General features: G+C 59.8%; 114 protein-coding genes and 2 pseudogenes (2 of these 116 running past the window's edge). 41 read left to right on the top strand and 75 right to left on the bottom strand.

Annotation, left to right across the window (positions count from 1 at the left end; genetic code table 11):
* On the top strand, positions 1-435 hold the 3' portion of the coding sequence (locus tag M5B97_RS07935; protein ID WP_123714869.1) for an energy transducer TonB. Its footprint begins 186 nt before the window's first position; the window shows 435 of its 621 coding nt (coding positions 187-621); its start codon lies off the left edge, out of view; it ends in the stop codon at positions 433-435.
* Between the two features lies 1 nt (position 436).
* On the opposite strand, the gene M5B97_RS07930 is transcribed toward M5B97_RS07935, so the two are convergent.
* The 6 genes from M5B97_RS07930 to ppc all read right to left on the bottom strand — a co-directional run bounded on the left by M5B97_RS07930 (position 437) and on the right by ppc (position 6963).
* Positions 437-1264 carry an isocitrate lyase/phosphoenolpyruvate mutase family protein gene (locus M5B97_RS07930; RefSeq protein WP_248731199.1) on the bottom strand — a complete coding sequence of 276 codons (828 nt, stop codon included), beginning with the start codon at positions 1262-1264 and terminating at the stop codon, positions 437-439.
* A 26-nt stretch (positions 1265-1290) separates the two neighbouring features.
* Positions 1291-2151, bottom strand: a complete 861-nt coding sequence (locus tag M5B97_RS07925) for a DUF72 domain-containing protein (protein ID WP_248731198.1) — start codon at positions 2149-2151, stop codon at positions 1291-1293.
* Complete coding sequence (locus M5B97_RS07920) at positions 2151-2453, bottom strand: hypothetical protein (protein ID WP_123714866.1); 303 nt, start codon at positions 2451-2453, stop codon at positions 2151-2153. The genes M5B97_RS07925 and M5B97_RS07920 overlap by 1 nt, the downstream gene beginning before the upstream one ends.
* A 160-nt stretch (positions 2454-2613) precedes the next feature.
* Positions 2614-3300, bottom strand: a complete 687-nt coding sequence (gene tsaB, locus M5B97_RS07915) for a tRNA (adenosine(37)-N6)-threonylcarbamoyltransferase complex dimerization subunit type 1 TsaB (protein WP_248731197.1) — start codon at positions 3298-3300, stop codon at positions 2614-2616.
* A 90-nt stretch (positions 3301-3390) separates the two neighbouring features.
* Positions 3391-4038 (bottom strand): adenylate kinase, encoded by a 648-nt coding sequence (gene adk / locus M5B97_RS07910; protein WP_248731196.1) that lies wholly within the window; start codon positions 4036-4038, stop codon positions 3391-3393.
* A gap of 297 nt (positions 4039-4335) precedes the next feature.
* A complete protein-coding gene (ppc, locus tag M5B97_RS07905) occupies positions 4336-6963 on the bottom strand; it encodes a phosphoenolpyruvate carboxylase (protein ID WP_248731195.1) in 2628 nt (875 codons plus the stop codon).
* Between the two features lie 184 nt (positions 6964-7147).
* Between ppc and M5B97_RS07900 the strand changes: the two genes are divergently transcribed.
* From M5B97_RS07900 to M5B97_RS07890, 3 genes are all read left to right on the top strand, one after another.
* Positions 7148-7492, top strand: coding sequence for a pilin assembly protein (locus M5B97_RS07900; protein ID WP_123714863.1), 345 nt, complete (start codon positions 7148-7150; stop codon positions 7490-7492).
* Between the two features lie 283 nt (positions 7493-7775).
* Positions 7776-8201, top strand: a complete 426-nt coding sequence (locus M5B97_RS07895; protein WP_123714862.1) for a DUF4398 domain-containing protein — start codon at positions 7776-7778, stop codon at positions 8199-8201.
* Between the two features lie 55 nt (positions 8202-8256).
* Positions 8257-9042, top strand: coding sequence for an OmpA family protein (locus M5B97_RS07890; protein WP_134658274.1), 786 nt, complete (start codon positions 8257-8259; stop codon positions 9040-9042).
* A 50-nt stretch (positions 9043-9092) separates the two neighbouring features.
* On the opposite strand, the gene M5B97_RS07885 is transcribed toward M5B97_RS07890, so the two are convergent.
* The 15 genes from M5B97_RS07885 to M5B97_RS07815 all read right to left on the bottom strand — a co-directional run bounded on the left by M5B97_RS07885 (position 9093) and on the right by M5B97_RS07815 (position 24987).
* Entirely contained in the window at positions 9093-9305 is a 213-nt protein-coding gene (locus M5B97_RS07885; RefSeq protein ID WP_248731194.1) for a hypothetical protein, read from the bottom strand.
* Positions 9306-9384: 79 nt separating this feature from the next.
* A complete protein-coding gene (locus M5B97_RS07880) occupies positions 9385-9711 on the bottom strand; it encodes a hypothetical protein (RefSeq protein WP_123714860.1) in 327 nt (108 codons plus the stop codon).
* Positions 9711-10613 carry an alpha/beta hydrolase gene (locus M5B97_RS07875; protein WP_248731193.1) on the bottom strand — a complete coding sequence of 301 codons (903 nt, stop codon included), beginning with the start codon at positions 10611-10613 and terminating at the stop codon, positions 9711-9713. Before M5B97_RS07875 ends, M5B97_RS07880 begins: the two co-directional genes overlap by 1 nt.
* A gap of 27 nt (positions 10614-10640) precedes the next feature.
* Positions 10641-11918 (bottom strand): flavohemoglobin expression-modulating QEGLA motif protein, encoded by a 1278-nt coding sequence (locus tag M5B97_RS07870; protein ID WP_134658279.1) that lies wholly within the window; start codon positions 11916-11918, stop codon positions 10641-10643.
* Between the two features lie 76 nt (positions 11919-11994).
* Positions 11995-12711: a TetR family transcriptional regulator gene (locus M5B97_RS07865; RefSeq protein ID WP_123714857.1), complete on the bottom strand. Its 717-nt coding sequence runs from the start codon at positions 12709-12711 to the stop codon at positions 11995-11997.
* 106 nt (positions 12712-12817) lie between these two features.
* Complete coding sequence (gene lysS / locus M5B97_RS07860; RefSeq protein WP_123714856.1) at positions 12818-14320, bottom strand: lysine--tRNA ligase; 1503 nt, start codon at positions 14318-14320, stop codon at positions 12818-12820.
* A 94-nt stretch (positions 14321-14414) separates the two neighbouring features.
* A protein-coding gene (gene prfB, locus M5B97_RS07855; protein WP_123714855.1) for a peptide chain release factor 2 occupies positions 14415-15510 on the bottom strand; the annotation gives its coding sequence in 2 pieces (ribosomal slippage) (positions 14415-15437 and positions 15439-15510; 1095 coding nt in all).
* Between the two features lie 152 nt (positions 15511-15662).
* Positions 15663-16664, bottom strand: a complete 1002-nt coding sequence (locus M5B97_RS07850) for a PleD family two-component system response regulator (RefSeq protein ID WP_123714852.1) — start codon at positions 16662-16664, stop codon at positions 15663-15665.
* A gap of 51 nt (positions 16665-16715) precedes the next feature.
* Complete coding sequence (locus tag M5B97_RS07845; protein ID WP_123714851.1) at positions 16716-17726, bottom strand: chemotaxis response regulator protein-glutamate methylesterase; 1011 nt, start codon at positions 17724-17726, stop codon at positions 16716-16718.
* Positions 17723-19978, bottom strand: a complete 2256-nt coding sequence (locus M5B97_RS07840) for a hybrid sensor histidine kinase/response regulator (protein ID WP_248731192.1) — start codon at positions 19976-19978, stop codon at positions 17723-17725. The genes M5B97_RS07845 and M5B97_RS07840 overlap by 4 nt, the downstream gene beginning before the upstream one ends.
* Positions 19975-20676, bottom strand: coding sequence for a chemotaxis protein CheW (locus M5B97_RS07835; protein ID WP_248731191.1), 702 nt, complete (start codon positions 20674-20676; stop codon positions 19975-19977). The genes M5B97_RS07840 and M5B97_RS07835 overlap by 4 nt, the downstream gene beginning before the upstream one ends.
* Positions 20673-21938 carry a CheR family methyltransferase gene (locus M5B97_RS07830; RefSeq protein WP_248731190.1) on the bottom strand — a complete coding sequence of 422 codons (1266 nt, stop codon included), beginning with the start codon at positions 21936-21938 and terminating at the stop codon, positions 20673-20675. Before M5B97_RS07830 ends, M5B97_RS07835 begins: the two co-directional genes overlap by 4 nt.
* Positions 21935-22447, bottom strand: a complete 513-nt coding sequence (locus M5B97_RS07825) for a chemotaxis protein CheW (RefSeq protein ID WP_123714847.1) — start codon at positions 22445-22447, stop codon at positions 21935-21937. Before M5B97_RS07825 ends, M5B97_RS07830 begins: the two co-directional genes overlap by 4 nt.
* Positions 22447-24069 carry a methyl-accepting chemotaxis protein gene (locus tag M5B97_RS07820; protein WP_248731189.1) on the bottom strand — a complete coding sequence of 541 codons (1623 nt, stop codon included), beginning with the start codon at positions 24067-24069 and terminating at the stop codon, positions 22447-22449. The genes M5B97_RS07825 and M5B97_RS07820 overlap by 1 nt, the downstream gene beginning before the upstream one ends.
* Before the next feature lie 210 nt (positions 24070-24279).
* Complete coding sequence (locus M5B97_RS07815) at positions 24280-24987, bottom strand: tellurite resistance TerB family protein (protein ID WP_248731188.1); 708 nt, start codon at positions 24985-24987, stop codon at positions 24280-24282.
* A gap of 312 nt (positions 24988-25299) precedes the next feature.
* Between M5B97_RS07815 and M5B97_RS07810 the strand changes: the two genes are divergently transcribed.
* A complete protein-coding gene (locus M5B97_RS07810; RefSeq protein ID WP_248731187.1) occupies positions 25300-26925 on the top strand; it encodes a glucan biosynthesis protein D in 1626 nt (541 codons plus the stop codon).
* A gap of 119 nt (positions 26926-27044) precedes the next feature.
* Here the strand turns inward: M5B97_RS07810 and M5B97_RS07805 are convergent, their stop codons facing one another.
* From M5B97_RS07805 to M5B97_RS07790, 4 genes and pseudogenes are all read right to left on the bottom strand, one after another.
* Positions 27045-27230 carry a hypothetical protein gene (locus M5B97_RS07805; RefSeq protein ID WP_123714843.1) on the bottom strand — a complete coding sequence of 62 codons (186 nt, stop codon included), beginning with the start codon at positions 27228-27230 and terminating at the stop codon, positions 27045-27047.
* Positions 27231-27426: 196 nt separating this feature from the next.
* A pseudogene (locus tag M5B97_RS07800) lies at positions 27427-27540 on the bottom strand (GNAT family N-acetyltransferase); the annotation flags it as partial.
* Between the two features lie 79 nt (positions 27541-27619).
* Positions 27620-28726 (bottom strand): NADH:flavin oxidoreductase/NADH oxidase, encoded by a 1107-nt coding sequence (locus M5B97_RS07795; RefSeq protein ID WP_248731186.1) that lies wholly within the window; start codon positions 28724-28726, stop codon positions 27620-27622.
* Between the two features lie 126 nt (positions 28727-28852).
* Positions 28853-30754: a potassium transporter Kup gene (locus M5B97_RS07790; protein ID WP_123714841.1), complete on the bottom strand. Its 1902-nt coding sequence runs from the start codon at positions 30752-30754 to the stop codon at positions 28853-28855.
* 289 nt (positions 30755-31043) lie between these two features.
* Here M5B97_RS07790 and rimO point away from each other — a divergent pair, with 289 nt between their 5' ends.
* The 5 genes from rimO to tsaA all read left to right on the top strand — a co-directional run bounded on the left by rimO (position 31044) and on the right by tsaA (position 35046).
* Entirely contained in the window at positions 31044-32384 is a 1341-nt protein-coding gene (rimO, locus tag M5B97_RS07785) for a 30S ribosomal protein S12 methylthiotransferase RimO (RefSeq protein WP_123714838.1), read from the top strand.
* A gap of 110 nt (positions 32385-32494) precedes the next feature.
* Positions 32495-32968, top strand: coding sequence for a GNAT family N-acetyltransferase (locus M5B97_RS07780; protein ID WP_248731185.1), 474 nt, complete (start codon positions 32495-32497; stop codon positions 32966-32968).
* Between the two features lie 71 nt (positions 32969-33039).
* Positions 33040-33750, top strand: a complete 711-nt coding sequence (locus M5B97_RS07775) for an rRNA pseudouridine synthase (protein WP_248731184.1) — start codon at positions 33040-33042, stop codon at positions 33748-33750.
* A gap of 70 nt (positions 33751-33820) precedes the next feature.
* A complete protein-coding gene (locus tag M5B97_RS07770; protein ID WP_248731183.1) occupies positions 33821-34282 on the top strand; it encodes a DUF1456 family protein in 462 nt (153 codons plus the stop codon).
* Between the two features lie 68 nt (positions 34283-34350).
* The gene (gene tsaA, locus M5B97_RS07765) at positions 34351-35046 is read left to right on the top strand and encodes a tRNA (N6-threonylcarbamoyladenosine(37)-N6)-methyltransferase TrmO (protein WP_248731182.1); all 696 of its coding nucleotides are present in this window, start codon (positions 34351-34353) and stop codon (positions 35044-35046) included.
* Positions 35047-35105: 59 nt separating this feature from the next.
* Here tsaA and fpr read toward each other — a convergent pair whose 3' ends face one another.
* Complete coding sequence (gene fpr, locus M5B97_RS07760; protein ID WP_017529767.1) at positions 35106-35885, bottom strand: ferredoxin-NADP reductase; 780 nt, start codon at positions 35883-35885, stop codon at positions 35106-35108.
* 124 nt (positions 35886-36009) lie between these two features.
* On the opposite strand from fpr, the gene M5B97_RS07755 reads away from it, so the two are divergent.
* A complete protein-coding gene (locus tag M5B97_RS07755) occupies positions 36010-36936 on the top strand; it encodes a LysR family transcriptional regulator (protein WP_167665841.1) in 927 nt (308 codons plus the stop codon).
* A gap of 3 nt (positions 36937-36939) precedes the next feature.
* On the opposite strand, the gene M5B97_RS07750 is transcribed toward M5B97_RS07755, so the two are convergent.
* The 3 genes from M5B97_RS07750 to M5B97_RS07740 all read right to left on the bottom strand — a co-directional run bounded on the left by M5B97_RS07750 (position 36940) and on the right by M5B97_RS07740 (position 38999).
* The gene (locus tag M5B97_RS07750) at positions 36940-37308 is read right to left on the bottom strand and encodes a diacylglycerol kinase (protein ID WP_176159775.1); all 369 of its coding nucleotides are present in this window, start codon (positions 37306-37308) and stop codon (positions 36940-36942) included.
* A gap of 69 nt (positions 37309-37377) precedes the next feature.
* Entirely contained in the window at positions 37378-38028 is a 651-nt protein-coding gene (gene erdR, locus M5B97_RS07745) for a response regulator transcription factor ErdR (protein WP_248731181.1), read from the bottom strand.
* Positions 38029-38279: 251 nt separating this feature from the next.
* Positions 38280-38999, bottom strand: a complete 720-nt coding sequence (locus M5B97_RS07740; RefSeq protein ID WP_248731180.1) for a tRNA-uridine aminocarboxypropyltransferase — start codon at positions 38997-38999, stop codon at positions 38280-38282.
* Positions 39000-39177: 178 nt separating this feature from the next.
* Between M5B97_RS07740 and M5B97_RS07735 the strand changes: the two genes are divergently transcribed.
* The gene (locus M5B97_RS07735; protein ID WP_123714831.1) at positions 39178-39618 is read left to right on the top strand and encodes a PA3611 family quorum-sensing-regulated virulence factor; all 441 of its coding nucleotides are present in this window, start codon (positions 39178-39180) and stop codon (positions 39616-39618) included.
* Between the two features lie 296 nt (positions 39619-39914).
* A complete protein-coding gene (locus M5B97_RS07730) occupies positions 39915-41027 on the top strand; it encodes a TIGR00730 family Rossman fold protein (RefSeq protein ID WP_248731179.1) in 1113 nt (370 codons plus the stop codon).
* A 136-nt stretch (positions 41028-41163) separates the two neighbouring features.
* Here the strand turns inward: M5B97_RS07730 and recX are convergent, their stop codons facing one another.
* From recX to M5B97_RS07600, 27 genes are all read right to left on the bottom strand, one after another.
* The gene (gene recX / locus M5B97_RS07725; RefSeq protein ID WP_123714829.1) at positions 41164-41631 is read right to left on the bottom strand and encodes a recombination regulator RecX; all 468 of its coding nucleotides are present in this window, start codon (positions 41629-41631) and stop codon (positions 41164-41166) included.
* An 8-nt stretch (positions 41632-41639) separates the two neighbouring features.
* Positions 41640-42698: a recombinase RecA gene (gene recA / locus M5B97_RS07720; protein ID WP_123714828.1), complete on the bottom strand. Its 1059-nt coding sequence runs from the start codon at positions 42696-42698 to the stop codon at positions 41640-41642.
* 83 nt (positions 42699-42781) lie between these two features.
* On the bottom strand, positions 42782-43282 hold the full coding sequence (locus tag M5B97_RS07715; RefSeq protein ID WP_248731178.1) for a nicotinamide-nucleotide amidohydrolase family protein: 501 nt from the start codon (positions 43280-43282) through the stop codon (positions 42782-42784).
* A gap of 82 nt (positions 43283-43364) precedes the next feature.
* The gene (locus M5B97_RS07710; RefSeq protein WP_248731177.1) at positions 43365-43865 is read right to left on the bottom strand and encodes a lysis system i-spanin subunit Rz; all 501 of its coding nucleotides are present in this window, start codon (positions 43863-43865) and stop codon (positions 43365-43367) included.
* Positions 43853-44410, bottom strand: coding sequence for a glycoside hydrolase family 19 protein (locus M5B97_RS07705; protein WP_248731176.1), 558 nt, complete (start codon positions 44408-44410; stop codon positions 43853-43855). The genes M5B97_RS07710 and M5B97_RS07705 overlap by 13 nt, the downstream gene beginning before the upstream one ends.
* Before the next feature lie 312 nt (positions 44411-44722).
* The gene (locus M5B97_RS07700; RefSeq protein WP_134658320.1) at positions 44723-45580 is read right to left on the bottom strand and encodes a putidacin L1 family lectin-like bacteriocin; all 858 of its coding nucleotides are present in this window, start codon (positions 45578-45580) and stop codon (positions 44723-44725) included.
* A gap of 9 nt (positions 45581-45589) precedes the next feature.
* Complete coding sequence (locus M5B97_RS07695) at positions 45590-45775, bottom strand: Com family DNA-binding transcriptional regulator (RefSeq protein WP_248731175.1); 186 nt, start codon at positions 45773-45775, stop codon at positions 45590-45592.
* 87 nt (positions 45776-45862) lie between these two features.
* On the bottom strand, positions 45863-46870 hold the full coding sequence (locus tag M5B97_RS07690; RefSeq protein WP_248731174.1) for a contractile injection system protein, VgrG/Pvc8 family: 1008 nt from the start codon (positions 46868-46870) through the stop codon (positions 45863-45865).
* Between the two features lie 9 nt (positions 46871-46879).
* Complete coding sequence (locus M5B97_RS07685) at positions 46880-47092, bottom strand: tail protein X (protein ID WP_134658330.1); 213 nt, start codon at positions 47090-47092, stop codon at positions 46880-46882.
* Positions 47085-47468: a phage tail protein gene (locus M5B97_RS07680; RefSeq protein ID WP_134658332.1), complete on the bottom strand. Its 384-nt coding sequence runs from the start codon at positions 47466-47468 to the stop codon at positions 47085-47087. Before M5B97_RS07680 ends, M5B97_RS07685 begins: the two co-directional genes overlap by 8 nt.
* Positions 47468-49309, bottom strand: a complete 1842-nt coding sequence (locus tag M5B97_RS07675) for a tail tape measure protein (RefSeq protein WP_248731173.1) — start codon at positions 49307-49309, stop codon at positions 47468-47470. Before M5B97_RS07675 ends, M5B97_RS07680 begins: the two co-directional genes overlap by 1 nt.
* Positions 49310-49314: 5 nt before the next feature.
* Positions 49315-49440, bottom strand: a complete 126-nt coding sequence (locus M5B97_RS27630; protein WP_283099438.1) for a hypothetical protein — start codon at positions 49438-49440, stop codon at positions 49315-49317.
* Positions 49437-50009 (bottom strand): phage tail assembly protein, encoded by a 573-nt coding sequence (locus M5B97_RS07670; RefSeq protein ID WP_248731172.1) that lies wholly within the window; start codon positions 50007-50009, stop codon positions 49437-49439. Before M5B97_RS07670 ends, M5B97_RS27630 begins: the two co-directional genes overlap by 4 nt.
* Positions 50010-50187: 178 nt before the next feature.
* A complete protein-coding gene (locus M5B97_RS07665; protein WP_134658334.1) occupies positions 50188-50694 on the bottom strand; it encodes a phage major tail tube protein in 507 nt (168 codons plus the stop codon).
* The gene (locus tag M5B97_RS07660) at positions 50694-51860 is read right to left on the bottom strand and encodes a phage tail protein (protein ID WP_123714809.1); all 1167 of its coding nucleotides are present in this window, start codon (positions 51858-51860) and stop codon (positions 50694-50696) included. Before M5B97_RS07660 ends, M5B97_RS07665 begins: the two co-directional genes overlap by 1 nt.
* A gap of 2 nt (positions 51861-51862) precedes the next feature.
* Entirely contained in the window at positions 51863-52036 is a 174-nt protein-coding gene (locus M5B97_RS07655) for a hypothetical protein (protein ID WP_175486651.1), read from the bottom strand.
* 86 nt (positions 52037-52122) lie between these two features.
* Positions 52123-52359 carry a tail fiber assembly protein gene (locus tag M5B97_RS07650; RefSeq protein WP_248731171.1) on the bottom strand — a complete coding sequence of 79 codons (237 nt, stop codon included), beginning with the start codon at positions 52357-52359 and terminating at the stop codon, positions 52123-52125.
* A 9-nt stretch (positions 52360-52368) separates the two neighbouring features.
* Positions 52369-53121: a hypothetical protein gene (locus tag M5B97_RS07645; RefSeq protein WP_248731170.1), complete on the bottom strand. Its 753-nt coding sequence runs from the start codon at positions 53119-53121 to the stop codon at positions 52369-52371.
* Positions 53122-53188: 67 nt separating this feature from the next.
* Positions 53189-53731, bottom strand: coding sequence for a hypothetical protein (locus tag M5B97_RS07640; RefSeq protein ID WP_248731169.1), 543 nt, complete (start codon positions 53729-53731; stop codon positions 53189-53191).
* Positions 53728-54459 carry a phage tail protein I gene (locus M5B97_RS07635; RefSeq protein ID WP_248731168.1) on the bottom strand — a complete coding sequence of 244 codons (732 nt, stop codon included), beginning with the start codon at positions 54457-54459 and terminating at the stop codon, positions 53728-53730. Before M5B97_RS07635 ends, M5B97_RS07640 begins: the two co-directional genes overlap by 4 nt.
* Positions 54456-55451 (bottom strand): baseplate J/gp47 family protein, encoded by a 996-nt coding sequence (locus M5B97_RS07630; RefSeq protein ID WP_134658344.1) that lies wholly within the window; start codon positions 55449-55451, stop codon positions 54456-54458. Before M5B97_RS07630 ends, M5B97_RS07635 begins: the two co-directional genes overlap by 4 nt.
* The gene (locus M5B97_RS07625) at positions 55448-55780 is read right to left on the bottom strand and encodes a hypothetical protein (RefSeq protein ID WP_064450996.1); all 333 of its coding nucleotides are present in this window, start codon (positions 55778-55780) and stop codon (positions 55448-55450) included. The genes M5B97_RS07630 and M5B97_RS07625 overlap by 4 nt, the downstream gene beginning before the upstream one ends.
* Positions 55781-55792: 12 nt before the next feature.
* Positions 55793-56401, bottom strand: coding sequence for a phage baseplate assembly protein V (locus tag M5B97_RS07620; protein ID WP_248731167.1), 609 nt, complete (start codon positions 56399-56401; stop codon positions 55793-55795).
* Between the two features lie 3 nt (positions 56402-56404).
* The gene (locus M5B97_RS07615; protein ID WP_248731166.1) at positions 56405-56920 is read right to left on the bottom strand and encodes a hypothetical protein; all 516 of its coding nucleotides are present in this window, start codon (positions 56918-56920) and stop codon (positions 56405-56407) included.
* Between the two features lie 22 nt (positions 56921-56942).
* Positions 56943-57281: a phage holin family protein gene (locus M5B97_RS07610; protein ID WP_123714801.1), complete on the bottom strand. Its 339-nt coding sequence runs from the start codon at positions 57279-57281 to the stop codon at positions 56943-56945.
* 255 nt (positions 57282-57536) lie between these two features.
* On the bottom strand, positions 57537-57770 hold the full coding sequence (locus tag M5B97_RS07605; protein ID WP_134658349.1) for a hypothetical protein: 234 nt from the start codon (positions 57768-57770) through the stop codon (positions 57537-57539).
* A gap of 118 nt (positions 57771-57888) precedes the next feature.
* Entirely contained in the window at positions 57889-58623 is a 735-nt protein-coding gene (locus tag M5B97_RS07600; RefSeq protein WP_123714800.1) for an XRE family transcriptional regulator, read from the bottom strand.
* A 197-nt stretch (positions 58624-58820) separates the two neighbouring features.
* On the opposite strand from M5B97_RS07600, the gene mutS reads away from it, so the two are divergent.
* Both mutS and fdxA read left to right on the top strand, forming a co-directional pair.
* The gene (gene mutS, locus M5B97_RS07595; RefSeq protein ID WP_134658351.1) at positions 58821-61412 is read left to right on the top strand and encodes a DNA mismatch repair protein MutS; all 2592 of its coding nucleotides are present in this window, start codon (positions 58821-58823) and stop codon (positions 61410-61412) included.
* Between the two features lie 142 nt (positions 61413-61554).
* Positions 61555-61878: a ferredoxin FdxA gene (gene fdxA / locus M5B97_RS07590; protein ID WP_123714798.1), complete on the top strand. Its 324-nt coding sequence runs from the start codon at positions 61555-61557 to the stop codon at positions 61876-61878.
* A 491-nt stretch (positions 61879-62369) separates the two neighbouring features.
* Here fdxA and apbC read toward each other — a convergent pair whose 3' ends face one another.
* Positions 62370-63464, bottom strand: coding sequence for an iron-sulfur cluster carrier protein ApbC (gene apbC / locus M5B97_RS07585; protein ID WP_248731165.1), 1095 nt, complete (start codon positions 63462-63464; stop codon positions 62370-62372).
* Between the two features lie 171 nt (positions 63465-63635).
* Here apbC and metG point away from each other — a divergent pair, with 171 nt between their 5' ends.
* The 4 genes from metG to M5B97_RS07565 all read left to right on the top strand — a co-directional run bounded on the left by metG (position 63636) and on the right by M5B97_RS07565 (position 68040).
* Positions 63636-65687 carry a methionine--tRNA ligase gene (gene metG / locus M5B97_RS07580; RefSeq protein WP_248731164.1) on the top strand — a complete coding sequence of 684 codons (2052 nt, stop codon included), beginning with the start codon at positions 63636-63638 and terminating at the stop codon, positions 65685-65687.
* A 167-nt stretch (positions 65688-65854) separates the two neighbouring features.
* On the top strand, positions 65855-67009 hold the full coding sequence (gene rsxB, locus M5B97_RS07575; RefSeq protein ID WP_248731163.1) for an electron transport complex subunit RsxB: 1155 nt from the start codon (positions 65855-65857) through the stop codon (positions 67007-67009).
* 102 nt (positions 67010-67111) lie between these two features.
* Complete coding sequence (gene nth / locus M5B97_RS07570) at positions 67112-67750, top strand: endonuclease III (RefSeq protein WP_123714794.1); 639 nt, start codon at positions 67112-67114, stop codon at positions 67748-67750.
* A gap of 107 nt (positions 67751-67857) precedes the next feature.
* Positions 67858-68040, top strand: a complete 183-nt coding sequence (locus M5B97_RS07565) for a hypothetical protein (protein WP_134658360.1) — start codon at positions 67858-67860, stop codon at positions 68038-68040.
* A gap of 81 nt (positions 68041-68121) precedes the next feature.
* On the opposite strand, the gene M5B97_RS07560 is transcribed toward M5B97_RS07565, so the two are convergent.
* From M5B97_RS07560 to M5B97_RS07550, 3 genes are all read right to left on the bottom strand, one after another.
* A complete protein-coding gene (locus M5B97_RS07560) occupies positions 68122-68754 on the bottom strand; it encodes a response regulator transcription factor (RefSeq protein WP_060753953.1) in 633 nt (210 codons plus the stop codon).
* Positions 68755-69377: 623 nt separating this feature from the next.
* Positions 69378-70595 carry an argininosuccinate synthase gene (locus tag M5B97_RS07555; protein WP_248731162.1) on the bottom strand — a complete coding sequence of 406 codons (1218 nt, stop codon included), beginning with the start codon at positions 70593-70595 and terminating at the stop codon, positions 69378-69380.
* 141 nt (positions 70596-70736) lie between these two features.
* Positions 70737-71645, bottom strand: coding sequence for an OmpA family protein (locus tag M5B97_RS07550; RefSeq protein ID WP_248731161.1), 909 nt, complete (start codon positions 71643-71645; stop codon positions 70737-70739).
* 156 nt (positions 71646-71801) lie between these two features.
* On the opposite strand from M5B97_RS07550, the gene pyrC reads away from it, so the two are divergent.
* Entirely contained in the window at positions 71802-72848 is a 1047-nt protein-coding gene (gene pyrC / locus M5B97_RS07545) for a dihydroorotase (protein WP_248731160.1), read from the top strand.
* Positions 72845-73516 (top strand): ribonuclease T, encoded by a 672-nt coding sequence (rnt, locus tag M5B97_RS07540; RefSeq protein WP_060753949.1) that lies wholly within the window; start codon positions 72845-72847, stop codon positions 73514-73516. The genes pyrC and rnt overlap by 4 nt, the downstream gene beginning before the upstream one ends.
* 142 nt (positions 73517-73658) lie before the next feature.
* Here the strand turns inward: rnt and M5B97_RS07535 are convergent, their stop codons facing one another.
* Complete coding sequence (locus tag M5B97_RS07535) at positions 73659-74261, bottom strand: peroxiredoxin (protein WP_003172097.1); 603 nt, start codon at positions 74259-74261, stop codon at positions 73659-73661.
* Positions 74262-74505: 244 nt separating this feature from the next.
* On the opposite strand from M5B97_RS07535, the gene M5B97_RS07530 reads away from it, so the two are divergent.
* Together M5B97_RS07530 and bfr are read left to right on the top strand one after the other, a co-directional pair.
* Positions 74506-74724: a bacterioferritin-associated ferredoxin gene (locus tag M5B97_RS07530; RefSeq protein ID WP_123714789.1), complete on the top strand. Its 219-nt coding sequence runs from the start codon at positions 74506-74508 to the stop codon at positions 74722-74724.
* Positions 74725-74925: 201 nt separating this feature from the next.
* Positions 74926-75396, top strand: a complete 471-nt coding sequence (gene bfr / locus M5B97_RS07525; protein WP_123714788.1) for a bacterioferritin — start codon at positions 74926-74928, stop codon at positions 75394-75396.
* 92 nt (positions 75397-75488) lie between these two features.
* Here the strand turns inward: bfr and grxD are convergent, their stop codons facing one another.
* Positions 75489-75827 carry a Grx4 family monothiol glutaredoxin gene (gene grxD / locus M5B97_RS07520; protein ID WP_065906770.1) on the bottom strand — a complete coding sequence of 113 codons (339 nt, stop codon included), beginning with the start codon at positions 75825-75827 and terminating at the stop codon, positions 75489-75491.
* An 86-nt stretch (positions 75828-75913) separates the two neighbouring features.
* Entirely contained in the window at positions 75914-78022 is a 2109-nt protein-coding gene (locus M5B97_RS07515; RefSeq protein ID WP_248731159.1) for a molybdopterin oxidoreductase family protein, read from the bottom strand.
* Positions 78023-78459: 437 nt separating this feature from the next.
* Here M5B97_RS07515 and argF point away from each other — a divergent pair, with 437 nt between their 5' ends.
* Positions 78460-79380, top strand: coding sequence for an ornithine carbamoyltransferase (argF, locus tag M5B97_RS07510; protein ID WP_248731158.1), 921 nt, complete (start codon positions 78460-78462; stop codon positions 79378-79380).
* Positions 79377-80483, top strand: coding sequence for an ABC transporter ATP-binding protein (locus M5B97_RS07505; protein ID WP_248731157.1), 1107 nt, complete (start codon positions 79377-79379; stop codon positions 80481-80483). The genes argF and M5B97_RS07505 overlap by 4 nt, the downstream gene beginning before the upstream one ends.
* A gap of 7 nt (positions 80484-80490) precedes the next feature.
* Here the strand turns inward: M5B97_RS07505 and ybaK are convergent, their stop codons facing one another.
* A complete protein-coding gene (gene ybaK, locus M5B97_RS07500; RefSeq protein WP_123714784.1) occupies positions 80491-80961 on the bottom strand; it encodes a Cys-tRNA(Pro) deacylase in 471 nt (156 codons plus the stop codon).
* Positions 80962-81289: 328 nt separating this feature from the next.
* Between ybaK and M5B97_RS07495 the strand changes: the two genes are divergently transcribed.
* The 11 genes from M5B97_RS07495 to M5B97_RS07445 all read left to right on the top strand — a co-directional run bounded on the left by M5B97_RS07495 (position 81290) and on the right by M5B97_RS07445 (position 93632).
* Positions 81290-82144, top strand: coding sequence for an MIP/aquaporin family protein (locus M5B97_RS07495; RefSeq protein ID WP_248731156.1), 855 nt, complete (start codon positions 81290-81292; stop codon positions 82142-82144).
* Between the two features lie 81 nt (positions 82145-82225).
* Positions 82226-83731, top strand: a complete 1506-nt coding sequence (gene glpK, locus M5B97_RS07490) for a glycerol kinase GlpK (RefSeq protein WP_123714782.1) — start codon at positions 82226-82228, stop codon at positions 83729-83731.
* A gap of 96 nt (positions 83732-83827) precedes the next feature.
* Positions 83828-84583, top strand: coding sequence for a DeoR/GlpR family transcriptional regulator (locus M5B97_RS07485; RefSeq protein WP_123714781.1), 756 nt, complete (start codon positions 83828-83830; stop codon positions 84581-84583).
* A gap of 272 nt (positions 84584-84855) precedes the next feature.
* Complete coding sequence (gene glpD / locus M5B97_RS07480) at positions 84856-86394, top strand: glycerol-3-phosphate dehydrogenase (protein ID WP_248731155.1); 1539 nt, start codon at positions 84856-84858, stop codon at positions 86392-86394.
* Between the two features lie 316 nt (positions 86395-86710).
* Positions 86711-87637, top strand: coding sequence for a glutamate/aspartate ABC transporter substrate-binding protein (locus M5B97_RS07475; RefSeq protein WP_134658374.1), 927 nt, complete (start codon positions 86711-86713; stop codon positions 87635-87637).
* Positions 87638-87831: 194 nt separating this feature from the next.
* Positions 87832-88578 (top strand): amino acid ABC transporter permease, encoded by a 747-nt coding sequence (locus M5B97_RS07470; protein ID WP_134658376.1) that lies wholly within the window; start codon positions 87832-87834, stop codon positions 88576-88578.
* On the top strand, positions 88578-89249 hold the full coding sequence (locus M5B97_RS07465) for an ABC transporter permease subunit (protein WP_248731154.1): 672 nt from the start codon (positions 88578-88580) through the stop codon (positions 89247-89249). Before M5B97_RS07470 ends, M5B97_RS07465 begins: the two co-directional genes overlap by 1 nt.
* Entirely contained in the window at positions 89246-89980 is a 735-nt protein-coding gene (locus tag M5B97_RS07460) for an amino acid ABC transporter ATP-binding protein (RefSeq protein ID WP_060753935.1), read from the top strand. The genes M5B97_RS07465 and M5B97_RS07460 overlap by 4 nt, the downstream gene beginning before the upstream one ends.
* Positions 89981-90035: 55 nt before the next feature.
* The gene (locus M5B97_RS07455; RefSeq protein ID WP_123714778.1) at positions 90036-91937 is read left to right on the top strand and encodes a sensor histidine kinase; all 1902 of its coding nucleotides are present in this window, start codon (positions 90036-90038) and stop codon (positions 91935-91937) included.
* Positions 91934-93283: a sigma-54 dependent transcriptional regulator gene (locus M5B97_RS07450; RefSeq protein WP_123714777.1), complete on the top strand. Its 1350-nt coding sequence runs from the start codon at positions 91934-91936 to the stop codon at positions 93281-93283. Before M5B97_RS07455 ends, M5B97_RS07450 begins: the two co-directional genes overlap by 4 nt.
* A gap of 10 nt (positions 93284-93293) precedes the next feature.
* Positions 93294-93632 carry a GlpM family protein gene (locus M5B97_RS07445; RefSeq protein WP_248731153.1) on the top strand — a complete coding sequence of 113 codons (339 nt, stop codon included), beginning with the start codon at positions 93294-93296 and terminating at the stop codon, positions 93630-93632.
* 38 nt (positions 93633-93670) lie between these two features.
* On the opposite strand, the gene M5B97_RS07440 is transcribed toward M5B97_RS07445, so the two are convergent.
* The 6 genes and pseudogenes from M5B97_RS07440 to M5B97_RS07415 form a co-directional block, all read right to left on the bottom strand.
* Entirely contained in the window at positions 93671-95068 is a 1398-nt protein-coding gene (locus M5B97_RS07440; protein WP_123714775.1) for a sigma-54 dependent transcriptional regulator, read from the bottom strand.
* The gene (locus M5B97_RS07435; RefSeq protein ID WP_248731152.1) at positions 95058-96836 is read right to left on the bottom strand and encodes a HAMP domain-containing sensor histidine kinase; all 1779 of its coding nucleotides are present in this window, start codon (positions 96834-96836) and stop codon (positions 95058-95060) included. Before M5B97_RS07435 ends, M5B97_RS07440 begins: the two co-directional genes overlap by 11 nt.
* Positions 96833-96966: pseudogene (locus M5B97_RS07430) on the bottom strand (GNAT family N-acetyltransferase); the annotation flags it as partial. The pseudogene M5B97_RS07430 and the gene M5B97_RS07435, both read right to left, overlap by 4 nt.
* Positions 96967-97082: 116 nt before the next feature.
* A complete protein-coding gene (locus M5B97_RS07425) occupies positions 97083-97949 on the bottom strand; it encodes an alpha/beta fold hydrolase (protein ID WP_123714773.1) in 867 nt (288 codons plus the stop codon).
* Positions 97946-99340 carry an aminotransferase class III-fold pyridoxal phosphate-dependent enzyme gene (locus tag M5B97_RS07420; protein ID WP_248731151.1) on the bottom strand — a complete coding sequence of 465 codons (1395 nt, stop codon included), beginning with the start codon at positions 99338-99340 and terminating at the stop codon, positions 97946-97948. Before M5B97_RS07420 ends, M5B97_RS07425 begins: the two co-directional genes overlap by 4 nt.
* Positions 99333-100031 carry an MtnX-like HAD-IB family phosphatase gene (locus tag M5B97_RS07415; RefSeq protein ID WP_123714771.1) on the bottom strand — a complete coding sequence of 233 codons (699 nt, stop codon included), beginning with the start codon at positions 100029-100031 and terminating at the stop codon, positions 99333-99335. The genes M5B97_RS07420 and M5B97_RS07415 overlap by 8 nt, the downstream gene beginning before the upstream one ends.
* A 225-nt stretch (positions 100032-100256) precedes the next feature.
* Here M5B97_RS07415 and M5B97_RS07410 point away from each other — a divergent pair, with 225 nt between their 5' ends.
* Complete coding sequence (locus M5B97_RS07410; RefSeq protein ID WP_134658382.1) at positions 100257-101027, top strand: MipA/OmpV family protein; 771 nt, start codon at positions 100257-100259, stop codon at positions 101025-101027.
* Between the two features lie 3 nt (positions 101028-101030).
* On the opposite strand, the gene M5B97_RS07405 is transcribed toward M5B97_RS07410, so the two are convergent.
* Positions 101031-101684, bottom strand: coding sequence for a DsbA family oxidoreductase (locus tag M5B97_RS07405; RefSeq protein WP_248731150.1), 654 nt, complete (start codon positions 101682-101684; stop codon positions 101031-101033).
* A 67-nt stretch (positions 101685-101751) separates the two neighbouring features.
* Positions 101752-102771: an alpha/beta hydrolase gene (locus M5B97_RS07400; protein ID WP_248731253.1), complete on the bottom strand. Its 1020-nt coding sequence runs from the start codon at positions 102769-102771 to the stop codon at positions 101752-101754.
* Between the two features lie 199 nt (positions 102772-102970).
* Between M5B97_RS07400 and M5B97_RS07395 the strand changes: the two genes are divergently transcribed.
* Both M5B97_RS07395 and metR read left to right on the top strand, forming a co-directional pair.
* Positions 102971-108586 carry a DUF6543 domain-containing protein gene (locus M5B97_RS07395; RefSeq protein ID WP_248731149.1) on the top strand — a complete coding sequence of 1872 codons (5616 nt, stop codon included), beginning with the start codon at positions 102971-102973 and terminating at the stop codon, positions 108584-108586.
* An 87-nt stretch (positions 108587-108673) separates the two neighbouring features.
* Positions 108674-109591 (top strand): transcriptional regulator MetR, encoded by a 918-nt coding sequence (gene metR / locus M5B97_RS07390; RefSeq protein WP_248731148.1) that lies wholly within the window; start codon positions 108674-108676, stop codon positions 109589-109591.
* Between the two features lie 49 nt (positions 109592-109640).
* Here the strand turns inward: metR and M5B97_RS07385 are convergent, their stop codons facing one another.
* Genes M5B97_RS07385 through M5B97_RS07375 form a run of 3 tightly spaced genes read right to left on the bottom strand, consistent with a single transcriptional unit; the run spans position 109641 to position 111864 of the window.
* Positions 109641-110147, bottom strand: a complete 507-nt coding sequence (locus tag M5B97_RS07385) for a GNAT family N-acetyltransferase (protein WP_248731147.1) — start codon at positions 110145-110147, stop codon at positions 109641-109643.
* Positions 110144-110554, bottom strand: a complete 411-nt coding sequence (locus tag M5B97_RS07380; RefSeq protein ID WP_134658390.1) for an NUDIX domain-containing protein — start codon at positions 110552-110554, stop codon at positions 110144-110146. Before M5B97_RS07380 ends, M5B97_RS07385 begins: the two co-directional genes overlap by 4 nt.
* Entirely contained in the window at positions 110551-111864 is a 1314-nt protein-coding gene (locus M5B97_RS07375) for an HD domain-containing phosphohydrolase (protein WP_134658391.1), read from the bottom strand. Before M5B97_RS07375 ends, M5B97_RS07380 begins: the two co-directional genes overlap by 4 nt.
* A 253-nt stretch (positions 111865-112117) precedes the next feature.
* Here M5B97_RS07375 and M5B97_RS07370 point away from each other — a divergent pair, with 253 nt between their 5' ends.
* Both M5B97_RS07370 and M5B97_RS07365 read left to right on the top strand, forming a co-directional pair.
* Positions 112118-113992 carry a GGDEF and EAL domain-containing protein gene (locus M5B97_RS07370; protein WP_248731146.1) on the top strand — a complete coding sequence of 625 codons (1875 nt, stop codon included), beginning with the start codon at positions 112118-112120 and terminating at the stop codon, positions 113990-113992.
* 57 nt (positions 113993-114049) lie between these two features.
* Positions 114050-114796: the 5' portion of a cytochrome c peroxidase gene (locus tag M5B97_RS07365; protein WP_248731252.1), read on the top strand. The gene runs 180 nt beyond the window's last position; 747 of the gene's 927 nt are visible here — the first part of the coding sequence; its start codon is at positions 114050-114052; the stop codon falls past the right edge of the window.

Genomic DNA, 114796 nt, shown 5'->3' with positions numbered 1-114796 from the left:
GCGGTAGAACCCAGTGAAGGATCCGACCTGCTGTCGCAGATCCTCACCCAGCGTGAATGCGACGTGAAAGACACCGAGATCGCCCCGCCTGAACCGCTGTTCCTGCCCATTGCCGAATTCGAACCGGACCTGCTGCCACCACCAGCCACGCCGTTCCCGCCTGAAGAAATTGTCGCCCAACAGCGCCAGCAGAATTTCGAAAGCGGCTGGGTTCGCCCGATCGTGTTGAACGCCGGCCAGCCGCTGCCCGAACCCGGCCCTGCACCGCAACCGTACCCGTTGCACCTGCCTATCGCCGAGTTCGAACTGGACCTGCTGCCACCGCCTGCCACGCCGTACCCAGCTGAAGAGCTGGTGGCCCAACAGAAGGCATTGGACTTCGACTATCACTGGGCGCGCCCGCTGATCCTCAACAACCTGCGCCTGGCCGCCTGACTCACCGCTTGAAAAATCCATTGGCCTGGCTGAACGGCATCTTGCGTTCGGTGAAGTCGAACGTGCCCGACTCATACACTTCCTGCGCCGCCCGGTAGAATTCGCCATACGCCGCCAGGGCGAAAGCCGAGCCGACGCTGATGCGCCGCACCCCGATCTCGCTCAACTGCGCCACGCTCAAGTTCAAGCCACCGGACATCAACACGTTCACAGGCTTGGGCGCGACTGCCTTGACCACGGCCACCACTTCTTCGGCATTGCGCAAAGCCGGCGCATACAACACGTCTGCACCCGCTTCGGCGTAGGCTTGCAGGCGGCGAATGGTGTCGGACAGATCCAGGCGACCATGCAGGAGGTTTTCTGCGCGGGCTGTCAGCGTGAAGGCAAAGGGCAAACTGCGCGCAGCCGCGACAGCGGCTTCAACGCGCTCAACCGATAAGTCAAACGGGTAGATCGGGTCAGCCGCGATGCCTGTGGCGTCTTCGATGGAACCGCCGACAATGCCGGTGGCCGCCGCCCGCAAAAGGGTGTGGGCGCAGCCTTCGGGGGTGTCGCTGAAGCCGTTTTCCAGGTCGGCCGCCACCGGCAGCGAGGTCGCCCGGACGATCGTTGAGGCATTGCCCAACGTCTCCTCCAGCGATAGCGCGCCTTCAGCATCCGGCCGCCCCAGGCTGAACGCAAACCCGGCGCTGGTAGTGGCCAAGGCTTCAAAACCAAGACTGGCAAGCATGATGGCGGAACCGGCATCCCACGGATTAGGCATAACGAACGCGCGATCACGTTCATGCAGGGCCTTGAAGGTTTCGCCGCGCAGGGTTTGTGCATCCATGACTCACTCCTGTCAGAAAGGGAGCCTTAGAGTAAACCCAATTGCTCCGCTACAGGTTCCCGATGCAACGTCGGCAAGGGTGGTAAACCTGGCAGGCGTGCCATCAGTTTGTCGTGAAACCGCAGCGCCAGTTGCGCGGCCAAGCGATTATCCGAGGTGTGCAAGAACACGTAGGGCGTGCGCCCTTCCTCGATCCAGCCGGCGATCTTTTCCACCCAAGGGAGCAGGAACGGATCATTGGCTTCCAGTTCCGGGTGACCAATAAACCGCACTTGAGGAAATTGGGTGAGCGCCGCGGGGCGTGGCGGTACCTTGGGCTTTTTCGATTGGGCATGCAGCACCGCGGCCGAGGTGGACGTACAGCTGAACAGGGCGCGGGGATCGAGGCAGATACGCTCGACGCCACGGTCACGCAGCAAGCGGTTGAGCATCCGTTCGGCATCGCCCTTGGCGAAGAATTCCGAATGACGAACCTCAACCGCCAGCGGGCGCTCCAGGCCATCAATGAAACCGGCCAGCTCACCCAGGCGCGATGGCGAAAACGTCGCCGGCAATTGCAGCCACAACGGCGAAATACGTTCGCCCAGCGGGCTCATCAAACCGATAAAACTTTCCGCCGCCGGCAGTTGCTCCCGCAAGTCACCGCCGTGACTGATGTCGCCGGGGAACTTGGCGGTGAACCGAAAATCCGCAGGCATGATTTCAGCCCAGCGCTGCACGGTGGCGGCCGAGGGGCGGGCATAAAATGTGGTGTTGCCTTCAACGGCGTTGAAAACCTGGGAATACAGTGCAAGGTAATCGCCGGAACGGGCGTCGGCCGGGTACAGGTATTCGCGCCAGGCGTTTTCGCTCCAGGAGGGACAACCGATGAAGTAAGGCAGGCGCATCAGATGTGGATATCGAGACCCAGCACTTCCATATCCCATTCGACAAAGCCGGCGGTGGTCAGGTAGCTGGCCAGGGCGGTGGCGACGCTTTTGCTCATGGAACGCGGGAAGACCATGTCTTGCTGGCGGGCGGGAAGACCGCCGATACGCGCGCCTGCCGAAGCCTGGGCGTTGGATGGCGAGTCGGACTGCACCTCGATGAAGTCCGGCGAATCTTCGACGGACTCGTCTACCGTGACGTTCGCCTTACGCGGCTTGCGCTTGATGGGGTAGGACTGTGAGGAAAAACCGTCTATACGCATACATGCAGACTCGGTATCAATGATGGCAATTTAGCGGCACTTTCCATGGCGCGCAAATGCTCTGGTGATAACTAGAACACATAATTTGTAAAAGGTTTAGAAACCTGGGCAAATTCTGACGGTTGGCGAAATTTGTCGCCAAATTCCCGCATTTTTGGCGTCAAATAATCCCGCGTTCGGCCTTGGTCTGCGCCACTTTATCACGCAGGTAAACCGGTGCCGCCTGATCGGCCGGGATCGCTTCGCCGCGTTCGTAAGCGAAGCGCGCCAGGTCCAGCAAGTCTTGTGCGTGGGGCAACATATCGGCCGCCTGGCCGACGGTTTTCACGCAGATGCGCTCACCATAGCCCCAGCCGGTGCCGGCACCGAACCAATCGCCCATGGCATCGTCGGGCAATACGGACGCCTCTGGCGCCTGAACCGCCTCGGCCCCCACCAGACGCATTTCCCCGGCGGTTTCGCGGTAGCACCCCCAGTAGACTTCATCCATCCGTGCATCGATGGCTGCCGCGACCTGAGTGGCACCCTGCTCACGTAACGCACGCTGGGCCAGCACCGCCAGGTTGGAAACCGGCAACACCGGGCGCTCCAGCGCAAACGCGAGGCCCTGTACCACACCGATGGCGATGCGCACGCCGGTGAACGCGCCAGGGCCACGGCCAAACGCGATGGCATCCACAGCAGAAAGCGTGGTGTCCGCCTCCTCAAGCAACTGCTTGATCATCGGCAACAGCTTCTGCGCATGCAGGCGCGGGATCACCTCGTAGTGGCTCGTTACCTTGCCATCGTGCAGCAGGGCAACGGAGCAAGCTTCAGTCGCGGTATCCAGGGCCAGCAGGGTGCTCATGGGTGTGGGTGTCCAAGTCGAAAAAAAGTGCGCCAGTATAAACAACAACGGCCCGCAAGCGGGCCGTTGTACGTGAAGCTGATCGCTGAATCAGCTCAGAGCCTGCAACACCTTGGCGGTGATGGCTTCTACCGAACCTACGCCAGGGATGTGGCTGTACTTCGGTTTGCCCTGCGCAGCGGACAACTTCTGGTAGAAATCCACCAGCAGTTTGGTCTGGGAATGGTAGACCGAGAGGCGATGGCGCACGGTTTCTTCGGTATCGTCCTTACGCTGCACCAGGTCATCGCCAGTGACATCGTCCTTGCCTTCAACCTTCGGCGGGTTGTAGACGGTGTGGTACACGCGGCCCGAGGCTTCGTGAACGCGACGACCGGCGATACGTTGAACGATCTCTTCGTCCTCAACGGCGATTTCAACCACCGCGTCCAGCTCTACGCCGGCTTTCACCAGGGCTTCAGCCTGGGGAATGGTGCGCGGGAAACCGTCGAACAGGAAACCGTTCTTGCAGTCTTCCTGGCTGATGCGCTCCTTGACCAGGTTGATGATCAGGTCATCGGAAACCAGGCCGCCGCTGTCCATCACGCTCTTGGCGATCAGGCCCAGCTCGGTGCCGGCCTTGACGGCGGCACGCAGCATGTCGCCGGTGGAGATTTGTGGAATACCGAACTTTTCAGTAATGAACTTTGCCTGAGTACCTTTACCGGCCCCGGGAGCTCCCAGCAGAATGACGCGCATCGATGTGCTCCTCAATTTTTTATAGAGATGGTGCCCGGATTCGCCGCGTAGGGGCAAATCTCGTAGAAATATGGCTCGTAAATATGTGGGTCCAGGCCGAATCAAACGGCCAAAGGCTGATCAAGATACACAGCGGGCCGTCACCATACAAGCCGCCAAAAGTCGCAGGAACCCGCGCCGGGTATGCGTCATAGGTAGGGTATGCCTGAGTGCAACCCGTCGGCACAAACGCCGGCCGCCCGTTTCCGGGCGGCCGTCGAGGTTTATCCGCAAGCCGTTGAGAACACTTGGAAAACTTCAGCCGGTGTTGCGCAAGCCGGCGGCAATACCCGCCACGGACACCAGCAGCGCCTGTTCCAGAGGGCTGTCTTGCGCGGCCTCCTGTTGACGCGAGCGTGCCAGCAACTCGGCCTGCAGCAGGTGCAGAGGGTCCAAGTAGGTATTACGCAGACGGATGAACTCCAAGGTGTCCGGGCTATGGGCCAGCAGTTGCGACTGCCCGGTCAGGCCAAGCACCACGCTGCACGCCTGCGACAATAGGTCGCGTAAGTGCGCACCCAATGGCAGCAGGTCAGGCTGCACCAGACGCTCGTCATATAGACGGGCAATGTCGGCATCGGCCTTGGCCAGCACCATTTCCAGCATGTCGATGCGCGTACGGAAGAACGGCCACTGTTCGCGCATCTGCCCCAGCAACTCACCTTCGCCGCGTTCCAGCGCCTTGGTCAATGCCGCTTCCCAGCCGAGCCAGGCCGGCAACATCAGGCGGGTCTGGGTCCAGCCGAAGATCCAGGGGATAGCGCGCAGGCTTTCAATGCCACCCGCACGCCGTTTGGCCGGGCGACTGCCCAGTGGCAGACGCCCCAGCTCCTGCTCCGGCGTGGATTGGCGGAAATACTCGACGAACTGTGGGTTTTCCCGCACTACGGCGCGGTAGGCGCTGACACCGTCTGCTGCCAGTTCATCCATCAAATGGCGCCAGGCCGGCTCGGGTGGTGGCGGCGGCAACAGTGTGGCCTCCAGTACGGCCGCCAGGTAGAGGTTGAGGTTTTGTTCGGCGATGTCCGGCAAACCGAATTTGAAGCGGATCATCTCCCCTTGCTCGGTCGTGCGAAAACGCCCCGCCACCGAACCGGGTGGCTGCGACAGAATCGCCTCGTGTGCCGGGCCGCCGCCACGGCCGACGGTGCCGCCCCGACCATGGAACAACAGCAGTTCCACCTGTTGCTCACGGCAGATGTCCACCAGCCGCTCCTGCGCCCGATACTGCGCCCAGGCAGCGGCGGTGGTGCCCGCGTCCTTGGCCGAGTCCGAGTAACCAATCATCACTTCCTGCGGGCCTTGCAGGCGTGCCCTGTACCCCGGCAACTGCAACAGTTGCTCCATCACCGGCCCAGCGTTATCCAGGTCAGCCAGGGTCTCGAACAGCGGCACCACACGCATCGGGCGTTGGACGCCCGACTCCTTGAGCAGCAATTGCACCGCCAATATATCCGACGCAGCGCCGGCCATGGAAATGACATAGGAGCCCAGCGACGCCGCCGGGGCAGCAGCGATTTCCTTGCAGGTGTTCAACACTTCAGCGGTATCCGCCGACGGCTTGAAGTAACCCGGCAGCAAGGGCCGGCGATTGGCCAATTCCTTCATCAGGAAGGCGATACGCGCCTCTTCGTCCCAGTCCTCATAACGGCCAAGGCCAAGGTAGTCGGTGATTTCGGTCATGGCCGCCGAATGACGACTGGAATCCTGGCGCACATCGAGACGCACCAGGAACAAGCCGAATGTCACCGCACGCCGCAGGCAGTCGAGCAACGGTCCATCGGCGATCACGCCCATGCCGCACTCGTGCAGCGACTGGTAGCACAGCTCCAGCGGCTCCAGCAGGTCACGGTTGCTTTGCAGCACCTCGGCGCTGGCCGGCGTAGCAGCCGTCAGCGAGGTGTGCGCCCATTGGCGCGTGGCGCGCAGACGCTCGCGCAGTTGCTTGAGCAAGGCGCGATAGGGTTCGACGCTGTCACCGACCTTGGCTTGCAATGCCGGGCTGGCTTGCTGCATCGACAGCTCCGAGGCCAGGTGATCGACATCGCGCAAATACAGATCGGCCGCCATCCAGCGTGCCAACAGCAGCACTTCACGGGTGACCGGTGCCGTGACGTTGGGGTTACCGTCGCGGTCTCCACCCATCCACGAGGCAAAGCGAATCGGTGCCGCCTCCAGAGGCAGGTGCAATCCGGTAGCGGCGAACAACGCCTTGTCGGCCTTACGCAGGTAATTGGGAATGGCGTGCCATAACGAATGCTCGATCACCGCAAAGCCCCATTTGGCTTCATCCACCGGAGTCGGCCGCACGCGACGGATTTCTTCGGTGTGCCAGGCTTCGGCGATCAGCCGCTGCAAGCGCTCGCGGATCTGCTCACGCTCGGCCGTGGTCAGGTCACGGTGATCCTGCAGGGCCAGTTGCGCGGCAATCGCATCGTATTTCTGGATCAGGGTGCGGCGGGCCACTTCGGTGGGGTGGGCGGTGAGCACCAGTTCGATCTCCAACCGCGCCAACTGGCGCGCCAGGGACTCGTTGCTGTGGCCTTCGCGTTGCAGCCGGGCCAGCAATTGCGGGAGCACCCGGGCCTCGAAGGGCGCCGGCTGCGACTCATCGCGCCGATGGATCAACTGGTACTGCTCGGCGATGTTGGCCAGGTTAAGGAATTGGTTGAAGGCCCGCGCCACAGGCAACAGTTCATTTTCCTGCAACTGGTTCAGGCTGGCGCTCAATTCATCGCCAGCCCCTCGCCGGTCGGCCTTGGCGCCTTTGCGGATCTGCTCGATCTTGTCGAGAAAATCATCACCGTACTGCTCTCGAATGGTGTTGCCCAACAGCTCACCCAGCAGGTGAACATCCTCACGCAAGCGTGCATCGATATCACTCATCAGCCAATCTCCAGCCAGAAATCCGGGACGCGCAGGGGTTCCAGAGTGCCGCCGACGTCGGTTTCTGACAAGGCTTTAAACCTTGTGAGTTGCAGCTAGTCTCAACTATTGAGTCGCGGCGTTATCCACGCCAGCGACCGGTCACTCATCAGCGCCTGCAACCAGCGGGCATATTGAGGTTGCCATGAAAATTCGAGAATTGGCCCAGCATTGGGAAGAAACCGCCAAGGGTCGCATGACCAAAACCGAATACGCGATCCATTTGGACGTGGAATCCGCCGCGAGGCTGGCGGCCATTGCCGAGATGTACCCAAAGCGCAATACCGAAGAATTGCTCGGTGAACTGATCGGCGCCGCCCTTGAAGAGCTGGAAGCCAGCTTTCCATACATCAAGGGCCAACAGGTGATTGCCACCGATGAAGAGGGCGATCCGTTGTACGAGGACGTTGGCCCTACCCCACGTTTCCTCACATTGTCCCGGCGCTATCTGCATGATTTATCGGCCAGTGCCGATGAACAGAAGCACTGATAACCAGTTATAAATTCCTTCAATGTCCCGGTATTCCGGGCCCCTCAGGGGCTCGGGGTACCGCTGTGCGCGACGAAAGTTCCACCTCAAAGGCGCTGACCAATCAGTCAGATATTTTTTTAGGCAAATCGCCATCTTCTCTGAACTTTTGAAAAAAGCCTCAGGTCACAGCCAGTAAGCCATCAACTTGGAACGGCCGTTTGAAAGGGCATCTGGTGCTTTACCGCCGGGCCCCAACCGCTGACCAACGAAGTGGATTTTGATGTTTTTCAGGAGCTATCCAATGGAGTTGAAGACGATGAAAACCAGCACTGCCAAATCCTCGTTTAACCACCTGCGCGGGCTCAAATTGGCCGCGCTGGCAATCGGCACCAGCTTCGTACTGGCGGGTTGCGCAGGTAACCCTCCGACCGAGCAATACGCGGTGACTCAATCGGCTGTTAACAGTGCAGTCAGCGCCGGCGGTACCGAGTTCGCTGCCGTGGAAATGAAATCGGCCCAAGACAAGCTCAAAGAAGCCGAAATCGCCATGCACGACAAGAACTACGACAAAGCTCGTCAGTTGGCCGAACAAGCCGAATGGGACGCTCGCGTTGCAGAGCGCAAGGCCCAGGCTGCCAAAGCCCAACAGGCCGTGAAGGACTCCCAGAAAGCTGTTCAGGAGCTGCGTCAGGAAGGCATGCGCCCGGCTGTTATCCAACAGCAATAAGCCGCTGCCACTGATTGCATTGCACCCGAAATCGAATTGAAAGGACGACACGATTATGCGTAAACAAATGATGATCCCTGCCCTGTTGGCAATGAGCGTTGCTCTGGCGGCCTGCTCCACCCCGCCCAACCAGAACCTGGAAAACGCCAAGACCAACTTCTCGGCTTTGCAGGCGAACCCGCAAGCCACCAAGGTAGCGGCCCTGGAAACCAAGGACGCCAGCGAATGGCTGGACAAGGCTGAAAAAGCCTACCGTGACAAAGAAGACGAGAAAAAAGTCGACCAGTTGGCCTACCTGACCAACCAGCGCGTTGAAGTCGCCAAAGACACCATCGTGTTGCGCGAATCCGAAGCCAAGCTGAAAAACGCCGGTGACGAACGTGCCCGCGCCCTGCTGCAAGCCCGTGATGCACAGATCAAGCAACTGCAAGACAGCCTGAATGCCAAGCAGACCGACCGTGGCACCCTGGTGACTTTCGGTGACGTGCTGTTCGCCACCAACAAGTCCGACCTGAAATCCAGCGGCCTGGTCAACATCACCAAGCTGGCGCAGTTCCTGCGCGATAACCCGGACCGTAAAGTGATCGTCGAAGGCTACACCGACAGCACCGGTTCGGACTCGTACAACCAGTCCCTGTCCGAGCGTCGTGCCGCTTCGGTACAACGTGCACTGGCGCAACAAGGCGTGGATATCTCGCGCATCGTGACCCAGGGTTACGGCAAGGAATACCCGGTTGCCGACAACGGCAGCGTGTCGGGCCGTGCCATGAACCGTCGCGTTGAAGTGACCATCTCCAACGACAACCAGCCGGTCAAGCCTCGCTCCAGCATGGCTAACTGATTGATTGAAGCTGGATAAAAAAACCCACCGGAGACGGTGGGTTTTTTCGTTCAGTACTGGATCTGGCGTTTATTGTCGTCGGCGCCGACAGCATCAAGCTCCGACTGGCGCTTCAATTCGTCTCGCTTCCCTTGGGACGGCTCAGCGTCGCACGCGCTGCACTCATCCAGAATCTGCTGCGCCCGGGCCATGTCCAACATCCTACTGATCGCACCGATATTCACCGTGACTTCCCCCTGGCTGACTATTCGTAAGTTACCCATCAGCACCGCTGACTGGGCACTGAGTGGTTTCTTACGTAATTCGGTTCCAGATATTTCAGAAACGTTGAATTGAAGCGATTTACTGCTGAAGTTGCGGTGTTTCCTGGCCCAGGCAACGCACAGCCTGTTTCTTGTTGTTCACCAGCACACCGCTGAGGCCCTTCTGTTCGGTGTCGAACATTACCAGCACGCCATCAATGCACTGCGCCACTTGCGCGGCCGGGGTCAGGGATATCTTGTAATCCTCACCGGGTACGGTCTTGAGCAGGGTGAAGTCGCTCAGAAGCAATGCATCCTCCGGCTTGGCGAAATGCAGGTAGCCGTAGAACCACAGGCAACCGACGGTACCGATGATGGTGCCGATGCCGGTGAGAATCAGCGGGATCATGTTGCGTTCTTCACTCATTAAGGGCTCTCTGATGAATCAACTTTAGGAATCGGATAATTCGGAATCTCGCCCAGGCGGCGCAGGCCGTTGAAGTGCTGCGGGTCGTCCAGATAGCGCAGCATCACGGTTTGCCAGTTCTTGTCGGCAAAGGTCTGCACATGATCGCCACGGGTCAGTTGCAACACCCGCGGCGGCGGCGCGGCCTGATACAAGCGGATGCCGTTGGCCAGCGGCACTATCGGGTCATCCAGGCTATGGAACAGCAACTTGGGCACACCCGTGAGCGCTGGCATGGCGTTGATCGCACTGTCGGCGTCGGGCACCAGCCAGGACAGCGGCACCTGGAACGGCCATGTTAACCAGGAGGTGCTCAAGGCGAATTGCCCTACGTCACGATAACTGGCGGGCACGCCATCCAGTACCAAGGCCTTGAGCCGGGCCTGGCGCTCCGGGTGTGCGGCCAGGTAATGCACCGCCAGCGCACCGCCCAGGCTTTGCCCAAGGACAACCAGCGGTTGGCCCTGGGTTTCAGGCGCTTGATCGAGCCAACGCAAGGCCGCATCGATATCCTGGTAAATCGCCGGCAACGACGGTTTACCCTCGGATAGCCCGTAGCCACGGTAATCCAGCATCAACACTTGATAGCCCTGTTCCGGCAACCACCAACTGCCACCGAGGTGCCAGGCCAGATTGCCGCCATTACCGTGCAGGTGAAGCACCGTACCCTTGAGCGGCACACCAGGCTTGGCGGGCAACCACCAGGCGTGGAGTTTTACACCGTCAGCGGCAGTGAGCGTGACGTCCCGGTATTGCAGGTGTGCTTTTTCCGGCGTGAACGGCAGGCCGGGTTCGGGATAGAACAACAGCGAGCTGCAGCCGTTCAATGTCAGTAACAGGCATAAAATACCGAGGACTCTCATCCGTTAAAGCCTCCACATGCCAATACCCTAGAGGATATTGGAGTAATCGGCCTCGATCCGGTCCAGGCTCAGGTGGTTGAGGAAGTTGGAGAAGCACATCCACGCCGCCAACGCGTTCATGTCGCGAAACTGCTCAGGCAGGTATTTGGGTGGCACCACCAGACCTTCGTCGACCAGTTGGCGCAAGGTGCGCATGTCTTCCAGGGTGGTCTTGCCGCAGAACAGCAGCGGGACCTGTTCCAACTTGCCCTTGCGCACGGCGAGCTGGATGTAGTTGTAGACCATGATAAAGCCCTTGAGGTAGGACAAATCCTTGGTGAACGGCAAACCGGTCGGCACTGAACCTCGGAACACCCGGCTGGCGTTGCCATAGCTTTCGGCCATCTCAAAGCCCTGCTCGCGGAAGAACTCGAACACCTGCAGGAAGTCGGCGCCCTCCTCTACCATATGGATGGCGCGGGTGCGGTTGGTCAATTTACGCAGGCGGCTCGGGTAAGACGCGAAGGTGATGATCTCCATCAAAATCGCCAGGCCTTCCTGTGTCACCGTGGATGACGGTGGGCCTTTGGACAGGAACGTGCAGATAGGCTGGTTCAGACCGTTAAGGGTGGTGCCGACGTGGACCAGACCTTCATGTACCTCCAGGGCGCGCACGTCACGCTCGTTGAACATCGCGTCGGCGCGGATCTTGATGTAGTCGGCACCCGCCGCAGCGTCCGCGACAATGCCGTCTGACTCGAATACACGGATGGTTTCCTCGGCCTCGCCAAACACTTTGTTCAAGCGGGTCTGCAGCAAGGCGACGGCATCCTTGGCCGTCAGGGTCTTGGCTTCGTCCTTGAGGTCGCCACGGCCGTCGATATTGTTCAGGTAGTCGGAAAGCATCAGGCCGAGGTCCGCCAGAGTCGGGTCGCCGGCATGAAACGCATCGGAGGCGGCGCCGTACAGCTCCTGGGAAATCAGGCCGAAATCCTCGGTGCCGCGGGCCTCGAGCATGCGCACTACCATGCGGTACTCACGGCACATGCGGCGCATGATCTGCCCTACCGGGCTGAACTGGCCGAGGCGGCGGGTGATGTCGCGCTCGATGTTCTGGAATTCAAGCTTCACGGCGCTGGAATCGAACGACAGCGGTCGGTTGAGGTAGTAATCACGATCCACGGCAGGCATGGCCTTGCCCTTGGCCTTGAGAAACCCCTGGCGAATGTTGTCGTCCCACTTCACGGCGTCGAGGACGCGAATCGGTGTTTGCGCCAGCACAATGCGATCAGACAAGGTGCGTATCGTCTGCTGGTAATCGTCCACCTGGTGCTTCCTCTTTGAACGTTATCGGCCCGCGCGCTGCAAGCGCACGGTGAGCCTCACCTGTAGGAGCGTAGTGTCAGACCGAGGCCAACACCAAATGCATGTAGCGCTTGAGTATCTCAAGCATCTCTTCACCGGTCAGCGGGTCCAGACCGCCAAGCAGGCCCTGATACTCCATCCGACCGATAATCGCCGTCAACACTTTGGCATCCTGTTGCGGCTCGCGGGAGCCCAATACCTGGAAAAACTGCCCGGTGCCCTGCAACAGAATCTGCTGATGGGAACGCACCAGTTCGGCCAGGCGCGGGTTGAGCAAGGCTTCCTGACGAAACGCCTGCTCCGCCATCAGGTATTCGCGACGATTGGTCAGCTGACGCATGACGTAATCGGCGGTCAGCCGCGCAATATCGTCGGCCAGTTGCGAACGTGACTCAGGGCTGCCATCACCGTAAGCGACCATCTCGCGCAGCAGGCCCTCATTGCGCACCCACAGCTTGCCCATGAACGCCGCGCTGCGCTCCACGTATTGGGCGAAGGTGTCGGTGAGCAGGTCATCGATATCCTTGAAGTAATAGGTGGTGGCCGACAACGGCACGCCCGCCTCCGCCGCCACTGCGCGATGGCGCACGGCACGCACGCCGTCACGCACGACGATGCGCATCGCCGCATCGAGAATGTCTTGCCGGCGTTGCTCGCTGCCCCGGCGACTGGCCTTGCGGCCCTGGTACTGGACACTTTCAGCCACGGCAGCAGCAATGCCGGCGGCGCCTTCTTGAGCCATTACGCGGTTCACCACACACATCCTTGAATAGATCAAAATCTGGCGCTGTTCGCTTGACGCTTATATACGCCCCATAAAAAAGCCGCCTTATAAAAGGCGGCTTCGGACTTCGCTACGGTTACGCTTGTGGCCGCATGTGCGGGAACAAGATCACATCGCGGATCGACGGCGAGTTGGTCAACAACATCACCAGACGGTCGATGCCGATACCTTCACCCGCCGTCGGCGGCATACCGTATTCCAGGGCACGGACGAAGTCGGCGTCGTAGTGCATGGCTTCGTCGTCGCCGGCATCCTTGTCGGCCACCTGGGCCATGAAGCGCTCGGCCTGGTCTTGTGCGTCGTTAAGCTCGGAATAAGCGTTGGCGATTTCGCGGCCACCGATGAACAGCTCGAAACGGTCAGTGACGTTCGGGTTTTCGTCGTTGCGACGGGCCAGCGGCGACACTTCGAACGGGTACTGGGTAATGAAATGCGGCTGTTCCAGCTTGTGCTCCACCAGCTCTTCGAAAATCATCACCTGCAGTTTGCCCAGGCCTTCGAAGCCCAGTACCTTGGCACCGGCTTTCTTGGCAATGGCACGTGCCTTGTCGATGTCGTTCAGGTCGTCAGCGGTCAATTCAGGGTTGTACTTGAGGATCGAATCGAACACCGACAGGCGCACGAACGGCTCGCCGAAGTGGAACACCTTATCGCCGTACGGTACGTCGGTGCTGCCGAGGACCAACTGCGCCAGCTCGCGGAACAGTTCTTCGGTCAGGTCCATGTTGTCTTTGTAGTCGGCGTAAGCCTGGTAGAACTCCAACATGGTGAATTCCGGGTTGTGACGGGTCGAAACGCCTTCGTTACGGAAGTTGCGGTTGATCTCGAACACTTTTTCGAACCCGCCCACAACCAGTCGCTTGAGGTACAGCTCTGGCGCGATGCGCAAGAACATTTCCATGTCCAGCGCGTTGTGGTGGGTTTCGAACGGCTTGGCTGCAGCGCCGCCAGGAATGGTCTGCAGCATCGGCGTTTCGACTTCGAGGAAGTCGCGTTTCATCAGGAAGCTGCGGATATGCGCGATGACTTGCGAACGTACGCGGAAGGTCTGGCGCACGTCTTCGTTGACGATCAGGTCAACGTAGCGCTGGCGGTAGCGCTGTTCGGTGTCGGTCAGGCCGTGGTGCTTGTCCGGCAGCGGGCGCAGGGACTTGGTCAGCAGGCGCACGTTGGTCATTTCAACGTACAGGTCACCCTTGCCGGAACGGGCCAGGGTACCTTCGGCGGCGATGATGTCACCCATGTCCCAGGTTTTTACCGCGGCCAGGGTTTCTTCGGACAACGTCTTGCGGTTGACGTAGACCTGGATGCGCCCGGTCATGTCCTGGATCACCAGGAACGAGCCACGGTTGAGCATGATGCGACCGGCAACCTTGACCGGGATCGCAGCCTCTGCCAGCTCTTCCTTGGTCTTGTCCGCGTACTGTTTCTGCAGGACATCGCAGTAGTTGTCGCGGCGGAAGTCGTTGGGGAAGGCATTGCCCTTGGCGCGCTCGGCAGCAAGCTTTTCCTTGCGCAGCGCGATCAGGGAGTTTTCTTCCTGTTGCAGGGCTTGCGGGTCGAGTTGTTGGTCGCTCATGTCTTTAGATTTTCCATCAGGTTCGTTGTCCCCGGCCCGCGGCCGGGGATCGCCGGGCAAGGACTAAGCGTCCCCCCGGCTCCTACAAAGGCTGTTACAGGCCCGATTTCAGGCTGGCTTCCAGGTATTCGTCAATGTCACCGTCGAGCACCTTGTCACAGTCGCTGCGTTCGATGTTAGTGCGCAGATCCTTGATCCGCGACGCATCGAGCACATACGAACGGATCTGGTGGCCCCAGCCGATATCCGACTTGGTGTCCTCCAGCGCCTGGGAAGCGGCGTTGCGTTTCTGCATTTCCTGCTCGTACAACTTGGCCCGCAGCATTTTCATGGCGGTGTCCTTGTTCGCGTGCTGGGAACGTTCGTTCTGGCAGCTGACCACGGTGTTGGTCGGTACGTGGGTGATACGTACGGCCGAGTCGGTGGTGTTTACGTGCTGACCACCGGCACCGGAGGAGCGATAGGTATCGATCCGCAAGTCGGCCGGGTTGATCTCGATTTCCACCTTGTCATCGATCTCTGGCGAGACGAACACCGCAGAAAACGAGGTATGGCGGCGGTTGCCGGAGTCGAACGGGCTCTTGCGCACCAGGCGGTGCACGCCGATCTCGGTACGCAGCCAGCCAAAGGCGTATTCGCCCTTGATGTGCACGGTCGCGCCCTTGATACCGGCGACTTCACCCGCCGACAGTTCCATGATGGTTGCGTCGAAACCGCGTTTGTCGGCCCAGCGCAGGTACATGCGCAACAGGATATTGGCCCAGTCCTGGGCTTCGGTGCCGCCGGAACCGGCCTGGATATCCAGGTAGGCGTTGTTCGGGTCCATTTCGTGACTGAACATGCGGCGGAATTCGAGCTTGGCGAGGTTTTCCTCGAGACGGGCCAGCTCGGCGACGACATCGCCCACTGCGCCTTCGTCGTTCTCTTCGACGGCCATGTCCAACAGGTCACGGCAATCGGCCAGACCGCTGTTCAATTCGTCGAGGGTGTCGACGATCTGCGCCAGCGCAGCGCGCTCGCGGCCCAGTTCCTGGGCGTATTCAGGTTTGTTCCAGACACTCGGATCTTCAAGCTCGCGATTGACTTCAGTCAGACGCTCATGCTTTTGATCGTAGTCAAAGATACCCCCGAATAGTTTCGGAGCGCTCGGACAGGTCCTTGATGGTGTTAAGGATCGGGTTGATTTCCATGGCGGGCAGCACTCGTTGGCGAACTTTTGAAAGCCGGCGAGTATAACGGCAAACGGGCCGAAACGGCAGCCCGCTTGGCGAAAAGGCGGCCTTTGTACACGATCCGACACCCAAGGAAGATCCAATGTGGGAGCGAGCCACCTCCCACAGGATTATTCGATACCGACCTGATTGCGCCCATTATGTTTGGCCGTATACAACCCCTTGTCCGCCGCCATGATGAGTTGCCGATAATCCGTGCCCTGCATCGGCGTCAGGGTCGACAGGCCGATGCTGATGGTCAGGCTCGACCCCTCGGTCGGCGCAATGTGCGGGATTTTCAGCGCCGCCACCGCCATGCGCAACTTTTCGGCCACCAGTCGGGCGCCGCCCGGCGAGGTGTTCGGCAGCACCAGGGCAAACTCTTCACCGCCATAACGCGCCGGCAAATCCGAAGGGCGGCTGCTGGCCTCACGGATGGTGGCAGCGACCTTGCGCAGGGCTTCATCGCCTTCGACATGGCCGAAGTTGTCGTTGTAGCGCTTGAAGAAGTCCACATCGATCATCAGCAGCGAGAGCTGAGTCTGGTCACGCATGGCACGGCGCCACTCCAACTCCAGGTATTCGTCGAAGTGACGGCGGTTGGACAGCCCGGTAAGGCCATCGGAGTTCATCAGGCGTTGCAGCACCAGGTTGGTGTCCAGCAACTGTTGCTGGCTGACCCGCAGCGCACGGTAGGCCGCATCCCGTTGCAACAGGGTCATGTAGGAACGCGAGTGATAGCGAATGCGCGCCACCAGCTCGATGTTGTCCGGCAGTTTCACCAGATAATCGTTGGCACCCGCGGCAAAGGCAGCGCTTTTGATCAGCGGGTCTTCCTTGGTCGACAGCACGATGATCGGGATATTCGCGGTGGCCGGGTGGTTGCGGTATTCGCGAACCAGGGTCAGGCCGTCCAGCCCGGGCATCACCAAGTCTTGCAGGATCACCGTGGGCTTGATGCGAATCGCCTGAGCGATCGCCTGGTGCGGATCGGCGCAAAAGTGGAAGTCGATGTTTTCTTCATGGGCCAGGCCACGTCGCACGGCTTCGCCGATCATCGCCTGGTCGTCAACCAGCAACACCATGGCGGCATTTTCATCGGTCTTGAAGTCGTCGAGCTGTAAATCATTCATGTGCAGTCACCTGAATTACTACCTGCAAGCCAGCAGCACGTGAGGTCTTGATCATTTTGCAAAGACCTCCAGCAATCGGGGCGCAATTCTATCCAGTGGGCGAATTTCAACAGCGGCATCAATCGCCGCCGCAGCTTTGGGCATGCCATACACCGCCGAACTCTGTTGGTCCTGGGCGATGGTCAAATATCCTTGGTCACGCAGTAATTTAAGCCCCTGGGCGCCATCGCGGCCCATGCCGGTCAGCAATACGCCGACGGCATCGCCGTTCCAGTGGCTGGCGACGCTCTCGAAAAACACGTCGATGGAAGGTCGGTAAATCTCGTTTACCGGTTCGGCGGTGTAGGCCAATGTGCCGTTTTTCAACAGCCGGATGTGGTGGTTGGTGCCGGCCAGCAATACCACGCCGCTTTGCGGCGGTTCACCCTCGCAGGCCAGGCGCACCGGCAAGCCGGACGCACTGCTCAGCCACTCGGCCATACCGGCGGCGAACACCTGGTCCACATGCTGCACCAGCACAATGGCGGCGGGAAAGTCCCGCGGCAGCCCCTTGAGCAGGGTTTCCAGGGCCGCCGGCCCTCCCGCCGATGACCCGATGGCCACCAGGCTCTGGCGCTTGCCGGTAGCACGTTGGGGCGTGGTTTCGGCGCGCACGCGACTGCCGCGCTGACCGATCAGCCAGCCGATATTGAGGATCTTGCGCAGCAACGGCGCCGCTGCATCCTTGGGGTTTCCTACGCCCAGCGCCGGCGTGTCCACCACATCCAGGGCTCCATGGCCCATGGCTTCGAACACGCGGCTGACGTTGGCCTGGCGGTCCACCGTGACGATCAGGATCGGGCAGGGTGTCTCGGCCATGATCTGGCGGGTGGCTTCCACGCCATCCATCACCGGCATGATCAGGTCCATCAGGATCAGGTCCGGGGTCAGTTCGGCACAACGTTGCACGGCCTCCAGACCGTTGCCGGCCACCCACACCACTTCATGGGCAGGCTCGAAACCCAGTGCACGGCGCAGCGCCTCCACCGCCAGGGGCATGTCATTGACGATCGCAATCCTCATGCCCGGGCCCCTCCAATCAGTTCAACCACGGCGTCGAGCAAAGCGTCATCATGAAAACTGGCTTTGGCCAGATAATAGTCGGCGCCGGCGTCCAGTCCACGGCGCCGGTCTTCTTCGCGGTCCTTGTACGACACCACCATCACCGGCAAAGATTGCAGGCGACTGTCACGGCGCAGGAGTGTGACCAATTCAATACCGTCCATACGAGGCATATCAATGTCAGTGATAAGCAGGTCGAAGTCTTCGGAGCGCAGTGCGTTCCAGCCGTCCATGCCGTCGACTGCGACGGCCACTTCATATCCGCGGTTCAGTAACAATTTACGTTGCAGTTCACGCACGGTCAGCGAGTCGTCCACCACCAGCACCCGCTTGCGTGGGGCTTCAGTGGCCTGTTGACTGCGCCTCGCGATACGCTCCAGGCGGCCGGTGTTGAGCAGTTTGTCCACCGAACGCAGCATGTCTTCGACGTCGACGATCAATACCACCGAACCATCATCCAGCAAGGCACCGGCGGAGATGTCCTGGACCTTGCCCAGGCGATCATCCAGCGGCAACACCACCAGGGTACGCTCACCGATGAAACGCTCCACCGCAATGCCATACACCGCATCGCGTTCGCGTATGACCACGACTTTCAAGGTCGCGTCATTGCTTTGCGCCGCCGGGCGCTGCAACAACTGACTGGCAGCAACCAAGCCGACGTGCCGCCCCTCATGCCAGAAATGCTGACGGCCTTCCAGCTGGACGATGTCGTCCGGTGACAGGTCGCACATGCGCTCAATATGCGCCAGCGGGAAGGCGTAGGCTTCGTCGCCGACTTCCACCACGAGGCTGCGCACTACCGACAGGGTCAACGGCACCTCCAAGTGAAAGCTACTGCCCTGCCCCGCCGCCTGCTCCAGTACCACCGCGCCGCGCAATTGCCGGACCATGTGCTGCACCGCATCCAGGCCCACGCCGCGGCCGGACACTTCGGTCACTTTGTCGCGCAGGCTGAAACCGGGCAGGAACAGGAACGTCAGCAGTTCCTCCTCGCTCAAGCGCAGGGCGGTTTCCGGCGGTGACAGGTGTCGGTCGACGATAGCGCCGCGCAGGCGTTCAAGGTCGACCCCATTGCCGTCATCGCTCAGTTCCAGCACCAGCAAACCCGCCTGATGGGAGGCACGCAGGCGGATCAGACCTTCAGCCGGCTTGCCCGCCAGGATACGCTGCTCGGGCATTTCGATGCCGTGGTCGACGGCATTGCGCAGCAAATGGGTGAGCGGCGCTTCAAGCTTTTCCAGCACGTCGCGGTCGACCTGGGTCTTTTCGCCTTCGATTTCCAGGCGCACCTGCTTGCCCAGGCTGCGGCCGAGGTCGCGGACCATTCGCGCCTGCCCGGCCAGTACGTCGGCAAATGGGCGCATGCGGCAGGCCAGCGCCGTGTCGTAAAGCACCTGGGCGCGCTGCCCGGCCTGCCAGCCGAACTCATCCAGTTCGACGATCTTTTCCGCCAGCAGGGCCTGGGCTTCGCTCAGCAAACGGCGGGTATCGGCCAGCGCCTCCTGGGCCTCAAGGTTCAAATCCAGAGCCCTGAGCTGACCGTCCAGCGCATCCAGTGCGCGTGCGCCGTTGCTCTGGATACGCTTGAGGCGCTGCATGCTCACCAGGTAAGGCTTGAGCCGCTGGGTTTCCACCAGGGACTTACTGGACAGGTCCAACAGACTGTTCAGACGCTCGGCGGTCACGCGTAGCACGCGTTCACCACCCTCGGTCATGGGTTTGCTCTGGCGCGGCAACGCGGGCTCAGGTTCGGGGGCAAACGCTTCAAGTATTGGCGCCGGGACGGGTTCGGGCGGTGGCGCGACCTTGGCAATCGGCTGCGACGGATCGAGCAGGCGCTCCATCAACGCCACATAGGCGTCTATATCCGCCGCCCCCACGTCATTGCCGGGGGTGGCGATGCGCATCAGCAAGTCGGTGCCCTGCAGGAGTGCGTCGATATGCTCGGGTTGCAGGTACAGCCGGCTTTCCTGGGCACTGACCAGGCAATCCTCCATGACGTGGGCCACGCTGACCCCGGCGTCCACCCCGACGATGCGCGCCGCGCCCTTGAGCGAATGGGCGGCACGCATGCAAGCTTCAAGCTGGTCGGCCTGGGTCGGGTTACGCTCCAGGGCCAACAGGCCCGCGCTCAATACCTGGGTCTGCGCATCGGCTTCCAGGCTGAACAGCTCCAGCAATGAGGCATCGCGCATCTGATCGGGGGTCATGTGAGGCTCCGGGTCACGGCAGACAGCAATTGCGCCTCGTCCAGCCAACGCAGGCTGCGGCCCTTCCACTGCAACACTCCCTGGGTGTAGCGCGCGCTGGCCTGGGTGCCGGAGGCGGACGCCGCCTTCAGGGCGCGCTCATCGATGGCATGGATGCCGTCGACTTCATCCACCGGCACCACCACCGGGCCGTCCTGCGCGGCGATGATCAACATGCGCGGCATGATGCGCCCGCCTGGCGCGCCATTAGGGGTGACGTCCAGGCCGAGCAGTTCCACCAGCGACAGGCACGCCACCAGCGCGCCGCGCACATTGGCCACGCCGAGCAGCGCACGTGAGCGCTGGTGCGGCAGGGAATGGATCGGTTGCAGCGGTGCCACTTCCACCAGGCAACGAGTGGCGATGCCCAGCCATTCTTCGCCGAGGCGGAACATCAGCAGGGAGCGGGTCACCACTTTTTCGTCGACTGCGACGGCGGCCATCGCATGACGATCGTCCTGCTGCAAGGCATAGCGGTCGAGCAAGCGCGTGGCGGCGGCGGAATACACCGAGCAGTTACGGCAGTGAATATGTTCGGCCAGCAGGGGGCACGACTTGTCGCCATGGATGCCGATACGGTTCCAGCAATCGTCGATGGCCTGGGTGTCGGTCAGCGTCAGGTCAAGGCCTACGGTATCGAGCGCATCAGGGGTACTCATCGTTTGGACTCACTGTCAGCTCGCTCGCTACGGGCGGCCCGCGCCTGCAAACGGCGCGCCCCCGCACTGTCACCCTGGGACTCAAGCAACGCGGCCAGGTGCATCAGGGCCTGCGGATGCTGCGGTTCCAGGTATAGGGCTTTTCGATAATACCCCTGGGCCTCCAAGGCGCTGCCGGCCACATCACTGAGCAACCCCAGCCAATAGAACACTTGGGCGGCCGGTGGGTGGTTGCTCAAATAGTGTTCGCAGGCAGCGCGGGCTTCAGTGCTTTTGCCCTCGTTGGCCAGGGTGGCGATCCGGTTGAGCAAATCGCCTGCGTCTGTCTGGGGTGCCTTGATCGGCAGCGCCGGGGCAGTGACCGTACTGAACGGGCGCGGTTTGGGTGGGACCGGGACTGCGCGGCGTTGCGGCACCGGCACCGACACGGGCACGGGCACAAAAACGGGCTCCGGCGCGACCGGCCCCACGTGCCGGCTGAAGGCAAAGGACTGTGGTACGCCAATCGACCGCATACCGTGGCGCCCCAGCAAGCTGCCTTCAGCCGGGCCGATAAACAGCACGCCATCCACATGGGTCAAGCCCTTGAGCACATCGAAGACCTGCTTCTGGGTCGGCTGGTCGAAGTAGATCAGCAAGTTGCGGCAGAACACGAAGTCGTAGGTTGGCTCATTTGCCAGCAACGCAGGGTCCAGCAGGTTTCCGACTTGCAGGCGCACCTGTTCACGCACCCGATCGGCAATGTGGTAACCGTCGGCCTGCGCAACGAAGTGGCGTTGGCGAAACTCCAGGTCGCCTCCTCGAAAGGAATTCTTTCCATACACCCCGCGCCGCGCCCGCTCTACCGATAAGGGGCTGACGTCCATGCCCTGTACCTTGAACTGGTGTGGGGCCAGGCCGGCATCGAGCAAGGCCATGGCAATCGAATAGGGCTCTTCGCCGGTTGAACACGGCAAGCTGAGAATGCGCAATGCGCGCAGTTGGTTGATCTCCACCAGGCGCGCCTTGGCCAGGCGGGCCAAGGTGGCGAATGACTCGGGGTAACGGAAAAACCACGTCTCGGGGACGATCACCGCCTCGATCAACGCCTGCTGTTCTTCATGGGAGCGTTGCAGTTGCTGCCAGTAGTGCTCCAGCGTGGCCGCCTGCACGGCCTGGCTACGCTGGCGCACGGCGCGCTCGATAATGGCCTCGCCCACCGAGGCGACGTCCAGGCCAATGCGTTCTTTGAGGAAAGTAAAGAAACGTGGGTCGCTGCTCATAGGCTCAGCTCGGCAGAAAATAGCAAAGCGCGGACCTCAGCGGTCAACAGGTCGTCCACACCAATCCACTGCGTCAAGCCCTGGGCGTCTTCACGCACCGGCCCCAAGTAAGGCGCCTGCCGATTGTCGAGGCCATAAGGCTGGAACTCGGCAGGGTCGCAACGCAGCGTATCGGTGGCTTGCTCCAGGATCAGCCCCAGCCAACGTGGCTCGATCCAGGGCTGCGGCTGGTAGTTGACCAGCACCAGCCGAGTGCTGGTCCGCGCCTGGGCTGCGGTGCCGAAGGTCAGCGCACTGAGGTCGATCACCGGCACCAGCGCCCCACGATGGGCAAATATGCCTGCCACCCACAGCGGCGCATGAGCGATGGGCTTGAGTGGCAGGCGCGGCAGCACCTCGGCCACTTCCGTGGCCTTGAGGGCATAACGTTCATTACCGATGTGGAACATCAGGAACAACGCCTTTTTCGCTGCCGGGACGGCGCCGCGTTTAGCCGCGAAGTCGCTCATCAGACTTTGAAACGCGATACGCCGCTGCGCAGACCGACCGCAACCTGGCTCAATTCATCAATGGCGAAACTGGCCTGGCGCAGGGATTCGACCGTCTGGCTACTGGCATCGCCCAGTTGCACCAACGCATGGTTGATCTGCTCGGCACCGGTGGCCTGGGCCTGCATGCCTTCGTTGACCATCAACACCCGCGGCGCAAGGGCCTGTACCTGGTGGATGATCTGCGACAGCTGTTCGCCGACCTGTTGCACTTCGAACATGCCACGGCGCACTTCTTCAGAGAACTTGTCCATGCCCATCACGCCCGCCGACACCGCCGACTGGATCTCGCGCACCATCTGTTCGATGTCGTACGTGGCCACGGCGGTCTGGTCAGCCAGACGGCGCACTTCGGTGGCAACCACAGCAAAGCCGCGTCCGTACTCACCGGCTTTCTCGGCTTCGATGGCCGCGTTGAGCGACAACAGGTTGGTCTGGTCGGCAACCTTGACGATGGTCACCACCACCTGGTTGATGTTGCCGGCCTTCTCGTTGAGGATCGCCAGCTTGGCGTTGACCAGGTCAGCGGCCCCCATCACCGAGTGCATGGTTTCTTCCATACGCGCCAGCCCTTGCTGGCCGGAGCCGGCAGCGACTGAAGCCTGGTCGGCGGCAGTGGACACTTCGGTCATGGTACGGACCAGGTCCCTGGACGTTGCGGCGATCTCGCGGGAAGTCGCGCCGATTTCAGTGGTCGTTGCAGCCGTTTCAGTGGCGGTCGCCTGTTGCTGCTTGGAGGTCGCGGCGATCTCGGTCACCGAGGTGGTCACCTGCACCGACGAGCGCTGGGCCTGAGACACCAGGGCCGTCAGCTCAGTCATCATGTCGTTGAAGCCGGTTTCGACTGCGCCGAACTCGTCCTTGCGCTCCAGGTTCAGGCGTTTGCTCAGGTCACCGTCACGCATGGTGCCCAGGATCGAAACAATGCGCTGCATCGGCGCCATGATCGCGCGCATCAACAGCAGGCCACAGAGGGCGGCAGCGAGAATGGCCAGGGCCAGCGACACGAACATACTGATTTTCGCGGCCGCTACGGCGTCATCAATCGCGTTGGTTGCATGGTCGGCTACATTCTTGTTTTCGGTAATGATGTCATTGAGCTTCATGCGGCCTGCGGTCCAGGCCGGGGTCATTTCGGTATCGAACAGCTTGCGCGCAGCGGCGACATCATTGTTTTGCAAGCGCTCAACTACCGTGGCCAGGGCCTTGTTGTAAATCTGGTGCTCGGCTTCGAATTTATCGAACTCGGCCTGATCGTCACCCCCGTTGATGGTGGCCTGATAGTTGGCCATCTGTTGCAGGATGCGCGCTTCGAAGGATTTGAAGGCAGCCTTGTCGGCGTCGGTCAGCCCCTTGTTTTCACGCAAGCCGATGATTTCCAGGATATGCAGGTAACTGTCGACCCAGGCACTGCGAATCATCGAGCTGAGGTAAACCCCTGGCACCGCGTCGTCACGAACCGCGACTTCACTAGTTTCGATCTTCAGCAACCGTGAATAGGAGACCACAACCATTAACAGCATGATGGCGATAATGACCGCAAAGCTAGCCAAAATCCTTTGGCGCAAGGTCCAGTTCTTCACAGTAATTCCTCGAAGGCCCATTCAAATGCAGGGGAGTATAGCTGAGCAGATGCCGGCATTTATCAACAGCTTGTGATGACGTGTCCACAGAATGCACATGCGGAAGGGGGCCTGCTTGCGAGCGTGGTGGGTCAGTTCCGGATAATCCGACTGACACGCCACACTCGCAAGCAAGCCCCCTCCCCCAGTTTGATCGGTGCCGGCAGGTATTTATGCGTTCAGCCGCACCTGCTTTTCCAACTCAGCCTTCAAGCCTGGCTCAAGTTTCAATTGGCGGGCCAGTTCGTCTAGGTAGGCTTTTTCCATGAAGTTTTCTTCGTCGACCAACATCACACTGGCGACGTACATCTCAGCGGCCATTTCCGGCGTGACGGCCGAGCGGGCGACGTCGGTTGGATCGAGCGGTTTGTTGAGCTCGACGTGCAGCCAGCTTTGTAGCTCGGCGTCGTTATCCAGCCTGGTGAATTCCCCTTCGATCAGCGCCCGCTCTCGCTCATCGATATGCCCGTCGGCCTTGGCGGCCGCCACCAACGCTTTGAGGATGCCCTGGCTGTGCTGCTCGACCTGGGCCGGCGGCAGGCGATCGATGGTTTGCGGTTCGCCTTGCGGTGCACCGGCCTGCTGCGCCTGCCAATTGCCGTAGGCCTTGTAGGCAATCACACCGAGCGCCGCCAACCCTCCGTAGGTCAAGGCTTTGCCGCCGAACTTGCGGGCTTTTTTGTTCCCCAGCAACAGGCCCATGGCGCCCGCCGCCAGGGCGCCACCGCCCGCGCCACCCAGCAGGCTGCCAAGGCCGCCACCGCCGAGCAAACCGCCCAGGGCACTTTTATTGTCCTGTTGACGTTGGCCACCAGCCTTGTTTTGCAACATATCCTGGCCAGACTTGAGCAACTGATCGAGCAATCCACGGGTATTCATTCGCAGCCTCCAGACGTTTGGGTTCGTAGCACCAATAGGCCCACAGCGTAAAACTAAGTGCCAAAAAGCCACGAGCTAGAGTGCTTCCAGATGTAACGCCAGATATAAAGAGCGGCACCGCAGAAACGCTTTGTTTCACATGCAAAGCCATCATCCAGCCATCAATCAATTTTCCTGGCTCATCGAACCGCTTAAGCTATCCAGCGTCTGTTTATTGTCCGTAGCGTTTGGCCGAAGGCATGTCCGAACCGTTATTTCTAATCCAGCACGCGCCAGGGCCGGCGCGGGATTTGCTCACGACAGGTTGTCTCTATGCTCCGCAGGAATTTGCTCAAAGCATCCATGGCCATTGCGGCTTACACCGGTTTGTCGGCCAGCGGCCTGATGGCCGCCCAGGCTTGGGCCGGCAACCGCGCGGCCGATGGCAAGGCCGTGGCCTTCGATTTCGAGTCGCTCAAGGCCCAGGCCAAACAACTCGCCGGGGCTGCCTACAAAGACACCAAACAGGTGCTGCCGCCGACCCTGGCGACCATGACGCCGCAGAATTTCAACGCCATCGGCTACGACGGCAACCATTCGCTGTGGAAGGAATTGAACGGCCAGCTCGACGTGCAGTTCTTCCACGTCGGCATGGGTTTCAAGACCCCCGTGCGCATGCACAGCGTTGATCCCAAGACCCGTGAGGCCCGCGAAGTGCATTTCCGCCCTTCGCTGTTCAACTATTCCAAAACGTCCGTGGACACCCAACAGTTGACCGGTGACCTGGGCTTCTCCGGTTTCAAGCTGTTCAAGGCGCCCGAACTGGACCGGCATGACGTGCTGTCGTTCCTCGGCGCCAGCTACTTCAGAGCTGTGGACTCCACCGGCCAATACGGCCTTTCCGCACGCGGACTGGCGATTGATACCTACGCGAAAAAGCGCGAGGAATTCCCCGACTTCACGCAGTTCTGGTTCGAAACGCCGGACAAGGACGCCACGCGCTTTGTGGTCTACGCCTTGCTCGACTCGCCGAGCGCCACCGGGGCCTACCGCTTCGATATCGACTGCCAGGCCAACCAGGTGGTGATGGCCATCGATGCGCATATCAATGCGCGCACCGCCATCGAACAACTGGGCATCGCACCGATGACCAGCATGTTCAGTTGCGGCACTCATGAGCGCCGGATGTGCGACACCATTCACCCGCAAATCCATGACTCGGACCGCCTGGCGATGTGGCGCGGCAACGGTGAGTGGATCTGCCGCCCGCTGAATAACCCGGCCAAACTGCAATTCAACGCATTTGCCGATACCGATCCGAAGGGTTTCGGCCTGGTTCAGACCGACCATGAGTTCGCCAGCTACCAGGACACCGTGGACTGGTACAGCAAGCGTCCGAGCCTGTGGGTCGAACCCACTACCTCATGGGGTGAAGGCTCGATTGACCTGCTGGAAATCCCCACCACCGGCGAAACCCTGGACAACATCGTGGCCTTCTGGACCCCGAAAAAGCCCGTCGCCGCCGGCGACTCGCTCAACTATGGCTACAAGCTCTACTGGAGCGCCTTGCCACCGGTAAGCACACCGTTGGCGCAAGTCGACGCCACACGCTCAGGCATGGGTGGTTTTACCGAGGGTTGGGCACCGGGCGAGCACTACCCTGAAGTGTGGGCACGTCGGTTTGCCGTGGATTTCAAGGGCGGCGGCCTGGACCGATTGCCGGCCGGCACCGGGATCGAGCCGGTGGTGACCTGCTCCCACGGTGAAGTGAAAGACTTCAGCGTGCTGGTGCTCGACAACATCAAGGGCTACCGCATTCTGTTCGACTGGTACCCGACCAGCGACAGCGTGGAGCCGGTGGAGCTGCGCCTGTTTATCCGCACCCAGGACCGCACCTTGAGTGAGACCTGGCTGTATCAGTACTTCCCGCCGGCACCGGACAAGCGCAAGTACACCTGACACCGAGGCCCCAGTGTGTGCGGGCTTGCTCGCGAATGCAGTGGATCAGTCACCGGCTGCATTGACTGATAGATCACATTCGCGAGTAAACCCGCTCCCACACGGTTCCATTGTGTGGCTCAGAACCGCGACACACTCTTCATCGCGCCTATCAAGTACCGCATCGCCACCTGATCGCTCTCGGTCAGGGCGCGGTACTGCTCCAGCAATTGGGCCTCATCCGAGCTCAACCTTTGACCACGCAAAGACATCTTGCGGGTCAGAAAACACACCACCGCACCCGCAACACCATAGGACTTGGCCATGGACTGTTTCTCCTGATATCGATCTAAGACGCTTGGCGCCCATCACCCGCCTTCCCTGGGGCGCAATGCCCTCACGAACAAGCCGACTGACTCCCTGGGCCAGAAATCAGACTTACCTTAAGCGTAGAAACAATCTGCTGCCGTGTGGGATTTTTTTAGAGTAGTAACTTAAATAAATCGCTTCGGTAACAAAGACCTACAGCCCTTTCCCAGGTAGTGGCCGATAGAGGTGAATGTCGTGCGGCTCCTGCGCAAACAATTCAGGGTCGGGCTGTATCAGCAACAGGCAACCAGGACGCGGGTAAGCGTCCCAAGGTTCAGGCTTGCATTAAACACGGACAACAAAAAACCCACCGGGTCAGGGTGGGTTTCGGTAGATCAGATGTGGATCAATCCCTCAGATCAGACTCATGGATCGGCTGATCGCGATGGGTCGCCCGTTGGTACTGCGCCGGCCAAGTCGCCTTGCGCCCGCCCAAGTCATCATCGGCATGCAGCGGCCAGTACGGGTCGCGCAGCAGCTCACGGGCCAGGAAGATGATGTCGGCCTGGCAAGTGCGCAAGATGTGCTCGGCCTGGGCCGGCTCGGTAATCATGCCGACGGTGCCGGTGGCGATGCCCGACTCTTTGCGCACACGCTCGGCAAAGCGCGTCTGGTAACCGGGGCCGGTGGGGATCTCGGCGTTGGCGGCGGTGCCGCCGGAAGACACGTCGATCAAGTCCACGCCAAGGTCTTTGAGGCGGCGCGCCAGCTCCACGGTTTCATCGGGGTTCCAGCCATCTTCCACCCAGTCGGTGGCCGACACTCGCACAAACAGCGGCAGCTCCTGAGGCCAGACTTCGCGTACGGCCTTGGTCACTTCGAGTACCAGGCGAATGCGGTTTTCAAACGAGCCACCGTAGTGGTCCTGACGCTGGTTGCTGAGGGGCGACAGGAATTGATGCAGCAGGTAACCGTGGGCAGCGTGGATTTCGACCACTTCAAAACCGGCGGTCAGCGCGCGTTTGGCGGCGGCAACAAAGTCGGCGATCACTTGCCGGATCTGTGCTTCGTCCAGCTGCTGGGGCTGCGTGTGATTGGGGTCGAAGGCAATCGGCGATGGGCCTACCGGCACCCAGCCGCCCTCGTGTGGCTTGACGCTGCCGTGCTTGCCGATCCATGGCCGGTGCGTGCTGGCTTTGCGCCCGGCATGCGCCAATTGGATGCCTGCTACCGCACCTTGGGCGGCAATAAACCGCGTGATGCGTTGCAGGGGTTCGATGTGTTCATCCTTCCACAGTCCCAGGTCCTGGGCGGTAATGCGGCCATCGGCCGTCACGGCGGTCGCCTCGGTGAAAATCAGCCCGGCGCCGCCGACGGCGCGGCTGCCAAGGTGCACCAGGTGCCAGTCATTGGCCAAACCGTCCTCCGAGGAGTACTGGCACATCGGCGACACCGCTATACGATTGAGCAGAGTTAATTGGCGCAGTGTGTAGGGTTCGAGCAACTGACTCATGGCGCACCTCTTCTGGGTTCTGTGGGCACTATTCAAACAGTGCTTAGAGCCTAGTCGACAACGGTGGCTTGCATAGGGTTCAGAAGGAAAACGGGAGCCGATTGCCGGCTCCCGTGTCGCAGCAACTTACATTTCGACCTGGGTGCCCAGCTCGATCACCCGGTTCACCGGCAGCTTGAAGAAGCGCAGGTTGCCGTTGGCGTTCTTCAACATGAACGCAAACAAGCTTTCGCGCCACCGGGCCATGCCCTTGATGCGCGAGGCGATCACCGTCTCGCGGCTGAGGAAGTAGGTGGTGCGCATCGGGCTGAAATCCAGGTCGTCCAGATGGCACAGTTTCAGGGCTTCGGGCACGTCCGGTTCATCGGTAAAGCCGAAATGCAGGATCACCCGGAAGAAACCTTCCCCGTAGGCGTCCACTTCAAAACGCCGTGATGCGGGCACGCGCGGAATATCTTCGTAGACCACCGTCAGCATCACCACCTGCTCATGCAACACCTGGTTATGCAGCAGGTTATGCAACAGCGCATGGGGCACCGCGTCGGGCCGCGCGGTGAGGAACACTGCCGTGCCTTGTACGCGATGAGGCGGCTGCACGCGGATACTGCTGATAAAAATCGGCAGCGGTAGCCCTCCTTCGTCGAGGCGGTCCATCAGCAGCTCTTTACCGCGCTTCCAGGTGGTCATCAGGATAAACAGCACGATCCCCGCCAGCACCGGGAAGGCACCGCCCTGGACGATCTTCGGTACGTTGGCGGCAAAGAACAGGCCGTCCACCAGCAGGAAACCGATCAGCACCGGAATCGCCAGCACCGGTGGCCACTTCCACAGCAACAGCATCACCGCCGACACCAGGATGCTGGTGATCAGCATCGTGCCAGTCACCGCCACCCCGTAGGCCGAGGCCAAGGCGTTGGAGGACTCAAAGCCCAGCACCAGCAGGATCACACCGACCATCAGCGACCAGTTCACCGCACCGATGTAGATCTGGCCTTGCTCGGCGCTGGAGGTGTGCTGGATATGCATGCGGGGGATGTAACCCAGTTGGATCGCCTGGCGGGTCAGGGAAAATGCCCCGGAAATCACCGCCTGGGACGCAATTACCGTGGCCAGGGTCGACAGCGCGACCAATGGGATCAACGCCCAGTCCGGCGCCAGCAGGTAGAACGGGTTACGCGCCGCCTCGGGGTTTTCCAGCAGCAACGCGCCCTGGCCGAAGTAGTTGAGCACCAGCGCCGGCAGCACCAGGGCAAACCAGGCGCGGGCGATCGGCTTGCGGCCGAAGTGGCCCATGTCGGCATACAGTGCTTCGGCACCGGTCAAGGCCAGTACGACGGCGCCGAGAATTGCCACGCCCATGCCGGGATGGGACACAAAGAAGCGCACGCCCCACGCCGGATTCAGCGCATTGAGCACTTCCGGGTGTTGTGCGATGCCGTGGATGCCGAGCCCGGCCAACACCAGGAACCACACCACCATCACCGGCCCGAACAGCTTGCCGATGCGGTCGGTGCCGTGCTTCTGGATCAGGAACAATCCCACCAGCACCACCAGCGACAACGGCACCACCCAGCGTTCCAGACCGTCAAAGGCCAGTTCCAGGCCCTCGACCGCCGACAACACCGAGATCGCCGGGGTGATCATGCTGTCGCCGTAGAACAGCGCCGCGCCGATCAAACCGAGGATCACCAGCACCGAGCGCAGTTTCGGATACGGCGACGCCGCCCGACGCGCCAGCGCCGTCAGGGCCATGATGCCGCCCTCGCCCTGGTTGTCGGCGCGCAGGATGAACAGTACATATTTGATCGAGACGACCCAGACCAGCGACCAGAAGATCAGCGCCAGAATGCCGAAGACCCCGTCATGATTGACCTGAACCCCGTAACCGCCAGTGAACACTTCTTTAAGGGTATAGAGCGGGCTGGTACCGATATCGCCGTAAACCACCCCGACCGCCGCCACCAGCATGCCAATCGGCTTTGCGTTGGAATGCCCGGCACCTGCTGCCTGACTACTTGCCTGACCCATCAACCACTCCTGCCCTTTGACCTGAGGTCTCTTATAAACAGCGCATCTAAGCTGACCCTAGCATGCGCTGATTTATTTCTTGTAACAGACGTTTTATTGACCCCGGGGTTTTACCCGTGCGCAACGGCGCGAAGCATAGCGCAGCACTCGTCGCATTTCCCTGTATAAAGCTGGTCAAGTGCGTTGCCCGTCGCTAGAATTGCGCACTTTTTGATCAGAGGCGCCCCAAGCGCCCGTCTACCGCCTTGTCGTGCCCGACTGGCGGCGTCATTCAATACCGAGGTTAGACATGTCCACCACTCCCGCGACGGCCAATCCCAAGGTCGGCTTTGTTTCCCTGGGTTGCCCGAAGGCGCTCGTAGACTCCGAGCGCATCCTGACGCAACTGCGTATGGAAGGCTATGACGTAGTGTCCACTTATCAGGACGCCGACGTGGTGGTGGTCAATACCTGTGGTTTCATCGATTCGGCCAAGGCCGAGTCCCTGGAAGTGATCGGCGAAGCCATCAAGGAAAACGGCAAGGTTATCGTGACCGGCTGCATGGGCGTGGAAGAGGGCAACATCCGCAACGTGCACCCAAGCGTACTGGCCGTGACCGGCCCGCAGCAGTACGAGCAGGTGGTCAATGCCGTGCACGAAGTGGTGCCGCCCCGCCAGGACCACAACCCGCTGATCGACCTGGTGCCGCCGCAAGGCATCAAGCTCACTCCGCGCCACTACGCCTACCTGAAGATTTCCGAGGGCTGCAACCACAGCTGCAGCTTCTGCATCATCCCCTCGATGCGCGGCAAGCTGGTCAGCCGCCCGGTGGGTGACGTACTCGACGAAGCCCAGCGCCTGGTCAAATCCGGCGTGAAAGAGCTGTTGGTGATCTCCCAGGACACCAGCGCCTACGGCGTCGACGTGAAATACCGCACCGGCTTCTGGAACGGCGCGCCGGTCAAAACCCGCATGACCGAACTGTGCGAAGCCCTCAGCAGCCTGGGCGTGTGGGTGCGCCTGCACTACGTTTACCCGTACCCGCACGTCGACGAACTGATCCCGTTGATGGCCGCCGGTAAAATCCTGCCGTACCTGGACATCCCGTTCCAGCACGCCAGCCCGAAAGTGCTCAAGGCGATGAAACGCCCGGCCTTCGAAGACAAGACCCTGGCGCGCATCAAGAACTGGCGCCAGATCTGCCCTGAACTGATCATCCGCTCCACCTTCATCGTCGGCTTCCCTGGCGAAACCGAAGAGGACTTCCAGTACCTGCTGGACTGGTTGACTGAAGCGCAGCTGGACCGAGTCGGTTGCTTCCAGTACTCGCCGGTCGAGGGTGCCCCGGCCAACCTGCTGGACCTGGCTGTGGTGCCGGATGACGTGAAGCAGGACCGTTGGGAGCGCTTCATGGCGCATCAACAGGCCATCAGCTCGGCGCGCCTGCAACTGCGCATCGGCAAGGAAATCGAAGTACTGATCGACGAAGTCGACGAACAAGGCGCGGTAGGCCGTTGCTTCTTCGATGCGCCGGAGATCGACGGTAACGTATTTATCGACGATGCCAGCGGTTTGAAGCCAGGCGACAAGGTCTGGTGCACCGTGACCGACGCCGACGAATACGATTTGTGGGCTGAAAAGCGCGACTGATCAACGTCTTCGAAATATTTTGAAAAAGCCCCGCCTCTGGACAAGATGCGGGGCTTTTTTAGGTCTATCGTTTGCCCATCGACGCCGATCATCGGCAAGGGGCAGCGGGCATGCGTCAGCATTCGGTTATCCACACACCCAAAAGCAGCGACTACGCGCACTTGGCGCAGATCTGGGAAGACTCGGTGCGAGCGACCCACGATTTCCTGCCGGACAGTTACATCGTATTACTCAAGGAACTGGTGCTGACGCGCTACCTCGACTCGGTGATGCTGATCTGCACCAAAGACCTGCGCCAACGCATCACCGGGTTTGCCGGAGTGGCGTGCGGCAAGGTCGAGATGCTGTTTATCGCCCCCCAGCACCGCGGCCTGGGCCTGGGCCGCCAGCTGTTGCAATATGCGGTCGAACACCTGAATGCCGATGAATTGGACGTCAACGAGCAGAACCCGCAGGCCCTGGGCTTTTACTTCAAACAAGGGTTCGAGGTGATCGGACGTGCAGAGCATGATGGCCTGGGCCAGCCGTATCCTTTGCTGCGCATGCGTTTGCGTCAGGTGCAGCAACAAGCGCAGCAAGGCTAAATGAAATGGAGCCGGGATTAACCGCGCCCACACAGGTACAATAGCCGCCCCCTTTTGTTACGGCCCTTGTCATGACTGACCCCATACGCCTCTCCAAACGCCTTATCGAACTGGTCGGTTGCTCCCGTCGGGAGGCTGAACTGTTTATCGAAGGCGGCTGGGTCTCGGTGGACGGTGAAGTGATCGACGAACCGCAGTTCAAGGTCACCACCCAAAAGGTCGAACTCGACCCCGAGGCCAAGGCCACCGCCCCGGAGCCTGTAACCATCCTGCTGCACGCCCCTGCCGGCGTGGACGCAGAGACGGCCATGGCTTCGATCAGCGCCGAAACCTTGTCGGACGAACACCGCTTCGGCAAACGCCCGCTCAAGGGCCACTTCCTGCGCCTGAGCGCCAGCGCCGACCTGCAAGCCAAGGCCAGCGGCCTGCTGGTGTTTACCCAGGACTGGAAGATTCTGCGCAAGTTGACCGCCGATGCCGCCAAGATCGAGCAGGAATATGTGGTGGAGGTCGAAGGCGACATGGTTGCCCATGGCCTTAACCGCCTGAACCACGGCCTGACTTACAAAGGCAAAGAACTGCCGGCGGTCAAAGCCAGCTGGCAGAACGAAAACCGCTTGCGTTTTGCAATGAAAAACCCGCAACCGGGCGTGATTGCACTGTTCTGCGAAGCGGTCGGCTTGAAAGTCATCGCCATCCGGCGCATCCGCATTGGCGGAGTGTCCATCGGCAAAGTGCCGTTGGGCCAATGGCGTTACCTGTCCGGCAAAGAGAAGTTCTAAGCCGTCGCCCCCTTTCTCGACATCGCCCCATGGCGGCGATGTCCTCAGTTGAATACCAGGATTGCCTACCATGATTCACAACGACGTACTGCGCAGCGTGCGCTACATGCTCGACATCAGCGACAACAAGATGGTCGAGATCATCAAGCTCGGCGGCATGGACGTGACCAAGGACGACTTGCTGACCTACCTCAAGAAGGACGAGGAAGAAGGCTTTGTGTTCTGCCCGGACGAAGTCATGGCTCACTTCCTTGACGGCCTCGTGATCTTTAAGCGCGGCAAGGACGAAAGCCGTCCGCCGCAGCCAATCGAAACCCCGGTGACCAACAACATCATCCTTAAAAAACTGCGCGTGGCCTTCGAATTGAAGGAAGACGATATGCACGCGATCCTCAAGTCCGCTGAGTTCCCGGTGTCCAAACCGGAGCTGAGCGCACTGTTCCGCAAGTTCGGCCACACCAACTACCGCCCGTGCGGCGACCAGTTGCTGCGTAACTTCCTCAAGGGCCTGACGCTGCGCGTCAGAGCTTAAGGCAGCCATAGCCACAAGCTGCAAGTCAAAAGCTTGCGGCTTGCTGCTTGTAACTTGAGGCTCCAGAAATGGCCTACAACGTCTCCCCCGTCGGTTTTGTGCGCTCCTGCTTCAAGGAGAAGTTCGCCATCCCGCGCCAACCGCAACTGGCGCCAGCCGCCCGTGGCGTGCTGGAGTTGGTGGCACCGTTTGACGGCGGTGAGGCGGTGCAGGGCCTGGAACAGGTCAGCCATGTGTGGCTGCTGTTCCTGTTCCATCAGGCCCTGGAAGACAAGCCACGCCTGAAAGTGCGTCCACCGCGCCTGGGTGGCAACACGTCCATGGGTGTGTTTGCTACCCGCGCGACTCACCGGCCGAACGGCATCGGCCAATCGGTGGTGAAGCTGGACAAAGTGGAACCGGGCCGGCTGTGGATTTCCGGAATTGATCTACTGGATGGCACGCCGGTATTGGATATCAAACCCTACGTACCGTACGCCGACATCATCGACACGGCCACCAACAGCATCGCCAGCGCGGCGCCGCAGTTGATTGGCGTGCAGTGGCTCAAGACTGCGCTGCAACAGGCACAAGAGCATGCCCTGCGCCTGGAAGAGCCGCTGGTTGAGTTGATCGAGCAATGTCTGGCACAGGATCCGCGGCCGGCGTATCAAGTGCCGACGTCGGAACGGGAATACGGGGCGCAGTTCTGGGATGTGGATGTGCGCTGGCACTATCCCGAGCCCGGGATGATTTGTGTGTTGGAAGTGGTTGCCGCGCAGTAAATCGCAGCCATAAAAAAACCGCGCGCCCCTTCGGGCTGCGCGGTTTTTTTTTGCGCCGCTTATTTCTCGACGAACGCACGCTCGATCAGGTAATCACCCGGCTCACGCATGCGTGGCGAAACTTTCAGGCCGAAGCTGTTCAGCACTTCACTGGTTTCATCCAACATGCTTGGGCTGCCGCACAGCATGGCGCGGTCGTCTTCAGGGTTGATCGGTGGCAGGCCGATGTCACGGAACAGCTTGCCGCTGCGCATCAGGTCGGTCAGGCGGCCTTCGTTTTCGAACGGCTCGCGGGTCACGGTCGGGTAGTAGATCAACTTGTCACGCAGCGCCTCACCGAAGAACTCGTTCTGCGGCAGGTGCTCGGTGATGAACTCGCGGTAGGCGACTTCGTTGACGTAACGCACGCCGTGGCACAGGATCACTTTTTCGAAACGCTCGTAGGTTTCCGGGTCCTGGATCACGCTCATGAACGGAGCCAGCCCCGTACCCGTGCTGAGCAGGTACAGGTGTTTGCCCGGCTTCAAATCGTCAAGCACCAGGGTGCCTGTCGGTTTTTTGCTGATGATGATCTCGTCGCCTTCCTTCAAGTGCTGCAATTGGGAAGTCAGCGGGCCATCGGGCACTTTGATGCTGAAGAATTCCAGATGCTCTTCCCAGTTCGGGCTGGCAATGGAGTAAGCACGCATGAGTGGGCGGCCGTTGGGCTGTTGCAGGCCGATCATCACGAACTGACCGTTCTCGAAGCGCAAGCCCGGATCGCGGGTGCACTTGAAGCTGAACAGAGTGTCGTTCCAGTGATGAACACTGAGGACACGCTCGTGGTTCATGTTGCTCATGTACGGGGAACTCCTGGAGATGGGTCTGCGCCGAAAGATAGATGCGCAATTGCACCGTATTCTAATGGCGGCGACAATATCTGTTAACTGGATTATTAAGATAAGGGTTATCGGTTATATCGATATGCGATTTACTCTCCGTCAACTGCAAGTCTTCGTTGCCGTCGCCCAGCAGGAAAGCGTCTCGCGCGCTGCTGGCCTTCTGGCCTTATCTCAATCCGCCGCCAGCACCTCGATTACCGAGCTGGAGCGTCAATCCAGCTGCCAATTATTCGACCGCGCCGGTAAGCGCCTTAGCCTCAACGCCCTCGGGCATCAGCTATTGCCCCAGGCCGTCGCGCTTCTGGACCAGGCCAAGGAGATCGAAGACCTGCTCAACGGCAAGTCCGGTTTCGGCTCCCTGGCGGTTGGCGCCACCCTGACCATCGGCAATTACCTGGCCACACTGCTGATCGGCAGCTTCATGCAGCAACACCCCGAGAGCCAGGTGAAACTGCATGTGCAGAACACTGCACATATCGTGCATCAGGTAGCGCACTACGAAATTGACCTGGGTCTAATCGAAGGCGATTGCAGCCACCCGGACATCGAGGTGCAAACCTGGGTGGAAGATGAGTTGGTGGTGTTTTGCGCACCGCAACATCACCTGGCCAGGCAGGGCATGGCGACCATGGAAGAGCTGACCCATGAAGCGTGGATCTTGCGTGAGCAAGGTTCGGGCACACGCCTGACGTTTGACCAAGCCATGCGCCATCACCGCAGCGCGCTGAATATCCGCCTGGAGCTGGAACATACCGAGGCGATCAAACGGGCGGTGGAGTCCGGGTTGGGAATTGGCTGTATCTCCCGGCTTGCGCTGAGGGATGCATTCCGCCGTGGCAGCCTGGTACCGGTCGAGACCCCGGACCTGGACCTGGCCCGACAGTTCTACTTCATCTGGCATAAACAGAAGTACCAGACTTCCGCCATGCGCGAGTTCCTGGAACTGTGCCGCGCCTTCACCGCCGGGGTTCAGCGCAGCGACGAGATCGTACTGCCGAACATAGCCTGATCCTTAGATCAGGATCACGGCCCACACCAGGGTGATCATGGTCAGCGCCACAAATTGCGCGGCGCTGCCCATGTCCTTGGCGTTTTTCGACAAGGGGTGACGATCCAGGGAAATCCGGTCAATGGCGGCTTCCACCGCCGAGTTGAGCAATTCGACGATCAACGCCAGCAGGCACACAGCGATCAGCAAGGCACGTTCAACCCGACTGACATGCAGGAAGAAGCTCAACGGAATCAGGATGACGTTGAGCAGCACCAGTTGGCGGAACGCAGCCTCGCCGGTGAAAGCCGCACGCAGGCCATCCAGAGAATAGCCCCCTGCGTTGAAGATACGTTTGATACCGGTTTGACCCTTGAACGGCGACATAGATATAGGCAACTAAACCAAAGAAGTGGGGAAACTAGAGCACGCAAAGTCAAAAAAGCGTGAATAGGTTACATCTTAATGCTGTGAAATTGACTCAAGTTGTTGCAAGAGCAACGCCGCCTGGGTACGCGTGCGCACCCCCAGCTTGCGAAAGATTGCAGTTACGTGAGCCTTGATGGTCGCTTCCGACACACTCAACTCGTAGGCAATCTGCTTGTTCAACAGACCTTCGCAAACCATGGTCAGCACCCGGAACTGCTGGGGTGTGAGGCTGGCCAAGCCATCACGTGCGGCTTTAGCTTCGTCGGATACGTTGATCTCTTCAAACGCTTGTGGCGGCCAGGACACATCGCCATCAAGCACCTTGCGCACCGCGGCCTGGATCTCTTCCATGGCACTGGATTTGGGAATGAATCCGCTGGCACCGAACTCCTTGGAGCGCACCACCACATCGGCTTCTTCCTGGGCGGACACCATGACCACCGGGATCTGCGGGTATTGCCCGCGCAGCAATACCAAACCAGAGAAACCATAGGCACCGGGCATGTTCAGGTCGAGCAACACCAGGTCCCAGTCGGATTTTTCGGTAAGGCGGGATTCCAGTTCGGCAATGCTGGCCACTTCGACCAGCCGGACATCGGGGCCAAGGCCCAGGGTTACGGCCTGATGCAGTGCACTGCGAAACAGCGGATGGTCATCGGCTATCAGGATTTCGTATGTGGCCATTGGTTAAATGATCCTGTTTTTTAAGGGAACCCTGATGGGTTCAGGGTTCGCCAATGCACAAGGCAACGGCCAGGCAGCCATCGCCACAGGGCAGGTCCAGCGTCAAAGAGGCTTGAAACAACGCTGGAAACTCACGGTTACGCCCCAATCGGCGCTCAGCATGCCCAGCGTAGCCTGGGGGGTCAAGCACTGGCCCTGGGGCATTTTAGCGGGGGATGCGGCTACGGTGCCATCATGCAAACGTCGTCTGGTCATACCGTCGGAATATAGGGCGCCAGGCGTGTGTGAACGATGTCCCCCAGGTCCAGGGGCATCTGGAACTTGGCGGCCAGGTAATGGGTGCTGAATACATCAAGGTAGGCGTCCAGCACTTCGCTCGCCGCTTGATCGGCAGCCAGCTCCAGGCACAGTGCCGCGACCTCTGCGGTACAGAAATGATCATCGCGCTTGGAGCGACGCAGTTTGTAGCGCGATAGCTGTTCCGGGGCCAGGCTCAGCACAGGCAGGTGTTCCAGATAGGGACTTTTGCGAAACATCTTACGCGCCTCACTCCAAGTGCCGTCCAGCAAGATGAAGAGCGGACGCTTGCCCTCCTCCACCCTGACCTCGCTGACGACCCGTTCAGGCGCGACGAACTCGCCGGGAAACACGATATACGGTTGCCATTGCGGATCAGCCAGCAACGTGAGCAATTGGGGGTCGACTTCGGTACGCGACCAGGCGAATGCGGTGGTGTCATCGACCACATCGGCGATCAACCAGCCGGTGTTACTGGGTTTCATTGGCTCGACGTCGTGCATCAGCAGGCACATCGCGGACTTGGCCTGCACTTTCGGCCGCCAGGCGCACAGGCAATACTCGGGAATAACCCGGCAGCCGGGGCATCGCTCGGCACGGGAACCGCGATTGAGGAACGGCCTGACAGCACGTGCCAGACGTTCGGAACGCAGGCGGGAGACGGCGTGGCTCATGAAATGCGCCGCAAGGCGGGATAAATCGACACAGGAGAACTCGGTGAATGCTTAAGTGGCGGCAGTTTACCAGCGATACGCCTGGCTGTAGTGGCAAGGGCTCACCTATAATTGCGCGCCACTGAACGCACAGCGCAGTGGCTGGTCTATGCACCAGTAACCGAATCAGGAGAGTTTCATGCTGCGTTCCATGCTGCGCCTTGTCGCCCCATCCGTCGCCCTTGCGTTGGTCTTGCCCGTGGGCGCCCATGCGGCCTCGCTGCTGGAGGCCCAAATGAACAGGAAGCTGCAAAGCGTCGCGGCCGAAAGCAACAAGGACCTGCCCCGGGAAATCGATGAAAAAACCCTGGAAGTGGCCTACACCGTTGAAGGCATGCAACTGATCGATCACCTGAGCGTGCAACCTGATCGGGCGCAGCAGATGCGCGATAACCCTAAAGCCGTGTATTTCCAATTGGGACAAAGCGTGTGCCTGAACGAGGGCTACCGCGAACTGATGGCCAAGGGCGTAGTGATGCGCTACGAAATCACTGAAAACAAGACCAACCGCCCCGTGGCGTCGGTCAAGTTCGTAGAAGCCGATTGCCCTGCACCGGCTGCGGCCAAGAAGAAAAAGTAACCGTCGCCTGCTCTCCGCGCGCTGCTGTCCAGCGGTGCGCACTTCCCCCTGCTTCAGTTCCCGCCACCCGCTAAACTCCATGCTGAATAACCAATAAGCGGTTGCCAGCCAAGGGTTTTTCGGCCCATGATCAAGTCATCCCTTCATTTCGTTCGCAGCAGTTTCCCCTGCTGTTCTGTAACATTTTCAGGGCAAAAGAGGCCTGCCTTCCTGCGGCATGTCATGACACATGCAGTGTCGTGGCCCCCGACGATACGTTCGTCGACTACCCAGGCCCTGTAAAAAGGAGAAGTTGAATGCCTTATGAATCGAATGATCGCCTGCTTCGTCATTTTGAAGAAAACGGGACTGACCTTACCCAGCAGGTCGACGCGCAGCTCCAGCTGATAGCCCCCAACAGCCCGAATATCCCCCTCTATCGCGACATGATTCTCACCGTTTTGCGCATGGCTCAAGACGACCGCAACCGCTGGAACGCCAAAATCACCTTGCAGGCGATCCGTGAGCTGGATAACGCCTTCCGCGTATTGGAGCAATTCAAGGACCGCCGCAAGGTGACTGTATTCGGCTCGGCCCGCACTCCCGTCGAAAGCCCGCTGTATGCCCTGGCCCGGGAAGTCGGTGCGATGCTGGCCCAGTCGGACCTGATGGTAATCACTGGCGGCGGCGGCGGCATTATGGCGGCAGCGCACGAAGGCGCAGGCCTGGAACATAGCCTCGGCTTCAACATCACACTGCCATTTGAACAGCACGCCAACCCCACCATCGATGGCACCGAGAACCTGTTGTCATTCCACTTCTTCTTCACCCGCAAGCTGTTCTTCGTCAAGGAAGCGGACGCGTTGGTGCTCTGCCCGGGAGGCTTCGGCACCCTGGACGAAGCGCTGGAAGTGTTGACGCTGATCCAGACCGGCAAGAGCCCACTGGTACCGGTGGTGTTGCTGGATGCGCCAGGAGGTGGGTTCTGGCAAGGAGCCCTGGACTTTATCCGCAGCCAGCTGGAAGCCAATCGCTACATCCTGCCCACCGATCTTAAATTGGTGCGCCTGGTGTACAGCGCAGAAGAAGCGGTGGAGGAGATCAACCGGTTTTATGCCAACTTCCATTCCACGCGCTGGTTGAAGCGCGAGTTTGTGGTGCGCATGAATCATCCGCTGAGTGATCGCGCATTGGCCCACTTGCAGAGCGAGTTCGCCAGCCTGCGCCTGAGTGGCGAGTTCCAGCAGCTTGCCTACACGGGCGAGGACCATGACGAGCCGAGGTTCGGTCATTTGACACGACTGGTGTTCAACTTCAATGGACGAGATCAAGGCCGGTTGCGGGAGTTGGTGGACTACATCAATTTGCCGGAAAACTGGGCGCAGGCCCAAGGCAAGACCCAACAGCGGGCTGCGCCGGAAACGGCCTGATTTTTGAGCAAAAAAAAAGGCCCACTATTTTCATAGTGGGCCTTTTGGGTATTTAAAAATGAACGGGGGTATAGACATTGGGACTGTTTCGCAGCGCAGTTGCGAGACAAACCCGCATGCTAAAACACCCCATTGTTCAGTCGTCCATATCCCGACCACTTAACAACCGGCTGATCATTTCCATCGAAAACCCGCGATAACTCAGGAAACGCCCCTGCTTCGCACGCTCCTTGGCATCAATTGGCAGATGTCCGGAGAACTTACGTCGCCAGGTGTCTTCCAACTGCGCCTGCCAACTGATACCGCTCTCACGCAGGGCGAGGTCAATATCAGCGCGTTGCAAGCCGCGTTGGCCCAACTCTTCACGTATTCGCGCAGGGCCGTAACCGGAACGGGCTCGGTACGAAATAAAACTTTCGAGATAACGCGATTCAGAAAGCAGGCCCTCTTCCGTCAAACGGTCGAGGGTGGTTTCGATCATCTCAGGCTCCGCGCCGCGCTGACGCAGTTTACGCGTCAGCTCGACTCGACCATGCTCGCGGCGAGCGAGCAGGTCCATCGCAGTACGCCTAACGGCGACAAGTGTATCCAGTACAACAGTCATCGTTTGCTTCAGATGTCAGTATCGGCTTCTTCCATCTCGTCAACCGGTTCACGGTTGGCGGCAGCTTTCACATCAGGCGCTGCGGTCAGCAGCTTGTCGCGGATCTGCTTCTCAAGCGTGGCGGCGATATCCGGGTTATCCGCCAGGAACTTGGCTGAGTTGGCCTTACCCTGACCGATTTTGCTGCCGTTGTAGGCATACCAGGCACCGGACTTCTCGACGAAGCCGTGCAGCACGCCCAGATCGATCATCTCGCCGTTCAGGTAGATACCTTTGCCGTAGAGAATCTGGAATTCAGCCTGACGGAATGGCGGAGCCACCTTGTTCTTCACGACTTTAACGCGGGTTTCGCTACCGACAACCTCGTCACCTTCCTTCACCGCGCCAGTACGGCGGATATCCAGACGGACCGAAGCGTAGAACTTCAGCGCGTTACCACCCGTGGTGGTTTCCGGGCTGCCGAACATTACGCCGATCTTCATACGGATCTGGTTGATGAAGATCACCAGGCAGTTCGCGTTCTTGATGTTACCGGTGATTTTACGCAGCGCCTGGGACATCAGGCGGGCTTGCAGGCCCACGTGCATGTCGCCCATTTCGCCTTCGATTTCGGCCTTGGGTACCAGGGCAGCCACGGAGTCGACCACGATCACGTCGATGGCGTTGGAGCGCACCAGCATGTCGGTGATTTCCAGGGCTTGCTCACCGGTGTCCGGCTGGGAAACCAGCAGGTCGTCGACGTTGACGCCCAGTTTGCCGGCGTATTCAGGGTCCAGAGCGTGCTCGGCGTCGACGAACGCGCAGGTAGCGCCCATTTTTTGCGCCTGGGCAATCACCGACAGAGTCAGGGTAGTTTTACCGGAAGATTCAGGACCGTAGATCTCAACGATACGACCTTTTGGCAAGCCGCCAATGCCGAGCGCGATATCCAGACCCAGAGAGCCAGTGGAAATAGCTGGGATCGCCTGACGGTCATGATCGCCCATACGCATTACGGCACCCTTGCCGAATTGACGTTCGATCTGACCCAGGGCCGCAGCCAAGGCTTTCTTCTTGTTGTCGTCCATTAAAGTCCTCACGTAATCAATAAGGCCTGGCGGCCAACACCTGTATAAGTAGACAGTATTGTTCCACAAAGATCCGAGATCGCCTACCCCTGATTTTCTATTTCTGCTGCAGCTCGTCGCATCAAGCCTTCCAGTGCGGCCTTTACCGTTTGTCGGCGGACCTCATCGCGGTTGCCGGCGAAGTGCGCCAGCTCGGCCGTCACCTCGTCGCCGACGCCGAACGCCAGCCATACCGTGCCCACCGGCTTGTCCCGCGAACCGCCATCCGGCCCCGCCACCCCGCTGACCGCCACAGCAAAGCGCGCCAGGCTTTTCTCCTGGGCGCCACGGACCATCGCCTCCACCACTTCCTGGCTGACGGCGCCGACTGTGCGGAACAATTCTTCCGGCACATTCAACTGCCGGGTCTTCTGTCGATTGGAGTAGGTGACATACCCCGCCTCGAACCAGGCCGAACTACCCGGTATCCGCGTGATGGCTTCGGCAATACCGCCACCGGTACAGGACTCGGCGGTGGTGACGTGGGCATTGAGCACTTGCAAGCGGCGGCCCAGTTCAGCGGCCAGTTGAGTGATTTCCTTCACGGTCGTCTCCAGGAATGGGCGGGGGGTTCACCTACCCTACAGGAGCCCGTCGGCCATGCAAGTTACAGCGTGCATCAAGAAACTACCGTGCGACGGCATGCACATACGCCTGGCAGGCGCGCAGGGCAATCAGGGCGTTATCTCCGTCGTCGGTGATGCTGATAATTCGTTGAGCATGCGCTGGGTCAAGTCGGGCTCGCGGGGCTGCATGAACCACGCCGCCGGAGGCGGCGGCGGTCGGCATTGCACAGCCGTTGGCGGGATCGGTGGCGTCGAGAAGGACTGACAACCGCACATCAGCAGTGGCCAAGCGGTCGCGCAGAGCAGTTTGGTTGCGTTGGGCATCGCTTAACTCCCGGGTGTGTTGTTGGTCGCTGGTGTTGAGTTGTTGTTCGAGGGCTAGCCGTTGTTCCCGCGCCACCACCAGCTGATGAGCAAGGGCCTGGCTTTGCTGGTTGAGCGCATTGGCATGCAGTTCCTCCTGATGCTCGAGCTGCTCACCGTAGCGCCAAGCCTGCACTTGCCAAACGACCGCCATCAGCAGGAAAACACCGATCAGGCGCAACACGGTCAAGTAACGCATAACACCGCCTTCGCCCGCGCCCACAACTGCAAACGGTCCTCCATGCCATTGAGCCCGCCGTTAATGCGCTGGGTGATGGTGGTGAACTGGTTCTTGTCAGCCAACTCGTTCAGGCCATTGTTTTGCCAGAACCAGGCTGCAGACTCACATGCCCATTGGGGCTGCTCCAGCAGTTCAGGTTGTTGCAGCAGGCGATCATCGCCAAAAAGTGCCTGGCTGCACGCCTGGTAATTGCGCCGGCCGGTGATCTGGATCAGGCCCCGCCCGCGATACTTCTGGCCATCACCATCCGCTTCGGGCGTGTTGCCCAGGCGGGCGGCCAGGGAGCCGGTGTCGTATTTACTCAGGTATTGGTCGCTGCCCAGTTCTCGAACGTAGCGCAGTTGGGCGGACTCGTGGCCGATCTGCGCGAGAAACGCAGCTAGGCGTTTGGGGCTGGCGATCTCAAACCTGGCGATGGCAGTGTTCAGCCCTGACAAAAAAAGGCCCGCTCTGGGGCGGGCTGCGGGCAACACTTGAATAAGCTGGGAAAGTGTTATCGACACTGACTTGCACTCCTCAAACAGGGTTTACCGGACAAGAAAATCTGTGGATCGAGCAGACGCTGCAATAACTCCATGCGATCTACTCTGTGTGCATGTTTGAAATAAGTCGGCTCCAGCAGCATTCCCGACTCAGAGCGAAGGGCGCAGCGTGGCCGAAAGAGAAACGGGCTCAATTAACACCAAGGCCGTGAAATGATTGCGAGACTCCTCGCATTAACAGGGTCGCCAGGCAAGCACGACCCTTTTGCTACTCCCGCTTTATATAAGCGGGCCGAGCCTGGGCATTACGCCGCTAGCTCGCGTGGGAAGCGATTAGAACTCCCAACCGATATGGCCATAGGTAGGGTATGGCGCGGTACCGTTATGTTCGGGACTGGTGGTATCGGGGTAGTAGACCTTACGTCGACGCACCGTCGGCGTGTAGCCAAAACGAGCCCAAACCGGGCTTTCCTGAATAACAGCCAAGTTGCCATTTGGCTGTAGGCGCAGAGTGGCGCCAGGATGCCCACCCGTGCCCGAATTCCAAAGCGGGACGTCATTCGCCGCGTACACCACGAAATTTCCATCCGCCTGAAAGACGGCTTTAACTGCACCCTTGTTTTGGGTGTAGCTAGCCCAGCGAACACTCCAGTTCGGCCCATAGTTCACGACGTTGCCATCACCTTGAAAGATCAGCGCACCATCACCGGCGAAGTAAGGAGTCCCCATCTGCAGTTCGGATGGCCCTCCGAACAGAATTGCACCGGAAGTCGGATCAAGCGGAATGGAAGGGGTGCCACTCCAGATCGCCTGAGAATCGATCAGCACGATGTTACCGTCGTCCTGCAACGACATATGAGTTCGGTTCCACTGATCTTCGCTGGTATACGATGAATTGTTTGTCAGCCAGGTACGAGCCCGAATCGGATCGTCGAGAAATGCGCCATATTGGACGTAGAGTTGCACCGGCACGTTGTATCGCAACGGAACAGTGGAAGAGTAAGGGGTGGTTTCATTGGCGATCCAAACCACTGCGCCATTGTCCTGCAATGCCAGGTTGCCGTCGGTTTGAAGCAACAGTTTGAATCGGCCGTTGGGCGAAAGAAGGAACTGCCCCGGGGACATGGTTTGATAAGCAGGGAGAATCGAAGTACCGCTACGTTGAAACGGAGTGCGTGTACGTCCAGCCATAGTGTTCACCTATTGAGTGGAATGATTTGCCGCGGAGTCATCCGCTTTCATGTCGCTCAAAGGCGATTGCTCCAGGCTCGTGGCCTTCACATGATTCAGCGTCCCACATCGGGAACATTTAATCTGGAGCTCTGTAAACCCACCCGTGCGGGCGAGAAGTCTTTTGCAGTTACCGCATCTGAATTCTTTCAACATCTGCAAATTCCTTTTGCTGGCATCCCCCTTCCATGGGCGGTAAAACCCGCGCAAAAAAACGCGATTGAAGTGCTTCAACGGCTCGGCCTACTCCGCAGCGGACAACCCACTCGCATTGATCGTGCATCGATAGCTGTCTTTGCGCTTGCCACTGGCGGTCACGGTATTGATCGACCAACGCCCCTGCATAAAGCCTGGCCATGACTCATCCAACAGCAGCAGACCTTCAGCAGCGAACAGCGGGTTTCCGGGGCAAATCACATCGACCTGCATCCCTTCGCGCCCCACACGGCGCATCTCACCCTCCGCGGCAGCGCGGGCTTCTGCTTCATTCTGGTAACGCTGCATGACCTGTTTAAAAGGCTCGATACCGACGCGCACGACGCGTTTCTTACCGGCCGATGCATCCCACCATGAGGCTTGTGCACCGGCATATTTGGCGCGGCTGCCCTCAGTAAACCTGGCGCTGATAAACGCGCGCTCGCCTGGACGATTGTCGCGTGTGAGCGACAGTCGCACGTCCGGCAGAGCCTTGCCCGATAGCGAGGTGAGCTGACCTTTTCGGCCCAGCACATAGAGTTCGTCGACCGGTTTGGCGACTGCGTCGAAACGTTTGGCCAACCTCGTCAGGAAGGCCATGTCGCTTTCATTGGTCTGGTCAATGTGCGTGATCTGCTTGCCCTCGAGGTCTGGCGCCACCCGTGGTGAATAACCGTAGCGCACCGTCAATTGGCGGAATAATGCACCCAGGGTAATCGGCCCGTGACTGGCGGTGCGTCGTTGTTTAAACCCGTCCTGGTCAAACGGCGCCGCCGTGGCCTCCAGCACCAGGCGCATCGGAAACAGTGACGGCGTGCGCTTGGTGATCTTGAACAGCCCCTTGTCCACCAGGCCGGACTCCAGGTAGCCCACGCGCAAGCCGATTTTTCCTCCCAGGTCGGGCAACCCCTCAAGCCCCTCTATATCGAGGGTCAACTTGAGATGATCCGAAACGAAACCGGCCGCATCGGTATGCTCCCATTCCAATAGTCGCTCATTGAGCAGCGCGGCATTGGCACCGTAGATCTCCACCACCGGCGTATATCCAAGTGTCATGGTCGCTCCTTAATCCCAGGCCGAGATTGGCTTCGTCGCGATGGGCTGCCTGTCCAGTTCAGGCACGATCACACTGATACCTGCCGGCAATACTGCACCCTGCTCGGCCAACGTCGGATTCAACAGCCACAGCATTTCCTCGGCGGCATCGTCACAGCGACCGAGCTCGCGATACAGCAACAGGTTCACCGAATCGCCGGCAATACTTCGAACCCTACGCATTAACGAACTCCTCCAGTACCAGCGACCAATGGATGACCATCGCAGTGCCATCGTCGATCACATTGGATTGTTTTTCGCTCACCGACTTGATGGTCCACAGCCCCCAACTGAGACCCACGCCATCAACCAGAGGCAACGGCGCACGAAGGGCTTGCAGCGCGCGTAGCTCATCCAGCCGAGTCATGCCCGTTGCACGTGCGGCCTTACCGCCGAAGGTCAGCGTTTCAAGCCCCTGGCCGACCTGGCTGGACTTGGGTTTACCGGCAACGATAGGCAGCCCTACCCAACCGCCAGTGCTGGCACGGTCCAGGGTGTCGTAGGCGAACCCACGGGACAGCCCGAAAATAAACGTGCCCAATGCCATCTGTTGTCGCATCACACCCCTCCAATATCGGTCAATGCCGCATCACGTCGCGACCCCAGCAAGTCGTTCATCGACAGCGGCGAAAACTGCGCTTCGATCTGTTGCACCACCAACTCTGCCAGCTGTTGATGGCTGGCCGGCTCCGGCGCGTTGATGGTGATTTGCGGGGCAAAGTTGATTTGACGGTTATCGGCTTGAGCGCTGTTCAGGTTTTTGCTGACGTCTGCGGGCGCAGGCAGGCGATCACTTGGCCCAAACAGCTTGTCACCCAGCCAACTGCCCGCCTCGCTGCCAAGCAAGCCACCAATTGCACCGCCGACCGCCGTACCGACACCAGGAAAAATCATCGTGCCGATGGCCGCACCGGCAGACGCCCCCGCCCATGCGCCACCGGCAGTGCTGAGGCCGGCGCCGACGGCTTTAGCATCACCGTTGCGCACGCCCTGGACGACGTCGATGGCGGTGTCGACATACTTCAGCGGGCCGAGGCGACGGGCGGCGGCCGACTCGAGACGAGTCAGGGTGCCAATGGCAGAACCGGCAGACGCTCCCGCCAAGGCGCCACCGGAGGTAACGAGACCGGCGCCTAAGGTTTTAGCGTCACCGTTGCGTATGCCCTGAATCACATCGATGGCAGTGTCGACAAACTTCAGTGGGCCGAGGCGATGAGCAGCGGCCGACTCGAGACGAGTCAGGGGGCCGATGGCAGAACCGGCAGACGCTCCCGCCAAGGCGCCACCGGCGGTACCGAGGCCGGTGCCGATGGTGTTAGCGCCGCCGTTGCGTATGCCCTGGATCACATCAATAGCTGTGTCGGCAGACTTTAGTGGCCCGAGGCGAAGGGCTATGGCCGACTCCGGTTTGGCAAATACGTCCAACAGCCCCGGCACCCGGCCCTTGGTTGCGCGACGGGCCGTGGGGCGGGGCATCGAAGGTGCTGCGTAGGTGGCAAACGTGTTGCCGGGCAGGCTGGTCGAGCCTTTGCTCGCCAGTTTGCTGTCGAACGCAAGCAACGGCTGGCCCATGACATTGAGCGGGCGCGAGACCGGCGCTGATACGCCAGTACGTTGCGACTTGAGATCGGCCTGCTTTCTGACGACGCTGGTTTTAATCGACCGTGATGTTGCCTGGCGGGTCTTGTAACGCTTGCCGCGCGGCGCCTTCGAACTGGTTTTTGGGCTTGGCTTGTCTTTGCCGTGGTCTTTCTTCCGGGCGGTTTCACCGACACGTTCAGGCAACTCGGCGGTCGCCGGATCCAGCGGGCCACGGATGCCGGCAGGCAAAGCTCCCGTACAGCAGCACTCCTTGTCCGCCTTGCCACCCTTGTCCTTATCGTCCTTCTTGAGCCACTTGGCAGCAGTTGGAAACTTGTCAGCCACGGCATCAAGCGCCTTGTCCGAAACCCGTTCCTTGGCTTTATCCCACAGGCTGGTGAGCAATTCCTTGCCGACAAACTTACCGGCATCCGTTGCGCCTTGCAGGCCTTTGTCCACCCAGTTGGCCGAAGCTGGAGCAGGTTCTTTCGGCTGACTTTTGGCGGGCTCGCCACTGACCTCAACCGTCTTGGTTGCCAGCGTATTACCGGTAATGAACAACGTGCTGGTGAGCGTTTCCAACGCCTCGCGCAGTTGCACTTGCTCCAACGTCAGCGCGTTGATATCCACGCTGACGGTTACCAGTGCCGAGGTGAGCACCGACTGCGGATCCTGTTGTGGCTGTGGTGCCGTATCCAGGCTTACAGGCGCTGCAAGGCTTGCGGAAAACGGTGCCAGCACGCTGCCAAGGTCCGCGTCGTCAAGCAGCCAGCGTTTGCCTTCCTGGGCGAGCCTCATCCCAAATTGAGTCTCTTGCATCCCGCTTACTCCTGTTTAACGCCAAGGCGGGTGATCGCGATGTCGTAGCGGCGCATTGCTTTGCCGGCGTCCCAGTCGAGGATCTCCGCCTCATTGACCGAGTAGATCAGCGGCACCACATCGAGGATCACTTCGATGTCGCGCTCCGAAAGAAGTCCGCCGGTTGATTTAAAAAATCCTCGATGCGCTCCTGCAGTTCCGTCCAGTCGGGCACGGTCAGGTTGGCAAGATCCGGGATCATCAGGCCGGTGCAGTGAGCCGTGATGAACTCGGCGCGCTCTTTGTTGGTGGCGAGTTTCTTCATCACTTTGGTGGCGCGCAGCGCCGGCATTTCCAGGGGCAGCTCGGCCAGGGAGCGACCTGCGGCATCGAGCGGTAACAGCAGTTGGACGGGCTGGTCGTGGCTGGCTTTTTCGGGCGCTTTCAAGAAGAACGACGCAGGGAGCGTCGACATTTCGTGTACGTACTGCGCAATGCTTACGTAGTCCGGACGCTTGAGTTGATCCAGTTCTTTTTCCGACAGGCCGGTGGCGAGTTTCGCCAGTTCGAAGAACTGGTCGTCCTCATCATCACCGGCCCGGGCCAGCGCGTCTTTTTGCGCCGCGTAGAACAGTGGCTTGAGTTGAATCCGCTCGATCGTCGCGCCGGTGTCAGCAGTGATCGGCGAGAGCAGCAGGTGCAGCGGTGGCATCCAGGCCATGAGGCAATTCCTTGGTCAAACGGGGTTGAAAAACGCGTTGAAGATGAACGCGATCAACGTGGGAGCCGGCTTGCCTGCGATGGCATCGCCTCGGTACACCAGGTACACAGAGTCGCCCGCAACGCGGGCAAGCCCGGCTCCCACATTTGACCGCGCCCACTTCAGCTCACGGTTTCTCTTAAGGCATCAGCACGGCGCGGCGGGCGTCGCCGAGAATGTCTACGCCATTGAGCACGAACTTCTGGGTGCGCACGTCGATGTCGATCACCGGAATGCCGTTTTCCAGGCGGTTGTAGGTGCGGCAGGACAGCTCCAGGGTGGTCAGTGCCTTGTCGCCCATTTTCAACTTCGCCTCAGCCAGGGATTTGAGCTTGCCGCCGACAGTGTGGTAGGTGAAGTAGGTCTTGCCGTCCTGGTCCTGGCCGGCTTCACGCACGTTCAGCAGGATGTCGTCACCCAGGCGCACGCCCAAGGCCAACATGATTTCCGGGCCGGCGCCTTGCAGCACCAGCGTAGCGTTGAGCACCTTGCCGCTCTTGGCCATTTCTTCGGCGATGAAACGCCCGCCGGACATGGGCTCCATTTCGAACTCGATCTTCGGTGGGGTGAACTCTTCCACGGTCGCGGACAACGGCAGGCCTTGAAGGGTGGCCGCAATGGCCTGTCTTACACGGTTGGTAAACATTAGAGAACGTCCTCCAGGAACTGCTCGATGATTTCATCGCGAGCATTGAGTTGATAAATCATGTGTTCGTTCGGCGCGTAGCGGCCGTAGTCGATGACGATGAACCAGGTACCGTTCTTGTACTTCTCGACACTGTTGAGTTCCGGGTGCAGGTACACGCTGCCGCCAGGGATGGTTTCGTCGGCGACCAGGGTTTGCAGCCAGTCGTTGATGCGCTTGACCTCCTGGTCCATGAAGGACTTGGTGAGGTTCTTGGCCATGGCTTTCTGGCCGGCCTTGACCAGCTTGCGGCTGATGGCATCTTCCAGGCCGACGTAGCTGATGAACTTGCCGGTGATGGAACGGTTACCCAGCAGCGAGAAACCACCGAGGATGGTGCGCGCGTAGTAACTCACGCCGTAACGGTTGAGCAGGTCGCCTTCAGTGGAAGTGTCGAGGATGTTGTACTCGACCACGCGGGAAACGTCCTCGGCGAATGTCACCTGGTTACCTGGGCTTTCCCATTGCTTGACCTTGGCCAATGCGGCGATGGCCAGAGAGGATGGCGACAGGAACACGTTCTTCTTCGCGGCCTTGGAGTACACCGACGGCATGTTGTGTACCAGCAGGCAACGGTCGAAACCGAGGTCGGCACCGCCCAGTTCGCCGCTGTAGGTCACTTGATCGGCGACGGAAGCGTCCTTGCCATCCAGCACTACGCGGGCCTTGATGCGTTTGCCGAAGGCGGCGAACTCACCGGCCACGGCCTTGGTGCCGGTGAAGCCAGGCGCACCGATGATAGTCAGGTCTTCCGGCACGCTGCTCAGGGCAGCCAGGCCCAGCTTACGACCGGTGACGGGGTCATTGCCGCCGATCACATTGTTGACGGTATCGGCCGGGGTTGCGCCCTCTTCCACGATCACCACATAGACCGGCACCTTCACCACTTTGAGGATCTGGTACACCGCGTGAAACAACGTGCCCGACTCAGTACCGGTAGGGTCCAGCAGCGCCTGGGTGGTAAAGCTGTTGATGCGGAACGGGGCATTTTTCGGGATTGACGCATGGGCGTTCGGCGCGGTGCCGACCAGACCGATGACGTTGTCGCCCAGGCCACCCATGGCCTCGGGGGATTCGGTGGCATTCACGGTGATGCCGTTATGCTCGAAGTTCAAAACCTCAGCCATGATTAGTCAGCCTTCTTGGGGGTGGAGTTAAGGACGCTGGTCAGTTCCAGTCGGCCGGCGGTGCGCAGGGCGGATGCTTCGACGTCCAGCAGTTCCAGCTCCTCGCCGACGGTGGACCAATGGCCACCTCCGGTGGGAAATGGGATGAGGACGGTGTAGGTTTGGCGGTTTTGCATGGGTTGAATTCTCCGGGGTCAGAAACGCCAAAGCCCCTGCGGGGAGGGGCTTTGGGTTGGCTAAAAAAAACCGCTTTCGCGGTGGGTTATTTCAGGAAGGCAGGTTTTTCCGGCCAGATCACGGCATCAGGGTCTGGGCCTTGATCAGGGATATCGCGAAGCCCCTGACGATAAGTCGCGAACGCAGCTTTGTTTTTATCCAACATTGGATAGTCGGGCATCGCCGCATAATCACTCGTTGCCAAATCCTGGTCACGAGCGCTACGAATGACTTGCCACTTAATGAGTGGGTGAAGTTCTGCAGGTACAAAAACTGGTTTCATGATCTCTCCTTAACTCAAAGCCAACATAGTGCCCCAGTCACCCGGACTAGTTACAACACCGGTGCATGCCCCCGCCAACATCACTTCGACAACACCAGACGCAGAAGTCCGCATTGGGTGAAGATGATAATAAGCACCGAACAGCTCACTGGGCGCAACAACCGTCGAGCACCAGCGCCACTTACCTTTTTCTGCCCCAATACTCCAGGCACCAGCAATTGAACCCTCCAAAACACGCACAAAAGCGCCTAATGTAATATACGAGTTAAGCGGAACCGCGCCCGTTCCATTCGCCAGAGCCGTATCAACTGTATAAGGGAACGCAAGCCAAGGACTAACATCTGCAGTAGCCCACTTTAATTGCCACACGTTCACAATGGTTCGCCAATATTCACTGGCTCTGATATCGAAGCCAGGAAACTGCTCGCGCACATCTGCCTGGACCTGAAGCATAAAATCCACGTCCGCCTGCGGACGGCCCGTAGCTTGAGATGTAGTGGTTATAGAACGAAGCTTGGTGGCAGTCACCTCGCCGTGAATCCCCCAGTTTTCAATCAATTTCCCATCAGTGCTTGGGTACAGGTTGAAATTTTTAGTGACGGCAAGCCTGGGCAAACGACTTTTCAGATCTAAAAGCTGTGCATCGTATGCGCGCCGTGCATCCGCTACCGCCTTATCAATTTCTCCCACCTTTCCAGTGACTACACTGGTAAGACTGTTTGCCGCACTGACGACGTCAGCCAATTGCTGTTCTGTACTCAAAATATAATTTCCTTATCTGTTTTGATTACTCAGGAAATCTCATTGGCAATACCAAAAGATTTTATCATTAAAGATCGCTATCTTTACTTTCAAGTTTCATCACTCGAAACAAGAGTCCAACCCCCCTGGCCATATTGTCGACACTGGCGGCAGAAAGACTTGCCAACTCATTAACCAACAATACATTCAGGTTTTCACTGCCCACAACAATCGTCACGCTATCCGCCGGCAACGGCGAAATATCCAGCGTGAACTTTTGCAGCACCCGCGCCGCCGCCGCTTTATACGTCAGCAACTTACCCGCGACGGAATACACCGCCAGCAACGTCCCACTGGCGAGGTAAAAACCAAACTCCCCAATTTCATACTCAGCCTCGCCATCGAACAGCGCAGCCATCCTGAGTTGGCGATCGCCGAGGTCTTCGTAATCGACGATGGCGACCCGCTGACGTTCGTCACGCAAGGCCACTTCCGTGCCGTCCGGGTTGTAACGGCCGGTGCCGGCGCCGATGTGGGTGATTTCGCCTTTCAGGCCTTGGTTCTTTGCCTGCAGCACTTCATCCAAACCTTTGGAGGTGAAGCGCACCAGGCGCGTAATGTCATCTGTCATGGCTGCGCCCTGAGGTCGTAGTCGTTAATGGTGTAGTGCTGGGCAATCCCAGTACTGTTAAGCCGGGCGGCTAGCCCGAGTTCCGGTAGTACGCCTTCAAGCTGCAACTCGCCATCACTCAAGGGTATGTGGGCTGCGCTGTTGAAGGAGATGGCACCGTGTAGCTTCACTTCGGGCAGCGCACCGGGCTGGCTGTCCTCGCCGATACTCAAGCCAGGATCTGCAGCGGCTGCGAGGCGCAAACCTGCAGCGGTTTCATGCACGATGGTGATCGTCGCCCGATCCCGCTCGCTCTGCGCCGCATTGATGCGACGGATCAGCCGGTTATGGTCGCCACTGGACCAACTGCGCCCGATGATCGCCTGGACGTCGAAGGTGTAAGGCACACCCAGCGGACGCTGTTGATACCAGGCGCTGATATTGGGGGTGAACCCCAATGACTCCACCGCGTAGCTCAACGCCTTGGGCGTACCCGCCTGGCGCTGGATCTGCCAGGACAGGGCCACCGTAAGACGCTTTTCAGTTTCGCTGGCGTTGGCATCCCATTCGCTGACGCCACGGTCGGCAGCCAGGTAGGGCAGGAATTCGGTAGGGGTTTGCAGCGGGGTCATCAACGCCGGAAACGGCGGCATGACCCGGTCGAGCAACGTCCCGAACCCCAGGTCCAAGGCTTTTTCCAGCGGTGAGCTGTTGGCCGGCAACAGGCTCGCTTTGGGTTCCTCACTCATAGCGTACGCACCTCAACCTCGACGCCCGTGCAATACGGAGCCTGGAACGCGGTGCAGATAATCGGCTGCAACGGTTCGAGGATTTGCAGTTGCGCCGCCCCTGCGCTGTGGATGGCGTAGTCGATCCAGCTGGGGTCCACCCGCCCCTCCAGACGATGGCAGGAGTCTGCATAGGTTTGCAGCAGTTTCTGGGCGGCGACTTGAGTGAGCCCGGAGTCAGGTCCGGCGTTGATCCTGGCCACCACACGAATCTTGTAGGGCTGAATCTGTGCGCCCTGAACAGTGACCAGATCGGTCTCCGGTCTCACATCAGGCCGTGCGAAATGGCGCCGCACACCGTCAAGCAAATCGGCGGATGGCGTGCCGTCGCCTTCTCGTGAAAGCACAGTGACCATCACTTCACCCGGCGCAGTCCGTCGACCGTTGCCATCCTTGACCTGGGCGGCATAGCCGTCCGGGTCGAAGGTGTAGCTGACGGTCACGACGCCCGGCGTTGCACTTTGCACTTTCACCGCAGGGCGTTCACCCAGGGTGAAGACCTCGCGGCGATACTGCATGCGTGAGCCTGCCGCCGGCGCATGGGGTGCCAGGTAGTAGCGCAGTCGGGCGTCGTCGTCGCTCTCCAAGGTCGGCGGCACCGGTGGGAAAGCGGCCGGGTCGCCGGGGTCGAGTACTTGTCGTTCCAGGCCCATGTCGGCCAGGCGCGCATCCAGGTTACTGCCGGTGGCCCACCACGCCAGCATCTGCTTGATGCGGGCGTTATATTTGCGTTCGTGGGTCTGCAGGCGCACACAAAAAGCTTCCAGGGCCAGGGTCAACAGTTCGCTTTCGTTGTCGAGGCTGACCTTGAGTTTCGCCGCGCTTTGCGGCGCTCGGGTGGCGACGTAGTCGACGACAAACGCCTTGAATTCGGCCAGCAGCGGTTCGAATTCATCCACCGCAATAATGGCCGGCTCCGCCAGTTGGTTCTGGCCAGGGATCAGCATGCTCATGTCACGACCTCGAAGGTTTGTTGGCGGTTTTTCCAGGTACCAGCGAAACGCAGCAGCAGGCCGGCACCCTGGCGTGTGGCGACGATGACCTGGGGTTGAAAGTCGCCAATGCCGTTCTGGGTGTTGTAGAACGCCTGGGCAGCATGGCTCTGGGCGAGGATCAGCAAGTCATCGCCGAGGTTCTGGCCCAGCAGTTGCGGGATCATCGAACCGTACAGCGGGCGCTTCTGGCGAGTGCCTACGGGAGTGGTCAGCGCTCGGGTGGCGCGCTGCACAAATTGCAGCCAGTCATCGACGGCTGCCCCGGTGTTTCGATCGATGCCGATCATGGGATGTCCTTATCACGGGCTGATGACTCGACCTTGGTGGTCCACCACCGGGCCGCTGAAGTGCGCGCCGCCGGCATCCAGCACCAGGCGAGTGCCGCCGATTTGCAGGATGATGCCTTGGGCGTTGAGGGTCAGGCTGGCGGCATCGACCTTGACGTCGACTTGCTCGCGGGAACCGCTGAACGCCGTGGGACCGTTGACCCAGTTGAAGGTGTGGCTGGCGTCGTCGTAATCGCTTTGGGTGCCGTCTTGATGCCGACGCCGGGTCAAACTCGCAATGCTGGAAACCGACGGGAAGCGATCACTGTTCAAACCGAACAAGGCCACGGACTGCCCCCCACCTTCCCCGCCGCCATAGTTGAACAGCAGGCATTGCTCGCCCACGGAGGGGATGCGGGTTTCAGTCTGCGCACCGGCGCTGGGGTTGAAAAAGCGTATGGCCGGGGTGAGCAACTCACCATGGCTGACCTTGCAGGTATTACTGGCAGCGTCGACCTCCTGGCACACGCCGATGCGACAGAAACTTTCGGCGCGACGATAAAGGTCTTCGAGCTGGGCTTCCATTTCCGCCAGGCGCTCGACAATCGGCCCCAGTTGCATGCGTAACAGCGCGTCGAACATGGGCTACTCCGACAAGGGTTTGTATTGAGCGGGGTCGTCGATGTTCGAGACGTCCCAGGTGCAGGCAAACAGCGGTTGGCCTGTGGGATCGTTGAGCAACGCAGGCCCGATATAGAGTGTTTGGGTGAAAGACACAGTCCAGGTGTCGTAGTCCGTCCCTGCGGTAGCCCGGGGCGTGGGAGCGGCGACGATGTTCGTCGGCAGATCACACTGTAATTGGGGCAGGTTCCAACGGTTATCCAGCACCAGATCCATGAGCCGGCTGGCCAGGTCGCAGGCATCAAATGGCAATGCACCTGGCGCGACCATGGCCTTGAGCGAAATCACCAAGGCGTGCGCCTTGCGTCCTTCGCGGGAGCGGATGCCCGGGCCGTTGCCCTCGACCGTAATCATCACACCGGTTTCGCCACCTGTGCCCTGGAAGTCCTGATGACTGCCAACCCTCAGGTCAGGGAAGGCAACGTGCAGCGCCTCACCGATGGCTTGGGGCAGTTGAGAGGGTTTTTCGATAAGCGTCATTTAAGTTGCGTCCTTGCAGCGGTTACTGCGGATCCTGGCGGGATCCTTCATTGATCCCGATGCGCTTGGCTGCCCACCGCTCATAAAGGCCGATGGCAACGTCGGCACCGGCCATGGCGGTCAAGCAACCAATGGCACCGGCGGTCCAGATTGACATGCCGGCGGCATAGCACAGCATCAGGGCTGAAACTCCGCAGACCATGCAGGCTCCAGAGCGCAGCGCCAACCGGCGGACCAGTGACCACCCACGGGCTCCCTCCTTGTCAGCGCGCCACATTTCGCCGGATACCCCGCCAATCACTGCCAATACGATGACCAGCCAGATGGGCATTTCCGCTAACGCTTGTTGTTCATTTGTCATGTCACGCCTCCTGGCTGAGCACTAGATAGTCCGTTTTTCATTTACACATGCTTCGTTAGGTAGGCATTCCAAAAAGCCCGGTCGCCCGGGCTTTTCAGTAATGATTTCCTCGAACTTTCGGCGCTACTGGCGCGGTACGGTTCTTTCCTCAATGTTTTTCCGACCACGATCCCTGTCTGCCGGATAACTGCTTCTGGTGCTTTACGCTGCACACCCGGGTCAGTTGCCAACCCTCTGAACCGTTATTAGGCCGGTTCATCGCTGCCTGTTTTGTGCTTCATGTTCCTGAAGCAGGTTGAAACTAAAGAGCGCGGCATCCTTGCCGGTGTTGCCTGGCATCCCTGCCATCACTTCGATGGCGTCCTTGCCGATGTTGCGTGCCTTCCTTGTCTTCCTTGGCGGCATCCTTGCCGCCTCCACCAGACCTTGTTGGCTGGCTTGAGATGAAGAATATGCATGTATGCATATACAGTCAATGCGTAAATGCATTTATTTTTGCCGATCAAATGCACAAATGCATTCCAGGCCTTGCGGGCAAAGGATTTGGCGATTTTCTGTGGGCGAAAAAAAGCCCGCACAGTGGCGGGCTTTGTCTTACGTAAGAGGGTTAACGGGCGTACATGCCCCACCAGAACACATGACCGAGGATGCTGATCTGCTCATCCTGGATATCCTGGAAGCTGTAGTCCTCGTCCGGATGCTCATCTCGGTTGAAACTGCGCAGGCGAATTCCGGAAGGCAGGCGATAGAGCTGCTTCACCCGCAGCTGGCCGTTGTGATTGATGGCATACAGATCGCCATCGACTATATCGCCGATGCCGCTCTTGCCCGCATTCACCCCCACCGTGGCGCCGTCGCGCAGCACCGGCAGCATGCTGTTGCCACGCACCGTCACACACTTGGCCTGGTCGAACTGCACACCGTTATGCCGCAGGCTGCGCTTACCGAAACGCAGGCTGGCCTTCTCGCTTTCCTCGATGACGAATCTTCCTGATCCAGCAGCCAATTCAACCTCGCGCAGAAAGGGGATCGACACCTCGTCATCATTAACGGGCGTGTCGTCGTCCCACAGGCTTATGTCCTTGAGTTCCGAATGCATCGGGTCGCGCCCCTCCTCCCGCGCAATGCCCACCGCTACGCGTCCGCGCAGTTGGTCGGTGCTCACGCGAAAATACTCGGCAATACGGGAGATGTGCTTGTCCGACGGATCAACGATCTTGCCGCTGAGAATCCGGGACAATGTGGATTGAGGCACGCCGGTACGCCGGTGAAGTTCCGTAGGGGAAATCCGGTCACGGTCCAGCAGCTCTCTTAAGACGATAGAAACGTTGCGTTTTTGCATAGCGCGGATATTGACGGGAGTTTTAAGGGTTGGCAAATGCTAATTTGCATATTTTATGCATTAGCCATGCCTTTTACCTGCCCACTTATGACCTGCGAAGCTCCAACTTCGCGTGTTAACCTTGCGACCATTGCAAAATCAGCCGGGCCAGTGCCCCACCTTTGCCCCACTCCTTCAACGAATTTGCCAACTATCTGATGAGTAAAAACACTTCCGATCTGTCCTCCCACACCCCGATGATGCAACAGTACTGGCGCTTGAAAAACCAGCACCCGGATCAGTTGATGTTCTATCGCATGGGCGACTTCTACGAGATCTTCTATGAAGACGCGAAGAAGGCCGCCAAGTTGCTGGACATCACCCTGACAGCGCGTGGGCAGTCGGCGGGGCAGTCGATTCCGATGTGTGGGATTCCTTACCATTCGTTGGAAGGCTATCTGGTCAAGCTGGTCAAGCTGGGCGAGTCGGTGGTGATCTGTGAGCAGATCGGCGATCCGGCCACCAGCAAAGGGCCAGTTGAGCGCCAGGTGGTACGGATTATCACGCCGGGGACGGTGAGTGATGAGGCGTTGCTGGATGAACGACGCGACAACCTGATTGCCGCGGTGTTGGGCGATGAGCGCTTGTTCGGCCTTTCCGTATTGGATATCACCAGCGGCAACTTCAGCGTTCAGGAAATCAAGGGCTGGGAGAACCTGCTGGCGGAACTGGAACGTATCAATCCGGTGGAGTTGTTGATCCCGGACGACTGGCCGAAGGATTTGCCTGCCGAAAAGCGCCGTGGAACAAAACGTCGTGCACCGTGGGATTTCGAGCGCGATTCGGCGCTGAAAAGCCTGTGCCAGCAGTTCTCGGTGCAAGACCTTAAAGGCTTCGGCTGCGAGACCTTGACCCTGGCCATCGGTGCCGCGGGTTGCTTGCTCAGCTACGCCAAGGAAACCCAGCGCACCGCCCTGCCACATTTGCGTAGCCTGCGCCATGAGCGCCTGGACGACACCGTGGTGCTCGATGGCGCCAGCCGTCGCAACCTGGAGCTGGATACCAACCTGGCCGGCGGGCGCGACAATACTCTGCAATCGGTTGTGGACCGTTGCCAGACCGCCATGGGCAGCCGCTTGCTGACTCGCTGGTTGAACCGTCCGCTGCGGGACCTGAGCGTACTGCAAGCGCGCCAGTCTTCGATTACTTGCCTGCTGGACGGCTATCGCTTTGAAAAGCTGCAGCCGCAACTGAAGGAAATCGGCGACATCGAGCGCATCCTGGCGCGGATCGGCCTGCGCAACGCGCGGCCCCGTGACCTCGCGCGCCTGCGCGATGCCCTCGGCGCGTTGCCGCAACTGCAAGTGGCGATGACCGAATTGGACACGCCGCACCTGCAACAGCTTGCAGTCACCGCAGGCACGTACCCGGACCTTGCGGCCCTGCTGGAAAAAGCCATTATCGACAACCCGCCGGCGATCATCCGTGACGGCGGCGTGCTGAAAACCGGCTACGATAGCGAACTGGACGAATTGCAGTCACTGAGCGAAAACGCCGGGCAGTTCCTGATTGATCTGGAAGCCCGCGAAAAAGCCCGCACTGGCCTGGCCAACCTGAAGGTCGGTTACAACCGCGTGCACGGCTACTTTATCGAATTGCCGAGCAAGCAGGCCGAGTCGGCGCCGATCGACTATCAGCGTCGCCAGACCCTCAAGGGCGCCGAGCGCTTTATCACACCAGAGCTTAAAGAGTTCGAAGACAAGGCACTGTCGGCCAAAAGCCGTGCCCTGGCTCGGGAAAAGATGCTCTATGAAGCCTTGCTCGAAGACCTGATCAGCCAACTGGCACCGTTGCAAGACACCGCAGCCGCCCTCGCGGAGCTGGATGTGCTGAGCAACCTGGCCGAACGCGCACTGAATCTCGACCTGAACTGCCCGCGATTCGTCAGCGAGCCGTGCATGCGCATCGTACAGGGCCGCCATCCTGTGGTTGAGCAGGTACTGACCACACCGTTCGTGGCGAACGACCTGTCGCTGGACGACGATACCCGCATGCTGGTGATCACCGGTCCGAACATGGGCGGTAAATCCACCTACATGCGCCAGACCGCATTGATCGTGTTGCTGGCTCACATCGGCAGCTTTGTTCCAGCAGCGAGTTGCGAGCTGTCGCTGGTCGACCGCATTTTCACACGGATCGGCTCCAGCGATGACCTGGCCGGTGGCCGTTCGACCTTTATGGTGGAAATGAGCGAAACCGCCAACATTCTGCACAACGCCACCGAGCGCAGCCTGGTGCTGATGGACGAAGTGGGCCGTGGCACCAGCACCTTCGACGGCTTGTCCCTGGCGTGGGCGGCGGCTGAGCGGCTGGCACACCTGCGTGCCTATACGCTGTTCGCCACCCACTATTTCGAACTGACCGTGTTACCGGAAAGCGAACCGCTGGTCGCCAACGTGCACCTCAACGCCACCGAGCACAACGAGCGCATCGTGTTCCTGCACCACGTGCTGCCAGGCCCGGCCAGCCAGAGCTATGGTCTGGCTGTGGCACAGTTGGCCGGCGTGCCGAACGATGTGATCACCCGCGCCCGTGAACACCTCAGTCGCCTGGAAACCACGGCCCTGCCCCACGAAACCGTGGTCGTAAGCACCGCCAAGGCCACCAGCAAGCCCAACACACCGCATCAGAGCGACATGTTCGCCAGCCTGCCCCATCCGGTGTTGGATGAGTTGGCTAAACTTGACGTGGACGACTTGACGCCGCGAAAAGCGCTCGAAATGTTATATGCACTGAAGACTCGGATATAACGCAGACGCTTGCAAGCTGGTAGACTCTCGCGCGGTTTGGGATGCTGCAGGCTTTTAGCCTGGCCTGCAGACTATCGCTCCCGAACCTCGCGAGCCCTGCCACAAAGGGTTTCGCTGCCGCCGCCTGAGGAGAAAATTAGAAATGACCTTCGTCGTCACCGACAACTGCATCAAGTGCAAGTACACCGACTGCGTAGAAGTGTGTCCGGTGGACTGCTTTTACGAAGGCCCGAACTTCCTGGTCATCCACCCGGATGAGTGCATCGACTGCGCCCTGTGTGAACCAGAATGCCCGGCCGTCGCTATCTTCTCCGAGGATGAAGTACCGGCAGAGATGCAGGAATTTATTCAGTTGAACGTCGAGCTGGCGGAAATCTGGCCGAACATCACCGAACGCAAAGATCCGATGCCGGATGCCGCGGAGTGGGATGGCAAAAAAGGCAAGATCGCAGACCTCATACGCTGATAGCGTCGTCGTCCCAAAAGGCCCCTTGCGGGCCTTTTTGCGTTTGCGGATGGCGAATTCTTTTCTACGGGCAAAAAAAAGGGGCGGTTTGACCCGCCCACATTTTTTCCCTAGTCCCTGTATTCCTTTTCATCATCCTGATGAATCGCATCCTGCGACATTCCTTAAAACCATCGTTCCTTGATGGCTGTGTCAATCCGTGGACACAGGGCTGATGTTAGAGAGTTCCAATAGAAGTTCAACGGGATGCGACTAACAGCCCCGCAAACATCGACACCCGAAATACGATAAATAATTCTTATATTTCAACTGGTTAGAAAAGTCTCTCGTGAATTAGAGACGCCCCTGCCCGGCAAAAAAACCAAATACTTACGAAAAAGTAAGCGAATGCTTACACGTACAATTGCGTAAAAGGGCAAACACGCTCTATTGACGGTACTGCGGACAAGAAAAAGCCCCGACAAGTCGAGGCTTCTTTCCCTTCAACACGCTCAGTCGTCGCTGACGGTAATCGTCGGCATTGCTGGCGCGTCGGCTTCCTGCAGGACAATCCGCGCGCCCACATGGCGAGCCAGTTCCTGATAGATCATCGCGATCTGGCTGTCCGGCTCAGCTATCACGGTAGGCCTGCCACCATCGGCCTGCTCACGAATCACCATAGACAGGGGCAACGAGGCCAGCAGTTCGACGCCATACTGAGTCGCCAGCTTCTCGCCACCACCTTCACCAAACAGGTGCTCGGCATGCCCACAGTTGGAGCAGATGTGCACCGCCATGTTTTCCACAACGCCGAGTACCGGGATGTTGACCTTGCGGAACATCTCCACACCCTTCTTTGCGTCGAGCAGCGCCAGGTCCTGGGGGGTGGTCACGATCACCGAGCCGGCCACCGGGACTTTCTGCGCCAGGGTCAGCTGGATATCTCCGGTGCCGGGCGGCATGTCGATCACTAGGTAGTCCAGATCGCCCCAGGCGGTCTGGGTAACCAATTGCAGCAGCGCACCGGACACCATCGGCCCGCGCCAGACCATCGGCGTATTGTCATCGGTGAGAAAAGCCATGGACATCACTTCCACGCCCAGGGACTCGATAGGCACAAACCACTTTTGGTCCTTCACTTTCGGTCGCGTACCTTCGGCAATACCGAACATCACGCCCTGGCTGGGGCCATAGATATCCGCATCAAGAATGCCCACGCGGGCGCCTTCGCGGGCAAGGGCCAGAGCGAGGTTGGCCGCCGTGGTGGATTTACCCACGCCACCCTTGCCGGACGCCACCGCCACCACGTTCTTGACGTTGGCCAGCCCCGGGATTTGCGCCTGGGCTTTGTGGGAGGCAATCACACACTGAATATCGACCTTGGCGGAACGTACGCCGTCGAGGCCCTCGATGGCCATTTGCAGCATCTGCGCCCAGCCACTTTTGAACAGGCCGGCGGCATAGCCCAACTCCAGTTGGACCGATACGTGGTCGCCCTGGACCTCAATGGCACGCACACAACCGGCACTGACCGGGTCCTGGTTCAAATAGGGGTCGGTGTACTGGCGAAGAACGGCTTCCACCGCTGCGCGATTGACGGCGCTCATGGGCTACTCCCGAAAAAGACTGACTGAAACAGGCGGCTATCCTAACCGTTCCCGCCGCCCAACGGCATGCTTTCGAACGCCAGGATGATTTTGAAACAACGCCACGGGGTGAAATATATTTCCCGGCGCTTTATAGTGGCCGACCTCCGTTTCATCAAGTAGCCGAGCCCCATGTCCGAGCCACGCAAGATCCTCGTCACCAGCGCCCTGCCCTATGCCAATGGTTCCATCCATCTTGGCCATATGCTTGAGTACATCCAGACCGATATGTGGGTGCGCTTCCAGAAGCATCGCGGCAATCAATGCATCTATGTCTGCGCGGACGACGCCCACGGTTCGGCCATCATGTTGCGCGCCGAAAAGGAAGGGATCACTCCAGAGCAACTGATCGCCAATGTGCAGGCTGAACACAGCGCCGACTTTGCCGAGTTCCTGGTGGATTTCGACAACTTCCACTCGACCCACTCCGATGAAAACCGCGAGCTGTCGAGCCAGATCTACTTGCGCCTCAAGGAGGCCGGGCACATCGACCAGCGTTCGGTCACCCAGTATTTCGACCCGGAAAAGAAAATGTTCCTGGCCGACCGCTTCATCAAGGGCACGTGCCCGAAATGCGGCTCCGAAGACCAGTACGGCGACAACTGTGAGAAATGCGGTGCCACCTACGCACCCACCGACCTGAAAGATCCGAAGTCGGCTATTTCCGGCGCCACCCCGGTGCTCAAGGACTCCCAGCACTTCTTCTTCAAGCTCCCGGACTTTCAGCAGATGCTGCAAGCCTGGACCCGCAGCGGCACCCTGCAGGACGCCGTGGCCAACAAACTGTCCGAATGGCTCGACAGCGGCCTGCAACAGTGGGACATCTCCCGCGATGCGCCGTACTTTGGCTTCGAGATTCCGGGCGAGCCCGGCAAGTATTTCTATGTATGGCTGGACGCGCCGATCGGCTACATGGCCAGCTTCAAGAACCTGTGCGACCGCACTCCGGCGCTGGACTTCGACGCGTTCTGGGGCAAGGACTCCACAGCCGAGCTGTACCATTTCATCGGCAAGGATATCGTCAACTTCCACGCCCTGTTCTGGCCGGCGATGCTTGAAGGTTCGGGCTACCGCAAGCCAACCGGTATCGCGGTACACGGCTACCTGACGGTCAACGGCCAGAAGATGTCCAAGTCCCGTGGCACCTTTATCAAGGCGCGAACGTACCTGGACCACCTGTCGCCGGAATACCTGCGTTACTACTACGCCTCCAAGCTGGGCCGTGGCGTCGACGACCTGGACCTGAACCTGGAAGACTTCGTGCAGAAGGTCAACTCGGACCTGGTCGGCAAAGTGGTCAACATTGCCAGCCGTTGCGCCGGCTTTATCCACAAGGGCAACGCTGGTGTACTGGTAGCCGATAACGCCGCGCCGGAACTGACCGATGCCTTCCGGGCCGCCGCGCCAAGCATCGCCGACGCCTATGAAGCCCGCGACTTCGCCCGCGCCATGCGCGAAATCATGGGCCTGGCCGACCGCGCCAACGCCTGGATCGCCGACAAGGCACCGTGGTCGCTGAACAAGCAGGAAGGCAAGCAGGCTGAAGTCCAGGCGATCTGCGCCACGGGCGTCAACCTGTTCCGCCAGTTGGTGATCTTCCTCAAGCCGGTGCTGCCACTGCTGGCCGCCGACGCAGAAGCGTTCCTGAACGTTGCGCCGCTGACCTGGAACGATCACTCCACCCTGCTCAGCAACCACCAATTGAATGAGTTCAAGCCGCTGATGACCCGCATCGACCCGGCCAAAGTCCAGGCCATGACCGACGCATCTAAAGAAGACCTGACTGCCAGCCAGACCGACACCGGCGAGTCCGCTGCGACCGGCAACGGCGAGTTGGCCAAGGACCCGATTTCCCCGGAAATCGAGTTTGACGCCTTTGCGGCCGTGGACCTGCGTGTTGCGCTGATCGTCAAGGCCGAAGCTGTAGAGGGTGCCGACAAGCTGCTGCGCCTGACCCTGGACATCGGTGACGAGCGACGCAATGTGTTCTCCGGGATCAAGAGCGCTTATCCGGACCCGTCCAAACTCGACGGGCGCCTGACCATGATGATCGCCAACCTCAAGCCACGGAAGATGAAGTTCGGCGTTTCCGAAGGCATGGTGATGGCGGCAGGCCCTGGCGGCGAAGAAATCTACCTGCTCAGCCCGGACAGCGGCGCTAAGCCGGGCCAACGCATCAAGTAACCTGCCAGCGCCTGTAGTGCGCGGGCTTGCCCGCGCAGGGGCGCGCAACGGTCTTGGCCCCGTTTCTGTCTGAAGGGCACGCGGCGACTTCAGGGTCGCCTCGGGCTTCGACACGGGGCAAGCCCGCTCGCTCCAGCAAGCCCTGTTTGTTTAACCGGCATGCAATCATGAACCTGATTCAACGTATCGACGCGCTGTTGCCGCAGACCCAATGCGGCAAGTGTGGGCATCCGGGCTGCAAGCCTTACGCCGAGGGCATCGCCCTTGGCGAGGCGATCAACAAATGCCCTCCCGGCGGGCAGGAAACCATCGCAGGCCTGGCGCAATTGCTACAAGTACCGGTCCTGGAGCTGGATACCAGTCGAGGCGAAGCCCCGGCCCAAGTCGCCTATATCCGAGAAACCGAATGCATCGGTTGCACCAAGTGCATCCAGGCCTGCCCAGTGGACGCGATCGTCGGCGCCGCCAAATTGATGCACACCGTCATCATTGATGAGTGCACAGGTTGCGACCTTTGTGTCGCGCCCTGCCCTGTCGATTGTATTGAGATGCGCCCAGCAGCCTCTGTGCTGCCGATTGTGGGCGGCCTGGCGGCTAATGACCACCAGCGCCATGAACGCGGCCTGAAGCGTGATCGGGCACGACGTCGCTTTGAGCAACGCAATGCACGTCTGCAACGGGAAGAAGCCTGCAAGCTCGCCGAACGCCTGGCGCGTTCCAAGCGCTCGTCGCCGGTTTTACCCACGCCGACCGATTCGGCCCAGGATGCGGCGGTCAAAAAAGCCAAGATCACGGTCGCCATGAGCCGCGCTCAGTTGCACAAATCCTTGAAAGCCTTTGGTCACCCACCGACCTTCGAGCAACAGTCGCAACTGATCGTGTTGCAACAGCAGTTCGAAGCGGCGGAACAGGCCCTGGCAGCCCTGGAAGTTACCAGCTCGACAGCGCCGCCGACTCAAAAAGACCCGGCGCTCAAACGCGCAAAGATCCAACTGGCCATGCGTCGCGCCGAACTGAAAAAAGCTCAGGACCTGAACGCAGACCAACAGCAGCTGGCAGCTTTGAACGCAGCGCTGATCAGTGCCGAGCAAGCTTTGCACCACGCCGAAAATGACAGTGAGCAACCCAGGCCCGACTTGCAGCGCGTGGAAAAACGCCCCATCGACGCCCAACTGCGCCAGTTGAAAACTGCCTTGGCTTACGCACGGGCCGAGCTCAGCAAGCTGCAACGCCAATCCAGCTGCAGCGTAATTGAACTGGAAGCCGCACAGCGCAAACTGGACGAAGCTCAGCGCCAGGTGGACGCTCATACCGGCGCTTGAGCCGCGACAGACGCTGCCGGGTTGCTGGCGATGGTTTATCCTGCAAAGCCCGGCCCTACTTTTGAACACTACGTTGACTGCCTGCAAGGAAACGCCTGCCCCATGAATGCTGCGAAACGCTTGGAAATTTTCCGCAGGTTTCACGAAGACAATCCCGAGCCCAAAACCGAGCTGGCCTACTCTTCGCCGTTCGAGTTGCTGATAGCGGTGATCCTGTCGGCGCAATCCACGGACGTTGGGGTCAACAAGGCCACGGCCAAACTGTATCCGGTTGCCAATACGCCGGAAGCCATCTACGCACTGGGTGTGGATGGACTGTCGGAATACATCAAGACGATCGGCCTGTACAACAGCAAGGCCAAGAACGTCATTGAGACCTGCCGCATGCTCATTGAGCTGCATGGCAGTGAAGTGCCACAAACCCGAGAAGCACTGGAAGCACTCCCCGGTGTAGGCCGAAAAACCGCTAACGTGGTACTCAATACTGCGTTTCGGCAACTGACCATGGCGGTGGACACGCATATTTTCCGCGTTAGCAACCGCACCGGCATTGCTCGCGGCAAGAACGTGGTGGAGGTTGAAAAGCAATTGATGAAGTTCGTGCCCAAACCGTATTTGCTCGATTCCCACCACTGGCTGATCCTGCATGGGCGATACGTCTGCCAGGCCCGCAAACCTCGCTGCGGGAGCTGCCGCATCGAAGACCTGTGTGAATACAAGGACAAGACGTCTGACGATTGAGTGCTCATTAGCTTTTCCGATCAACCGATTGAAAAAATCTTTTTTACCCGTTCAAGGATTATCGTTATAAGGAGCGCCAACGGCAGTCTTAGCCTGGAGTTAACCTTATGAGCACTGGCAAAGAACAACTGGATGTAGAAGACGACCTTATTGTGGAGTCGGATGACGATGGGGACGCCCCTGTTGTAGAGGTGGCCAAGACCAATTTGAGCAAACGCCGCACTATCGACAATCTTCTGGAAGAGCGACGCTTGCAAAAACAGCTGGCCGATTACGACTTCGATTTCTGATCGACTGGTTAACGACCGGAAGCCTCCCTGACGGAGGCTTTTGCCGGTTGTGCGGGCATTCTGGCGGTGGAATGCCTTACCTCATACCAGCCCGTTACGTTGGGCCAGCTCAATCAGGTCAACGAGGGAGCGGGCATTGAGTTTGAGTAACAAGCGGGTCTTATAGGTACTGACCGTCTTGTTGCTAAGGAACATACCGTCTGCAATCTCCTTGTTGGTTTTGCCCCGCGCAAGTTGCTGCAGCACCATCATTTCTCGCCCCGACAAGCGCTCGACCATGTCAGCCTCACTGGCGTTGCCCATGGTGGAGCGTACCGAGTTGAGTGCCTGGTTCGGAAAATAGCTGTAACCGGAAAGCACTGCCTTGATGGCACTCAACAACTCGGTCAGGTCCTGCTGCTTGCACACATACCCGGCCGCCCCCGCCTGCATGCAACGCATGGAAAAATGCCCTGGGGCCTGGGATGTCAGTACCAGCACCTTGAACGGTGCAGGTTGTTTGGTTGAAGCCAGCCGACAAATAACTTCCAGGCCATCGAGCTTGGGAATTCCGATATCCAGTATGACAATGTCCGGCGTGTGTTCCCGCGCAAGTTGCAACGCATCGACACCGTTATCAGTCTCGGCAACGACCTCATAACCATGACGCTCCATCAGCATGCGCACAGCAAGACGAATGACGGGATGATCATCCACGATCAGCACTTTATTCATGAGAAAGTCCAATTTCGCTGTTCGAATTATTTAGAGCACGCACAATAGCCTAGTCGTTTCATAGTTGGCATAGCATTCCCCCCCGAGCAACAGCAAGCAGAGACCCAACCCACAACGATATAAGAATTAACCTACAAAAAACCGCCAACTTGGATGTGTCCAGTTTTATAAAACCTTTCAGACCTTTCCGGGCTAGTACATATCTTGAGTGAAATCTCCAGCGGCTACAGGGCCTGCGGTAAACTTGACGCACATATCTTTCAGCAAATGCCCCTTGCCTCTTGCCCACACAAGGTAAACCCGGCATAAAAAATTCGGCTGCTTTAGTTCCGCTTAACATATTTTCTTACACCCAAAATTCCTACAGACGTTTCAGCATCTAATGGCTTCGCTGTACTTTTGTGAGTGAATCTTCTGTAAGGCTAGTTCCTGCCCAGGTGTAAAAAATTCATTCCCCCTACAAAATCCAATCGTCATTTAACCAAAAAAATTCAACACATATTGCCTGCTACAAAACTATCAACAGGTGTTTAATAACTTTAAACATTTCACCCTCATTCAAATACCCAGGCAAAAAAATGGCCCCTTGAACAAGGGGCCATTTTTCATCTCGGGCGAATCACTCAGAACAACGAGCGACCTTTGTTGGCCGCAATACGCATGCGCAGTGCATTCAACTTGATAAAGCCTGCTGCATCCGCCTGATTGTAGGCGCCGCCGTCTTCTTCGAAGGTGGCGATGTTTGCGTCGAACAGCGATTCGTCGGACTTGCGACCGGTGACGATCACATTGCCCTTGTACAGCTTCAGGCGCACGACGCCATTTACGTGGGTTTGGCTGGCGTCGATCATCTGTTGCAGCATCAGACGCTCAGGGCTCCACCAGTAGCCGGTGTAGATCAGGCTGGCGTACTTGGGCATCAGCTCATCTTTGAGGTGTGCCACTTCACGATCCAGCGTGATGGACTCGATGGCGCGGTGAGCGCGCAGCATGATGGTGCCGCCTGGGGTTTCGTAGCAACCACGGGACTTCATGCCCACGTAGCGGTTCTCAACGATATCGAGTCGGCCAATACCATGTTCGCCGCCGATACGGTTCAGGGTCGCCAGTACGGTGGCCGGGGTCATTTCGACGCCGTCCAGCGCGACGATGTCGCCGTTGCGGTAGGTCAGTTCCAGGTACTGCGGCTTGTCGGGTGCGTTCTCCGGGGAGACGGTCCAACGCCACATGTCTTCTTCGTGCTCGGTCCAGGTGTCTTCCAACACGCCGCCTTCGTAGGAGATGTGCAGCAGGTTGGCGTCCATCGAGTACGGGGATTTCTTCTTGCCGTGACGCTCGATCGGGATTGCATGCTTTTCAGCGTAATCCATCAGCTTTTCACGGGACAGCAGGTCCCATTCGCGCCAAGGAGCAATCACTTTTACGCCAGGCTTGAGCGCATAGGCACCCAGTTCGAAACGGACCTGATCGTTGCCTTTGCCGGTGGCGCCATGGGAAATGGCGTCGGCGCCGGTTTCATTGGCGATCTCAATCAGGCGCTTGGCGATCAGTGGACGCGCGATGGAAGTACCCAGCAGGTACTCGCCTTCGTAGACGGTGTTGGCGCGAAACATCGGGAAGACGAAATCGCGGACGAATTCTTCGCGCAGGTCGTCAATGTAGATCTCTTTCACGCCCATGGCTTGCGCCTTGGCACGTGCAGGTTCGACCTCTTCGCCCTGACCCAGGTCAGCGGTGAAGGTCACCACTTCACAGTTATAAGTATCCTGCAGCCACTTGAGGATCACCGAAGTGTCCAGGCCGCCGGAATACGCGAGAACGACCTTGTTTACGTCGGCCATGCCATCACTCCACGGGGTTGTACGGAAAGGCGTCGATTCTACCGACCAAAACCGCGAATTTACAGAGGCGCGACAGCAAATGAAGATAAAGCGACAGATTATGTCGAACGGGCGACCGATGGTCGCACCTTATGAAGCGCCCTATGAAATATGCGCGGGGTTGCTCGGGCCTGTGGCTGAAGGCGCTGGTTTCTCGGGGACTGCTACCCGTTCAAGTTGGATGTTGACGCGACGGTTGCGCGCCCGATTGGCTGCATTGGTGTTGGGAGCCAATGGGTAGCTTTCGCCATAGAAACGCATGGTGATTTGCGACTCTGGAATACCATTGGCCTTCAAGTAGTCCATCACGGCCAGCGCACGACGCCGCGAGACATCACGGTTGGTCAGACGATTGCCGCTGTTATCGGAATGGCCATTCAACTCGACATGGTTGACCGTGGGGTCGGCTTTCATGAATGCGACGATCACCGACAGCTTTTTCTTGGCGGCGGCATCCAGTTCGATGCCGCCGCCCGGAAACCCGACCTCGGTCTGTTTGACCTGATCGTAATTCATCGGCAGCAGCTTGGTGGTGCACACCTGATAATCGTTGTAGGCCTTGTTGAACTTCACCGGCAGCAGGCGTATCTCCGAATAGCCACCCTCACGCGCGTAATGCCGCACGGTTGGACTACGCCCCTCCAGCAAACCATTGAACAGGCGACTGGCTTGGGCTTGGGAGCTGTTGAACAGCACATCGCCACTGCCCACACGCACGGCACCGAGATTGATATCACCCCGGCCGGGTTGCCAAGGGGCGGCGGCGGCCAACAAGGTGGCCGAACCTGCGCCGAGCGAGCCGTTGTAGGCTTTCAGACGAAACGTCGCCTGCTCGCCGGCGCGGCGCACGAACTCTCCGGAACCGAAATCGGTGATCGGTTGCGCCAGACGGCACTCGAACTGATCGCCCTCCACCTTCCACTCAATATTCTCCAGGCGCGTCTGGAACGTGAGGGCCATCACAGGCAGGCTGGCAAACACACTGAGCAGGGCTAGATAATGCTGGCGCACGGGAGGCTCCACTGGTTTCTACAACACTTCAAAGCGTCATACATCGTTAAGGCATACCCGGGGATATCGGTCGCATCCTGCAAAACTTGATAGCGAGTGCCTGCAAGTGTCTTTTCCGGTAGCATTCCCACCAGATTGACCCGCCTGGAATCCCCAATGTCCGACCGCCTGACCCTGCTGCGTCCCGACGACTGGCATATTCATCTTCGCGATGGTGCTGCGTTACCCCAAACTGTGGCCGATGTAGCGCGCACGTTCGGCCGTGCCATCATCATGCCTAACCTGGTACCGCCGGTCCGTAATGCCGCCGAAGCCGACGCCTATCGCCAGCGTATCCTCGCTGCACGGCCGGCCGGCAGCCGCTTCGAACCGCTGATGGTGCTCTACCTGACCGACCGCACCCAACCTGACGAAATTCGCCAGGCCAAAGCCAGCGGTTTCGTGCATGCCGCCAAGTTGTACCCGGCGGGCGCGACCACCAACTCAGATTCCGGCGTAACCAGTATCGACAAGATCCTGCCAGCCATCGAAGCCATGGCCGAAGTCGGCATGCCGTTGCTGATCCACGGTGAAGTCACCCGTGGTGATGTCGACGTATTCGATCGTGAAAAGATCTTCATCGACGAGCATATGCGCCGTGTGGTCGAGCTGTTCCCCACCCTCAAGGTGGTGTTCGAGCACATCACCACAGCCGATGCCGTGCAGTTCGTCACCGAGGCCTCGGCCAACGTCGGCGCGACGATCACCGCACATCACCTGCTCTACAACCGCAACCACATGCTGGTGGGCGGGATTCGGCCGCACTTCTATTGCCTGCCGATCCTCAAGCGCAACACCCATCAGGTGGCCTTGCTGGACGCGGCAACCAGCGGCAACCCGAAGTTTTTCCTCGGCACCGACTCCGCCCCCCACGCCCAGCACGCCAAGGAAGCCGCATGCGGCTGCGCCGGTTGCTACACCGCGTATGCGGCGATCGAGTTGTACGCCGAAGCGTTCGAACAGCGTAACGCCCTGGACAAACTCGAAGGTTTCGCCAGCCTCAACGGCCCACGTTTCTACGGCCTGCCGGCGAATACCGACCGCATTACCCTGGTCCGCGAAGACTGGACCGCCCCTGCCAGCCTGCCGTTCGGCGAGCTGACCGTCATCCCGCTGCGCGCCGGTGAAACACTGCGCTGGCGCCTGCTGGAGGAAAGCAAGTGAGTGAAGATCATTTCGACGACGAACACGAGCACAGTGGTGGCGGCTCCCGTCACCCGATGGCCGAGCGGTTTCGCGGTTATCTGCCGGTTGTCATCGACGTAGAGACCGGTGGTTTCAATTGCGCCACCGACGCGCTGCTGGAAATCGCCGCTACTACCATCGGCATGGATGAACAGGGCTTCGTGTACCCGGAACACACCCACTTCTTTCGTGTCGAGCCATTCGAAGGCGCCAACATCGAGGCGGCGGCCCTGGAGTTCACCGGGATCAAGCTGGACCACCCCCTGCGCATGGCCGTGAGTGAAGAGGCGGCACTGACCGATATCTTCCGTGGCGTGCGTAAGGCACTGAAGGCCAATGGCTGCAAACGTGCGATCCTGGTGGGACACAACAGCAGCTTCGACCTGGGGTTCCTGAACGCGGCCGTGGCTCGGCTGGACATGAAACGCAATCCGTTCCATCCGTTCTCCAGCTTCGACACGGCCACCCTCGCCGGCCTGGCTTATGGCCAGACGGTATTGGCCAAGGCGTGCCAGGCAGCGGGTATCGACTTCGACGGTCGCGAGGCCCACTCGGCACGCTACGACACCGAGAAGACCGCCGAGCTGTTCTGCGGCATCGTCAACCGCTGGAAAGACATGGGCGGCTGGGAAGACTTCAACGACTGAAAGGGCTCTGCGGTGAGCGGGCTTGCCCTGACTTTTTCGTAGGACGGCATTTACGCTTATTGCCCCGCTCACTACAGGGGCATCGCCCAGGCATAAAAAAACCGGCCTTCTCAGGCCGGTTTTTTTGTACCGCGATTCTGGCTTACAGCTTGCCAGCGTTCTCGGTCAGGTAAGCCGCAACGCCTTCTGGCGAAGCGTTCATGCCCTTGTCGCCTTTTTTCCAGTTGGCAGGGCAAACTTCGCCGTGCTCTTCGTGGAATTGCAAAGCGTCGACCAGACGGATCAGTTCTTCCATGTTACGGCCCAGCGGCAGGTCGTTGATGATCTGCGAGCGCACAACGCCCTTGTCGTCGATCAGGAACGCGCCACGGAATGCCACGCCGCCTTCGGACTCGACGTCGTAGGCTTTGGCGATGTCGTGCTTCATGTCGGCAGCCATGGTGTATTTGACTTTGCCGATACCGCCATCATTGATGGCAGTGTTGCGCCAAGCGTTGTGGGTGAAATGAGAGTCGATGGAAACGGCTACCACTTCAACGTTGCGCGCCTTGAAATCGTCCATGCGATGGTCCAGAGCGATCAGCTCCGAAGGGCAAACGAAGGTGAAGTCCAGCGGGTAGAAGAACACCAGGCCGTATTTGCCTTTGATGGCTTCAGACAGTTTGAAGCTGTCTACGATTTCGCCATTGCCGAGGACGGCAGGTACGTCGAAATCCGGGGCTTGTTTACCGACGAGTACGCTCATTGGGTATCTCCTGATGCAGGGGTGACGATTGAAGTAAAAGGACCGGCCCTTGAGTCTGCCGCATTCCGGCGACAACCCTGTGACGCAGTCACGCTTCGTAAAGACCGACCATCATACACTGAAAAAACCGTTCGTCAGTGCGGGCGCAGTGCCAGCAACTACCCTACGAATCCACTTTGACAATCATTCTCGTTAACATTAAGATCCACCGCACTTAAGTCTTAAACCTGCGACGGTTCTCCTTATGTATGTCTGCCTCTGCACTGGCGTCACCGACGGACAAATCCGCGAAGCAATCTACGAAGGTTGCTGCAGCTACAAGGAAGTACGTGAAACCACCGGTGTTGCCAGCCAGTGCGGAAAATGTGCTTGCCTGGCCAAACAAGTGGTACGGGAAACCCTGACGCAGTTGCAGACCGCACAGACAGCGCTCCCCTATTCTGCAGAATTTACACACGCTTAAATCAGCGTGTTTTGAAGAACCGGACTTGGTGTCCGGTTTTTTTATGCCTGCAATTCAACTAGTTAGCGTCAAAACGCGGAACACAAACATTCTTATTCCTATTAATTTTCATTTATTATTCAATAACTTAGGTTTGACACCCAGTATTTCGCCGCTCAAACTCCGCCCTATACACAGCAATTACAGGGCAGGACCCCAGTCATGAAAGGCGACATTTCAGTCATCCAGCAACTCAACAAAATCCTTGCCAATGAACTGGTCGCGATCAATCAGTACTTTCTGCATGCGCGCATGTATGACGATTGGGGCCTGGAAAAGCTGGGCAAGCGTGAATACAAAGAATCCATCAAGGCCATGAAGGACGCGGACGCGCTGATCAAACGCATCCTGTTCCTGGAAGGCCTGCCGAACGTGCAGGACCTGGGCAAGCTGAATATCGGCGAACACTCCCAGGAAATGATCAGCAGCGACCTGAAGTTCGAACACAAGAGCCACAGCGACCTCAAGGCAGCCATTGCGCATTGCGAAAGCCAGGGCGACTTCGGCAGCCGTGAACTGCTGGAAGATATTCTGGAAGATCAGGAAGAGCATATCGACTGGCTGGAAACCCAACTGGGCCTGATCGACAAAGTCAGCCTGGAAAACTACCTGCAATCGCAGATGGGTGAATAACCCCGAAACGCAGGTACAAAAAAGCCCCGCTCTCTTGGAGAAGCGGGGCTTTTTATTGCGGGGCTTTTTTACAAAAGCACCTTACGCAAGCATCAAGCGTCAGTCTTGGCAGCGGCGTTTGCCGCGGCTTCCTTGATCAGCGCTTGCAGCGAGCCGTCAGCCGCCATCTCAACGATGATGTCGCTACCGCCGACCAGTTCACCGGCTACCCACAGTTGTGGGAAGGTAGGCCAGTTGGCGTACTTCGGCAGGTTGGCGCGGATTTCAGGGTTTTGCAGGATATCCACGTAAGCGAATTTCTCGCCACACGCCATGATGGCCTGGGAAGCTTTCGCGGAGAAACCGCACTGAGGAGCGTTTGGCGCGCCCTTCATGTAAAGCAGAATGGTGTTGTTGGCAATCTGCTCTTTGATCGTTTCGATGATATCCATGGAACACCTCTGCAGGAACTTCGCGACTCACAGGTCGGCACGGTGACGCATTGTAACGCAAAATTCCCGCGCAGTGCTCAGGCAGCTTATGCCGCCGCAACCCGTACGGGCACCCCGTTCAGCGCGGCATTCCCGGACAACTCATCCAACTGCCGTTCATCGGTCAAGTCATTCGCACTGGCCCCCGGCTGTCCGCTCGCAATGGCCATCTGCACGCCTGGCCGGCCATGGCCCCACCCGTGGGGCAAGCTGACCACGCCCGGCATCATGTCCAGACTGGCGAGCACTTCCACCTCGACCATGCCGATACGCGAACTGACACGCACCCGCTGACCGTCACTCAACTGACGTCGGGCCAGGTCTTCGGGGTGCATCAACAGCTGGTGGCGAGGCTTGCCTTTCACCAGACGGTGATAGTTATGCATCCAGGAATTATTGCTGCGTACGTGCCGGCGACCGATCAGCAACAGCTCATCGTCCTTGGGTACCGGTTGCACCGCGAAGCGCGCAAGATCCGCCAAAATCACCGCGGGCGCCGCCTGCACCTGGCCATTGGCCGTTTTCAGGCGTGCCGCAAGATTGGGCTTGAGCGGCCCCAAGTCCACGCCATGGGGATGATCGGCCAACATCGCCACTGACAATTTGTGGCTGGAAGCATCGCCATAGACGCCGGCGCGCAACCCGAAATCAATCATCTTCATGGGTTCCATCGTGGGTTTGAGCGCCACGCCGGTCAGCGTGGCAAACGCCTTGGCCAGGCCGACGAAAATCTCCCAATCGTGCAACGCACCCTCAGGCTTGGGCAGGATCGCGCGATTGAAACGAGTGACGTTGCGCACGGCGAACATATTGAAGGTGGTGTCGTAGTGGTCGTTCTCCAGCGCCGAGGTGGACGGCAGGATCAGGTCGGCATAGCGCGTGGTCTCGTTGATATAAAGGTCGATGCTGACCATGAACTCCAGGCCATCCAGCGCCTGCTCCAGCTGGCGGCCATTGGGCGTCGACAGCACAGGATTGCCTGCCACCGTCACCAGCGCCCGGATCTGTCCGTCACCTTCGGTCAACATTTCTTCGGCCAATGCCGACACGGGCAACTCACCGCCATACTCCGGACGCCCGGAAACCCGACTTTGCCAACGATTGAAATGTCCACCGCCGGTTGACGCCACCAGGTCCACCGCCGGTGTCGTGCACAACGCACCGCCGACACGATCCAGATTACCGGTCACCAGGTTGATCAGTTGCACCAGCCAATGACACAGGGTGCCGAAGGCCTGGGTCGAGACCCCCATTCGTCCATAGCACACGGCCTTGTCGGCGGCGGCAAAGTCTCGCGCCAATTGACGAATCTGCTCGGCGGGCACCGCACATTGGCGGCTCATCGCATCGGCGGTAAACCCGGCGATCGCCCGGCTCACATCCTCAAGACCTTCAACCGGCAAATGACTGGCGCGGGTCAGGTTCTCGCTGAACAACGTGTTGAGTACCCCAAACAACAGCGCGGCATCCCCTCCCGGGCGCACGAACAGGTGTTGATCGGCCATCGCGGCCGTCTCGCTGCGTCGTGGATCGACCACTACCACTTTACCACCACGGGCCTGGATGGCTTTCAGGCGCTTCTCCACATCCGGCACTGTCATGATGCTGCCATTGGACGCCAGCGGGTTGCCGCCAAGGATCAGCATGAAGTCGGTGTGGTCGATATCCGGGATCGGCAATAGCAGGCCGTGGCCATACATGAGGTGACTGGTGAGGTGGTGGGGCAATTGGTCCACCGAAGTCGCCGAGAACCGATTGCGCGTCTTGAGCAAGCCGAGGAAGTAGTTGCTGTGGGTCATCAGCCCGTAGTTGTGCACGCTGGGGTTGCCCTGATACACCGCCACCGCGTTCTGCCCATGGCGCGCCTGGATATCGGCCAGCCGCTCGGCGACGTGTGCGAATGCATCCTCCCAAGGGATCGGCTGCCACTCGCTGCCCACTCTCAGCATCGGTTGACGCAGACGGTCCGGGTCATTCTGGATATCTTGCAGCGCCACGGCCTTGGGACAGATATGCCCACGGCTGAACGTGTCCTGCGGGTCCCCCTTGATCGAGGTAATCGCCAGGTGGCCGTCGTCGGCCAGGGTGGTTTCCAGGGTCAGGCCGCAGATGGCTTCACACAGATGGCAGGCTCGGTGGTGGAGAGTCTTGGTCATGGCCAGTCTCTTTTATAGGGGCTTTGGCCCAGACTATGGACCCAGCCCCGCGGAGTCGCCAGCACCGTTCGCCTTGTGAATCGATGGCTATCAGGCCAAGCCATGTGTCTAAGCATGAGCAAATGTTTCAGACGTTTCCCACACGGTCTCTGAAACCGACACAGCCTGGCCTGGGCCCGCCCTCGCGCATTGCAAAAGGTTGCAACGCCAGTGTACAAATGCCCCGCTGCCGCCAGGAATCAGTCTTCAAAAGCGCCCTCGCGCCCTTCTTGAACACCCTTAAAATCGTAGCCCTATTGGTAAGACGCGACATTTAGTGTCAATATCGCGCCTTCCCCTATTTCGTCGCCCCGTGCGGCTTTCGCCGCAGGTCTCGCCCGTTGTCACAATAAACAAGGCTTTGAGTATCTGCGGTCTGTTGCAAAAGGTAGTTAATGATGAGCGCAAGGCACTTTCTCTCCCTGATGGCTTGCACGCCCGAAGAGCTGGTCAGCGTGATCCGTCGAGGCATTGAGCTTAAAGACCTGCGTAACCGCGGCGTACTGTTTGAGCCTTTGAAAAACCGCGTGCTCGGGATGATCTTCGAGAAGTCCTCGACCCGCACCCGCTTATCGTTCGAAGCCGGCATGATCCAGCTGGGCGGCCAGGCGATCTTCCTGTCACCGCGCGATACCCAACTGGGTCGGGGTGAGCCGATCAGCGACTGCGCCATCGTCATGTCGCGCATGCTGGATGCGGTGATGATCCGTACGTTCGCCCACAGCACATTGACCGAATTTGCCGCCAACTCCCGCGTACCGGTGATCAACGGCCTGTCCGATGACCTGCATCCCTGCCAATTGCTGGCCGACATGCAAACCTTCCTTGAGCATCGCGGCGCGATCCGGGGCAAGACCGTGGCCTGGATCGGCGATGGCAACAACATGTGCAACAGTTATATAGAAGCGGCGATCCAGTTCGACTTCCAACTGCGCATCGCTTGCCCCGAAGGCTATGAGCCCGAGGTGCGCTTCCTGGCGCAGGCCGGTGACCGCGTCACCGTGGTGCGCGACCCGCGCGATGCCGTGATCGGTGCGCATCTGGTCAGTACCGACGTCTGGACCTCCATGGGCCAGGAAGAAGAAACCGCCCAGCGCCTGGCCTTGTTCGCACCGTTCCAGGTCACCCGCGCGTTGCTCGACCTGGCCGCGCCGGATGTCTTGTTCATGCACTGTCTGCCAGCGCATCGTGGCGAAGAAATCAGCCTCGACCTGCTGGACGACCCGCGCTCGGTCGCCTGGGACCAGGCCGAAAACCGCCTGCACGCGCAGAAGGCCCTGCTCGAGTTCCTGGTAGAGCCGGCGTATCACCACGCATGAGTCATGCTCTTCTGCTGAACCTGCGCAACCTGGCATGCGGCTATCAAGATCAACGGGTGGTGCAGAACCTCAACCTGCACCTCAATGCCGGCGACATCGGCTGTCTGCTGGGGTCCTCGGGCTGCGGCAAAACCACCACCCTGCGTGCAATTGCCGGGTTTGAACCGGTGCATGAAGGCGAAATCAGCCTGGCCGGCGAAGTCATCTCCAGCGCAGGTTTCACCCTGGCGCCAGAGAAGCGCCGGATTGGCATGGTATTCCAGGATTACGCTCTGTTTCCTCATCTGAGCGTGGCCGACAACATCGCCTTCGGCATTCGCAAACACCCGCAAAAAGACCGCGTGGTCGCCGAGTTACTCGAACTGGTCAACCTGAAGAACCTGGGCAAGCGCTTTCCCCACGAGCTTTCCGGCGGCCAGCAGCAACGTGTCGCCCTCGCTCGCGCCCTGACGCCGGAGCCGCAACTGTTGCTGCTCGACGAACCGTTCTCCAACCTCGACGGCGAGCTGCGGCGCAAGCTCAGCCATGAAGTGCGTGACATTCTCAAGGCGCGCGGCACCAGTGCGATCCTGGTGACCCATGACCAGGAAGAAGCATTCGCCGTCAGTGATCAGGTAGGGGTTTTCAAAGAGGGTCGCCTTGAGCAATGGGACACGCCCTACAACCTCTATCACGAGCCGCAGACGCCTTACGTGGCGAGCTTCATCGGCCAGGGCTATTTCATTCGTGGCCAGTTGAGTTCGCCGGAATCGGTCAGCACTGAACTGGGCGACCTGCGCGGTAATCGCGCCTACACCTGGCCTACAGGTGGCGCGGTGGACGTGTTGCTGCGCCCGGATGACATCGTTTATGCACCGGACAGCGCCTTGAAAGCGCGGATTGTCGGCAAGACCTTCCTCGGCGCCTCGACCTTGTACCGCTTGCAGCTGCCAACGGGTGCTCAACTGGAATCAATCTTCCCCAGCCATGCCGATCATCAGGTCGGGGCGGACGTCGGCATTCGTGTTGCGGCTGAACATCTGGTGCTGTTCCAGGCATCAGGCAGCGTTGCCGCGCTCCTCCCTCACGCCGACTCTGGCGTACGCCGCAACAACCCGGCATAAGCACCTATCAGGCCCGGCCAATTTCCGCGAATTTGGCCTGGGTATGTTCAGCCAGCACGGCCGCCGGCAGCTCAACCTCCAAGCCCCTCCTCCCCGCGCTGACAAAAATCGTCGCAAACGGTTGTGCCGTCACATCGATGAACGTGCGCAAACGCTTCTTCTGACCCAGTGGGCTGATACCGCCCAACAAGTAACCCGTGGCGCGTTGCGCCGACAACGGGTCGGCCATCTCGACTTTTTTCACCCCTGCCGCCTGGGCCAGGGCTTTTAGATCCAGACTTCCGACGACCGGCACGACCGCCACCAGCAACTCACCTTTCTCGCTGCTGGCCAGCAGCGTCTTGAACACCTGCGCCGGGTCGAGCGCCAGCTTTTCCGCCGCTTCCAAGCCATAAGACGCCGCCTTGGGGTCGTGTTCATAACTGTGAATACGATGTTCGGCGCGAACTTTTTTCAACAGGTCCAATGCGGGGGTCATGAGCGCTCCAGGCTGGGCAAACTGATGGCCAATTCTAGGCCAAGTGCGCACAAAACGCTCTAGTGCAACCCTTGGATAACCGTCACGCAATGCGCATCGCATGATCATTCACCACACCAATAGTTCGAAAATGACCAATGGTTCACTTTCGACCTTTGACAGGCGCCATTCTTGTCTATATTTTTTCGTTTCCGAATACTGTAGGAATAACCCCTGCAGCACTCGAGCAGTAAACCGTGGGCCAGGATGGGGATCCTTTTCCACGGTGAAAGTCGACGCTCGCCCTTTGCGACGAGACAACAGACAACAACAAAAACAGAGGTTTTCCATGACAACTGCTCTTCAACAGCCTTCACTTTCGAGCCAATGCATGGCCGAATTCCTGGGGACTGCGCTCCTGATCTTCTTCGGTACCGGTTGTGTGGCTGCGCTCAAGGTCGCGGATGCCAGCTTCGGGTTATGGGAAATCAGTATTATCTGGGGGGTCGGCGTAAGTATGGCGATCTACCTGAGCGCCGGTATTTCCGGGGCTCACCTCAACCCGGCAGTCAGTATTGCCCTGTGTATTTTCGCCGATTTCGAAAAGCGCAAACTGCCCTTCTATATCCTTGCCCAGATCGCCGGTGCGTTTTGCTCCGCAGCATTGGTCTATACGCTCTACAGCAACCTGTTTTTCGATTACGAACAAACTCACCATATGGTTCGCGGCTCCCAGGCCAGCCTGGAGTTGGCGTCGGTGTTCTCCACCTACCCCCATGCGCTGCTGAGCACCGCCCAGGCGTTCCTGGTAGAGATGATCATCACCGCTATCCTGATGGGCGTGATCATGGCCCTCACCGACGACAACAACGGTCTGCCGCGCGGCCCGTTGGCGCCCCTGCTGATCGGCCTGCTGATTGCAGTGATCGGTAGCGCCATGGGCCCGCTGACCGGCTTTGCGATGAACCCGGCGCGTGACTTCGGCCCCAAGCTGATGACCTTTTTCGCCGGTTGGGGTGAAATAGCCTTCACGGGTGGTCGCGATATTCCTTACTTCCTGGTGCCGATTTTCGCTCCGATCATCGGCGCATGCCTCGGCGCTGCAGCCTATCGCGGGTTGATTGCCCGTCACCTGCCGAGCGCCGCACCGGCTGCTTCTGAAACAACTGACACCGCCGTCAACGGCAAGACGCATATTTCCTGATCGCGCCAGCCTGGCGCCCACTGCCCTTTTCGCGGCCCAGGCTGATTACTGACTTCCTTACTTCCGTCCAAGGCAATCGACATGACCGACATTCAGAACAAGAACTACATCATTGCCCTTGATCAGGGCACCACCAGTTCGCGGGCGATCATTTTTGATCGGGACGCCAACGTGGTATGCACCGCCCAGCGTGAATTCGCTCAGCATTACCCGCAGGCTGGCTGGGTCGAACATGACCCGATGGAAATCTTCGCCACCCAGAGCGCAGTGATGGTCGAGGCCCTGGCCCAAGCCGGCCTGCACCATGACCAGGTTGCCGCCATCGGCATCACCAACCAGCGTGAAACCACTGTGGTGTGGGACAAAGTCACCGGTCGCCCGATCTACAATGCGATCGTCTGGCAGTGCCGCCGCAGCACGGAGATCTGCCAGCAGCTCAAGCGCAATGGCCATGAGCAATACATCAGCGACACCACGGGCCTGGTTACCGACCCGTACTTCTCCGGCACCAAGCTCAAGTGGATTCTCGACAACGTCGAAGGCAGCCGCGAGCGTGCGCGCAACGGCGAGCTGCTGTTCGGCACCATCGACAGCTGGCTGATCTGGAAATTTACCGGCGGCAAGACCCACGTTACCGACTACACCAACGCCTCGCGCACCATGCTCTTCAACATCCACACCTTGGAGTGGGATGCGAAAATGCTGGAGATTCTCGACATCCCTCGGGAAATGCTCCCGGAGGTGAAGTCCTCCTCCGAAATCTACGGCCGCACCAAAAGCGGCATCGCCATCGGCGGCATCGCCGGTGATCAGCAGGCCGCCCTGTTCGGCCAGATGTGCGTCGAAGCGGGCCAAGCCAAGAACACCTACGGCACCGGTTGTTTCCTGCTGATGAACACCGGCGATAAAGCCGTGAAGTCCAAGCACGGCATGCTCACCACCATTGCCTGCGGCCCGCGCGGCGAAGTGGCCTACGCCTTGGAAGGCGCGGTCTTCAACGGTGGCTCCACCGTGCAGTGGCTGCGTGATGAGTTGAAAATCATCAATGACGCCCACGACACCGAATACTTCGCCGGCAAGGTCAAGGACAGCAATGGCGTATACCTGGTGCCGGCGTTCACCGGCCTGGGCGCTCCGTACTGGGACCCCTACGCCCGCGGCGCGCTGTTCGGCCTGACCCGCGGCGTACGCGTGGATCACATTATTCGTGCAGCCCTGGAGTCTATTGCCTACCAGACTCGCGACGTCCTCGACGCCATGCAGCAGGACTCGGGCGAACGCCTCAGGGCTCTGCGTGTAGACGGCGGTGCAGTGGCCAACAACTTCCTGATGCAATTCCAGGCCGACATCCTCGGTACTCAGGTCGAGCGCCCGCAAATGCGCGAAACCACGGCCCTCGGTGCGGCTTACCTGGCGGGCCTGGCGTGTGGCTTCTGGGGTAGCCTGGAGGAGTTGCGCGGTAAAGCAGTGATCGAGCGCGAATTCGAACCACAGCTCGATGAGGCAGCCAAGGAGAAGTTGTACTCAGGCTGGCAGAAAGCGGTCAGCCGCACCCGCGACTGGGAGCCCCACGAAGGCGCCGAATAAGCCAACTGCCGGATCCATATCGGGTTGTAACTGGCGGGGAGCCGCTTGCTGCGTCATCATGGGCCACTTTTTGTATGGCAGCCCAAAGGACGCCCCATGAATCTGCCTCCCCGCCAACAACAAATCCTCGAACTGGTCCGCGAACGCGGCTACGTCAGTATCGAGGAAATGGCGCAGCTGTTCGTTGTCACCCCGCAAACCATCCGCCGCGATATCAACCAACTGGCGGACGCCAATCTGTTGCGCCGCTACCATGGCGGCGCGGCCTATGATTCCAGTGTCGAGAACACGGCATACGCCATGCGTGCCGACCAAATGCGCGATGAGAAACAGCGCATCGGTGAAGCCATCGCCGCACAAATTCCCGACCATGCCTCTTTGTTCATCAATATCGGCACCACCACCGAATCCATAGCCCGTGCGCTGCTCAATCACAACCACCTGAAAATCATCACAAACAACCTCAACGTCGCCGCCATGCTCAGTGCCAAGGACGACTTCGATGTGTTGCTGACCGGTGGCAATGTGCGCCGGGACGGCGGTGTGGTGGGCCAGGCCAGCGTCGATTTCATCAACCAGTTCAAGGTCGATTTTGCCTTGGTGGGCATCAGCGGCATCGACGAAGACGGCAGTCTGTTGGATTTCGATTATCAGGAAGTAAGGGTTTCCCAGGCGATCATCGCCAATGCACGCCAAGTGATCCTGGCGGCGGACTCCAGCAAGTTCGGGCGCAACGCCATGATTCGCTTGGGGCCGATCAGCCTGGTGGATTGCCTGGTGACCGACCAGCAGCCGGTGCCGGCGTTGGTACAGTTGCTCAACCAGCACAAAGTTCGCCTGGAAGTCGTTTAGCGCCTGTCCGGCCGTGATCGGAGCAGGCCTCCTCCCGCATTGACTGTGCTCCCTTGCTGGAACCCGGTTGAATGAGGGAGGGGCCAGCTCCGGTGTTCAGCCCTTATTCTGGAGCCCGCCCCGGGTTCATGTTCACAAATTTTCCTTTTTCCGTCCTTCGATGAGTTTTTTCAATCGAAGTTGGGTGGCTGTGGGCGTGTTTATCAGCTACCATTTTCGCAAATGAACATTAATGTTCGAATTCAAAGACGAAAAGATCGCGAGGCCAGCCGATGACCCCTTCCACCTTGCCTGCTCCACCGCTTGCCGAAGTCTATGACGTTGCCGTAATCGGTGGCGGGATCAATGGCGTCGGCATTGCAGCAGACGCAGCCGGGCGCGGGTTGTCGGTATTCCTTTGCGAAAAGGACGACCTCGCCAGCCACACGTCTTCTGCCAGCAGCAAGCTGATTCACGGCGGCCTGCGGTACCTGGAACATTACGAGTTCCGCCTGGTGCACGAAGCCCTGGCCGAACGTGAAGTACTGCTGGCCAAGGCCCCGCACATCGTCAAGCCGATGCGTTTCGTGTTGCCGCACCGTCCGCATCTGCGTCCGGCATGGATGATTCGCGCCGGCCTGTTCCTGTACGACCACTTGGGCAAGCGCGAGAAACTTGCAGGCTCCAAAAGCCTCAAGTTCGGCCCTGACAGTCCGCTGAAAAGCGAAATCACCAAAGGCTTCGAATATTCCGACTGCTGGGTCGATGACGCCCGCCTGGTGGTACTCAACGCCATGGCCGCCCGCGAGAAAGGCGCACATATCCATACCCAGACCCGTTGCGTCAGTGCACATCGCAGCAACGGCATGTGGGAAATGGACATGGAGCGTGCCGATGGCAGTCTGTTCTCGATCCGCGCCCGGGCGCTGGTGAACGCCGCAGGCCCGTGGGTCGCCAAGTTCATCAAGGATGACCTGAAGCTGGATTCGCCCTACGGCATCCGCCTGATCCAGGGCAGCCACCTGATCGTGCCGAGGCTGTACGAAGGCGCCCACGCGCACATCCTGCAGAACGAAGACCAGCGCATTGTCTTCACCATTCCGTATCAGGACCACCTGACCATCATCGGCACCACTGACCGTGAATACACCGGCGACCCGGCTAAAGTGGCGATTACCGAAGGTGAAACCGACTACATGCTCAATGTAGTCAACGCCCACTTCAAGAAGCAGCTGAGCCGTGACGACATCGTCCACACTTACTCCGGTGTACGCCCGCTGTGCAACGATGAGTCGGATAACCCATCGGCCATCACCCGCGACTACACCCTGGCACTGTCCGGCGGTAACGGTGAAGCGCCGATCCTGTCGGTATTCGGCGGCAAGCTGACGACCTACCGTAAGCTGGCCGAGTCGGCGATGGCACAGCTGGCGCCGTTCTTCACCCATATGCGTCCAAGCTGGACCGCAACAGCCAGCCTGCCCGGCGGCGAAAACATGACCACACCACAAGCCCTGGCCGACGCCATTCGCAGCAAATTCGCCTGGGTACCGCGCGAAATTGCCCAGCGCTGGGCGACCACGTATGGCAGCCGCACCTGGCGCCTGCTGGAAGGCGTGCAATCGCTGGCTGACCTGGGCGACCACCTGGGTGGTGGCCTGTACACCCGTGAAGTCGATTACCTGTGCGCCGAAGAATGGGTGACACAACCGCAGGACGTGTTGTGGCGCCGTACCAAACTGGGCCTGTTCACCACCCCGCAGGAACAGGAAAACCTGCAGCGGTACCTGTCCAAGGTGGAACAGAACCGCGCCAAGATCGAAGCAGCCTGAGCCATAAGCCACTCGCCGAAGCCCCTGCACCTTAAGGTCCAGGGGCTTTTTTATAGCCCCATGCCCATTCGGTTTTCCGAACGGCATCCCCTGCACCATTCGGTTTACCGTATTGCACCGGTGTAAAACCGCCGTCATACAAATTTAATATCCATGTAAATCAGTCAGTTAACCTTTTACTTCGGGTATGGCACGAGTCATGCTCTACACTTCCTGACGATTGCCTGAGACGCCTCAGGAGCCGTTACAGGCATTCGCTGTACAAGAGAGCCGTCTAGCCGGCTTCATAAAAAAAACAAATGTCGAGGAAGTATTGATGCGCATCGTTCCCCATATTCTGGGCGCAGCTATCGCTGCTGCTCTGATCAGCACTCCAGTTTTCGCCGCCGAGCTTACCGGCACGCTGAAGAAGATCAACGATTCCGGCACCATCACGCTCGCACACCGCGACAGCTCCATTCCGTTTTCCTACATCGCGGATGGTTCGGGCAAACCTGTCGGCTACTCCCACGACATTCAAGTGGCTGTCGTCGAGCAACTGAAAAAAGACCTGAACAAGCCCGACCTGAAGACCAAGTACAACCTGGTCACCTCGCAAACCCGTATCCCGCTGATCCAGAACGGCACTGCGGATCTTGAGTGCGGTTCCACCACCAACAACGCCGAACGCGCCCAGCAAGTTGATTTCACCATCAACATCTTCGAAATCGGCACCCGTCTGCTGGTCAAGAAAGACAAGGATGGCAAGCCGAGCTACGCCGACTTCGCCGACCTGAAAGGCAAGAACGTCGTGACCACCGCCGGCACCACCTCCGAGCGCATCATCAAGGCGATGAACGCCGACAAGCAGATGGGCATGAACGTCATCTCCGCCAAAGACCACGGCGAATCCTTCCAGATGCTGGAAAGCGGCCGCGCCGTTGCCTTCATGATGGACGACGCCCTGCTCGCCGGTGAAGAAGCCAAGGCCAAGAAGCCGGACGACTGGGTCATCACCGGTACTCCACAATCCTTCGAAGCCTACGCCTGCATGGTTCGTAAAGACGACCCAGCCTTCAAGAAAGCTGTCGATGACGCCATTGTTGCCCTGTTCAAATCCGGCGAAATCAACAAGATCTACAGCAAGTGGTTCGAAAGCCCGATCCCACCTAAAGGCCTGAACCTGAAATTCCCGATGAGCGACAAGGTCAAGGAGCTGATAGCCAACCCAAGCGACAAGCCAGCGCCTGACGTAAAAATCTGAGACCTGACTAAGCTTATCTCCTGAGGGAGCCAACGCTCCCTCAGGCGTCTGTTACTACCTGCTGGCTTTAATTTGGAACACTCGACCTGGCGGTTTTCGAGCCGATCGCGTGTGCCTGGCGTTCACTGTCAGGCGGGAAAGGATCTTCCCCAAGCGGGTGCTTGTACATCGATCGATCTCGAGGGGAGACCCTAATGAATTACAACTGGGACTGGGGCGTATTCTTCAAGTCCACCGGCGTGGGCAGCGAGACTTATCTCGACTGGTACATCGCCGGCCTGGGCTGGACCATCGCCATCGCTGTCGTGGCATGGATTATCGCCTTGCTGCTGGGCTCCATACTGGGGGTCATGCGCACCGTGCCAAACCGTCTCGTATCGGGCATCGCGACCTGCTACGTGGAACTGTTTCGTAACGTGCCGCTGCTGGTTCAGCTGTTCATCTGGTACTTCCTGGTACCCGACATGCTGCCGCAGAACCTGCAGGACTGGTACAAACAAGACCTCAACCCGACCACCTCGGCCTACCTGAGCGTTGTCGTGTGCCTGGGCCTGTTCACCGCCGCTCGAGTGTGCGAGCAGGTGCGCACCGGCATCCAGGCGCTGCCACGCGGCCAGGAATCCGCCGCGCGCGCCATGGGCTTCAAGCTGCCGCAGATCTACTGGAACGTGCTGCTGCCCCAAGCCTACCGGATCATCATTCCGCCGCTCACCTCGGAATTCCTCAACGTCTTCAAGAACTCCTCCGTGGCGTCCTTGATCGGCCTGATGGAGTTGCTGGCGCAAACCAAGCAGACCGCCGAGTTCTCGGCCAACCTGTTTGAAGCTTTCACCCTGGCCACATTGATCTACTTCACCCTGAACATGAGCCTGATGTTGCTGATGCGCCTGGTCGAGAAGAAAGTCGCCGTGCCCGGCCTGATCTCCGTGGGGGGTAAATAATGGACTTCGATTTCAGCGGCATCATCCCCGCCATCCCCGGCCTGTGGAACGGCATGCTCATGACCCTGCAACTGATGGTCATGGGCGTGGTCGGCGGCATCGCGCTGGGTACGCTCCTCGCGCTGATGCGCCTGTCGTCCAACAAACTGCTGTCGCGCCTGGCCGGCGCTTATGTGAACTACTTCCGCTCGATCCCGCTGCTGCTGGTGATCACCTGGTTCTACCTGGCGGTACCGTTCGTGTTGCGCTGGATCACAGGCGAGGACACCCCGATCGGCGCGTTCACATCCTGCGTCGTGGCCTTCATGATGTTCGAAGCCGCGTACTTCTGTGAAATCGTGCGGGCCGGCGTGCAGTCGATCCCCAAGGGCCAGATGGGCGCAGCCCAAGCGATGGGCATGACCTATGGCCAGACCATGCGCCTGATCATCCTGCCCCAGGCGTTCCGCAAGATGACCCCGTTGCTGCTGCAACAGTCGATCATCCTGTTTCAGGACACCTCGCTGGTCTACACCGTGGGCCTGGTGGATTTCCTCAACTCCGCCCGTTCCAACGGCGACATCATTGGCCGCTCCAATGAGTTCCTGATCTTCGCCGGTGTCGTCTACTTCATCATCAGCTTTTCCGCCTCGCTGCTGGTCAAGCGTCTGCAAAAAAGGTTTGCCGTATGATCTCTATCAAGAACATCAACAAGTGGTATGGCGACTTCCAGGTGCTGACCGATTGCAGCACCGAGGTTAAAAAAGGCGAAGTGATCGTGGTGTGCGGGCCATCGGGCTCGGGCAAGTCCACCCTGATCAAATGCGTCAACGCGCTGGAACCGTTCCAGAAGGGCGACATCGTGGTCGACGGCACCTCCATCGCCGACCCGAAGACCAACCTGCCGAAACTGCGCTCGCGCGTGGGCATGGTCTTTCAGCACTTCGAACTGTTCCCACACCTGACCATCACCGAAAACCTGACCATCGCGCAGATCAAGGTGCTCGGCCGCAGCAAGGAAGAAGCCACCAAGAAGGGCCTGCAACTGCTTGACCGCGTTGGCCTGTCGGCTCACGCACACAAGCATCCGGGCCAACTGTCCGGCGGCCAGCAGCAACGGGTGGCGATTGCTCGCGCCCTGGCCATGGACCCGATCGTCATGTTGTTCGACGAACCCACTTCGGCCCTCGACCCGGAAATGGTCAACGAAGTGCTCGATGTGATGGTGCAACTGGCACAGGAAGGCATGACCATGATGTGCGTGACCCACGAAATGGGCTTTGCCCGTAAAGTGGCCGACCGCGTGATTTTCATGGATGCCGGCAAGATCATCGAAGACTGCCCGAAAGAAGAGTTCTTCGGCGATATCAGCGCGCGCTCCGAACGCGCGCAGCACTTCCTCGAGAAAATCCTGCAGCACTAAAAAGCAACTCGCTCCTGCAGTCGGGGGGAGAAGTAGCTGACCCAAGGCATCTGTGATGAAATGCGACCCCAACCAATTTCGCGCCGCACCGCCATCACTTGCCGTGAAACCACGTCTGATTCGCCAACTGTTCCTGCCGCCGTTGATCATTGCCCTGATGATCGGCCTGGGCTACATCGGCTTCTGGGTCAGTGAGTTCTATGGCATCCGCACGCTCAGCGACAATGGCGAACGCCAGTTGGAGCTGCACGCCCGCACCGTCGAAAGCGAACTGAGCAAATACACCTACCTGCCCAGCCTCCTGGAGTTGGAGTCCAGCGTTTCCCAACTGCTGGCCGATCCGAATCAGGAGACGCGCAAAACCGTCAACGATTACCTGGAGGGCCTGAACCGACGCAGTCGCAGCCGGGCCATCTACGTGATGGACACCACCGGCCGTGTACTGGCCACCAGTAACTGGCGCGATGCCGACAGTTACCAGGGTGAAGACCTGTCCTTCCGTGCCTATTTCCAGAACGCCGTGCGTGGCCAACCCGGCCGTTTCTACGGCATCGGCAGCACCAACGGCGAACCCGGCTATTACCTGGCCCACGGCCTGGAAGAGCACGGCAAGATCATCGGCGTGGCCGTGGTCAAAGTGCGTCTCGAAGCCCTGGAAGAACGCTGGCAACGGGCACGCCTCGAAGCGTTTGTCAGCGATGAAAACGGCATCATCATCCTCTCCAGCGACCCGGCCCGCCGACTCAAGGCCGTGCGCCCACTGAGCGATGACACCAAGGAGCGCCTGGCCCACAGCCTGCAGTATTACTGGGCGACCCTGAACGAGCTGCAACCCCTGGCCCGCGAGCGCCTCAACGAGGGCACCGAGAAACTCACCTTTCCGGCCAACAGTGAAGTGGTGAACGACGAACATGCGGTCAGCTACCTGGCACAAACCCGTCCGCTCAACGACACGCCATGGAATTTCACCTTGCTGACGCCGCTCAATGACCTGCGCCGCGCGGCAATCAATCAAGGCATCCTGGTGGCCGTCGCCTTCGGCCTGGTGGCCTTTCTGCTGATCGCCTGGAACGAACGGCGCAAGGTCATCGCCACCCGCCTGGCTGCCCGCGAAGCCTTGCAGGAAGCCAACAGCCAGTTGGAGCGGCGGATTGCCGAACGCACCGCCGACCTGCGTGCCAGCAACGAACGGCTCAAGGGTCAGATCCGCGAACGGCGCCAGGCCGAAGAAACCCTACGCCGCGCCCAGGATGAACTGGTACAGGCGGGCAAGTTGGCAGCCATCGGGCAGATGTCCACCAGTATCGCCCATGAATTGAACCAGCCGCTGGCGGCCCTGCGCACGCTGTCGGGCAACACCGTGCGCTTCCTTGAGCGCGGCGCCCTCGACACCGCCAGCGCGAACCTCAAGACCATCAACGAACTGATCGACCGCATGGGCCGCATCACCGCCAGCTTGCGCTCGTTCGCCCGACGCGGTGACGACCAGGGCGAAGCCAACCTCGGCAAAGCCGTGGACGCCGCGTTCGAGTTGCTGGGGGCGCGTCTGGACGGCTTGCCGATAACCCTTCATCGCAACTTCGCCAACGCCCAGCTGCAGATCGACCAGACGCGCCTGGAACAGATCCTGGTCAACCTGATCGGCAACGCCCTTGACGCCATGCAGGCACAGCCGGCGCCGGCACTGTGGCTGGACGGCCACAGCGCCGACGGCAAATACCGCCTGCAAGTACGCGACAACGGTCACGGTGTCGACCCCGAGGCACGCAAACATTTGTTCGAACCGTTCTTCACCACCAAGCCAGGCGAACAGGGCCTGGGCCTGGGCCTGACCCTTTCGGCCAGCCTCGCGGCGGCCACCGGCGGCAACCTCGCCGTGGAACACCCGGCCACTGGTGGTACCGCCTTTGTCCTGTGCTTGCCGCTGGCAGGCGCTCAAACAGCTGAGTCGACATGAATACAGACGCCACAGTCCCCAAGGACGACCTCACCGTCCTGATCGTCGAAGACGACCCCCATGTATTGCTCGGCTGCCAACAAGCCCTGGCACTGGAAGATATCCACAGTGTGGGCGTAGGCAGTGCCGAAGAAGCGCTCAAGCGCATCGGCGAGAATTTTGCCGGCATTGTGATCAGCGATATTCGCCTGCCGGGCATCGACGGCCTGGAGCTGTTGACCCGCCTGAAGGCCCGGGATAAAAGCCTGCCGGTGGTACTGATCACCGGCCATGGCGATATCTCCATGGCGGTGGGCGCCATGCGCAACGGCGCCTACGACTTCATGGAAAAGCCCTTCTCCCCCGAGCGTCTGGTCGATGTGGCGCGCCGCGCCCTGGAGCAACGCGGCCTGGCAAGGGAAGTGTGGGCGCTGCGCCGTCAGTTGGCTGAGCGCGACTCCCTGGAAGGCCGCATCATTGGCCGCTCGCCGGCCATGCAGCATCTGCGCGAACTGATCGCCAACGTCGCCGACACCTCGGCCAACGTGCTGATCGAAGGCGAAACCGGTACCGGCAAGGAACTGGTCGCGCGTTGCCTGCACGATTTCAGCCGGCGCCACGCCCACCAGTTCGTCGCGTTGAACTGCGGCGGCCTGCCGGAGAACCTGTTCGAAAGCGAGATTTTCGGTCACGAAGCCAACGCGTTTACCGGCGCCGGCAAGCGCCGCATCGGCAAGATCGAACATGCCCACGAAGGCACGCTGTTCCTCGATGAAGTGGAAAGCATGCCGATCAACCTGCAGATCAAATTGCTGCGGGTGTTGCAGGAGCGCACGCTCGAACGCCTGGGCTCGAACCAGAGCGTGGCGGTGGATTGCCGGGTCATCGCCGCCACCAAAGCCGACCTCGACGAGTTGAGCCGCGCCAGCCAGTTCCGCAGCGACCTGTACTACCGCCTCAATGTGGTGACCCTGGAATTGCCACCGCTGCGCGAACGCCGCGAAGACATCCTGCAACTGTTCGAACACTTCCTGCAGCAGTCGTCCCTGCGTTTCGACCGCGCCGCGCCGGAGCTGGATAACCAGACCCTCTCGAGCCTGATGAGCCACGACTGGCCCGGTAACGTGCGCGAACTGCGCAACGTCGCCGAACGTTTCGCCCTGGGCCTGCCCGCCTTCAAGAAAAGTGGCGCCAGCAGCGGCAATCAGGGCCTGGCCTTCACCGAAGCGGTTGAAGCCTTCGAGCGCAACCTGCTCAACGACGCCCTGCAACGCAGCGGCGGTAACCTGACACAAGCCAGCCAGGAGTTGGGGATGGCCAAGACCACCCTGTTCGACAAGGTCAAGAAATATGGCTTGAGCCACTAAGGAGCGCACAGTGGATCTGCTATTGAAAGCCGCATTGGGCGCGGCGGTGGTGTTGATTCTGGCCGCACTGGCCAAGACCAGGAATTACTACATCGCAGGGCTGGTGCCGCTGTTTCCAACCTTTGCGCTGATCGCCCATTACATCGTGGGAAAAGGCCGGTCGTTGGACGACTTGAAGACCACGATCCTGTTCGGGATGTGGTCGATCATTCCGTATTTTGTGTATTTGGCGACACTGTATGTGATGGTGGATCGGCTGCGGCTGGAAGCCTCTTTAGCCGTGGCAGCGGTCGCATGGCTGATCGCAGCGACGGTGTTGGTGAGCATCTGGGTACGCGTGCACACCTGACACGCGCCCCAACACAAGGTCCAGGATACCCAGGAAGATCAGCGGATAATTTTTTCCACTTGGATGCCCAGCTTTTTCAGGCGATACCAGAAGCTTCTTTCGGAAATCCCGATCTTCGACGCCGCCGCGGCCTGTACCCCGTTGCTTTCTTGCAAGGCCGCCAGGATGTAGGCTTTCTCCACCTCCGCCAGCGCCGCATCCAGGTCCTGAGGCACACCGGGGCCTTCGCTGAGAATCGCGCTCACGCCACCCTCGGCGGGTTTGGAGGCAAACAGGTAAGCCGGCAGGTCGATGTCTTCAATCACCGGTTTGGCCGCCACAATCGTCGCCCGCTCTACGCAGTTCTGCAGTTCGCGGATATTGCCCGGCCAATTGTAGGCCGCCATGGCCTGCAGCGCTTCCGGGCTGAAGCCGGTGATGCGTTTGCCGGCAGTAGCGCTCAGGGTCTCGGCGAAATGCCGGGCCAGAGGCACGATGTCTTCGACACGCTCACGCAGAGGTGGCAAAGGAATCGGGAATACATTGAGGCGGTAATACAGGTCTTCGCGGAATTCTTTATTGGCCACCGCATCCAGCAGGTTCTTGTTCGTCGCGGCAATCACGCGCACATCGACCTTGCGCTCGCGCGGGTCGCCCACCGGCTCGATCACCCGCTCCTGCAACGCCCGTAGGATCTTGGCCTGCAGGGCCAGGGGCATGTCGCCTACTTCGTCCAGGAACAGCGTGCCCTTGTCCGCCTGCATGAAGCGTCCGACCCGGTCACTCACCGCGCCGGTGAACGCGCCTTTGCGATGGCCGAACATCTCGCTTTCCAGCAAGCCTTCGGGGATCGCCGCGCAGTTGACCGCCACGAACGGTTTGTCGGCACGGCTGCCATGCTTGTGGATGGCACGGGCGACCATTTCCTTGCCGGTGCCGCTTTCACCGGTCAGCAGGATGGTTGCATTGCTGTCGCGTACCGAGTCGATCGAGTGCAGCACCTGGCGAAAGGCCGGGCTTTCGCCCACCAGGCTGTCGAATTGTGCATGGTGATCCAGCTCCGCACGCAGCCGCGCGTTGTCGCGCAGGATGTCGCGAAACTGCAAGGCCTTGGCCACGGTGATATCCAGCTCGTCGATGTCGAACGGCTTGGCGATGTAGTCATAGGCGCCATTGCGCATCGACTGCACGGCATTTTTCACGGTGCTGTAGGCCGTCATCACGATCACCGGCAGGTCCGGGAAGCGCACCTTGATCTCGGCCAGCAGCGCGGGACCATCCATGCCCGGCATGCGCCAGTCACTGATCACCAGGTCGATGTCTTCCTGCTCCAGCACTTTGAGCGCATGCAGGCCATTGCTTGCGGTGAACACCTGAATACCGTTCTGGCTCAAGGCAGACGACAGCAAGTCACACAGCTTGGGCTCGTCGTCGACTACCAACACGTTATGCGTCATGACCTTCCTCATCATCACCGTCGTCTTCACCCTGCGCCGGAATGTACAGGGTGAAGGTAGCGCCGGCATCTTTCTCACTGGCACATTCAATGCTGCCGTCGTGACTTTCCATGATCGAATAGACTTTAGCCAGCCCCAGGCCTGTGCCCGACGCCTTGGTGGTGACGAATGGCGTGAAGATACGCTCAATCATATCCGCCGGGATGCCCTGGCCCGTGTCGGCGATGCTGATCACGGTGTAGCCGCCCGTGCTGGCGATGCCCAACGTCAGGCGCCCGCCTTCAGGCATCGCATCGACGGCATTGAGAATCAGGTTGAGGCACGCTTGCTTGACCTGTTTGGCATCGGCGTAGAGGGTCGCGCCAGGGGCCTGGTCGATGATGTGCGCCTCAATGTTGTGGGTGGCCAATTCCGGTCCGCAGAACCCGAGGATTTCCTCTACCACCGGGCGCGCCGCCTGCACCACGCGCAACGGCGGGTTGGGTTTGGCGAAATCGAGAAACTCGGTGATCAAGTCGTTGATGCGGCTGACTTCGCTGATCACGTATTCCAGGTGGCGCTTGTCGGTCTCCGCCAGGTCGGCGCGGCGGTGCAACAACTGGGTGGCGGTCTTGATGATCCCCAGCGGGTTGCGGATTTCGTGGGCCAGGCCCATGGCGACCTCGCCCAGGGCGTGCAAGCGGTCACGGCGGCGCAACTGGGCTTCCAGGTGGTGCAGCTCGCCCAGACGCTCGGTCATGTGGTTGAAGGTGCTGCTCAACTGCGCCAGTTCGTCGCCGCCACTGACCAGCACACGGTGCTCATAATTGCCGGAAATCACCGCGTTCACACCCTGGGACAAGTCCCGCAGCGGTTTGGTCAGGCGCCGTGAAACCAAGACCCCGGCGCCCAGGGACAGCGCCGAGCTGAGCAGGAAAATCAGCAAAAACAGGTTGCTCTGGTTCACCAGTCCCACGAGGCTGGTGTGGCGCAGCAAGCCACTGAAGATCACGCCTTGCAAGTCGCCGGCGTCGTTGAAGATCGGCCAATACAAACCGCTGTAATTGTTGGTGAACTGCTCACTCGGCTGTTTAGTGGCACGCATGGCCGTTTCGACACTCTTCGGAATGCGCGAAGGGTGATCATCAAAACGCTGGGTCGAGAATATCTCGGAAAAACCGGACGGGTTGGCCAGGTACAGGCGCAGGTCGAGGGAGTGAACATCCGCCACGCTGGTGAGGAAACTGCTGTCCAGGTAGGTGGCGACCAGAAGCAGGTAGTCTTCCCCCTCCTGCGTCGTCTCGAACGTCGAGACCACCAGCCCCGTGGTCACGCCGGCCACCTGCACAGTCTGCAAGACGGCGTTGCTGGTCAGGTTGATCTGTTTGACTACATCGTCCGACGCCGTACTGAACACTATCTTGTGGTCGCTCGCGCGAACCAACGCAACCACGTCGATGTCGGTGGCGCTGGCAATGTCGGCGGTAAGCCGGTCGTGCCTGGCGGCCTGCTTGCTTGACGGCGGGCTGGTGTAGCGCAGGAACAGCTTGGCCATGCGCGCGTTGTCATGGAGGATGTTGCCGACCTCATCCTTGACGATCTTGGTCGACTCTTGCAGCCAGATGCGCACGTTGCTGTCGAAGATCTGGGACAGCGTGGTAGCCGCCAATTCAGCCGCAATCATGGTAGGAATGACGCTGACCAGCCAGAACGCCAGCACCAGCTTACGCTGGACGCTCCAGCGCGAGATGGCAAAGGGGCGGGCTTTTGGGCGGGTTTTGGTGATCATCGGGTTTCGCTTATCACAGCAGCCATGGCAGGGTCGGAACGATCCGGTCGAAGAAACATTTTCGCGAGTTTAGGCAGCCCGTTCGCCCCCCATCATGATGGAGGAAGAACAGGCTGTTGCACTGGAGCTCGCTCGTCCGCCCAGTCAAGGACACAGACCGCGCTTTCTTCCAGCCGTTCCAGGCCCGGCGCAGGATGATTCAACGCCCAAGACGGCTTGGGCGATGATCAGCTCACGCCCCCAGGCTTATGCCCGCTGGCGGTAATCTACGGGCGCCTGGATAGCGGCGGAATGTTGCTCGATGAACTCGGCGCTCAACTCGATCACCCGGCGGTATTGCAGGTCGACGGTGATCATGTGATAGCAGTTGTCCAGCAAGATCTTGGTCACGGGCCCACCGAGATGGCGCTCCACGTAATCGGCGTTCCAACGGCTGGTGATGTCGTCCTCGATGGAATGCAGCACCAGCGCCGGCACCTTGACCTCAGGCATGCGTTTCTTGACCACGGCGTTCATGCGGTGCAATTCGCGCACCGTGATGCCCTCCATGGTCAGCAAACCGGCCTCGCTGCTCTCCCCTTCCTTCATCTGCCGTTCGACGATCGAGCGCAGGCGCTCGTTCTTGATGCCGTAAGGCGGCTTCTCTTCGAAGCGGCAAATGTGCACGCCGAATGGAATCTTCATCAACAATGGCGTCAGGAACGCCAGTTTGTTAATGCTCCAGCCGTCGTACTTCAAGGTGGTGGAGTACATCAGCAGCCCGGCCACTTGCCCGGGGTGTTCGGCGGCCACATACATCGACATCACCGCGCCCATGGACAAGCCACCGACAAACACCTGCTCGTGGCGCTGCTTGACCTGCGCAAAAGTCTTGCGCACGCCTTCATACCAGTCCAGCCAGCCAGTGGCCTGCAAGTCGCTGTTATCGCCGCAGTGTCCAGCCAGAGTGGGCACGTACACCGTGCAGTTGCCCACCTTGGCCAACCCCTTGGCGACCTGGCGCAACTCCGTCGGGGTGCCGGTCAGGCCGTGGATCAACAGAATCCCGACCGGGCCTTCACCCAGAATGAAGCCGGCGTCACCCTCACCGAGGTCGACTCCGATGCTGTTCACCGTTTGGTCGCTCGCACCAGCAGTTGCTCCAGGAGTTTCAGGCCCAGGTCGATTTCCGGGTAGCTGATTTCCAGGGACGGGGCCAGGGTGATCACGTTTTTGTAGTAGCCGCCCACGTCGAGGATCAAGCCGAGTTTCTGGCCATCAACCACCATGTCACCCTTCATGCCTTCTTCGACCATGTAGTCCAGAGTCGCCTTGTCTGGCGTGAAGCCATCCGGGCCGCAGATTTCGCAGCGCAGGGCCAGGCCCAGGCCGTCAACGTCGCCGATGATCGGGAAACGCTTCTGCAGGTCTTGCAGACCTTCCAGGAAGTACTTGCCCTTGGCCATGACCATGGCGCCGTAGTCGACTTCGCTGGTCATCTTGAACATTTCCAGACCTACCGCCGTACCCAGTGGGTTGGAGGCGAAGGTGGAGTGGGTCGAACCTGGTGGGAAGATCTTCGGGTTGATCAGCTCTTCACGGGCCCAGATGCCGCCCAGTGGGTTCAGGCCGTTGGTCAACGCCTTACCGAAGACGATCACGTCCGGCTGCACGTCGAAGTGTTCGATCGACCACAGCTTGCCGGTACGGTAGAAGCCCATCTGGATTTCGTCCGACACCATCAGGATGCCGTGTTGATCCAGTACGTGCTTGAGTTCGCGGTAGAAGTTCATCGGTGGGATCACGTAGCCGCCGGTGCCCTGGATCGGCTCGACGTAGAACGCTGCGTATTCGCTGGAACCGACTTTCGGGTCCCACACACCGTTGTATTCGGTCTCGAACAGACGGGCGAATTGCTGCACGCAGTGGCTGCCGTATTCTTCCTTGGTCATGCCTTTAGGGCCGCGGAAGTGGTACGGGAACGGGATGAACTGCGCGCGCTCGCCGAAGTGGCCGTAACGGCGACGGTAGCGGTAGCTGGAAGTGATCGACGACGCGCCGAGGGTACGGCCGTGGTAGCCGCCTTCGAAGGCGAACATCAGGCTCTTGCCGTTACTGGCGTTACGCACGACTTTCAGGGAGTCTTCGATCGACTGCGAACCGCCGACGTTGAAGTGCACGCGACCATCGAGGCCGAATTTTTTCTTGGCGTCGACTGCGATCATTTCCGACAGTTCGATCTTGCCTTTGTGCAGGTATTGGCTGGCGATTTGCGGCAGCGTGTCGATCTGCTGTTTCAGCGCGTTGTTCAGGCGCGGGTTGGCATAGCCGAAGTTAACGGCCGAGTACCACATTTGCAGGTCGAGATAAGCCTGGTCTTCGGTATCCCACACGTAGGAGCCTTCGCAACGGCTGAAAATACGCGGTGGCTCAATGTAGTGAACGGTGTCGCCGTAGGAGCAATACTTGGCTTCTTTATCCAGAAGAACCTGGTCTTCGGCGGTAGCGATACGGATATCAGACATGGTGGAAGAGTTCCTGATTTTCAGCTGTAAAGGTGGTGGCGTTGGCGGCGATGCCCATCGGCAGCTTGGCCAGCAACGCAGGCAGTTCGGCAAAGGTGTCGAAGCGCGCGTGAGGGATGTCGTTGGCTTCGCAGTATTTGGCGAGGCTGCCTTTGGCGAAGACGAAGTCGGCGGTGGAAGCCACGCACATGTCGGACTTGCCGTCGCCAATCACCAGCACGCGCTTGTTGCGCGGGGTGGATTTGCACTTGCAGTTGCCGGCAGCGGCACGGCAGGCATCGCTGGAATACGGGAAGTCGATGCGCCAGCTGTTCTGGTCGACCTGGCGCAGGCGGTTGGCGAGGATCGGCAGCAGGGTCACGTAGTTGCGCGACAGGATGCGCGCGATGCCCTGTTCGATGCCATCGCTGACCACCTCGATGGTGGCGCCCAGGCCCATGACGTGATCGACGAAGTCCGGGAAGTCCGGATCGATTTCGACGCTATCGAAGTACGCCAGCAACTCTGCCGGGGTCGCTTTGATCAGCGCCAGTTGACGGCTCAGGCATTCGCGGGAACCGATATGTCCATCCAGCCATTCCTGTTCGATGGTTTCCCACTCGGGGCCGGCGAAGCGTTGGAGGACGTTGTCGATGACATCGGTGGGGGTGATGGTCCCGTCGAAGTCACACACGATATGCCACTGGATCATTGCGTTTACCTTGATGGAGCGCGCTGTATGCGCTTGCCACCGAGGTATAGCAGAGAATGTGCCAACTGGCTGAAAGCCAGCGGGGCTGGGGTTTTGGCTGAGACGTGTGGTTATATGTGTCGAGCAAGCTACAATTTTTGTAGCTTGCTACAAACAAGATGAGTGCTTGCGCGGCGGGCACCCTTCGCGCGTGAATGCGCGCCAGTCCTGTAAGGAATTCGCTTAATGTTCAAAGTCACTTGCACTGTACTCACCGGCCTGCTCGGTTTGCTGGGCGTTTCCAGCACCGTGTGGGCCGCCGGTATCACCGGGCAGGTGGGTGCCGGTGTCAGCTATCAGCCCCGCGACCCCACCGCCAGCAGCTACGAAGTCAAGCCGGTGCCCTACCTGGACCTGGATTGGGGCAATGTCAGCCTGGGTACGGACGACGGCCTGACCTGGAGCGCACTCAATACCAACGGATTTACCGCCGGTCCCTATATCAATTACCTGCAGGGCCGCACTGCCAACGGTTCGTTGCGCGGCTTGCGTGATGTGCCGGACATGGCCGAGGTCGGTGGCTTCATCCAATACGCCCCGGCCGATTTCTGGCGCGTCTACACCCAAGTCGGCCAAGCCGTCGGCGGCGCACGCAATCGAACCGGCATGCTGGGCAAACTCGGTGGCGAACTGGGTTACCCGCTGGGTGGCAACATCATCGGCAGCACGGGCCTGATGGCGTACTTTGCCGACGCCCGCCAGACCCAGGCCTTCTTCGGCGTCGACGCCAAGGAATCCGCCGCCTCAGGTATTCGCGCCTACAACGCCGGCGCCGGCTTCCAGAACCTGACGTTGACCCAAAGCTTTGAGTTCCCGCTGGCGAGTCATTGGTCGTTAATGACCAGCGCCAGTTGGACGCACCTGGTCGGTTCGGCGGCCAACAGCAGCATCGTCAAGAAAACCGGTGACGTGAACCAGGGCCAGGTGCAGACGGCGATCAGCTACAAGTTTGACTGAGGCTCAGCCTTTCGCTTCGCTGATGATCTGACCAATGGCCCCGATGAAGGCTTCCGCCGGCTGGCCACCGCTGACCGCGTACTGGTCGTTGAACACGATGGTCGGTACCGAGGTCACGCCACGGGACACCCACAATTGCTCCTGCTCGCGCACCTCGGCGGCGTACTCGTCGCTGGCCAGGATCTGGGCCGCGCGCTTGATGTCCAGCCCGACGCTTTCAGCGACGATCGCCAGGGTCGCGTGGTCGGACGGGTCCTGGCCGTCGCTGAAATAGGTCTTGAACAGCGCTTCCTTGAGGTTGTACTGCAAACCTTCCAATCCGGCCCAATGCAACAGGCGATGGGCGTCGAAGGTGTTGTAGATGCGGCTCTGGCCATCGGTGCGGAAGGCGAAGCCCAACGCCGCGCCCATGTCGCGGATGCGTTCACGGTTGGCCTGGGATTGCTCAGCGGTAGAACCATATTTTTCGCTGATGTGCTCAACGATGTTTTGACCGCCGGCGGGCATGTTCGGGTTGAGTTCGAACGGCTGGAAATGAATCTCGGCCTGCACCTCGCTGCCCAGTTGATCGAGCGCTTCGGTCAAGCCGCGCAGACCAATGATGCACCAGGGGCAAGACACGTCGCTGACGAAATCGATTTTCAGGGGAGTACTCATGGCAGGCAACCTCGCAGGCGTTCTTGTTGGCGCTGACGCGCCGTAAAGGTTGCACGATACACCAAGTTCACAGCACCTTCGAAGCCTCACCCGGGTCGATCCGTGCCCAGTGCGCGGCATCTTCGCGATGGGCTTGCAGGTACGGCAGCACCGCCGTCAGCAACGGTGCCTTGAAGGCTTCCTGGAAGCGATGGGCCATGCCCGGAATCAGTTTCAGTTGGCTGCCCTGGATATGCGCGGCCAGGTGCACGCCGTGCATCACCGGCAACAGTGGATCAGCGGTGCCATGCACGACCAGTGTCGGTACCCGCAGTTGGTTGAGTAACGGCACGCGGCTGGGCTCGGCGAGGATTGCCATAATCTGGCGCTTCACGCCATCCGGGTTGAACGCACGGTCATAGGACAGCGCCGCCTGCTGCAGTAATACCTGACGATCATCCTTCACTTGCGGGCTGCCCAGGGCCGCCAGTAAATCCGCTTGCTGCTCCAGCGCCACCTCGCGATTGGGCGCGCTGCGCCGCGACAGCAATTGCACCAGCGCCGCACTTGGCGCCGGCAGGCCTTCGGCGCCGGAACTGGTCATCACCAACGTCAGGCTTTCTACCCGCTGCGGCGCCATGGCCGCCAGGTGCTGGGCGATCATGCCGCCCATACTCGCGCCCAGTACGTGGAATTGCCGGATCTGCAAGGCATCCATCAAACCCAGCGCATCATCGGCCATATCCGTCAGCGTATAAGGCGCCGCCACCGGCAGGCCAAGCTTGTAGCGCAGCACTTCGAAGGTCAGGTTGGCGCTGGCCGGAGCCTGACGCCAGGTGGACAGGCCGACATCACGGTTGTCGTAGCGAATCACCCGGAAGCCCTGCTGACACAGGGCGACCACCACTTCGTCCGGCCAGTGGATCAACTGCCCGCCCAGGCCCATCACCAGCAGCAACGCAGGATCGGACGCACGGCCGATACTCTGGTAGGCGATGCTGACTTTTTCCAGGTCGACCATTTGGGTCGGGACATTGACATCACATCGAGAAGCCGCAAAAGACGGCAGGCCGAACAATAGAGCGGCCAGTAGAAAAAACACGCGCATGAAAAACACCGAAACGCAGAACCCCAGTAGAGCGCGAGTCTGATGAAGTTTGTTCAAGCGCGCTGCCACAGTTCCATGACAGTTTGATGAAGAGTGCCCAGCGGTCAGGTCTACACATGTAGCGCCACCTCGCCGGCGCAGGTGCGTTCAATGGGCGGATGCCGGAAACCATCGGCCTTTTGCCCAAGGAAGCCCCATCATGCCCGACCTGCCTGCGTCAGCATTTGCTGAACTGTCATTGCCGAACTTTACCCCTTCGCATACGGCCCTGGCGTTGAACCAGGACGAGAACCTGCTGCTGCACGCCGAGCAACGCTTGCTTGACTGCCGTAGAGACATGCTCGAACTGATGACCAATGCGCCGACACTGAGAGCGACCATCAATGCCACGCTCAAGCAACAACTGGACCTGGACGGTAACCAGGTGGGGCTGCGAAGCCCGCCCATAGGCGAGTACCTGGCCAGCCGCTGCTCCCTGACTGAGGCTTGTGCGTTTCTGCTCAAATACCCTGCCACGGACACCGCGACGCTGAGCGATGTGCAGGTACTGCAGCTACCCGCCGGCCATCGACTGGCCACGCTGACGGCACCGCAACTGCTGGACCAGGTCCGTAAGCTGGATATCAGGGCCGCCCTCTCTCTGGCCTGGAACCGCTATTGGGCGGGCCGGGCACCGCAGACTCCGGTCAGCCGACGCCAACGCGCCGCACAGTTGTATCGCGAGCATTTCGAGGCGACGGGCTTGTGGCTCAAGGCCCAGGACATTGGGCGGGCCACCCCGCTCACGCCACTGTTCGTACTGCTTGAGCCGACGCAGGACGTACCGTCAGTGAACGGCCAGAGAATATTCACCGAACAACTGATGCTCAAACTTGCCGACGGCAGCCCGCATGCACTGCCGGGTGGCTGGGTGGTCACCCTGGATGGGGAACAGCCAGTCAGCCAGCTTTTATACGTGCCGTTTCATCAGCCGGCCTGGCAGGTTTTCAGCCAACGTGCCGGGATGGAGGGTTGGGTACTGGGCCACCAACGCGAACTGTTCGGTGTCGAAGATCCCTTGGCGACCCTTCATTACCCCCTACAGACGCAGCCCTTGACCAACGGCATCGAGCAATGGCTGGCATGGCTGGTCGATACTCAATGGCAGAGCCTGGGCACCGCACCCGATCACCCGGTTTTTCGCGAGGGCGCCCCTCTGGCACTGCTGCACAGTGACGAACTGGACCAGCAACGACGCACGCGCCCTCTGTTCTCTGCCGCGCCGCCCTGGCAAGCCCCGGCGGCCGAAGAAGTCGAACTGGACTCACCACCGCCCTTCGGCTGGCTGGGCGCCGACCTTGACCCCGGCCATCGCCGAGCGATGATCCGGCGACAACGCATCGCCATCGAAGCCTTGCAAGGCGATGAGCCGCGCCTGAACGCCTTCAGGCAAGCACGTGCCGAGCTGCATACCCAGCAATTGGCGGCAGTCGCCGCCGCTGTGGCGATGCTGGGCAGGCGGCCGCTGGACACCACGACCCTCAACACCCAATACACAGCGCTGTACACCGCCAGGCGCGAAGGTTTGAGAGCCGAGGCCAGGCTGCAACGGAACCTGGAGCAGATTAACCAGCACGAACTGACCCGCCTGGAAACGGTGCTCGACCAGCCGTTGCGCGCTTCGCGCAACGAGCAGGCGTGCGTCGCTTCGCTGCGGCTGTCGATCACCCGCCAGCGCAATGCCACGACCACCGTCACCACCACCGAACTCAAAGGCCCGCTGGTCATTACCTCCGCGCTCGCACTGGCCGACGCACCCGAGGCCCTTCACAGCCTGTTGTTGTACTGGCCTGGCACCGCAGGCGGCCTGCAGCGGTTCGAATCGCGCCAGGCCCTGGCCTCCTCGGTATTACGCCTGATGCCCGAGGAGCAGGCGCTTTCCGTGCAGTTCAAGGAACTGACCGCCGACCCGCTCGACTACAGCCTCAACCTGCAGCATGTCGCGTTCGAGGAACAGGCCGCGCAGATACGCGCCGATTATCCCGCACCACCCGACGGCCGCCGACGTGCCGCCGAACTGGAAAAACTGCGCCTGCAGACACTCCAGAACCTGCGGGTGCCGGTGCATGAAGCCCGGGACCTGGCCTGCCTGCAGGTACTCGAACAAGACAACGGCGCCCACCTGGCCGAACAGCTCCCACAGTGGCTGCGCAGCCAGACAGCCGAGCAACGTGCAGGCCTGAAACCGCTGATGCAGGCTTACCCGCCGGCCATCGAACGTGCGCAAGCGTTGTTCGACCAGTCATTGCCCGCGCGAGACGACTTTGTACGGCGGCATATCGATGCGCGTGTGCGCAAGGATTTCGCCCTTGAGCAAGGGTTTTCGGTCTCCGTGGATCTGCCGGATTCGGTACAACAGCAACGCGACATCGTCCCCGGCGGCAATATCGGCGGCACGCCGACGCGCCTGGTAGATGTCCCCAGTCGCCAACGCAGCAGCCTGTCCCTGGAACAACTGGCATTGGCCAACATCGACAGCGCAATGAGCCTGCGCCTGGGTTCTATGCAGGTAAAAGTGACCAGCGACGCCCCCGAGGAAGGTCAAGCGTTGCAGGCCGGGCTCACCGCCGGCTACCTGAGCGCTATGGTGCGGGACCTCAACCTGGCGAAGAAATACGAAGAACATATCTACGCCACGTTCCGGGGTCACCCGGAAGAGTCGACCTTTGAACAGCAATACCGCCGCGAAGTGCTGATCAAACCCTGGCGCCTGCTCTTGCAGTTGCAAGGGCGCTACGCACGGCTGCAAAACCAACTGACGGACGCGGAACTGCAACTGCTCGACATCGCCATCGATGCCGCCACGGCCACGGCCTGGGACTCAGGGACACGGCGCATCCGCCTGCTACCGGCGCATCTCTTGACGGGAGGGCGTGATACCCGTGGCGAGCAGAGAATCACGTTGTCGGGAATCACGTTCATTCACGATGAAGCCCGCGGGCTGACCTTGCTGTACCTGCCCGACGCGCCCGACGAACGTTTTTTACGGCGCTATGACAGCCTGGACCAGGCTCGCAAAGGCCTGTTCGATCTATGCCGACTGGACAAGATGGTGCAGTACGTCGCCGGCCGCGCCATCACGGGCGATGTGCGTGCGCACATCCGCCGGATCGACCAGGCCCGGCAAAAACTCTTCACGGCCATGATCGGCGTGGGCGAACGCTGGCCGGTCACCACCTCACTGTCGGCGCATCTGTTGGATGCGCACATGGGGCGGCTGATTGAGGCCAACCGCAATGACGCCCGCTCCAACGAGAACCTTGCGCTGGAACGCTACGCGCTGCGCAGCGGGCACCTGTTCAATGGGATCAAGATCGCCTTGGGGTTCGTGCCTTTTGTCGGCACGGCGGTGTCGCTGATCGATGGCGTCACCCAACTGGCCGGCGCCGTCGACGCGCTGCGCCAGGGTGAAACGCACGCCGGCATTGAACAACTGGCGTCGGTGTTCGAGTGCCTGTTGTTCGCCGCCATGGATAGTGTGCCGATGGCCGCCGTACCTGCGGTGCGGGCCGATGCGGCGCGCCAGTTGATGCGCTTGCGGCAATCGGCACAAGCCCACGTCAGTCACGGCGCATGGCGCTCCCTGGCATCGCACAGCCGAGCAAGCATCCTGGCTCGGTTCGACGGATATGCGTATGAAAAACCGCTTTCACTGGCGGGCCTGCAGCCGGACAAGCAGGGCATTTACCGGCAGGTCTATCGCCACCCCGCGGGCGATTTCATCCTCAACCAGGGCCAGATCTTCCAGGTAGAGTTCGACAAGGCTTACCAAACCCTGCGACTCAGCGGCACCCGTAAAAAATCCTACAAGCAGCCCATCGGGCTGGACGACACCGGCCAATGGGATACCCATGGCGCCCTCTACGGCACCTTGGTGGATGGCGGGCTACCGGGGGGCGGCAATGTGATGGGTGCCGTGGCCGACCGCCTGGACCCGCTGTGGCCGGCGATGATTCGCCAATGGCTGCCGCGCTGGTGGACCGATCATGCCTTGCGCCAGCAGCGCAGGTTGACGTCGCGGATCGGCACGGCGTTGCAGTCCATAGACGCCAGCGGCGCAGAGGTCAATCGACTGCTGCCGCGCTACCAGGCCGATGATCTCTCCGTAATCCCGGAGCTAGAACGCGCGACGGGCAACCTCACCGCACAGGCCCTGAAAATGGATGAGGAACTGGTAGCACTCTCACGCTATTTGCGGGGAAACCGCAGCCACATGTTGAGAAACGCCCGCGGCGGCGTCGCCGATAACGTGTGCCTGTGCACGCAACTGCAGGTGAAGGTTGGCCTGCAACAAGTCCTGAAATACGCCGATGAAGCCGCCGTCCTCGACACCCGCCTTCAGGCCCTGCCCTTTGAACAGGTGTCCGACAGGCAAGCCCTCAGGGCACAGATTCGCGGCCTGCATATCCAGACATTTGACTGCTACCAGCGCATCGACGCTGCGGTTGAACTGATGAACCAATGGCTGCCCCTGGTCCCTGCAACCAATCGAAAAAACCTGGCCACCGCTGCCGAGGTCATCAACCGTCATTATTCCGAACTTGAACGCGCACGCTTCAAGACCGAGGCATTGACTGACCTCATCGCGCATCGCAAGCCCGGCCACGACATCGCCTGGCACTACCTGCAGGCTCCGCTGAAAAACGCCGAGAACGCCTTGATCCGGGCGCTGTACCTGCAACGTCATCTGCTGGAGGCAAGCCCCAATCCTGGCCAGCGCAATCGAATATTGCAGCACTGCATCAACACCTATGAAACCTATCAGCGCCAACTGAACAGTTGGATGGCCGGTGCACCGCAGTTATTTGATGACACCTATGTCGCGCAGATGCACCACCAACTCGCCGCCCTGCGAGTACGTGCTGAAAAAGCCATGACCACCATCACGTCCAAGGTTTCGGGCACACCTGGCAAACGGGTATTCGAGACCGACGACAACCTGCTGCTGATTGGTGAAGCCGATAACACTTCAGCCGCCCAAAAACAACGCTACACCCTCACAGGTAAACGGGGCGAGGAGCATGTCTGGGAACAGGGCAGCGACGGCAAATTCCGCCGCGTGGGCGAAGTGAGCCTAACCCCTTGGCAACCCACCGCCCGCGACCTGAACGCCTTGACCCAGGACGCCAGAAGCCGTTTGCAGAACCTTGCCGCCCACAAGGCGCGAGTCGACGGCTACAACCGCCAGAACATGCTCCCACCGGATCTTGAGTTCATGATGACCAGCGAGGCAGACACCCTCGACCTGCAGGCCCGTCACATCGGGGAATTGGCGGGGGATGCAGCATTGGTCCGGCAATTGCGCCAAGCGGCCACCGAACTGCGCGAACAAGGCCGGCGGTTACGGATCAACCAGTCAATCAACAGCCAGACACCCACTGAGGGCTACCTGGACTATTTGCTCAGTCAGCAGTTGGATAACAAGCCGCTTGTCGAGATCCGCAAGATAGGCGCCATGGAGGACCTGGGGAAGCGCCAGGATGGCAGGCCGGACTTCATGCAGGAATATGAAATCCGCGATGTCCGCCAGGCTACGCCCAAGCCATTGTGGTACGCGCACTTTCACTACGAATCGGCTACGCCCAGCCAGCTCGACCTCTTTGTCAAAGGCCACCTTAAACTGCCCGCCCAGCGTCGTCTGGGGCTGAAATGGCAACACGCTCAAGCCCGCGACAGTGCAACGGGCGACGTGGCATCGATCTGGAGGGGCGACATCAATAGACCGCTGGCAAGGCAGCATTTCCAGGCGGCGTGGCAAGGCCCATCCCAGTCGTAACGGCACACCGGCTTGTCCGGGAAGGGAACATGAGACAAACTCAACTTAACTAACGTGTCAGCAAGTTTTACTCATGGAGCCCTCCTGGTGCTGGAAATTCGTCACCTCAAGACCCTGCACGCTTTGCGCGAAGCCGACAGCCTGGTGGAAGCCGCCGAGCGCCTGCACCTGACGCAGTCTGCGCTGTCCCACCAATTCAAGGAGCTGGAAGAGCGCCTGGGCATGCCGCTGTTTGTGCGCAAGACCAAGCCGTTGCGCTTCACCAGCGCCGGCTTGCGCCTGCTGCAATTGGCCGACGCCACCCTGCCCTTGTTGCGCGGGGCCGAGCGCGATATCGCACGGTTGGCAGGCGGCACCGCCGGGCGCTTGCATATGGCAATCGAGTGCCACAGTTGCTTTCAATGGCTGATGCCGACCATCGACCAGTTCCGCGACGCCTGGCCGGAAGTCGAGCTGGATCTGGCCTCGGGCTTCGCCTTCGCCCCGCTGCCGGCCCTCGCCCGGGGTGATCTGGATCTGGTGGTGACGTCCGACCCGCTGGAACTGCCAGGCATCACCTATGTACCACTGTTCACCTACGAAGCCATGCTGGCGGTCGCCAACCAGCATGCGCTGGCGAACAAGTCCTACATCATGCCGGAAGACCTGCTCAGCGAAACCCTGATCACCTACCCGGTGGAGCGTGACCGCCTGGACATCTTCACCCGCTTCCTCGAACCCGCCGACGTCGAACCAGCCCAGGTACGCACCTCGGAACTGACGGTAATGATGATGCAACTGGTGGCCAGCGGCCGTGGTGTATGCGGCATGCCCCATTGGGCGCTGCATGAATACAGCTCGCGGGGTTACGTGAAGGCCAAGCGCCTGGGCGAGAAAGGTTTGTTTGCGACGCTGTATGCAGGCATTCGCGCCGACATGCTGGACGCGCCCTACATGCGCGACTTCTTGCTGACGGCCAAGGACACGTCGTTTTCTACGCTGGATGGCGTCAGCGCCGTTCGATAAACGACGCGAAAAAACTGTGCAACGGGCTTGCTACCTCCCACAGGGGATATCACTGACCTTTCAATTCACGCCACATGTGGATTTTGTCGAAATACTCGATGCCCACCCGCACCGCCAACGGCTCCAGGCCGTATTGGATAAACCCGCAGCGCTGGTACAACGCGAAGGCCGCGTCGTTGCCGGCGGTGACGGTCAGTTGAATCACTTTGAGGCCCGGCTGGCGGCGCGCTTCATCCAGCGCCGCTTCCACCAGCTGGCGGCCAAGCCCCTTCTGCTGATGCGCCTCGGTCACGTACATACCGAACAAGGTCACTTTGTGCCTGGCCTTCTCGCGAGGCTCGAACGCAAGGCCGACGATCCCGGCCAGTTCCTCGCCCGCGAACGCACCGAGCAAACGATCCAGCGAGCCGGCCACGCGCTGTTCCCACCAGCTCAACGACATTGCTGCACGCTCGGCCACGCTGGAGGTGAACGCCTGTGGGTAGGTGCCATAGGCCTCAAGCATCAACGCGCGATACGCTGCGGCGTCGCCGGCCACCAGCGTACGGATCATCACGCCGTCAGCGACTGGCGATAGAACGGCAGGATCAGGTCACGCGTCAGTGGCGCCAAGTGCAGGCCGCCGTCGCCCATGGGGTCGATCCAGCGCACTTCCTCGATTTCCGCAGCTGGCAGCACCGCGCCATCGATGTGCACCTGGAACAACTCGGCGTGCACGGTAAAACCCGGCTCGTTGGCGGCTGGGGCCGAGAACTGGCCCAGGTAAATGGCCTGGCCTGGATCGATGTGCAGGTTGAGTTCTTCGTGCAGCTCGCGAGCCAGGGCCTGGGCGGGTTGTTCACCGGCATCGATCTTGCCGCCCGGTTGCATGAACGCCTGGGTGCCGCGCTTGCGCACCAGCAGGGTCTGGCCGTCGCGGCCGATCAGGAGGGCGGCGGCAATGCGGATCGTTGAAATGCTCATGAAAGAATCGGGGTCTCTTCGGGGAGTTTGATAAATACGCTGTACTTCGCGCCTTCCATCGCTTCGAACGCGATCAGCTTGTCCACCAGCGGCAGGTTCAATACCTTGCCGGCGTTGAGCAGCAACATGCCGTTGTCAGCATTGAGGTTGCGCGCCAGGACCATGCCGGCTTCCAGCTCTCGGGTGGAAAGGACTTTGACGCGAGGGTCGCCCAACGTCACATCGCTTAAGAAAGCGGCGCAGGCTTGAATGAAGTCTTCCACCAACGCGGGGTCGTACAGGCGCCCGGCGTACTTGCGGATATACAGCAGCGCTTCGTCGCTGTTCAAATACCGCTCAAGGATCAAGCCCTTCTGTAGCTCGATGAAGTCCACCGCCAGCTTCAGCAGGCGCGAGCCAAATGGAATCGCCTCTTCCTTGAGATGGTCGGGGAAACCCGTACCGTCCCAGCGTTCCTGGTGATGACGAATGATCCGCGCCGCATCCTTCATCGGCTCCAGGGTCATCAACAACGATTCGCTTTGCGTCGGATACTCGCGATACAGCGCACGGTCGGTGCTGTGCAGCTTGTCCGACGGCGCGACCATCATGCCGTCGCTCCAGCTCAGCTTGCCGATGTTGTACAGCGCGGCCGCCATCGTCAGGTCACGGGTACTGGCTTCATCCATCGCCTGGGTGGCGCAGTACACCCGAATCAGCTCGATCAAGGCGCGGTTGGTCTGCTTGTCCTTGGGCAGGCGCAAGTTGGCCAGCAGCGAGAACACTTCAGTGCCCGTCACGTAGCTGCGCTTGAGCTCTTCGTAGGCCAGGTCGAGCATGTCGGCGGTCTGTTGCAGCTCGGAAGTGCGCGCCGCCACGCGTTTTTCCAGCGTGCTGTTAAGCACTTTGAGCTGGTCATTCTGCTCCCGGGTCAGGCGTTCCAGGCGCTGGTGCTCGAGGCATTGGCTCAGGACCAGCTGCAACTCGTCGTCATTCCAGGGTTTGCTGATGTAGCGATGAATCTGGCCTTCGTTGATCGCCTTGATGATGGTTGTCACGTCAGCGTAACCCGTCAACAGGATGCGACTGGTGGCGGGATACAAGCGATGCACCTCGGCCAGGAGCTGCGCGCCATCCATTCCGGGCATACGCGCGTCGCTCATCACCAGGTCGACGTGCCGGCCTGCCAGGATCTCCAGCGCCTGGGCACCACTGCCGGCCAGCACCACTTCATAGGACTGAGTGCGTAACAGGCGGCGCAAGCTGTTGAGGATCGATTCTTCGTCGTCGACCAGCAAAACGACGGGTTTCGTAGCGAGTTGTTCATCCATGGTGACTCTGCCTTCAAATAAAACAAAGTTGAGCTAAATTAACCCATCGTGTCGTACCTTGTTCCTTCGCTTGTAGGCAAGGCCGACTTACTGCTGCAGGTCATCGTGCGGGAACGCGGTAATTTGACGCCAACTGGCCGTCGATATCAAGGGAGCTCGACTATGCTTCTCTAGCAATTGGCACCCCACTCATAGGTGAAACCAAGGAAGGAATGATTATGCAATCGAGCCTTTTGCCTGTGCGGAGCGCGCCATGAACATCGACGCGGGACGGGCCAACCGTCGCATCCTGATCGTCGATGACACGGCCTCGATCCACGAGGATTTCCGCAAGATCCTGTGCGCCGAAGCACAGGGTGAGAAGTCTCTGGACAGCCTCGAAGAAACCCTGTTCGGCACCGCCGCGCCCGTGCGCCAGGCCTTTGTGCTGGACTCGGCCTATCAGGGCGAAGAAGCCCTTGAGCTGGTGAACAAGGCCCTGGCGCAGCAATCCCCCTACGCCATGGTGTTTATCGACATGCGCATGCCACCGGGCTGGGACGGCCTGCAAACCATTGAAGAGCTATGGAACGTCGATCCCAACCTGCAGATCGCGCTGTGTACCGCCTATTCGGACTATTCCTTCGAGGCCATCGAAGCGCGGCTGAAGTACAACGACCAATTACTGATTCTGAAAAAACCCTTCGATCACCTGGAAATCCGCCAGATGGCCAGCGCCCTCACCTGGAAATGGCAACTGGCCCAAGACGTCGCCCTCAAAGTCATCGACCTGGAGCGCACCATCGAAGAGCGGGTGCAGGAATTGCTCAAGGTTTCGCACCTGTTGCAATACGACGCTCTTACCGACCTGCCCAACAGCACGCTGTTGGGTGACCGTCTGTCCCAGGCGATCGCCCTGGGCCGACGGCACGAGACCCAACTGGCGGTGATCTTTATCGGCCTGGACCGCTTCAAACGCGTCAACAGTGCTTTGGGCTATCCGGTGGGTGATGAAGTGCTTCAACAGGTCAGCCACAGCCTGATGGAGGCTGTGCGGGAATCAGACTCGGTGTTCCGGTATGGCTCCGACCAGTTTGTGATCCTGCTCAACGATATCCAGCATCTCCAGCAAACCCAGCATATTGCGCAAAAATTGCTCAATGCTATCAACGTCACCCGGCATGTGGCCGGGCATGACCTGAGCGTCACCGCCAGCCTGGGCATCAGCGTTTACCCCAACGACAGCGGCTCGGCGGTGGAGTTGATCAAGCATGCTGAAACCGCCATGCACAACAGTAAGGAACAGGGTCCGAACGACTTCCGTTTTTACACTGAGGACATGAACCTGCACGCGCAACACCAACAGGGCCTCGAAAGTGCGATCCGCCAGGCATTGGAGCGAGATGAGTTTGTACTGCATTACCAACCCAAACTTGACCTGAAGTCCGGGCGCATCGTCGGCGCCGAAGCGTTGATCCGCTGGTTTCAGCCGCGCTCGGGCTGGGTTGGTCCCGCCGAGTTCATTCCGGTGGCCGAAGACAGCGGGCTGATTGTGCCCCTGACCCAATGGGTGTTGCGTCGCGCCTGCGAGCAGGCGCAAGCCTGGAGTGAGATGGGCCTGCCTCCCCTGTGCATGTCGGTGAACATCTCGTCGATCGACTTCCGCCAGCGTGACTTCGTTGAAAACCTGGCAGCCATCCTCAAGCAGACCGGGCTGCCGCCGACCCAGCTGGAACTGGAAATCACCGAAAGCGTGTTGATGCAGAACGTCGACGCCACCGTCATTACGCTGAACCGGATCAAAGCCATGGGTGTCCGCCTCGCCCTGGATGACTTCGGCACCGGTTACTCCAGTCTCAGCTACCTGCGGCGCTTCCCTATCGATGTATTGAAAATCGACCAGTCATTCATTCACGGCCTGAGTGTGAACAACCAGGACGCGCAGTTGATCAGCGCGATCATCGGCATGGGTAAAAGCCTGGATTTGAACATTATCGCGGAAGGGGTAGAGTCCCTCGAACAGCTGAAATTTCTACAGGCTGAACGGTGCGAGGAAGGCCAGGGCTTCCTGTTCAGCAAGGCGGTGCCCTCCCAGGATTTCGCATTATTGTTGCAGGCGGGCCAAGCCAGCCTGATGCCCGATCATTAGCCGATTGCAAGGAGCGCTCGCTTGAGAGAAGTGTCAACCTATGGGTTTATCCTGACGATGTGGCTGGGCATGAGCGCGCCGTCATTGGCTGCGCTGCTGGACGAAGCGCTCAAACCGCTGCCGCCGGTACCCACTCTGGACCCAGCCAAAGTCGAGCTGGGCCGTCAGTTGTTCAACGAGCCACGCCTGTCGGGGAATAACACATTGTCCTGCGCCAGTTGCCATCGCCTGGAAACCGGAGGGGCCGATAACAAAGCGTTCTCCTCAGGCTCCGATGGCAAGCCGCTCGCCATCAACACGCCGAGCGTGTTCAACGCCAGCCTGAACTTCAAGCAGTTCTGGAATGGCCGGGCGGATACCCTGGAAGCCCAGGTCGAACAAGTGGTCACCAGCCCGGTGGAAATGAGCAGCGATTGGAAAACCGTGGTGCAGAACCTGTCGGCCATGCCCCTCTACCAATCGGCCTTTACCCAGGCCTACCCCGATGGCATCACCGCCGCCAACGTACAAAATGCCCTGGCCACTTATGAGCGGACGCTGCTCACCCCCAATTCGCGGTTTGATCAATACTTGCGGGGCAACACCGAACTGTTGACGATCCAGGAAAAGTACGGTTACCAGCGATTCAAGGATTACGGCTGCATAGCCTGCCACCAGGGCGTGAATATCGGCGGCAATATGTTCCAGAAGTTTGGCGTGATGGGCGATTACTTCAAAGCCCGCGGCAACCCGGTCGAAGCGGACCTGGGCCGTTACCTCGTGACCAAGGATGAAGAGGATCGTTACGTGTTCAAGGTGCCCAGC

The organism is Pseudomonas sp. MWU13-2517, assembly GCF_023242545.1.
GTDB lineage: Bacteria > Pseudomonadota > Gammaproteobacteria > Pseudomonadales > Pseudomonadaceae > Aquipseudomonas.
Note: the sequence above shows the minus strand (reverse complement) of the source record. Positions and strands in the feature narration are given on the sequence as shown.

Coding starts and splice junctions, on each gene's coding strand:
- tsaA (WP_248731182.1), top strand. CDS start 34,351: ATGGCCTACAACGTCTCCCCCGTCGGTTTTGTGCGCTCCTGCTTCAAG.
- M5B97_RS07805 (WP_123714843.1), bottom strand. CDS start 27,230: ATGGCCAAGTCCTATGGTGTTGCGGGTGCGGTGGTGTGTTTTCTGACC.
- mutS (WP_134658351.1), top strand. CDS start 58,821: ATGAGTAAAAACACTTCCGATCTGTCCTCCCACACCCCGATGATGCAA.
- M5B97_RS07730 (WP_248731179.1), top strand. CDS start 39,915: ATGCCTTATGAATCGAATGATCGCCTGCTTCGTCATTTTGAAGAAAAC.
- M5B97_RS07405 (WP_248731150.1), bottom strand. CDS start 101,684: ATGAGTACTCCCCTGAAAATCGATTTCGTCAGCGACGTGTCTTGCCCC.
- M5B97_RS07565 (WP_134658360.1), top strand. CDS start 67,858: ATGAGCACTGGCAAAGAACAACTGGATGTAGAAGACGACCTTATTGTG.
- argF (WP_248731158.1), top strand. CDS start 78,460: ATGAGCGCAAGGCACTTTCTCTCCCTGATGGCTTGCACGCCCGAAGAG.
- M5B97_RS07555 (WP_248731162.1), bottom strand. CDS start 70,595: ATGGCCGACGTAAACAAGGTCGTTCTCGCGTATTCCGGCGGCCTGGAC.
- metG (WP_248731164.1), top strand. CDS start 63,636: ATGTCCGAGCCACGCAAGATCCTCGTCACCAGCGCCCTGCCCTATGCC.
- M5B97_RS07515 (WP_248731159.1), bottom strand. CDS start 78,022: ATGACCAAGACTCTCCACCACCGAGCCTGCCATCTGTGTGAAGCCATC.
- M5B97_RS07845 (WP_123714851.1), bottom strand. CDS start 17,726: ATGAGGATTGCGATCGTCAATGACATGCCCCTGGCGGTGGAGGCGCTG.
- M5B97_RS07535 (WP_003172097.1), bottom strand. CDS start 74,261: ATGAGCGTACTCGTCGGTAAACAAGCCCCGGATTTCGACGTACCTGCC.
- M5B97_RS07625 (WP_064450996.1), bottom strand. CDS start 55,780: ATGATCGGCATCGATCGAAACACCGGGGCAGCCGTCGATGACTGGCTG.
- M5B97_RS07400 (WP_248731253.1), bottom strand. CDS start 102,771: ATGCGCGTGTTTTTTCTACTGGCCGCTCTATTGTTCGGCCTGCCGTCT.
- M5B97_RS07620 (WP_248731167.1), bottom strand. CDS start 56,401: ATGTTCGACGCGCTGTTACGCATGCAACTGGGGCCGATTGTCGAGCGC.
- M5B97_RS07825 (WP_123714847.1), bottom strand. CDS start 22,447: ATGAGCGACTTCGCGGCTAAACGCGGCGCCGTCCCGGCAGCGAAAAAG.
- M5B97_RS07370 (WP_248731146.1), top strand. CDS start 112,118: ATGAACATCGACGCGGGACGGGCCAACCGTCGCATCCTGATCGTCGAT.
- M5B97_RS07690 (WP_248731174.1), bottom strand. CDS start 46,870: ATGACACTTGGATATACGCCGGTGGTGGAGATCTACGGTGCCAATGCC.
- M5B97_RS07875 (WP_248731193.1), bottom strand. CDS start 10,613: ATGAGAGTCCTCGGTATTTTATGCCTGTTACTGACATTGAACGGCTGC.
- glpK (WP_123714782.1), top strand. CDS start 82,226: ATGACCGACATTCAGAACAAGAACTACATCATTGCCCTTGATCAGGGC.
- erdR (WP_248731181.1), bottom strand. CDS start 38,028: ATGGCCACATACGAAATCCTGATAGCCGATGACCATCCGCTGTTTCGC.
- M5B97_RS07460 (WP_060753935.1), top strand. CDS start 89,246: ATGATCTCTATCAAGAACATCAACAAGTGGTATGGCGACTTCCAGGTG.
- recA (WP_123714828.1), bottom strand. CDS start 42,698: ATGGACGACAACAAGAAGAAAGCCTTGGCTGCGGCCCTGGGTCAGATC.
- M5B97_RS07600 (WP_123714800.1), bottom strand. CDS start 58,623: ATGCAAAAACGCAACGTTTCTATCGTCTTAAGAGAGCTGCTGGACCGT.
- M5B97_RS07895 (WP_123714862.1), top strand. CDS start 7,776: ATGGAGTTGAAGACGATGAAAACCAGCACTGCCAAATCCTCGTTTAAC.
- M5B97_RS07415 (WP_123714771.1), bottom strand. CDS start 100,031: ATGATCCAGTGGCATATCGTGTGTGACTTCGACGGGACCATCACCCCC.
- M5B97_RS07450 (WP_123714777.1), top strand. CDS start 91,934: ATGAATACAGACGCCACAGTCCCCAAGGACGACCTCACCGTCCTGATC.
- nth (WP_123714794.1), top strand. CDS start 67,112: ATGAATGCTGCGAAACGCTTGGAAATTTTCCGCAGGTTTCACGAAGAC.
- M5B97_RS07660 (WP_123714809.1), bottom strand. CDS start 51,860: ATGGCTGAGGTTTTGAACTTCGAGCATAACGGCATCACCGTGAATGCC.
- rimO (WP_123714838.1), top strand. CDS start 31,044: ATGTCCACCACTCCCGCGACGGCCAATCCCAAGGTCGGCTTTGTTTCC.
- tsaB (WP_248731197.1), bottom strand. CDS start 3,300: ATGAGCACCCTGCTGGCCCTGGATACCGCGACTGAAGCTTGCTCCGTT.
- M5B97_RS07485 (WP_123714781.1), top strand. CDS start 83,828: ATGAATCTGCCTCCCCGCCAACAACAAATCCTCGAACTGGTCCGCGAA.
- M5B97_RS07815 (WP_248731188.1), bottom strand. CDS start 24,987: ATGAATACCCGTGGATTGCTCGATCAGTTGCTCAAGTCTGGCCAGGAT.
- M5B97_RS07795 (WP_248731186.1), bottom strand. CDS start 28,726: ATGAGTCAGTTGCTCGAACCCTACACACTGCGCCAATTAACTCTGCTC.
- M5B97_RS07900 (WP_123714863.1), top strand. CDS start 7,148: ATGAAAATTCGAGAATTGGCCCAGCATTGGGAAGAAACCGCCAAGGGT.
- M5B97_RS07840 (WP_248731192.1), bottom strand. CDS start 19,978: ATGACCCCCGATCAGATGCGCGATGCCTCATTGCTGGAGCTGTTCAGC.
- M5B97_RS07505 (WP_248731157.1), top strand. CDS start 79,377: ATGAGTCATGCTCTTCTGCTGAACCTGCGCAACCTGGCATGCGGCTAT.
- M5B97_RS07880 (WP_123714860.1), bottom strand. CDS start 9,711: ATGAGTGAAGAACGCAACATGATCCCGCTGATTCTCACCGGCATCGGC.
- glpD (WP_248731155.1), top strand. CDS start 84,856: ATGACCCCTTCCACCTTGCCTGCTCCACCGCTTGCCGAAGTCTATGAC.
- M5B97_RS07610 (WP_123714801.1), bottom strand. CDS start 57,281: ATGACAAATGAACAACAAGCGTTAGCGGAAATGCCCATCTGGCTGGTC.
- M5B97_RS07740 (WP_248731180.1), bottom strand. CDS start 38,999: ATGAGCCACGCCGTCTCCCGCCTGCGTTCCGAACGTCTGGCACGTGCT.
- M5B97_RS07410 (WP_134658382.1), top strand. CDS start 100,257: ATGTTCAAAGTCACTTGCACTGTACTCACCGGCCTGCTCGGTTTGCTG.
- rsxB (WP_248731163.1), top strand. CDS start 65,855: ATGAACCTGATTCAACGTATCGACGCGCTGTTGCCGCAGACCCAATGC.
- adk (WP_248731196.1), bottom strand. CDS start 4,038: ATGCGCGTCATTCTGCTGGGAGCTCCCGGGGCCGGTAAAGGTACTCAG.
- M5B97_RS07685 (WP_134658330.1), bottom strand. CDS start 47,092: ATGCGTAGGGTTCGAAGTATTGCCGGCGATTCGGTGAACCTGTTGCTG.
- M5B97_RS07700 (WP_134658320.1), bottom strand. CDS start 45,580: ATGGCTGGACGTACACGCACTCCGTTTCAACGTAGCGGTACTTCGATT.
- M5B97_RS07440 (WP_123714775.1), bottom strand. CDS start 95,068: ATGACGCATAACGTGTTGGTAGTCGACGACGAGCCCAAGCTGTGTGAC.
- M5B97_RS07925 (WP_248731198.1), bottom strand. CDS start 2,151: ATGCGCCTGCCTTACTTCATCGGTTGTCCCTCCTGGAGCGAAAACGCC.
- M5B97_RS07605 (WP_134658349.1), bottom strand. CDS start 57,770: ATGCATTTACGCATTGACTGTATATGCATACATGCATATTCTTCATCT.
- M5B97_RS07615 (WP_248731166.1), bottom strand. CDS start 56,920: ATGACGCTTATCGAAAAACCCTCTCAACTGCCCCAAGCCATCGGTGAG.
- M5B97_RS07470 (WP_134658376.1), top strand. CDS start 87,832: ATGAATTACAACTGGGACTGGGGCGTATTCTTCAAGTCCACCGGCGTG.
- M5B97_RS07930 (WP_248731199.1), bottom strand. CDS start 1,264: ATGGATGCACAAACCCTGCGCGGCGAAACCTTCAAGGCCCTGCATGAA.
- grxD (WP_065906770.1), bottom strand. CDS start 75,827: ATGGATATCATCGAAACGATCAAAGAGCAGATTGCCAACAACACCATT.
- M5B97_RS07780 (WP_248731185.1), top strand. CDS start 32,495: ATGCGTCAGCATTCGGTTATCCACACACCCAAAAGCAGCGACTACGCG.
- M5B97_RS07420 (WP_248731151.1), bottom strand. CDS start 99,340: ATGTCTGATATCCGTATCGCTACCGCCGAAGACCAGGTTCTTCTGGAT.
- M5B97_RS07775 (WP_248731184.1), top strand. CDS start 33,040: ATGACTGACCCCATACGCCTCTCCAAACGCCTTATCGAACTGGTCGGT.
- pyrC (WP_248731160.1), top strand. CDS start 71,802: ATGTCCGACCGCCTGACCCTGCTGCGTCCCGACGACTGGCATATTCAT.
- M5B97_RS07465 (WP_248731154.1), top strand. CDS start 88,578: ATGGACTTCGATTTCAGCGGCATCATCCCCGCCATCCCCGGCCTGTGG.
- M5B97_RS07560 (WP_060753953.1), bottom strand. CDS start 68,754: ATGAATAAAGTGCTGATCGTGGATGATCATCCCGTCATTCGTCTTGCT.
- M5B97_RS07395 (WP_248731149.1), top strand. CDS start 102,971: ATGCCCGACCTGCCTGCGTCAGCATTTGCTGAACTGTCATTGCCGAAC.
- lysS (WP_123714856.1), bottom strand. CDS start 14,320: ATGAGCGACCAACAACTCGACCCGCAAGCCCTGCAACAGGAAGAAAAC.
- bfr (WP_123714788.1), top strand. CDS start 74,926: ATGAAAGGCGACATTTCAGTCATCCAGCAACTCAACAAAATCCTTGCC.
- M5B97_RS07675 (WP_248731173.1), bottom strand. CDS start 49,309: ATGCAAGAGACTCAATTTGGGATGAGGCTCGCCCAGGAAGGCAAACGC.
- M5B97_RS07380 (WP_134658390.1), bottom strand. CDS start 110,554: ATGAGCATTTCAACGATCCGCATTGCCGCCGCCCTCCTGATCGGCCGC.
- M5B97_RS07655 (WP_175486651.1), bottom strand. CDS start 52,036: ATGCAAAACCGCCAAACCTACACCGTCCTCATCCCATTTCCCACCGGA.
- M5B97_RS07790 (WP_123714841.1), bottom strand. CDS start 30,754: ATGGGTCAGGCAAGTAGTCAGGCAGCAGGTGCCGGGCATTCCAACGCA.
- M5B97_RS07630 (WP_134658344.1), bottom strand. CDS start 55,451: ATGAGCATGCTGATCCCTGGCCAGAACCAACTGGCGGAGCCGGCCATT.
- M5B97_RS07635 (WP_248731168.1), bottom strand. CDS start 54,459: ATGAGTGAGGAACCCAAAGCGAGCCTGTTGCCGGCCAACAGCTCACCG.
- M5B97_RS07435 (WP_248731152.1), bottom strand. CDS start 96,836: ATGATCACCAAAACCCGCCCAAAAGCCCGCCCCTTTGCCATCTCGCGC.
- ppc (WP_248731195.1), bottom strand. CDS start 6,963: ATGAGTGATATCGATGCACGCTTGCGTGAGGATGTTCACCTGCTGGGT.
- M5B97_RS07710 (WP_248731177.1), bottom strand. CDS start 43,865: ATGCGTTACTTGACCGTGTTGCGCCTGATCGGTGTTTTCCTGCTGATG.
- M5B97_RS07830 (WP_248731190.1), bottom strand. CDS start 21,938: ATGAGCAGCGACCCACGTTTCTTTACTTTCCTCAAAGAACGCATTGGC.
- M5B97_RS07835 (WP_248731191.1), bottom strand. CDS start 20,676: ATGAGTACCCCTGATGCGCTCGATACCGTAGGCCTTGACCTGACGCTG.
- M5B97_RS07650 (WP_248731171.1), bottom strand. CDS start 52,359: ATGAAACCAGTTTTTGTACCTGCAGAACTTCACCCACTCATTAAGTGG.
- ybaK (WP_123714784.1), bottom strand. CDS start 80,961: ATGACCCCCGCATTGGACCTGTTGAAAAAAGTTCGCGCCGAACATCGT.
- M5B97_RS07810 (WP_248731187.1), top strand. CDS start 25,300: ATGCTCCGCAGGAATTTGCTCAAAGCATCCATGGCCATTGCGGCTTAC.
- M5B97_RS07885 (WP_248731194.1), bottom strand. CDS start 9,305: ATGGGTAACTTACGAATAGTCAGCCAGGGGGAAGTCACGGTGAATATC.
- fpr (WP_017529767.1), bottom strand. CDS start 35,885: ATGAGCAACATGAACCACGAGCGTGTCCTCAGTGTTCATCACTGGAAC.
- fdxA (WP_123714798.1), top strand. CDS start 61,555: ATGACCTTCGTCGTCACCGACAACTGCATCAAGTGCAAGTACACCGAC.
- M5B97_RS07695 (WP_248731175.1), bottom strand. CDS start 45,775: ATGTTGAAAGAATTCAGATGCGGTAACTGCAAAAGACTTCTCGCCCGC.
- M5B97_RS07495 (WP_248731156.1), top strand. CDS start 81,290: ATGACAACTGCTCTTCAACAGCCTTCACTTTCGAGCCAATGCATGGCC.
- M5B97_RS07455 (WP_123714778.1), top strand. CDS start 90,036: ATGAAATGCGACCCCAACCAATTTCGCGCCGCACCGCCATCACTTGCC.
- M5B97_RS07755 (WP_167665841.1), top strand. CDS start 36,010: ATGCGATTTACTCTCCGTCAACTGCAAGTCTTCGTTGCCGTCGCCCAG.
- M5B97_RS07665 (WP_134658334.1), bottom strand. CDS start 50,694: ATGTTTACCAACCGTGTAAGACAGGCCATTGCGGCCACCCTTCAAGGC.
- M5B97_RS07475 (WP_134658374.1), top strand. CDS start 86,711: ATGCGCATCGTTCCCCATATTCTGGGCGCAGCTATCGCTGCTGCTCTG.
- M5B97_RS07890 (WP_134658274.1), top strand. CDS start 8,257: ATGCGTAAACAAATGATGATCCCTGCCCTGTTGGCAATGAGCGTTGCT.
- M5B97_RS07735 (WP_123714831.1), top strand. CDS start 39,178: ATGCTGCGTTCCATGCTGCGCCTTGTCGCCCCATCCGTCGCCCTTGCG.
- recX (WP_123714829.1), bottom strand. CDS start 41,631: ATGACTGTTGTACTGGATACACTTGTCGCCGTTAGGCGTACTGCGATG.
- M5B97_RS07770 (WP_248731183.1), top strand. CDS start 33,821: ATGATTCACAACGACGTACTGCGCAGCGTGCGCTACATGCTCGACATC.
- M5B97_RS07530 (WP_123714789.1), top strand. CDS start 74,506: ATGTATGTCTGCCTCTGCACTGGCGTCACCGACGGACAAATCCGCGAA.
- M5B97_RS07920 (WP_123714866.1), bottom strand. CDS start 2,453: ATGCGTATAGACGGTTTTTCCTCACAGTCCTACCCCATCAAGCGCAAG.
- apbC (WP_248731165.1), bottom strand. CDS start 63,464: ATGAGCGCCGTCAATCGCGCAGCGGTGGAAGCCGTTCTTCGCCAGTAC.
- M5B97_RS07850 (WP_123714852.1), bottom strand. CDS start 16,664: ATGAATGATTTACAGCTCGACGACTTCAAGACCGATGAAAATGCCGCC.
- M5B97_RS07640 (WP_248731169.1), bottom strand. CDS start 53,731: ATGACAGATGACATTACGCGCCTGGTGCGCTTCACCTCCAAAGGTTTG.
- M5B97_RS07670 (WP_248731172.1), bottom strand. CDS start 50,009: ATGGCCTGGATGCCACCGCTGCACCTGCTGCTCTCGCCGATCACTGCT.
- M5B97_RS07680 (WP_134658332.1), bottom strand. CDS start 47,468: ATGCGACAACAGATGGCATTGGGCACGTTTATTTTCGGGCTGTCCCGT.
- M5B97_RS07375 (WP_134658391.1), bottom strand. CDS start 111,864: ATGGATGAACAACTCGCTACGAAACCCGTCGTTTTGCTGGTCGACGAC.